Below are 107685 nucleotides of genomic sequence, written 5' to 3'. Positions count from 1 at the left end.
TCGATCACGGTGGTGGTGACCGGGAAGAAGTCTGGTTACGTCACGACGTCGAAGACGAGTGCGGCGAAGACGGTCGCGTTGCTGGCGTTCAAGTCGGCGCCGGTTCCGACGATTTCGGGGTCCGCGGCGGTGGGGCAGACGCTGACGGCGGGTGCGGGGTCGTGGTCGCCGGCTGCGTCGTTGTCGTATCAGTGGAAGCGTGGGTCTGCGTCGATCAGTGGTGCGACGGGTAGCACGTACAAGCTTGTGGATGCGGATGCTGGGCAGTCGATCACGGTGGTGGTGACCGGGAAGAAGTCTGGTTACGTCACGACGTCGAAGACGAGTGCGGCGAAGACGGTCGCTAGGTCGGCGCGTGTGGTCGAGTTGCCTCGGGCGATCGTTGAGAATAGGACGCTATTGACATCCACTGAGGTGGTTTACGTAGCGAGACACACGGTTTCCATCTCCACAGGCGTGACGCTGACCATTCCGTCTGGTGCGGTGGTCAAGTTCTCGGAGCACGCGGGACTTTATGTGGCTGGTTCGTTGGTTGCGAATGGGTCGGCGGCGAGTCCTGTGGTGTTTACGTCGTTGACCGACGACGCGGCTGGTGGTGACACCAACGGCGACGGCGACGACACGACTGCCTCCGACAGCTGGTGGGAAGGCATCGATGTTGCTGATGGTGGCGATCTGGTTCTTTCGCACGCGCGCGTGTCGAGTCGCATCAATGGTGCGGGGACGATTTCGTCATCCATCATCGAGGGCGCGATCACTGCGCCGGCAGTGCGGCCGGTGTCTATCACGCAAACAACAGTCCGTGGCGGTTCGATTACCGTGACGCGCGAGGCCGGATCGACGAGTGCGGTCGCGGTGACTGTGAAGGGCAACACGGTTCAGGATGGTGCGATCAGCGTCATCTCGAACAATGCAAACGCTTCTGCTCCCGCGGTCGTAGTCACCGGCAACAAGATCAGTGGCCATCAGGGTCAGTGTGCGCTGACCGTTGAAGATGTGAAGCTCCGCCCGTCGAACCTCAGCGGGAACACAATTACGGGGAACAAAGTCAACACGGTTTGTTATGCAGGAACGCTCGTTGAGAATTGGACCGTACCGATCACGGGCCCACGAATCGTCATCATCGACAGTTATGAGTACTACGACGATAACTACAAGGGCGGACTCACTGTCGCTGCGGGTGTGACCATGACCGCACCTGCTGGCGCAATCATGAAGTTCCATCACGCGGGACTTTATGTGGCTGGTTCGTTGGTTGCGAATGGGTCGGCGGCGAGTCCTGTGGTGTTTACGTCGTTGAGCGACGACGGGGCTGGTGGTGACACCAACGGCGACGGCGACGACACGACTGCCTCCGACAGCTGGTGGCAAGGCATCACCGTCGGCGATGGTGGTTCGCTAACCGGCACGGGACTTCTCGTCAGGTACGCCGCCACGGCTCTCTCGACGCAGGAGATCTCAACGATCAAGCTGAATAGCTCGAGTATCGAACTCTCGGGCGACACTTGTATAGACGCGCGCGGAGCTGATTCCGCGAGCTACTTTCACGGCACATTGAGTGCTTGCGACGTTGGGATTCGAGCGACGCGCCACTTTGACGCACGCGACACGCAGTGGGGGGCGGATCTCGGGCCATCGGTCGATGAGAACCCATCGGTAGTTGGCCCCGTCGCCGTATTCCCGTGGGCCGGTGCTTCAGTACCCCAACCCCTGCTCTCAGCTCCTACGCCGACATCCGTCACGGACTCTGGAGCCTGCAGAGACGTCTTGTTCATTGGCGTGATGGGATCTGGGCAGAGAGGGGAGGCAGGAAACGCTGACCTATTGGGATCAATGGTGAGAACCATCTACGCGGGCTTCAAGCAACGATATTTGAACGATGGCACTCCTGAAGATCTCACGTACAAAGTGATGGGCCTAGATTACGAAGCGAACGCTGTTCCATTATTCGGCACGTCTGGCCGCAATCCGTGGCAGCACATGGCCGATGTTTCCAACTATGTGCCTGGGGCATGGGACGGGTCCGTCCGTCTTATCTCTCAGATACAGAAGGCGGTTGATCAATGCGGGAAATCCGGGCAGAAGATCGTCCTTGCGGGCTACTCCCAAGGAGCGTGGGCGGTCCACTCTGCTGTGCAGTATCTCGGGGCGGCGCAGTCCTCCCTAATGGACCACATCGCCGGTGTCGCCCTACTCGCCGATCCGTTACGGTCAGACGAGATTGCGATCACCGACACGGGTGTCTCGCCGGATGGGGATGGAATCGGAGCCACTTTGCTCGGCTACGTCGGCACGAGCTACATGGACTGGATTCAGGCTTCCGCGCTCGGCACGTTCCCAACTGTTCCAGATGTTCAGATGGACGACTTTAGTTATCCATCTGCTCTCATAGATCGCAGCGTCCAGCTCTGTGGACGCGGGGATTCCGTGTGCGACACCGGTTGGCTACTTGAGATGCCGCGGGTGCTGGGGCTGGGCTCCTTCTTCGCTGATGGCATCGAGATTCACGAGGGCTACACCGATCAACAACTGCGGCATCTTGGCGCGGAACTCCGCGAGACGGTCTTTCAAGAATGACCGCGACAACTCGAGTCGGCCTATACGCGGCGATCGATTCGTGGGACGACCTTTCGCGCGGCGAGGACCCGACCCGCTGAGCGCGGGACGCCATCACCGCCCCGCTAGACTGGCACCGCGGCCCGATCCGTCACCCGGCGGACGAGTCGACACGACGTTTCGCATCCAAGGAGCACTATGAGCAACGACATCGGCGATCCCGGCCACGGACACTCCCCGGCGGCGTGGACCACCGTCGTCATCGCACTGGTGGCGATCTCGTTCGGCACCCTCTTCTTCTTCCTCGAGATGCCGCTGCTGGTCTGGCTCTCGGTCGTCCTCCTCGTCATCGCCGGCATCGTCGGTCTCGTGATGACGAAGGCGGGCTACGGCGTCGGCGGCTCGAAGACCACGGCAAAGCAGCACTGACGTGCTCGCCGACCTCACGGCCGGCGCGGTGGAGGACGCCGAGGCGCGTCGTCGGTCGAAGCCGTTCGACGTGCTCGAGCGTGAGGCTCTCGCCGCACGTCCTGCGATCGATGCGCTCGCGGCGCTCGCGCCCGCTAACCGCGTCAAGATCATCGCCGAGGTGAAGCGTGCGAGCCCGTCGCGCGGTGACCTCGCCGCCATCCCCGACCCGGCGCTGCAGGCGTCGAAGTACGAGCAAGGCGGCGCGTCCGCGATCTCGGTGCTCACCGAGGGGCGCAAGTTCAAGGGCTCGCTCGCCGACCTCGAGGCGGTCCGTGCGGCCGTGTCGGTGCCCGTGCTCCGCAAGGACTTCATCGCGACGCCGTACCAGGTGCTCGAAGCCCGCGCTGCGGGCGCCGATCTCGCGCTGCTCATCGTCGCCGCGCTCGACCAGCCGCTGCTGGCCGGGCTGCATGCACTGATCCTCGAACTCGGGATGACGCCGCTCGTCGAGACCCACTCGGCTGAAGAGCTCGAACGTGCCGCCGATATCGGCGCGAAGCTCATCGGTGTCAACGCGCGGAACCTCTCCACCTTCGAGCTCGACCGCGACCTGTTCGGCCGGCTGTCCGACTCGTTTCCCTCGGATGCCGTGAAGGTGGCCGAATCCGCAGTCCTCACCCCTGCCGACGTCACGCACTACCGCTCTGCGGGTGCCGACGTGGTCCTCATCGGCGAGGCGCTGGTCACCGGCGACCCCGTCGCCACCCTCACGACCTTCCTGGAGGCGGGCGCATGAGCCTTCGTGCGGCATCCGGTCCCTTCTACGGCGAATACGGCGGGCGCTTCATGCCCGAATCGCTCATCGCCGCGATCGATGAACTGACCGCCGAGTACGAGGCGGCCAAGGCGGATCCCGCCTTCGGTGCGGAGTTCCATCGCCTGCTCAACGTGTACGCGGGGCGTCCCTCCGCGCTCACCGAGGTCGCGCGGTTCGCCGAGCATGCCGGCGGTGCACGGGTCTTCCTCAAGCGCGAGGATCTGAACCACACCGGGTCGCACAAAATCAACAACGTGATCGGCCAGGCGCTGCTCACCAAGCGTCTCGGCAAGACGCGCGTGATCGCCGAGACCGGTGCCGGCCAGCACGGCGTCGCGACGGCCACCGCCGCCGCGTTGTTCGGCTTCGACTGCACGATCTACATGGGCGAGGTCGACACCGAGCGGCAGGCCCTCAACGTCGCGCGGATGCGGCTCTTGGGTGCCGAGGTCGTCCCGGTCACGACCGGCTCGCGCACCCTGAAGGACGCCATCAACGAGGCGTACCGCGACTGGGTGGCGTCGGTCGAGACCACCAACTACATCTTCGGCACCGCAGCGGGTCCGCACCCGTTCCCTGCGATGGTGCGTGATTTCCAGAAGGTCATCTCCGAAGAGGCCCGGCAGCAGCTGCTCGACGAGATCGGCCGACTTCCCGACGCGGTCGTTGCCTGTGTCGGCGGGGGATCGAACGCGATCGGCATGTTCGACGCATTCCTCGACGACGAGGGGGTGAAGCTCTACGGCGTCGAAGCGGCCGGTGACGGCGTCGACACGCCCAAGCACGCGGCCTCCATCGAGCGAGGCCGCCCCGGCGTACTCCACGGTGCTAAGACCTATGTCCTGCAGGACCAAGACGGCCAGACGATCGAGTCGCACTCGATCTCGGCAGGCCTCGACTACCCGGGCGTCGGCCCCGAGCACTCGTGGCTCGCCGACATCGGCCGTGCCGAGTACATCCCCGCGACGGATGCCGAGGCCATGGACGCGCTGCGCCTGCTGAGCCGCACCGAGGGCATCATCCCGGCGATCGAGTCGGCGCACGCCCTCGCCGGTGCACTCCGCCTCGGACGGGAGCTCGGACCCGACGCAGTCATCGCCGTCAGCCTCTCGGGCCGAGGCGACAAGGACATGGACACCGCGGCGCGCTGGTTCGGCCTCTACGACGAGGGCGCGGAGCCCGTCGACGTCCCGGTCGACCCGGAGCCCGGCAGCGGCGAAGGAGTCGAGCTGTGAGCTCGCGTGTGGCGGCGGCGATCAGCGCCGCGAAGGCCGAGGGACGCGGCGCGTTCGTCGGGTACCTCCCGATCGGGTATCCCGACCTGGATGCCAGTGTCGAGGCCGCTGTCGCACTCGCAGAGGCCGGCGCGGACATCCTCGAGCTCGGCCCGCCTTACTCCGACCCGGTGATGGACGGTCTCGTCATCCAGGAGGCGACGCAGGCGGCACTGGCGGCGGGCTTCCGCCTCGGTGACACCTTTACGGCACTCCGCGCCATCACGGCGCGTGTCGATGTGCCGGTGCTGGTGATGACCTACTGGAACCCCGTCATGCAGTACGGCGTCGACCGCTTCGCCGACGACCTGCTCGCCGCGGGCGGCGCAGGGCTCATCACGCCGGACATCACACCGGACGCCGCGGCCGACTGGATTGCGGCATCCGAGCGAACCGGTCTCGACCGGGTCTTCCTCGCGGCCCCCACGTCGACCGACGAGCGCCTCGCGATGATCGCCGAGGCCTCCACCGGATTCGTCTACACCGTGTCGACCATGGGCATCACGGGGGAGCGGGCCGAGTTGGATGCCGCCGCAAGGGGCCTCGTCGCGCGCCTCCGCGCCCACGGCGTGGAGCACGCGTGCGTCGGCATCGGCATCTCGACACCCGAGCAGGTCGCCGGGGTTCTGGACTACGCGGACGGCGCGATCGTCGGCACCGCGCTCGTGCGCGCGCTCCGCGACGGCGGAATCGCCGGGCTGACCGAGACGGCCGAAGCCCTCGCCGCAGGTACCGCCCCCGCGGCGAAGTAGACTTCCGGACGTGACTTCCGCCGCACTGCCCGTCCTGGCCAGCATTCCGAGCCCCGATGTCAGTTTCATCACGCTCGGCCCGCTGACGATCCACTTCTACGCCCTGTGCATCCTGCTGGGCATCGTCGTCGCGACGCTGTGGACCAACCGCCGCCTCACCGCGCGCGGCGCGGAGCCGTGGGTCGTCATCGACATCGCGCTCATCGCGGTGCCGCTCGCCATCATCGGCGCGCGCATCTTCCACGTCGTCACCCACCCCGGGTTCTACTTCGGCGAGGACAAGGACTTCTGGGCGATCTTCCGCATCTGGGAAGGCGGCATCGCGATCTTCGGCGCCCTCATCGGCGGCGCGATTGGCGCCTGGCTCGGCTGCAAGTGGACCGGCATCCGATTCTGGTCCTTCGCCGACGCACTCGCGCCCGGGCTGCTGCTCGCGCAGGCTCTCGGTCGCTTCGGCAACTGGTTCAATCAGGAGCTGTACGGTCTCCCCACCGACCTGCCGTGGGGCCTGGAGATCGACTACCCGAACGCGGCGTGGCCGGCCGGGCTCGCCGAGGGCACGCTGTTCCACCCCACGTTCCTCTACGAAGTCATCTGGAACGTCATGGGCGTCTGCGTCCTCGTCTGGGCCGGCCGACGCTTCTCGCTGCAGTGGGGACGCCTGTTCGGGCTCTACCTCGCGTGGTACAGCGCCGGCCGAATCGTCTGGGAATCGATCCGCATCGACCCGAGCGAGGTCTTCTTCGGCCTGCGCACCAACGTGTGGGCCGCCGTGTTCGGCGTGATCGTCGGACTCGCCATCTTCTTCGTGCAGGGTCGCCGACACTTTGGCGCCGAGCCGTCGCCCTACCAGCGTGGGCGCGAATGGACGGCTCCGGGCGCGGTACACTCAGGGGAAGCCGATGCTTTCGTCGACGTGAGCGCACCCCCCACGTCCGAAGCATCCTCCGACCAGGCCACAAGCTCAGTCACCACCCGATAACACCGCAGGGCCGACGTCGTCCCAGGTTGAGCACCCATGTGAGGACGGTTCGTATGCCCTCGAGCTCCCGTCACGAAACCACCGCGACGCCCGCGTCGATCGGTGGTGCCTTCCCGCAGAAGCAGGGAATGTACAACCCCGCGTTCGAGAAGGACGCGTGTGGTCTGGCGATGGTCGCGACGCTTCGCGGCACGCCCGGTCACGACATCGTCGACCTCGCGCTGACCGCACTCCGCAACCTCGAGCACCGCGGCGCCATCGGCTCCGACGCGGGCACCGGTGATGGCGCCGGCATTCTGACGCAGATGCCCGACGCGTTCCTGCGCGCGGTTGTCGACTTCGAGCTGCCTGCGGCCGGCGAGTACGCCGTCGGCCTCGCGTTCCTTCCCCTCGACCGCGAGGCCCGCGATGCCCAGAAGCGCGCGATCGGCGAGGTCGCGGCATCCGAAGGACTCACCGTCCTCGGGTGGCGCGAGGTTCCCACGGCCGACGAACACCTCGGCAAGCTCGCCTTCGAGGCGCGTCCTGCGTTCGAGCAGATCTTCATCTCGCGTCCTGCAGTCGGCGACGCGCCCGCACTGTCGGGCATCGAACTCGACCGCCGCACCTACCGACTCCGCAAGCGCGCGCAGCACGAGCTCGACGCGTACTTCGTGTCGCTGTCCAGCCGCACCCTCGGGTACAAGGGCATGGTCACGACACTCCAGCTCGAGCCGTTCTACCCTGACCTCCAGGACGAGCGCTTCGTCTCGGAGCTCGCCGTCGTGCACTCGCGGTACTCGACCAACACCTTCCCGTCGTGGCCGCTCGCGCAGCCGCTGCGCATGCTCGCCCACAACGGCGAGATCAACACCGTCAACGGCAACCGCAACTGGATGCGCGCGCGGCAGTCGCAGCTCGAGTCGGAGCTGATCGGCGACATCCGTCCGCTGCTGCCGATCTGCACCGACGGGCAGAGCGACTCGGCGTCGTTCGACGAGGTGCTCGAGCTGCTCACGCTCACCGGCCGCAGCCTGCCGCACGCGATCATGATGATGGTGCCCGAGGCGTACGAGAAGCAGGCCGACATCCCGGCCGACGTCCGTGCGTTCTACGAGTACCACTCGATGCAGATGGAGCCGTGGGACGGTCCCGCTGCGCTCATCTTCACCGACGGCTCGCTCGTCGGCGCTACGCTCGACCGCAACGGCCTCCGCCCCGGTCGTTGGACCGAGACCACCGACGGCATCGTCGTCATCGGCAGTGAGACGGGTGTGCTCGACTTCGAGCCGGCACGCATCAAGCGCCGCGGTCGCCTGCGGCCCGGCCGCATGTTCCTCGTCGACACCGCCCAGGGGCGCATCGTCGAGGATGACGAGATCAAGCGCGACCTCGCCGCGCTCTCGCCGTGGCAGGAGTGGCTCGACGAGGGTCGTGTCCGGTTGAAGGATCTGCCCGAGCGCGAGCACATCGTGCACCCCATCGCATCGATCACGCGGCGTCAGCGCACTTTCGGTTACACCGAAGAAGAGGTGCGCATCCTGCTGACCCCGATGGGTCAGACGGGTGCCGAGCCGCTCGGCGCGATGGGGTCCGACACCCCGATCGCGGTGCTCAGCGAGCGCCCGCGCCTGCTGTTCGACTACTTCGTGCAGCAGTTCGCGCAGGTGACGAACCCGCCGCTCGACTCGATCCGCGAAGAGGTCGTCACCTCGCTCGGCCTGGGCCTGGGCCCGGAGCGCAACCTGCTCGAGGCCGGCGCCGACCACACGCGGGTCATCACGCTCGACTTCCCGGTGATCGACAACGACGAGCTCGCGAAGCTGCAGAACATCGACCGCGCGCTCCCGGGTCGCCGGTCCATCACGATCCGCGGCCTGTACCGCGCCGACGCGGGCGCCGACTCGTTGCGCCGTCGCCTCGACGAGATCAACGCCGAAGTGGATGCTGCGATCGCCGACGGCGTCGAGTTCATCATCCTCAGCGACCGTGACTCCACGAAGGACCTCGTCCCGATCCCGTCGCTGCTGACGCTCTCGGCGGTGCACCACCACCTCATCCGCAACGAGAACCGCATGAAGGTTGGGCTCGTGGTCGAGGCGGGCGACGTCCGCGAGGTGCACCACGTGGCGACCCTCATCGGCTACGGCGCCTCGGCGGTCAACCCGTACCTGGCGATGGAGACGGTCGAGTACCTCGTGCGTGCGGGCTACATCACCGGTATCTCGCAGGAGAAGGCCGTCAAGAACCTGATCTACGCGCTCGGCAAGGGCGTGCTGAAGATCATGTCGAAGATGGGCATCTCGACGGTCTCGTCGTACGCCGGCGCCCAGGTGTTCGAGGCGGTCGGCCTCTCGCAGGAGTTCATCGACACCTACTTCACCGGCACCGAGACGAAGCTCGGGGGCATCGGCGTCGCCGAGATCGCGCGCGAGAACATCGCCCGTCACGAGTACGCGTACCCCGAGGACCAGGCCGTGCGCGCGCACGAGCGCCTCTGGACCGGCGGCGAATACCAGTGGCGTCGCGACGGTGCTCCGCACCTCTTCAACCCCGACACGGTGTTCCGTCTGCAGCACGCGACGCGCACCCGCCGCTACGACATCTTCCGCGAGTACACGGGGATGGTCGACGGTCAGGCCGAGGAGCTCAAGACGCTCCGCGGACTGTTCCGGTTGAAGTCCGGCGTCCGCCCCGCCGTGCCGATCGACGAGGTCGAGCCGGTCTCGTCGATCGTGAAGCGGTTCTCCACCGGCGCGATGAGCTACGGCTCCATTTCGCAGGAGGCGCACGAGACGCTCGCCATCGCGATGAACCGCCTCGGCGCGAAGTCGAACACCGGTGAAGGCGGCGAGGACGTCGACCGGCTGCTCGACCCCGAACGTCGGAGCTCCATCAAGCAGGTGGCATCCGGTCGATTCGGCGTCACCAGCATGTACCTGACGCACGCGGACGACATTCAGATCAAGCTCGCCCAGGGCGCCAAGCCCGGCGAGGGTGGCCAGCTGCCCCCGGGCAAGGTCTACCCGTGGATCGCCCGCACCCGCGGTGGCACCCCGGGCGTCGGTCTCATCTCGCCGCCGCCGCACCACGACATCTACTCGATCGAAGACCTCAAGCAGCTGATCTTCGACCTGAAGCGCGCGAACCCGTCGGCTCGCGTGCACGTCAAGCTCGTGAGTCAGTCGGGCATCGGCGCGGTCGCGGCGGGCACCGCCAAGGCCCTCGCGGACGTCATCCTGGTCTCGGGCCACGACGGCGGCACCGGTGCGAGCCCGATGAACTCGCTGAAGCACGCGGGCACGCCCTGGGAGCTCGGCCTCGCCGAGACCCAGCAGACGCTGATGATCAACGACATGCGCGGCCGCGTCGTCGTGCAGGCCGACGGCCAGCTGAAGACCGGTCGTGACGTCGTCATCGCGGCGCTGCTGGGCGCCGAGGAATTCGGCTTCGCGACGAGTGCGCTCGTCGTCGAGGGCTGCATCATGATGCGCGTCTGCCACCTCGACACCTGCCCCGTGGGCGTAGCGACGCAGAACCCGGAGCTGCGCAAGCGCTTCACCGGCAAGGCCGACCACGTCGTGAATTTCATGGAGTTCATCGCGCAGGAGGTGCGCGAATACCTCGCCGAGCTCGGCTTCCGCTCGATCGACGAGGCCGTCGGGCGCACCGATGTGCTCGACGTGCAGCCCGCCGTGGACCACTGGAAGGCACACGGGCTCGACCTGTCGCCGATCCTCGAGGGCCCTGTCTTCACGGATGCCGCGCCGCGCCGTCACGTGCGCGATCAGGAGCACGAGTTGGAGCAGCACTTCGACGTCGGCCTGCTCGAGCAGGCGCGCGACGTCGTCGCGCACGGTGGTCACATCGCCATCGATCTGCCGATCCGCAACACCGAACGCGCCGTCGGCACGATGCTGGGACACCACGTCACCCGTGCCCACGGCGTGAACGGCCTGCCGGCCGGCACGATCGAGGTGAACCTCACCGGTTCGGCCGGGCAGTCCTTCGGTGCGTTCCTGCCGTCGGGCATCACGCTGCGGCTCGAGGGCGACTCGAACGACTACGTCGGCAAGGGGCTTTCTGGCGGCGAGATCGTCGTCCGCCCGCCGCGGGCCGCAGAGTTCGACGCGTCGCAGAACGTCATCGCCGGCAACGTCATCGGGTACGGGGCGACGCAGGGCTCGATGTTCCTGCGGGGGGTCGTGGGGGAGCGGTTCCTCGTCCGCAACTCCGGGGCAACGGCCGTCGTCGAAGGCGTGGGCGACCACGCACTCGAGTACATGACCGGCGGCCTCGCGGTGATCCTCGGCACGACCGGCCGGAACCTGGGCGCGGGGATGTCGGGCGGCAGCGCGTACATCTACAAGCTCGATCGTGGGCTCATCAACCGTGAGGCCATCGCCAGTGGCGAGCTCGAGCTCGAGGCGCTCGGTTCGGGTGACGTCGAGATTCTGCGCGACCTGCTCGAGCGTCACGTGGCCGAGACCGGCTCCGACCTCGCCGAGGGGCTCCTCGCGAACCTCGACACCGAGGCGGCGAACTTCACGCGGGTCCTCCCGCGCGACTACGCCGCTGTTCTCAAGACCCGTCAGGACGCGGTCGCCGAGGGGCTCGACCCCGACGGCGACGTCGTCTGGACCCGCATCATGGAGGTGACCGGTGGCTGACCCGAAGGGCTTCCTCAAAGTCACCGAGCGCGAGCTCCCGCCGCGCCGGCCTGTTCCCGTTCGCATCATGGACTGGAAGGAGGTGTACGAAGCAGGTGATCAGGCCGTGCTCCGTCGCCAGGCCGGCCGGTGCATGGACTGCGGCATCCCGTTCTGCCACCAGGGGTGCCCGCTCGGCAACCTCATTCCGGAGTGGAACGACCTGACGTGGCGCGGCGAGGGCCGCGCGGCGATCGAGCGCCTCCACGCGACGAACAACTTCCCCGAGTTCACCGGCCGACTCTGCCCGGCACCGTGCGAGAGCTCCTGCGTGCTGGGCATCAACCAGCCCGCCGTCACGATCAAGCAGATCGAGGTCTCCACGATCGACGAGGCGTTCGCGAGCGGCTGGGTCGAGGCGGAGCCTCCGGGCCGGCTCACCGGCAAGACCGTCGCGGTCGTCGGTTCGGGTCCTGCCGGTCTCGCCGCCGCGCAGCAGTTGACGCGCGCCGGGCACACCGTCGCGGTCTACGAGCGCGACGACCGGATCGGCGGTCTGCTGCGCTACGGCATCCCCGACTTCAAGATGGAGAAGCGCCACCTCGAGTCGCGCCTGCGGCAGATGCGTGACGAGGGCACCCGCTTCCGCGCGGGCGTCGAGATCGGCAAGGACCTGTCGTGGAGCGACCTCCGGGCGCGCTACGACGCCGTCGTGATCGCGACCGGTTCGACCGTCCCGCGTGAGCTCGCCATCCCCGGCCGCGACCTCGACGGCGTGCACTTCGCGATGGAGTACCTCGTCGAGTCCAACAAGGCCGTCGCCGGCGACCAGATGCCGCAGCAGATCCACGCCGAGGGCAAGCACGTGGTGGTCATCGGTGGTGGTGATACGGGCGCCGACTGCATCGGCACCGCGCACCGTCAGGGCGCGCTGAGCGTGACCAACCTCGCCATCGGCGCGCAGCCGCCCGCCGGGCGTCCCGACCACCAGCCGTGGCCGATGTCGCCGACGATCTTCGAGGTGCAGTCCGCGCACGAAGAGGGCGGCGAGCGGAGCTTCCTGGCATCCACCGTCGAGTTCCTCGGCAACGAGGCGGGCGAGGTCCGTGCGCTCCGCGTCGCCGAGACCGAGTTCGTCGACGGACGCCGCGTGCCCAAGAGCGGCACCGAGCGAGAGATCCCCGCCGACCTCGTCCTCATCGCGATGGGCTTCACCGGCCCCGAACGCGGCGCGCTCGAGTCGCAGCTCGGCACGGTCTTCACCTCGCGCGGCAACGTCGAGCGTGCAGACGACTGGCAGTCGACTTCGTCGGGCGTGTTCGTCGCCGGTGACGCCGGCCGCGGACAGTCGCTCATCGTCTGGGCGATCGCAGAGGGACGTGCGACGGCTGCTGCCGTCGACGAGTACCTCATGGGATCGACCAACCTTCCGTCGCCGGTCCGCCCGACCGACGTCGCGATCGGTCTGCAGCACGCCTAGGCTGAGACCGTACACAGCCCCCCTCAAAAGAACCCAACGGAGCAATTTCTGTGAGACGCGCGAAGATCGTCGCCACGCTGGGCCCCGCCACCGAGAGCTATGAGATGGTCCGCGCGATCATCGACGCCGGTGTCGACGTGACCCGATTCAACCTCAGCCACGGCGACTACGCCGATCACGACGCTCGCCTCGCGAACGTCCGCAAGGCAGCAGATGACGCAGGTCGCGCCGTCGCTGTGCTCGTCGACCTGCAGGGCCCCAAGATCCGGCTCGGCCGCTTCGCCGAGGGTCCCCACGAGCTCGCCGTGGGCGACGTCTTCAAGATCACGACCGAAGACATCCAGGGCACCAAGGAGATCGTCTCGACGACCTTCAAGGGTCTGCCCGCAGATGTGAAGCCGGGTGACTTCCTCCTGATCGACGACGGCAAGGTCCGCGTCCAGGTGACCGGCGTCGAGGGCCCGGTCGTCACGACCGAGGTCGTCGTCGCAGGCCCCGTCTCGAACAACAAGGGCATCAACCTGCCGGGTGTCGCGGTCAACGTGCCGGCGCTGTCCGATAAGGACGAAGCCGACCTCCGCTGGGGGCTCCGTGCGGGTGCCGACATCATCGCGCTGTCGTTCGTGCGGGATGCCGCCGACGTCACGCGCGTGCACGAGATCATGGCCGAAGAGGGACGCAAGGTCCCCGTCATCGCCAAGATCGAGAAGCCGCAGGCGGTCGAAAATCTCGAGGAGATCATCGACGCCTTCGACGGCATCATGGTCGCCCGTGGCGACCTCGGCGTCGAGCTTCCCCTCGAAGCGGTGCCGATCGTCCAGAAGCGCGCCGTGGAGCTGTGCCGCCGAATGGCGAAGCCCGTCATCGTCGCGACGCAGATGCTCGAGACGATGATCGACAACCCCGTGCCGACGCGCGCCGAGACCAGCGACGTCGCCAACGCCGTGCTCGATGGAGCGGATGCCGTGATGCTTTCCGGCGAGACCAGCGTGGGCAAGCACCCGGTCGGCGTCGTGGAGACGATGGCTCGCATCATCGACTCGACGGAGACTCACGGCCTCGAGCGCATCGCGCCGCTCACGACGAAGCCCCGCACGCAGGGAGGCGCCATCACCCTCGCCGCGCGCGAGGTGGCCGAGTTCGTCGAGGCGAAGTACGTCGCGATGTTCACCGAGTCGGGGGACACCGCCCGTCGCATGTCGCGACTGCGCTCCGAGATCCCCATGATCGCCTTCGCGACCGACCCGGCGATCCGTCGCCGGATGGCACTGACCTGGGGCATCCAGTCGGCGCTCGTCGAGCCCGTCGAGCACACCGACCTGATGTTCCGCCAGGTGGACGACTTCTTCCTCGGCGCGGGGCTGGCCGAGGTTGGCGACAAGGTCGTCGTGATCTCCGGATCCCCTCCCGGAATCGAAGGGTCGACCAACGACATCCGTATTCACAAGATCGGCGACGCCGTCCACGGCAAGGCGCCGATCTACAAGGCCGAGCAGTAAGGCCGGAGCGTGTCTGAGGCGGGCATCCCCACGCGGGAGCCCGCCTCTACCATGTTCGGTGGCTGGAGGGAAGATCCTCTGATCGAGGCTGACGAGCGGACTACCGTCGTGTGATCATCACGTACAGGAGGACCGCATGGGTTTCATCGCTTTCCTCATTCTGGGACTGATCGCAGGCGCCATCGCCAAGCTGATCCTCCCCGGCAAGCAGGGCGGCGGCTGGTTCGTCACACTGATCCTCGGTGTGGTCGGCGCGCTCCTCGGAGGCTGGCTCGGCGGTGTCCTGTTCAATGCGAAGCTCGAGGAGTTCTTCAGCATCCAGACCTGGTTGCTCGCGATCGGCGGCTCGCTCATCGTCCTGCTGATCTACGGGTTCATCACGGGGCGCAACAAGCGCACCACCTGAGTCCACACCTCGAACGACGGAACGGCGTCCCGACTGGGGCGCCGTTCCGCTGTGTGCGGGACCCGGTATCGTCGGCAGGAAGCGAGGAGAGCGCCATGAACGCACCCGATCCGATCCGGGACGCCCGGGTCCTCATCACCGGAGCAGCACGAGGGATGGGGGAGCTGTATGCCCGACGCGCAGTCGCAGCCGGCGCGAGAGCGGTCGCGCTGTGGGACATCACGGATGCCGCCGCCCTCGCCGCTGACCTGTCGCGCTCGGGGGTCGACGTGCGGGCGTACCGCGTCGACATCTCGGACCGTGAGGACATCGCCCGTGCCGCCACCGAGGTCCGGGTCGACTTGGGCGGTGTCGACGTCCTCATCAACAACGCAGGCATCGTCCGGGGCGCGCCGTTCTGGGAGCACGACCCTGAGCGGGACATCGAGGCGACGATGCGGGTGAACACGCTTGCCGCGATGTGGCTCACGCGGGAGTTCCTGCCCGAGATGATCGCGGATGCCACGCGACCGGCGCGCATCCTCAATATCGCGTCCGCCGCCGGGACGCTCGCCAATCCGAGGATGAGCGTCTACGCCGGCTCGAAGTGGGCGCTGATCGGCTGGAGCGAATCGGTGCGCCTCGAGCTGGAGGCGCACGGGCACCGGCACATCGCGGTCACGACCTTCTGCCCGAGCTATGTTTCGACCGGCATGTTCGCCGGTGCACGCGGTCCTCTGCTGACGCCCATCCTGACGCCACGCCAGGCGACGCAGGCGGCGTGGCGGGGGATGGTGCGCGGGACGCCGATGGTGATGCGCCCGTGGACGGTCAAGCTGGCGATGGCGCTGCGCGGCGTGCTGCCGACCAGGCCATGGGACGCCCTGGCGCGCCGCGTGTTCAAGGTGTACTCGTCGATGGACGCGTTCACCGGTCACGGAGGCTGACCACGTCGGAAGACTTCCGGCACGCCGAGCCGAGCGCTCGGCGTGCGGGAAGTCCCGAAACGTGCCGGTGGTGGGAGTCGAACCCACACGCCCTTTCGGGCAACCGAGTTTGAGTCGGTCGCGTCTGCCATTCCGCCACACCGGCGCACGCCTCAACGACGATACCGCAGGAAGGCGGTACCGCCTGCCCTAGGATGGACGACGTGACTGAGCAGGAACCCACCCCGGCACCCCAGGCCGCCCCCACCCCGCGTCGCGTCGTCGTCGCAGAGGACGAGTCGCTGATCCGACTCGACATCGTCGAGATCCTGCGCGACAGCGGCTTCGACGTCGTCGGTGAGGCGGGTGACGGCGAGACCGCCGTCCAGCTCGCCACCGAGCTTCGTCCCGACCTCGTGATCATGGACGTCAAGATGCCCGTCCTCGACGGCATCAGCGCTGCCGAGAAGCTCAGCAAGAACCACGTCGCCCCCGTCGTGCTGCTGACCGCCTTCAGCCAGAAGGAACTCGTCGAGCGCGCGAGTGAGGCCGGTGCGCTCGCGTACGTCGTGAAGCCCTTCACCCCGAACGACCTGCTGCCGGCGATCGAGATCGCGCTCGCCCGTTACGAGCAGATCATCACGCTCGAAGCCGAGGTCGCCGACATGGTCGAGCGCTTCGAAACCCGCAAGCTCGTCGACCGGGCCAAGGGCCTGCTCAACGAGAAGATGGGCCTGTCCGAGCCCGATGCCTTCCGGTGGATCCAGAAGGCCTCGATGGATCGCCGACTCACCATGCAAGACGTCGCCAAGGCGATCATCGAGCAGCTCGCGCCCAAGAAGGGCTGACACCGCGCGTGCTCGAAGAGCTCGATCTCCCGGTCGCCCTCGACACCAGACTCGGGCCGATGGAGTTGCGCGGAGCGATGGAGGCCGATCTCGACGCCATCATGGCATTGCTGGCCGACGATCCCGTCAGCGCAACTCGCGGGGATGTCGCGTCGGTGCATGTTCGCGGATTGTATGCTCGCGGGCTCCACCGCATTCTGAACGATGACGGCAACGATCTGCTCGTCGCGACGCTCGGCGACGCGGTCGTCGGAACGATGCAGCTGACGGTCGTCCCGGGTATGGCTCGCCGGGGGAGCACCCGCCTGATGGTCGAAGCGGTCCGCGTCGCGAACGATCAGCGCTCCGGCGGCATCGGAGGTGCCATGCTGCGCTGGGTAACCGATGTCGCGGCGCCGGCAGTCGGTGCGTCGCTCGTGCAGCTGACGTCGGATGCGGCGAGAACGGACGCGCATCGGTTCTATACGAGACTCGGCTTCGTCGACTCGCACGTGGGTTTCAAGTTCGCCGTTCGGCGCTGAGCCTCGGTCAGGATGCCGGAAGGTCGCGCACCAGGTTCGTGATGCGAACGGTCGAGCAGCGACGACCCTGCTCGTCGGTGACGACGATCTCGTGCACGGTCATGGTGCGGCCGAGGTGAATCGGGGTGCAGGTCCCCGTGACGTACCCCTCGGTCGCCGATCGGGTGTGTGTGGCGTTGATGTCGATGCCGACGGCAAGACGGCCGGGCCCTGCGTGGAAGTTCGCGTGCATCGAGCCGAGCGACTCGCCGAGCACGACGTAGGCGCCACCGTGAAGGAGTCCCACCGGCTGCGTGTTGCCGGCGACCGGCATCCGTGCGATCGCCCGTTCCGGTGTGAACTCGAGCCACTCGATGCCCATCTTCTCGGCGAGTGCGCCCATGCCGCGGCCGGTCGCCCAGGCGAGTGCGTCGTCGGGGGAGGGGACGTCCGTGGGCATGGCTCACCTTGCTTCGATGCGGGAGGGATTCGCTGCGCTGTCGGTGTCCGATGCGCGAACTAGGCTGGCTGGGTGACCGACTCCGGAAAGCCTACCCTTCTCGTCGTCGACGGCCACTCGCTGGCCTACCGGGCGTTCTTCGCCCTTCCGGTTGACAATTTCTCGACCAAAGACGGGCAGCATACCAACGGCATCTACGGGTTCCTGTCGATGTTCGTGAACCTGCTCAAAGCCGAGAAGCCGACCCACGTCGCCGTGGCGTTCGACACCTCCCGGCAGTCGTTCCGCACCCGCGTGTACGAGGAGTACAAAGCGAACCGCTCGGAGTCGCCGGCCGAGTTCAAGGGGCAGATCCCGCTGCTGCAGGAGTGCCTCGATGCCATGGGGGTCCCGGTCCTCACGAAGGAGGACTTCGAGGCCGACGACATCCTCGCCACCCTCGCCACCCAGGGTGCCGACCGCGGCTTCCAGGTGCTCGTCTGCTCCGGCGACCGCGACACCATCCAGCTCGTCACCGACGATGTGACACTGCTGTACCCGAGTGTGCAGGGCGTCTCGCAGCTCAAGCGGTACACCCCCGAGGCGGTCGTTGAGAAGTACGGCCTGCCGCCGCACAACTACCCCGACATCGCCGCCCTCGTCGGCGAGACGAGCGACAACCTGCCCGGTGTGCCGAAGGTCGGCGAAAAGACCGCCGTCAAGTGGCTGACGCAGTACGGCACCCTCGACGAGCTGCTCGAGCGTGCGGACGAGATCAAGGGCGTCGTGGGCGGCAACCTGCGTGAGCACCTCGATGACGTGCGCCGCAACCGTCAGCTGAACGCGCTGCTGCGCGATGTCGAGTTCGAGTACGAGCCGGAAGATCTGGCAGTGCGCCCGCTCGACACGCAGGCGGTCCGCGACATCTTCGCCCGACTCGAGTTCCGGACCCTCCTGCCGCGCGTGTTCGAGGCGGTCGGCGTCGAACCCGAGCCCGTCGAGCCCGACGTCGTCGCTCCGACTCCTGTCCAGGCAGCTCCCGCCGACCTCGCGGCGTGGGTGGCGCAGCGCAGCGAAGAGACCGCGCTGACCCTTACCGTCGTCGACGGTCGGCCGGGTCGTCTCGGCGTCGCGACGCTCACCGACGTCCGAGAGGCCGACTGGAGCGACGACCTCGCGGCGGCGCTCCGTGACTGGCTCGAGGGCGATGCGCCGAAGCTCGTGACCGACGCGAAGGTGCAGGTCAAGGCGCTGCGCCGCGCCGGCATCCGGCTCGGCGGCCTCGTCTTCGATCCGCTGCTCGCGGGGTGGCTGCTTCGCCCGAGCCTGCCGGACAAGTCGCTGGCCGACCTCGTCGACCGCTACCTCGACGAGAAGCTCCCCGTCGCCGACCCGACCCAGCTCGTCCCCGAGACCGAGGGTGCGACGCCGGGTCAGCTCGCATGGTTCTCGTTGCGCGTGGCTGAGGCGCAGCGCGGGGAGCTGCCCGAGTCGGTGGCATCCGTCCTCACAGACATCGAGCTCCCGACGCTCGACGCCCTCGCCGACATGGAACTCGCGGGCGTCGCCGTCTCGAAGGAGAAGCTCGGCGGGTTCTCGGCCGAGCTCGGTGCGCGTGCGGACGCGATCGCTCAGGAGGCGTATGCGATCATCGGCAAAGAGGTGAACCTCGGGTCGCCGAAGCAGCTGCAGGAAGTGCTCTTCGAGCAGCTCGAGCTGCCGAAGACCCGCAAGACGAAGACGGGGTACTCCACGGATGCCGCAGTCCTCGCCGATCTGCAGGAGTCGAACCCGCACCCGTTCCTCGGGCTCCTCCTGCAGCACCGTGAGGCGACGAAGCTCCGCCAGATCATCGAGTCGCTGACCGTCGGGATCGCCGGCGACGGCCGCATCCACACGACCTACGTGCAGACGGGGAGCCAGACCGGTCGGCTGTCGAGCACCGACCCGAACCTCCAGAACATCCCGATCCGCAACGAGGAGTCGCGGCGCATTCGTGCCGCGTTCGAGGTCGGCGCGGGGTACGAGACCCTGCTGACGGCGGACTATTCGCAGATCGAGATGCGCATCATGGCGCATCTGTCCGGCGATCCCGGGCTCATCGAGGCGTTCAACTCGGGGGAGGACCTCCACCGGTTCGTCGGCGCGCGGGTCTTCGGTGTGGAGCCGGCCGACGTGACGCCCGCGATGCGCACGAAGGTCAAGGCGATGTCGTACGGGCTCGTCTACGGCCTCAGCGCCTTCGGGCTCTCGAAGCAGCTGCGCATCGAGCAGTCCGAGGCAAAACAGCTCATGCTCGAGTACTTCGCGCGGTTCGGCGCCGTCCGCGACTACCTGCGTTCGTCGGTCGAGCAGGCGCGCATCGACGGTTACACCGAGACGATCTTCGGTCGTCGGCGTCCGTTCCCCGACCTCACGAGCCCGAACCGCGTGCTGCGCGAGAACGCGGAGCGTGCGGCGCTCAACGCACCGATCCAGGGCAGTGCGGCCGACATCATGAAGATCGCGCTGTTCGAGATCCACGGTGACCTCGCATCGCGCGGTCTGTCCTCGCGCGTGCTGCTGCAGATCCATGACGAACTCGTCGTCGAGGTGGCCACAGGCGAGTGGGACGAGGTCGCCGAGATCGTCCGTGTGCGCATGGGCGATGCGGCCGACCTCTCGGTGCCACTCGACGTGCAGATCGGTCGCGGCGGCGATTGGGACGAAGCGGCGCACTGACCTCGCCGTGGGTACGCTCGGAGCATGACCGACGCACAACGTACCCCCACGCCGATCGACACGATCGCTGACGCCTGGGTCGACACGCTCGCCGAACTCTCGCCGAGCCTCGCCACCTACATCGGCCGGTTCGAGCACAACGGACGCCTCGACGACCTCTCGCCCGAGGGCAGTGAGCGGGCGGTCAGCGCCGCGCGCTCGACGCTCGCGGCGCTGACCGCCGCCGACCCCGTCGACGAGGTGGATCGGGTCACGAAGATGGATCTGTCCGCCGAGCTCGGCCTGCAGATCGAACTGCACGAGGCGAAGTCCCACCTGCGCGACGTGAATGTCATCGCATCGCCTGCGCAGGACGTCCGCTCGGTGTTCGACCTCATGCCGACCGACACCGTCGACGACTGGACGGTCGTCTCCGCCCGCCTCGGTGCGATCCCCGCGGCGCTCGAGGGCTACATCGAAACGCTCCGCGTCGGCATCGCTGAGGGCGTGGTGCCGGCTCGCCGCCAGGTGACCGAGGTCGTCGGCCAGATCGCGCGCTACACCGGCGACACCGGCTTCTTCGCGAACTTCGTCGGCTCCGCCACCGCCGGCGACGCATCGCTGCCCGACGCACTCACCCGCGACCTCACCGCTGGATCGGATGCCGCGCGCGCCGCGTACGACCGTCTCGCGACCTTCCTCGCGGACGAGCTCGCCCCGGCGGCATCCGAGGTGGACGCCGTCGGACGCGCGCTCTACGGCCTGCACTCGCGCCGCTTCCTCGGCGCGACGATCGATCTGGACGAGACCTACGAGTGGGGTGTCGAGGAGCTCGCACGGATGGTCGCCGAGCAGGAGTCGATCGCCGATCAGATCAAGGCGGGCGCGACGGTCGAAGAGGCCGTTGCGTTCCTCGAGCAGGACCCCACCCGCAAGCTTCACGGTACCGATGCGCTGCAGCGCTGGATGCAGGAGACGAGCGACAAGGCGGTCGCCGAACTCGGGCAGACCCACTTCGACATCCCGGAGCCGATCCGGACGCTCGAGTGCATGATCGCGCCGACGAACGAGGGTGGGATCTACTACACCGGGCCGACAGACGACTTCAGCCGTCCGGGTCGCATGTGGTGGTCGGTGCCCGAGGGCGTCGACACGTTCGACACCTGGCGTGAACTGACGACGGTCTACCACGAGGGCGTGCCGGGCCATCACCTGCAGATCGCCCAGGCCGTCTACAACCGCACCGAGCTCAACTCGTGGCGTCGACTACTCGCAGGCTCGAGCGGCCACGCGGAGGGGTGGGCGCTCTACGCCGAGCGCCTGATGGAGCAGCTCGGCTACCTCGACGACCCCGCCGACAAGCTCGGCATGCTCGACGGGCAGCGCATGCGCGCGGCCCGCGTCGTGCTCGACATCGGTGTCCACCTCGGCAAGCCGCGCCTCGACGGCATCGGGACGTGGGATGCCGACTACGCGCTCGAGTTCATGCGTCGCAACGTGAACATGTCGGACGAGTTCATTCAGTTCGAGGTCAACCGCTACCTCGGTTGGCCGGGTCAGGCCCCGTCGTACAAGGTGGGTCAGCGCATCTGGGAGCAGATCCGCGACGATGCCCAGCAACGCGGTGGTGCCGACTTCGATGTGAAGTCGTTCCACATGCGCGCACTGCGGCTCGGTGGTGTCGGCCTCGACACGCTTCGCGCAGCGCTCGCGGACGGCTGATCACCGCCTGAGACGCATCGATGGGAGGTTCGGGAATGCCCGAGCCTCCCATCGGCTTGTATCCGGATGAATGAAAGGGGCGGACCATGACCGCACTGGAGCTGGGACTCGACACCTTCGGCGACATCACCATCGACGCATCCGGTGCACGGGTGAGCGATGCGCAGACGATCCGCAACGTGGTGGCACAGGGCGTGCTCGCCGACGAGGTCGGCGTCGACTTCATCGGCGTGGGGGAGCACCATCGCGCGGACTTCGCCGTGTCGAGCCCGGAGATGGTGCTCGCCGCGATCGCTGCCCGCACGGAGCGGATTCGCCTGGGTACCGCGGTCACCGTCCTCTCGAGTGACGATCCGGTACGGGTCTACGAGCGGTTCGCGACGCTCGACGCGATCTCGGATGGGCGTGCCGAAGTGATCCTGGGACGCGGGTCGTTCATCGAATCGTTCCCGCTCTTCGGGTACGACCTGAAGGACTACGAGGCGCTGTTCGAAGAGAAGCTCGAGTTGTTCTCGCTGCTCCGCGACGAGAAGCCGGTCACCTGGCAGGGCACGATGCGTCCGGCATTGAACGCCGCCGACGTCTTCCCGAAGACGGCGGACGGGTTCCGCGCGTGGGTCGGTGTCGGCGGATCGCCCGAGTCGGTCATCCGCACGGCGCGCTATGGCTACGGGCTCATGCTTGCCATCATCGGTGGTCCCGCTGCTCGCTTCCGCCCGTACGTCGACCTGTACCACCGTGCCGTCGGCGAGCTCGGCGCACCCGCGCTGCCCATCGGCATGCATTCGCCCGGGCACGTCGCCGACACCGACGAGCAGGCCTGGGAAGAGGCATACCCCGGCTTCGAGCTGCTCAACAACACGATCGGTCGCGAGCGTGGCTGGCCGCCGTACAGCCGAGCACGGTTCCAGCAGGAAGCAGGTCCCGAGGGGTCGATCTACATCGGATCGCCCGAAACCGTCGCGAAGAAGATCGTCGCGTCCGTGAAGGCGTTGGGGGTGGGCCGGTTCGACATGAAGTACGCGACCGGCACGCTGGCGCACGAGCGTCTGATGCACTCGATCGAGCTGTACGGCACGAAGGTCATCCCGCTCGTCCGGGACATGCTCGCGTGAACGCGACGCCGCGGCATCCGCTCGGTCTCGTAGCATTCCACGCATGAGCGAAACGTCGACGACGTCGATCGGGGCCCGCCTCGACCGCCTCCCGTTCACCCGCGCGCACGGTCGCGTCCTGAGCGGATCGGGCGTCGGGTGGGCCCTCGATGCGATGGACGTGGGCCTCATCTCCTTGGTGATCGCCGCGCTGGTCGCCGAGTGGGGGCTGACGCCGGATGCCTCGTCGTGGATCGCATCGGCCGGGTTCGCAGGCATGGCGATCGGCGCGACCCTCGGTGGGCTCCTCGCCGACCGGATCGGGCGACGGTCCGTCTTCGCACTGACGCTGCTCGTGTACGGCGTCGCGACCGGCGCGAGTGCGCTGGCCGGGGGAGTGGCGGCGCTCATCATCCTGCGGTTCATCGTGGGCCTCGGGCTCGGCGCGGAGCTCCCGGTGGCCAGCACCTACGTGAGCGAGTTCGCGCCCGCGCGCATCCGCGGCCGGGTCATCGTCATCCTCGAGGCGTTCTGGGCGCTCGGATGGACCGCGTCGGCGCTCATCGGCTATCTCGTGATCCCCAACATCGACGATGGGTGGCGTTGGGCGCTCGCGATCGGTGCGATCCCCGCCGTCTACGCCCTCGTGGTCCGGTGGGGGCTGCCGGAGTCTGCCCGCTGGCTCGCGCGGCGCGGTCGGAGCTCCGAAGCCGACGCGGTCGTGCGTGAGTTCGAGGCGTCGCCGACCTGGTTCCCGGTGAAGGCCGGTCCGCAGCCGGTCGCCGCATCGTCGTACGCGACTGCAGAAGCCCCGACCGCGCGCGAACGGCTCGCGGGGCTCTGGTCGGCGCCCCTCCGGATGCGGACGATCGCGCTCTGGGTCGTCTGGTTCTGCGTGAACTTCGCCTACTACGGCGCCTTCATCTGGATTCCGACGCTGCTGTTCTCGCAGGGGTTCGGGCTTGTGAAGAGCTTCGAGTTCACGCTCATCATCACGCTCGCGCAGTTGCCCGGGTACGCCGTGGCGGGGTGGCTGATCGAGGTGTGGGGGCGTCGTGCGACGCTGTCGGTCTTCCTCGTCGGATCCGCGGTCGCTGCCCTGCTGTTCGGACAGTCGTCTGCGGAGTGGGCGATCCTCGCATCCGGCATGGCGCTGTCGTTCTTCAACCTCGGCGCCTGGGGTGCGCTGTACGCCGTCACCCCCGAGGTCTACCCGACGTCCCTGCGCGCGACCGGTGCCGGCTGGGCGGCGGGCGTCGGCCGGCTCGCCTCGATCCTCGCGCCGCCGAGCGTGCCCCTGCTCATGGGGCAGGGCGGACTCGGACTCGTCTTCGTGGTGTTCGGTGCGTTCTTCGTGATCGCGGCCGCAGCCACGTGGGGACTCGTCGAGCGTCGTGGCCGCGCCCTCGCGGAGTGACCCTCGTATGCTGGAGCGCGTGGCAGCGGTGCGGTACGTCGCGATCGGCGACTCGTTCACAGAGGGCGTCGGCGACGAGATCGACGGGACCGTGCGCGGGTGGGCGGACCTCGTTGCGCAGGGTTGGGCGGACTCCCGCGGTGAGGCGATCGAGTATGCGAACCTCGCGATCCGCGGCAAGCTGATCCGCCCGATCATCGACGAGCAGCTCGAGCGTGCGCTCGCGCTCCGCCCCACCCACCTGTCGTTCAACGGCGGCGGGAACGACATGCTGCGCCCGCGCACGCCGGTGTCGAAGATCGCGCACGCGTTCTCGCGTGTGCTCCGGCGTTGCGCTGACGAAGGGGTTACCGCGATCGTGCTCTCCGGTGCGAATCCGTCTGCACAGTTGCCGATGGGGCGCCTGATCCAGCGTCGCGGCGACGCGCTCAGCGACGCCGTGATGGCGCAGCTGATCGATCGTCCGAGCATCGTGACGGCTTTCAACTGGCCGGATGCCGAGCTGTCGGATGCCTCGTACTGGTCTGCCGACCGACTGCACATGAACACACGTGGCCACCACCGAGTCGCCGCGCGGGTGATCGATGCGCTGGGGGAGACGCCCCCACAGGACTGGTGGTCGCTGAGCGAGCCTGACGAGACGGTCCGACTCGACGAGCGCAGCTACTTCCGCGCGCACCTCGGCCCCTGGCTCAAGCGGCGTTTGACCGGGACGTCGTCCGGCGATGGTCGAGAGCCGAAGTTCGCCGACTGGCTGACTGTGCCGCCCCGACAGGCATAGCGCCGGCACGACTGTCAAGAGCCTGGGGGAGCGGCATCCGCCTGCCCGATCATGGAGGCACAGAGCTCAGTGAGTCAGGGCTCGGAAAGGGAGTGTGCTCATGAGCATCGGAACCGGAATCGTCCTCTTCGTGATCGGCGCCATCCTCGTCTTCGCCGTGAACGTCGACGTCGAGGTCGTCGATCTCGACATGATCGGATACATCCTGATGGGAGCGGGATTCCTCGTCTTCATCATCGGGATCGCGATGATGGCCAAGCGTCGGTCGACGCAGTCGACCGTGCGCACCGTCGACCCGGTGGCGGGGGAGCGGGTCACCCGCTCCGAGACCCGCACCTCGGGCGACGGCACCGTCTGACCACGATCCGTGTGGCCCGGTCCTGAGGGGATCGGGCCACACGTGTGTCAGCGTCGCGGTCGTCGCGGTTCGTCGAGGCCCATCCGGATGCGCGTCCGGCGGCGCTCGACCGAGATGCCGATCGCGCCGATGATCCACAGCGGAACCTGTGTCAGGAACGCGATGCGGAATGCGTCCAGGCGATAGGTCTCCGGCGTTCCCGCGCCCTGCACGTCGAGCGCCACGCCGATTGCGAAGATCGCGAGGAGCGCGGCGAAGAAGCCGCCGGCGTTGGTGAGTCCGGTGGCTGTGCTGAGTCGATGTGCCGGATTGTGGGTGCGCGCGTGGTCGAATGCGATCATCGAGGCCGGTCCGCCGAGCGCCAGCGAGATCACGAGTGCGACGAGGAGCCACAACGGAGCGGGCCCCGGCCACACGATGACGACGGTCCAGGCGAGCAATTGCACCGCCACGGACGGCAAGACGAGTGCCCGCGAACGCTGGTTGGGGATGCGCCGCGAGAGGTCGCCGATCACCGGACCGATCAGCATTCCGGTGAAGACGAAGACGGTCAGCAGCCCCGTCGCCTCGGGGAGCGATCTGCCTTCACCGGCGGTGAGGTACGGCACACCCCAGAGGAGCATGAAGGCCGTGCCTGCGAAGGGCGTCGTGAAGTGCGACCAGAATGCGAGGCGCGTACCGGGGTGCGCCCATGCGGCGCGGATGCCGACGCCCGTGTCGATGCTCGACGTGACGACGCGGATCGCACCGGTGTCGGTGTTGACGCTGACGTCCCGGTCGACCTCCGGTGGATGGTTGCGGATCACGGCGAAGACGAGGATCGCGAACAGCACTCCGAGGCCCGCGATGCTGCCGAAGGTGATCGACCAACTGGTGGCGTGCAGCACGGCGGCGATCGGAACGACGGCGATCAGCTGTCCCGCTTGTCCGAGGATGCCGGTCAGTTGCACCATCACGGGAGCCCGCTGTGCCGGGAACCACGTCGCCACGAGGCGCAGGACGGCCGGGAAGACCGCGGCATCGCCGGCACCCAGCAGCACGCGGGCGACGAGCGCGACGCCGACGCTGGGGGAGAGGGCCATCGTGAGCTGGCCCAACGCCATCAGGATCATGCCCGCAGTGATGATGGGGCGTGAGCCGTAGCGGTCGAGCAGGACACCGACAGGGATCTGCATGCCGCCGTACACCGCGAGTTGGACGACGGCGAAGAGCGACAGGGTCGCGGCATCTGCTTGGAAGCGTTCGGCAGCGTCGACACCGACCGCCGACAGGGACGTCCGGTTCGTGATGGCGAGAACGTACGCGGCGACGCCGGTGCACCAGATGATCCACGCGCGGATGCCGGGGCCGTCGGCGTGCGCCCGGAGTAAGGACCCGCTCATCCGATGGAACGGAGGTCGGGGAGCGCTGACACGCCTCAACGCTACTCCTGCTCCGAGCGCGCCTTCACGTAAGTTGACATAATGTGCATTATCGGATGCAGCGTGAAGCGCGTCAGGGACGAATCGTGAACGTCGCGGTGACGGATGCCGCGCGCTGATCCACCGCGATCTCTGCGGACACCGTGGCGCCGAGGTGCGTGCGGTCGTCGAGCGTCGCCGCATAGGGATCGCCGTGGGAGTCTTGTGCGCGGTCGGTCAACGTGTCGCGCATCGTCGCCAGATCGGCATCCGTGTAGCCCCAGTCCGTCGCGACCGTCGCGACCTCCGCGTAGGCGCCGGTCCACGCTCCGTCGTTGTCCGTGCGAAGGTGTACGGCGCTGACGGCATCGTCCGTGGTCTCGATCACGATCTCGCGCACCAGGCCGAGATCGAGCACGCCGTCCTCGGCGAGGACGAGCGTGTCGACCGGCACGATGGGCGTGATCGTGCGGGTGCCGTCGGCGTCCAGCCCGAGCATCGTCGCCGTCTCGGCGCCGTCACGCAGCTCGATGCGGACGAAGCCTTCCCGGGACAGGTAGTCGACGCCCGTGCCGGTGAACATCGACATGCCCTTCGGCGTCCGTTGGTCGGCCGCAGCCGTCGGTTCGGGGTCCGTCCACCAGGAATCCTGCATCGTGACCGCGCCGACGACGAAGCCGGCGCAGATGAGCGCCACGACCGAGATCGGGATCCACGAGAGGATGCGTCGGCGGGTGTGCCGCCGTCTCGTTGCGTCCATTCCTCCATCCTCGCATCGTGGGTCTCAGGCTGTCGGTATCGATGCCGAGCTCTCGGCGGGCTCCCATCGGAGCAGATCCGACGGTTGGCACTCCAGCGCCACGCACAGCGCATCGAGTGTCGAGAACCGCACCGCGCGAGCGCGACCGTTCTTCAGGACCGCGAGGTTCGCCGGCGTGATGCCGATCGCGTCGGCGAGCGCCCCGACCGACATCTTCCGTCGCGCCAGCATCACGTCGATGTCGACGACGATGGGCATCAGACCACCTCCGCGAGCTCGGCGCGCATGTCGGCCGCCTGGCGCAGTAGCATCCGCATCACCACGACGACGAGTGCGACGCCACCGGTGACCAGTGCGGCCCCGTACACCAGTCCCACGAGTCCCGGCGCCGCCGCTCCCCCGACCATGAGCGTCGCCAACGCAGCGGTGAGCACACCGGCGACGCCGATGGCACCGATCACGATGTCGACGGAGCGGAACGCGACGGTCGTGAACACGGCGCCGGATGCCGCGAGCCCCGCCAGTCGCCAGATGCACACAGCGACCACCTGGAGACAGATGACCCACGCTTCGAAGATTGCGATGACCGTGATTCGCAGCCCGAGCGGGACGGCCTCGAGGTCGAACCAGATCGCTGTCATCAGCACGGTCTGCACGAGCACGGAGCCGACGAGGCTCAGCGCGATGACGAACCGGAGGGCAGTGATCGCGGGTCGAGGCATGGTGGCGTCCTTCTTCGATCGGAATCTATCGAAAAACGATACCCACTCCCCCGGCGTCAGAGCAAGCGTGCGAACGGTCGTAGTCTCGAAGCGTGCTGGACGTGCTGACGGGCTTCGTGGTGATCGGTGTCGCCATCCTCGTCGGGTGGATCATCGGCCGCATCGATCTGCTGGGCCCGAACGCCGGCCCGATCCTCGGACGGCTCACCTTCTTCGTCTTGAGCCCGTTCCTCCTGTTCGTCGTCCTGTCCGAGGCGGACGTCGCGATGCTCTTCTCAGGCCTGCTTCCGGTGTCGGCGTTGACGGCAGTCGTGATCTTCATCGTCTACGCGCTCCCGGCCCGACTGTTGTGGAAGCGGCGCACAGGTGACATCGTGATCGGCGCGCTCGCGTCCGGACAGGTGAACTCGAACAACATCGGTATTCCCCTGTCGCTCTACGTGCTCGGCAGCGCGGCCTTCCCGGCTCCCGTCATCCTCTTCCAGCTGCTCATCCTCACGCCGATCGTCATGGCGATCCTGGACGCCGCGACGACGACCGGCTCGCGCCGCCCGTGGCCCATCCTGAAGCGGACGATCACCAATCCGATCGTCCTCGGGTCGGCGCTCGGGACGGCGGTCGCCGCGCTCGGCATCGACCTGCCGCCGATCGTGGTCGATCCGCTGCACCTGTTGGCGAACGCCGCAGTTCCGGTGCTCCTGATCAGTTACGGCATCTCGTTGAACGGGCAGCGCGTGCTCGGGCCGTCCGGACGGCGCCGTGACATCATCCTGGCCAGCGGGCTGAAACTGTTCGCTATGCCGCTGGTGGCGTGGGCGCTGGCGGCCTTCGTCTTCCGACTCTCGGCTACCGAGATCCTGGTCGTGACCGTGCTCGCGGCGCTCCCGACAGCGCAGAACGTCTTCAACTACGCGCAGCGCTACCAGACCGGCGAGACGATCGCCCGCGACACCGTGTTCATCACGACGGTCGGGTGCGTGCCCGTCCTCTTCCTGGTCGTGCTCCTGCTCTCCCCTGTCAGCTGACGGGTGCCGGGACCGATCGCTGCGCGGTCAGTCGACCGGCAGGTGGCGCGTCCACCACTCGAGCACCGCGTCGAACCGCTCCACCCGGTGGCGGGGCTGCCCGGACCGAGTCAGCTCGTGATCCTCGCCCGGGAAGACGAGCATCTCCGCAGCGGTGCCCTGCCGCTTGAGCGCACTGTAGTAGCGGGTCGCCTGCTCGAGCGGGCAGCGGAAGTCGAGTTCGGAGTGCACGACGAGCGTCGGTGTCGTGACCTGCCCCACAACCGCCATCGGGCTCTGTGCAGCGATCTGCGCAGGATCTTCGCCGACGTACTCGTGGCCGAAGAACGAGCCGATGTCGCTCGTCCCGGCGAATGAGATCGGGTCGAGGAAGCCTCGCTCGACGATCGCGGCCGCGAACCGGTGCTCATGCGCGATGATCCACGCCGTCAGGTAGCCGCCGTAGGACCCGCCCATGATGCCGACTCGCGCTGCGTCGAGTCGTTCGTCGGAGGCGATCGCACCGTCCAGGAAGTCGAGCACATCATGGAGATCGAGTGTCCCCATCCGATGACGGATGCTGCGCCCGTGCACCCGTCCGTAGCCGGCGGCGCCACGCGGGTTGCAGTACGCCACGGCGTATCCCGCGGCGACGAGGGTCTGCACTTCGTCGAACAGGTGTATGCCGTACTGCGCATACGGTCCGCCGTGGATCATGAGGATGACCGGGTGCGGCCCCTCCCCCGCGGGCGCTGCAAGCCAGCCGTGCACCGGATAGCCATCGCGGCCGCTGATCTCGAGTTCGACGGGTGCGGCGACGATCGGAGCCGGGTCTGCGAAGGCCGTGAGGGCGCCGGTCCCGATCAGCTCGAGCTCCCCGAGTGAGTCGGGTCGAGCGACGGATGCCACGATGTGCCGACCACCGGCTGCGTGTCCGTTCACCTCGACGTCGCCGCTCAGGAGCACGGTGCGACGGCCGGCGCGGTCGACGCGCTCGAGGTGCACCCGCCCGCGGGTGCGACGGTGGACGAGGAACTCGTCGCCGACCGCCGTCACGTGCGACCCGACCTCGCCGAGGTCGACGGACTCGGGATCAGTGAGCGACTGCGGGCCGTCTGCTCCGATGACCCAGAGTCCGACACCGGGGGCGATGAAGTCGACGCCGTCGTCTCCGACGCTCGATGCGAGCACGGCCACTGTCCCGTCCGCGGCGACCGTCACGTCGGTGAGCGAGAGATTCGCGCTCGGCGAGAGAACGTCACGGACGGCACCCGTCTCGATCGAGATTGCGACGAGGCTCGAGCGCAGGTCTCGGCGATCCAACTCGATCTCCTCGGGTGCGGTGAGCACCTCGAGTCCGTCGCGAGTGAAGACGACACCACTGTGCGATGCCGATCCGGTCGTCAGCTGGCGGGCTTCGGCCGCGACGATGCGACGCTCGCCGGGCACGCCGACCGCCGGAGCGGGCGCGTAGCTCGGTTCCGCGCCGGTGGCCGGCGCGTCGATCACGAACACGTGCGCAGGACGGTCGGCGAGATAGCCCAGTCCGTTCGCGTGCCACCGGACACCGGTGACACGGCGCGGCGCTTCGGCCGCGGCATCCAGTCCATCGACGCTCCCATAGCGTCCCTCTTCGACCACTCGTGAAAGGTAAGCGAACCGGGTGCTGTCGGGCGACCATGCGAAGGCCGACACGCCACCGGGAGCGGCGGTCGCCTGCACGGGCTCGCCACCGCCCGCCGGGATCACGAAGATCTGCGGCTTGCCGCCCGCGTCGGCGCGCACGAACGCGATGGTCGTGCCGTCGGGCGAGATGCGTGGCGATGCGTCGGCGACGCCCTGCGTGAGCCTGCGCGGCGTGCCCGCCGGCAGGTCGACGCGCCACAGCTGCCCGACGTTCCGGTTCGCGGCAACGTCGGGCCGCGACGTCGCGAACACGGCGAACTCGCCGTCGGGGTGGATCGTCGGGCGGCCGACGGAGACGAGGGTCTGGATGTCGGTGGGCCGCATGTTCAGGCGCCGAACGAGCTCACGTCGCCGATGAGCTTGGTGTTGTCGGCGGGTACCGGTTCGATCGTCGCGAGCGCGACCTCCGCGGCGAACTCCGACACGTTGTAGAGCTTTCCGGCGCTCTCGCGGCGGGCCTCGATCGCGCCGGGGTTGGCGCGTTCGAGCAGCGTGGCAGTGATGGTGCCCTCGATCATGTCGCCCGACACCACGACGAACTCGACGCCCGCGTCCGTGAGCGCGGGAATCCGTGCGCGGAGTGCGTCTTCACCGGCGCGCTTCGAGCGGGCGACGGGCTCGTACTCGGGCATCGTGGGCGTGGTCTCGATGAAGTGCGCCTGGTGGCTCGTGACGAACACGACACGGCTGCCGGCCGCCATCAGCGGAAGCGCAGCCTCGAGGACGCCCACCTGGGCGTCGCGGTTGAGCGTGAGCGCGTAGTCGGCAGCCATGCCGCCTTCCATGCCTCCCGAGGCGTTCAGGACGAGAACGTCGAGGCTGCCGAAGGTCTCGCCGACCGACTGGAACATCGCCTGCACGGATGCCGCATCGGTGAGGTCGGCGCCGACGGTGAGCACCTGCACGCCGAGCTCGCGCAGCTCGGTCGCGAGCTTCTCGGCACGGGGCGCCTTGTTCCGGAAGTTGATGACGACGTTCGCGCCGGCCTGGGCGAGGTAGCGCGCGGTGTCGGCCCCGATGCCGCGCGACGAGCCGGTCACGAGGGCGGTCTTCCCCGTGAGGGAACCGGAGGGAAGGGGCTGCGACATGACGATCTCCTGCGAGGTGTGGGGGTGGTGCGAGCTGTGGCTCGAGCATCTCCGACCCTATCAACCGGGTGTTCACCCCCATCGGTGGCGCACGGGCGGAGCTGGCGGTCAGGATGAAGGTGTGACCCATCCCTGGTTCTCCGGTTCCCCGCTCCCCCGCGTCCTCGCGCACCGCGGATTCGTCCCGCCGGACTCCGAGGGCGTCGTCGAGAACTCGGTCGCCGCGTTGGCTGCGGGGCGCGCGGCTGGGACGCCGTACCTGGAGTCCGACTGCCACCTCACCGCGGACGGTGAGGTGGTGCTCTTCCACGATGCCGATCTGCGTCGGGTGACCGGAGACCCCCGACCGGTGGCTGACGTGACGGCGCGCGAGCTCGAGCAGATCATGGCCACCCGGGGCGGCCTCGCCACCCTGCGCGATGCGCTCGACGCGTTCCCGGACGCGCGGTTCAACCTCGATGTGAAGGCGGATGCCGCGGCGGTCCCAGCCGGCCATGTCATCGCGCGCCATGCTGACCGGGTGCTGCTCACGAGCTTCGACGATGCACGTCGCCGCGCCGCGCTGGCCGCGGCACGCGAGCGGGGCGGCGCGCCCGCCACATCCGCAGGGTCGAAGACCCTCGCTCGGATCCTCCTGGGACTCCGGACCGGCCTCACCGGGCTTGCGCGGAGCGGGCTGCACGAGGTCGATGCCCTGCAGGTGCCGGAGCGCCACCGCGGCATCCGCATCATCACACCTCGGTTCATCGCAGGGGCACACGATGCCGGCGTCGAAGTGCACGTCTGGACCGTGAACGAGCCGGCCAAGATGCGGGCGCTCCTGGCACGCGGCGTCGACGGGATCGTTACGGATCGCGCCGATCTCGCGATGGCGGCCATCAACGGCCGTTGAAGCCCGCCGACACGCCCGGCGTATTTACCTCGGGCTGCTGGGCGTCCCCTGTGAATCAGGGGCATCGGGGCACCCGTTCGGATGAAGTCCACAGGTGAGTTCGTTATACCTGAGGACGACCGAGAGGACCACACAATGGCAGATCGCAGCCTGCGCGGCATGCGACTCGGCGCTTCGAGCCTACAGAGCGAAGAAGGCGTCGTGTTCGTGGAGCGCACCAACCACACGTACGTCTGCACGCAGTGCGAGCGTGAGACGGTGATGACCTTTGCGGCTGACGCAGAGGTCCCTGAGGCCTGGGAATGCCGCACTTGCGGTTCCGAGGCCCTTCGTCGGATCGGCGACACCGTCGCCGAGGTCGACCACTCGGGCGACAAGGCAGCCCGCACCCACTGGGACATGCTCATGGAACGCCGGACGATTCCCGAGCTCGAGGAACTGCTCGAAGAGCGCCTCGCACTGCTGCGGGCACGTCGTGGCGAGCGCCTGAGCGCCTGACACTCACACTTCAGCGGCGCCGTCCTCCGCGGGCGGCGCCGCTTTCGTGCGCCCGCGCAGCCGGAGGATGACCCCGAGCGCTGCGAGAACGGGGAGCGAGAGCCAGCCGAGGAGCCACTGTACGGCCGGTCCGAGGACGACCCCGGCGGTGAGCCCCGTCCGGAGTGGGACATCGACCACGAGCGCGCCGGCCTCATCGACGCCGAGCGCGTCCATGACCGATCCATCGGGCGCGATGACCTGACTCGTCCCGACGGTGGATACGTTCACGACGGCACGACCGGTCTCGATCGCCCGCATTCGGGCGAACCCGAGTTGCTGGAGGTTCTCGTCGGTGCCGCGGAAGTCCGCGTTGTTCGTCTGGAACATCAGCACCTGCGCACCGTCCTGCACGCTCTCCCGGATCACCTCGTCGTAGATGACGTCGAAGCAGATCGCGAGGCCGACGCCGACGCCGTCCACGTCCATGAACGGCGCGTTCGTCCCCGGCGTGTACTCGCGTTGGATGAGGCCGATGAGGTCCGGCACGATCGCCTCGAAGAACCACCGATCGGGTACGTACTCCCCCATCGGCACCGGGTTGCGCTTGTCGTGCAGTGCGGATGGTTCGAGGGCTCCCGGATTCCAGAGCATCGAGGTGTTGTAGATGTCCTCGCCGCGCTCGGTGGCGGCATTCACCAGCAACGGTGCGTCGACCCGGGTCGCGAGATCGCCCAGCGCTCGCGCGACGGAGGTGTTCGCGAGCGGGTCGGCGTCGATCCCGCCCTCGGGCCAGAGGAGCAGGTCGATGTCCGCGTCGAGCACCGGGGCGGTGGCGTCCAGCTGGGCTTGGAAGATCGCGTACGGCTCGCGTTCGTCGAAGTAGCCGGACGGGCCGTTGCCTTGGACAGCGCCGACCCGCATCGTCCCGGCATCGGCCGTGGGGAACTGCGGAATGACGGCGAGAATCAGGAGCATGGCCGCAGCGGGGATCCCGAGCGTCAGACGTCGCCACACACGCAGCCGGGTCGCCTCGATCGCCGCCGCCGCAACGAACACCATCGCGAACGTGAGGCCGCTGACGCCGACCCACGATGCGAGCTCCGCCAGCGGACCCTCGGACTGGCTCATCCCGACTCTTCCCCATGGGAAGCCCGTGTAGGGCCACGAACCGAGGAACTGCTCGCGTGCGGTCCACAGCGCCGCGATGAGCGCCGGCAGCGCCAGGACCCGCACCCACGGGCCCGGCGCGAGTCGTGGCATCCATCGATACGCGAGGACGAGCAGCGGCGCCGTGATCGCGTTCAGGAGCGTTTCAATGCCCGCGAGCGCGAACCAGGGGATCACGCCGAGGTAGCGGGTGATCCACTCGATGTGCAGAAGGTAGAACGACGCCGAGAACACTGCGCCGACGAGCATGCCCCCGCCCACCGAGCGGCCGATCAGTGTGAGGAGCGCGAGGGCGGCGGCCGGGAAGGCGAGCTGCCAGATACCGACGTCCGGGAAGGCGAGGTCGAACAGCGCGCCGGCGATGATCGCAATCGGGAGCGCCAGCCAGATTGGAAGGAGTGGCGCGGGGCCCGGCCGGCTCATTCGGCGGCGGCGTGCGCCTCGAGGTGCGCGAGGTAGACGGCGGCGTTGCGGAGGAGACCCGCCCGCTCTTCATCGGTGAGTGGGCGACGCACCTTCGCCGGAACGCCCGCGACGAGCGATCCGTCGGGGACGATCGTGCCACCGAGGACGACGGCGCCGCCTGCGATCAGGCACCCGGCCCCGATTTCGGCACCGGAGAGGATGACGCTGCCCATGCCGATGAGGGATCCGTCGCCGATGCGGCATCCGTGCACGACGGCGTTGTGTCCGACCGACACGTCGTCGCCGATCACCACGGCGTGCCCGGCATCGACGTGCACCGAGACGTTGTCCTGCAGGTTGCTGCGCGCACCTACCGTGATCGCCGCACTGTCACCGCGCAGCACCGCGTTGTACCAGACGCTCGACTGTTCCCCCAGGGTCACGTCGCCGACGATCCGAGCGCCGGCCGCGACGAAGGCCGTCGCCGGGACGACGGGCGTCGCTCCCGACACGGTGATGATGCTGGCAGCGGCTGCGACGGTCATGGCTCGAACCTACCGTCGGTCGTGATGCGCATCAGATGTCCAGGTGCGTGAGACGGCCGGCGAGCAACGTCGCGTGCGCGCGAGTGCCCCGGAGCGCCGGCTCGTCGGCGGTCAGGGGGTCGCGGTCGATCAGCACGAGGTCGGCCGTCATCCCGGGTTCCAGGGCCGAGCCCGTCTCCGAGCCGCCGGCGGTGGATGCCGCGAGCGCGGTGCCCGCGTCGAGTGCCTGGTCAGGGCGCCACGGTGCGCGGCCGTCGCGGGTCCGGTGCACCGCGGCGGCCATCGCCGCCCACGGATCGAGCGGCGAGACCGGCGCATCGGAGCCGAACAGCAAGTTCGCGCCCGCGTCGGCGAGAGCGCGGAGCGGGTACGGCTGCGCCGTCTGCGAAGCCCAGATGGTGTCGGTGAGGTCGCGGTCGTCGATCGCGTGTTCCGGCTGGACGCTCGCGGCGACGCCGAGGCGGCCGAAGCGCGGGATGTCGACGTGGGCGACGAGCTGGGCGTGCTCGATCGTGCCGGTCGCGCCGGTGGTCGCGAAGGCGTCGAGCGCGTGCGAGTTCGCCACGTCGCCGATCGCGTGGATCGCGCAGGTGAGGCCCGCACCGGTCGCTCTCGTCATCAGCGCTACAAGCTCGTCCGGCGGCACGGTCAGCAGGCCGAAGTTGCCGGGGTCGCCCGGGTAGTGGTGCGAGCACGCGGCAGTGCGCGTGCCGAGGGAGCCATCGGTGATGGCCTTCAGCGACCCGACCCGCACGAGCCCGGCCGCATCGAGGGCGTCGCCGGTCCGGAGTCCCTCGGCGATCGCCCGTTCGAGCAGGGCCGGGTAGACGCCGAACGAGACGCGCGTGAGGTCGAACCCGCGCTCGAGCCGCCGTGTCCAGCCCTCGACGTTCCACGCCATGTCGAGGTCGACGATGCCCGTGACACCGCGTGCCGCGGCGCGGGCGAGCGACTCGGTGACGAGGCGGTCGGCGACCGCCGGGTCGACGAGGTTCAGGCGCCGCGAGACCTCGAAGGCGGGCTCTTCTCGGACGACGCCGTCGGGCGCAGACATGCCCTCGCGTCGCAGCGCGGCGGAGTTCATCCAGACGCTGTGGACGTCGGCATTGATGAGGTATGTCGGCACCTCGCCGGTCGCGGCATCCAAGGCTTCCAAGGTCGGCGCGTCGGCCCAGAAGGCATCGCGGAAGCCCGTGCCGACCCGCCGACCGTCGTCGAGCACCGGTGCCGTGCGCATGACGGCCACAGCCTCGGCCGCGCTGCCGGCACCGCCGAGGTCGACGCGCTGGGCGACGAGTGCCCACTGGACCGTGTGGATGTGGTGGTCCCAGAGCCCGGGGACGACCCACCCGCCGGTGCCGTCGACGACGCGGCCCCGCGCAGGCAGGGCGCCCACCGGCGCGATGTCGGCGATGAGGCCGTCTGCCAGATGGAGGTCGACCGGATCGGTGCCGAACGGGTCGAGCCGTTCGGCACCGGTGAGACGGACTCCGCTGATGACGTCGACGCCATCACCCTGCGCGAGGCTCATGCTCGGCCCTCCCGGGCCGAACGCAGCGCGTCGTGCGCGCGACGCATCTCGCCGGCGAGGCGGTGATCGGCGTACGGCGAACCGCCCGCCTCCAATTCGGCGATGACGGTATCGACGACCTCGTCGGACTTGTTCTGGCTGAGCTTGCGCTTCGCGACCACGCGCGTCGGCGTCAGCCGGAAGCCGACGGTCCCGCGCTCGAGCTTCCGCACGAAGTCCGGGTCGTTCGGGGCCTCCCACATCGGGCGCGGCGTCGGCATCGACGACTCGAACCGCTCGACGAGGCGCTCGAGGACGTCGAGGTTCTCCTCGGGCGTGAGGATCTCGGGGACGCCGGCGAGATGGATCGACACGAAATTCCAGGTCGGGACGGATGCCACGTCGCCGTACCACCCCGGCGAGATGTACCCGTGCGGCCCTTGGACCACGACGAGGAGCTCCCGCTCGCCCAGGCCGTGGATCATGTCGTCGGGCCGTCCGACGTGGCCGACGATAGTGAGGTCGTCGCGATCCTCGTCGAGCAGGACCGCGTAGTGAGAGGCGACCAGGCCGTCGTCGGTGTGGCTCACGAGCGTGACCCAGGGGTGCTCGGCGATGACGCGGCGCAGCTCGGCCGTGTCGGTGAAAGCGAAACTCGGGTTCTGTCTCATCGTGCGCTCCGTGCGACTGCGTGGTGGGTCATGCCTGGCACCGCGGGCACCAGTACAGCTTGCGTGCAGCCATCTCCTCGAGGACGATCTCGGTGCCGCACACACGACAGGGCAACCCTGCGCGGTGGTACACCCAGTGCCGGTCGTCGCGACTCGCCATCGCCCGGCGATAGCCGTCGGCGTCGAGCCCGTCCATCGTCATCATCTGCCCGGTCTCCACACCGACCTGCAACAGCACGACCCAGTCGCGCCAGAGCCCGCGGACGACCTCCATCGGGACGTCCCGCCCTGGGGTGTGAGGATTGAGGTTCGCGCGGAACAGCATCTCGGCGCGGTAGACGTTGCCGATCCCGCTCACGACCTTCTGGTCCATGAGGAGCTGCCCGATCGCCGTCGGCTTCTTCGCGACCGCGGTGACGAAGCGCTCCTCCCCCACGGCGATGTCGTCGACGAGCGGGTCCGGGCCGAGCGCCGCCACCGTGGCGAGCATCTCGTCGGCGGTCTGGATCTGGCACGCGGTCGGCCCGCGGAGGTCGGCGCAGGTGACGTCGGTGAGGAGGCGCAGCCGCACCTGTCCCACGACGGGCGGCGGCCACGTGGCATCCGTGTCGTCCTCGCGCGACTTGGTCTGCTCGCTCATCCGCACCGCGCCGCGGGCACGCCTGGGCGCGCCGATGGAGGTGAGCGAGTTCTCCCCCGCGTCGTCGAAGACCGGGTCGGTGCCGCGCTGGTTCGTCTGGCCCATCCGGCCATTCGCCGACGCGATCGTAGGATCGAGCGTGATCTCGCCCGCGAAGTCCCACGCGCCGTAGATGCCGAGGTGCACCCGCAGCCACAGGTCGTCGTCGAAGGACATGAACATCTGCTTGCCGACGGCGCGCACGAGCGACGGCACTCGTCCATCCAGGAGCGCGGCACCCTCCGCGAATCGCCCCTGAGGGCTCGACGCGGCGACGGCCCTGCCGACGAAGTTGTGGGAGAACTGCCGGGCGATCCGATGGACGGAGTGACCCTCGGGCATCAGCCCGCTTCCGGGTCGAACGACTCGGACGCGTCGAGGACGTCGGCGCTCGTCGCGCGGGGGTCGGGCTGGAGCGAGCCGTCGGTCTCGTACGCGGCGAGCTGGCCGATGCGGCGGGCGTGACGCTCCTCGCCGGTGAACGCCGTGGCGATGAAGCGGTCGATGAACGAGGCCGCCTCCTCGAACGAGTGCTGACGGGCGCCGATCGCGATGACGTTCGCATCGTTGTGCTCGCGGGCGAGTTCGGCCGTCGACAGGTTCCAGACGAGCGCCGCTCGGATGCCGCGCACCTTGTTCGCCGCGATCTGCTCGCCGTTTCCACTGCCGCCGAAGACGACGCCGAGGGCCTCGATGCCAGCGGCCTGATCGCGCACGACGGCCTGGGCGGCGCGGATGCAGAAGGACGGGTAGTCGTCGAGGGCGTCGTACTCGATCGGTCCGTGGTCCACGACCTCGTGGCCCGCGCCAGCGAGGTGGTGCTGCAGTCGGGTCGAGAACTCGAGCCCGGCGTGGTCGGTCGCGATATGGATGCGCATGTCACGATTCTAGGGACGCCGCGCACACGCGCAGGCGCCCGCCCGGCGTAGGCTTGCAGGGTTGTCGCCGGCGCCAGCAGCGCCCATCGGCGGTATCCACCCCTCACCCCTGGGAGACACGCACGTGCCTGGAGAGAACCTCACCCGCAGCGAAGCGCAGGAGCGACGCGCGATCGTCGAGACGCACTCGTACGAGATCGCGCTCGACCTGACCACCGGCGACGAGGTCTTCTCGTCGCGGACCACGATCCGCTTCTCGGCCACCGAGGGTTCGTCGACGTTCGTCGACCTCATCGCCCGCGGCATCCGCTCGATCACGCTCAACGGCGCGCCGGTCGACACCGCTGCGTTCGCCGACTCGCGCATCGCACTGACCGACCTCGCTGCCGAGAACGAGCTCGTCGTCGACGCCGACTGCGAGTACACGAACACCGGCGAGGGCCTGCACCGCTTCGTCGACCCCGTCGACGGCGAGGTGTACCTCTACTCGCAGTTCGAGGTGCCCGACTCGCGCCGCGTGTTCGCGGTCTTCGAGCAGCCCGACCTCAAGGCGACGTTCCAGTTCACGGTCACCGCCCCGGCCGCGTGGAAGGTCGTCTCCAACTCCCCCACGCCCGAACCGACGCCTGCGGGCGACGGTGTGGCCACGTGGTCGTTCGAGCCGACGCCGCGGATCTCGTCGTACATCACGGCCCTCGTCGCCGGTCCGTACCAGCAGACGTTCTCGGAGCTCACGAGTGCGGACGGCCGTGTCATCCCGCTCGGCGTCTACGCCCGCAAGAGCCTCTGGCAGTACCTCGACGCCGACTACGTCTTCGACAAGACCCGTCAGGGCTTCGCCTACTTCGAGGAGAAGTTCGGCGTCCCCTACCCGTTCGCGAAGTACGACCAGCTGTTCGTCCCGGAGTTCAACGCGGGCGCGATGGAGAACGCCGGAGCGGTCACCTTCACAGAGACCTACGTCTTCCGCTCGAAGGTCACCGACGCGGTCAAAGAACGGCGCGTGGTCACGATCCTCCACGAGCTCGCGCACATGTGGTTCGGCGACCTCGTCACCATGAAGTGGTGGAACGACCTCTGGCTGAACGAGTCGTTCGCCGAGTGGGCGTCGACGATCGCGACGGCCGAGGCCACCGAGTGGACCGAGGCGTGGACGACCTTCAACGCCATGGAGAAGTCCTGGGCCTACCGTCAGGACCAGCTCCCCTCGACGCACCCGGTCTTCGCCGAGATCAACGACCTCGAAGACGTCCAGGTCAACTTCGACGGCATCACGTACGCCAAGGGCGGCTCGGTCCTCAAGCAGCTCGCCGCGTGGGTGGGCATCGAGGAGTTCTTCGCAGGCGTCTCCGCGTACTTCCGCAAGCACGCGTGGGGCAACACCGAACTCAGCGACCTCCTCGTCGAGCTTGAGGCGACCAGCGGTCGGGAGCTGACCTCCTGGTCGAAGAAGTGGCTCGAGACGGCGGGCGTGAACACCCTCTCCCCCGACATCCGGGTCGACGCCGACGGGATGATCACGCGCTTCGCAATCGTCCAGACCGCGCCCGCCGACTATCCGACGATCCGTCCGCACCGTCTCGGCGTGGGTTTCTACTCGCTCATGGGCGACCTTGTACGGACGCACTACGTCGAACTCGACGTCGACGGCGATCTCACCGAGGTGGCCGAGCTCAAGGGCCTCACCCAGCCCGACCTCGTCCTGCTCAACGACAACGACCTCGCGTACGCGAAGATCCGACTCGACGAGCGCTCACTCCGTACCGCCATCGAGCACCTTTCGGACATCTCCGACCCGCTCGCACGGTCGCTCGTGTGGGGTGCCGCCTGGGACCAGACGCGCGACGCCGAGGCATCCGCGACCGACTACATCGACCTGGTGCTCCGCAACATCGGCAGTGAGACCGAGTCGACGACCGTCCGCACGACGCTCGCGCAGCTCCAGCTCGCGGCGAACGCCTACGTCGCGCCCGAGACCCGGAATGCCGCGCGCGAGCGCGTCGCCGAAGGCCTCTGGGCCCTCGCGCAGGCGGCCGAGGAAGGCAGCGACAGCCAGCTGCAGTTCGTGACCGCGTTCGCATCCGCAGCGGCCACGGCGGACCAGTGGCGTCGTGTGGGCGAGCTCCGCTCGGGCGCCGTCGCACTGCCCGGCCTCGAGATCGACGCCGACCTGTCGTGGGCGCTCCTGGTCTCCCTCGCCGCCGGCGGCGTCGTCGGTGGTGCCGAGATCGACGAGGCGCTGGCCGCCGACAACACGGCGAAGGGCGGCGAGTTCGCCGCGCAGGCTCGCGCCGCGCTCCCCACCGTCGCGGCGAAGCGCGACGCGTGGGCATCGCTCGTCGAGAAGGCCGACCTCCCGAACACCGTCGTCCGGTCTGCCGCGCTCGGGTTCATCCACCCGGCCGGTGTCGACGCACTCAGCTCGTTCGTCGATGCCTACTTCGACATGCTGCTGCCGGTGTGGGAGTCGCGGACCTACCAGATCGCGCAGTACCTCATCGTCGGCTTGTACCCCTCGACCCTCGCCAACGTCGAGCTCCGTGACGCCACGCGCGCGTGGCTCGCGGCGAACGTCGCGGCGCCCGCGGCGCTCCGCCGCCTCGTCAGTGAGAACCTGGCGGGCGTCGAGCGTGCGCTCTCAGTGCAGGAGGCCGACGCGTAAGCGCGGCATCCGTCGTCTTCGGGGCGTCCACCTGCGGGTGGACGCCCCGCGGCGTTTCCGGACCGGAATCCTCCCCGAGACGGACGCGGCACCCCGCCGCGGGTTCGTAGCGTGGAGGCATGATCGTTGCTGAAGCACTCACCAAGCGGTACGGAGACAAGACGGCCGTCGACGGGATCGACTTCGCCGTCCAGCCGGGCAAGGTGACCGGGTTCCTCGGTCCGAACGGCGCCGGCAAATCGACCACGATGCGGATGATCGTCGGGCTGGACCGCCCGACCTCGGGCCGCGTGACCATCGACGGCAAGGACTATCGGTCGTTGCGCTCGCCCCTCACCGAGGTCGGCATTCTGCTCGACGCGAAGGCAGTCCACACCGGTCGCAGCGCGCGCAACCATCTGCGGGCGATGGCGGCGACGCACGGCATTCCCCGCAGCCGGGTCGACGAGGTGATCGAGATCACCGGGCTGCAGTCCGTCGCGCGCAAGCGTGCCGGCAAGTTCTCGCTGGGCATGGGACAGCGGCTCGGCATCGCCGCAGCACTCCTCGGCGACCCGCGGACGCTCATCCTCGACGAGCCGGTCAACGGGCTCGACCCCGAAGGCGTCCGCTGGGTGCGCCAGTTCGTGCGCGCCCAGGCCGCCGAGGGGCGGACCGTCCTCCTGTCGAGCCACCTCATGAGTGAGATGGCGCTCACCGCCGACCGGGTGATCGTGCTCGGTCGCGGTTCGGTGCTGGCGGATGCCAGCCTCGACGAACTCGTCCACGCCTGGACCACGACCACCGTGACCGTCCGCAGCCCCCGCGCCGCCGAGCTCGCGCAGCTCGTCGCCGATGCCGACGTCTCGGTGACCTCGGCCGAGCCTGGTCTCCTCCAGATCACCGGCGTCGCCGCGTCGCTCATCGGCGACACCGCTGCCGCCCACGGCATCCCGCTCCACGAACTGTGGCAGCGCACCGGATCGCTCGAAGACGCGTACCTGGCCCTCACCGAAGGCGCCGTTGAGTACCAGACGAAGGGAATCGCCTGATGACCGCGCTCGCCCCCGCCCCCGCCGCCCAGCGCGGCCACACCGTGCCGCATGCACGCCTCTCGTTCGCACGCGTCGTGCGGAGCGAGTACCTGAAGCTGTTCACCGTCCGGTCGACCTGGTGGTCGCTCGCGGTCACCGCAGCCCTTGCCGTCGGCATCGCGACCCTCATAGCGTTCGCGTCGCGGGAGTTCGTCGGCGACTACAACCCCGTGATGGCGATCCTTGCGCCGATGCAGTTCACCTCGCTCGTCGCCGGCATTCTCGGCGCGATCGCGATCACCGGTGAGTACTCGACCGGCATGATCCGATCCACGCTCACCGCGGAACCTCGCCGCGGCGCGGTGCTTCTCGCGAAGGCGATCGTGATCGCGACGGTCGTCGCGGCGTTGACGGTCGTCACGACGGCGCTCTCGGTGCTCGTCGTGACGCCGATCGCCGGCGCAGACGCCTTCGCGTGGGGCGAGTTCGACCAGCTGCTCGCTCCGCTCCTGCTGAGTCTCGCCGCCATGGCGAGCTTCGCACTCCTGGGTCTCGGGTGGGGCTTCATCATCCGGAACGGTGCGGGTGCGATCGCGACGACGGTCGGCATCTTGTTCGTGCTCCCGATCGTGATCAGCCTCTTCGCCATCGGCGGCGAGGCGTGGCAGTGGGCGTACGACCTGAACCAGTACCTGCCGCTCAACGCCGCCGCGACGATCACCACCCCCGACGCGGACGGGTTCGGTCCGGCACTCGCCACCGTGCTCGCCTGGCCGGCCGGCGCGCTCGCGCTCGGCTGGATCGTCCTCCGCGGACGCGACGCCTAGGCTCGACGCGTGACCTCCGACAGCCGCAGCTCGTCGCTCCGCACGGACGACGAGCTGCGGCTGCCGCGTCCCCCTGGGGTGTTCCGTCGGTTCTGGGCGCGGCATCCGCTCGTCGCCGACATCGTCATCGCCGGCGTCTGCCTGCTGCTGTCCTTCGTCCCGGCGGGGGCACTGTCGCGGGCCGACGACGGGGCCATCTTCGGGCCCGCGGGTACGTGGGTCGTCATCGTGCTGCTCGCGCTGGCCTGCGTCTCGCTCGTCGTGCGTCGCCGCTGGCCGCTCGTGCCGTTCGTCGCGGCGCTGGTCGTCGCGCACGCGTACCTGATCGCTCCGGTGCCGCTCGGCGGCCCGTTGCTCCTGTTCGCGACGTACGCGGTCGCCGTCTACCGGAGTACCCGGGCCGCCATCATCGGCCTCGTCGTCGGGCTGGCGGCACTCGCGGCGCTCGCGACCACGCTCATGCTCGTGGGCGCCGTTCCGACGCAACTCGCGTGGAACGCCGTGGTCGCCGAAGCCGTGACCGGTGTGATCGGCGGCCTGATCGGAGCGAACGTCGGTAACCGGCGTCGCTACATCGACGCCGTGATCGCCCGTTCGCGCCAGTTGCTCGTGGAGCGCGACCAGCAAGCGCGGATCGCAGCAGTCGAGGAACGTGCGCGCATCGCCCGGGAGCTCCACGACATCGTGTCGCACTCGCTCACGGTGGTGGTGGCGTTGGCCGAGGGCGCGAGCGCCACCCCCGACCGCGACCGGGCGAGGGCGGCGACCGACCAGGTGGCGGCGACCGCCCGTAGCGCGCTCACCGAGATGCGCGCGATGCTCGGCGTCCTCCGCGACGCTGACAGCGCGCACACGCCCCTCGCCCCGGTCGACGCCGACGCCGTAGCCACGGCCGTGGCAGCAGCCCGCGGTGCCGGTTTCCCCGTGACCGTCCGCACATCCGGCCGGATCGACGCACCGATGCCGGTCCTCCTCGCCGTGGGGCGCATCGTGCAGGAAGGACTTACCAACGCGATGCGGCACGCGCCGGATGCCACGCGCATCGACGTCGCCGTCGACATGACCGACGCGGGCGTCGTGGTGCAGGTCCGCAACGACGGCGTCCGCGGGCCCCGCCGCGCCGGCGGCTACGGGATCCGCGGTCTCCAAGAGCGCGTCGACCACGTCTGCGGGACACTCGAAGCAGGACCGACCGCCGACGGCTGGATACTGCGCGCCGAGCTGCCGATCGCAACCCGGGAGGACGACGCATGACAGACAACTCGATCAGGGTGCTCCTCGTCGACGATCAGGAGCTCATCCGGGTGGGCTTCCGACTGGTGCTCGACGCCGAACCCGACATCGAGGTGGTCGGCGAAGCCGGCGACGGCGCCGCCGCACTCAGCGCGACGGCGACGCTCCGCCCCGATGTCGTCCTGATGGACGTGCGGATGCCGGGGATGGACGGCATTCAGGCGACCGGTCGCATCCGCGCCGAGCATCCGGACGTCCGGGTCCTCGTGCTCACCACCTTCGACCTCGACGAGTACGCGTTCGGTGCACTTCGTGCCGGCGCCGGCGGCTTCCTGCTCAAGGACGCGCGCCGGGAGGAGCTGGTCGCGGCAGTCCGCGCAGTGGCAGCCGGCGACGCGACACTCGCACCGCGGATCACGCGGCGGATGATCGAACTCGTCACCGCCGACGGCGTCGGGGCACCGGCATCTGTCGATCTCTCCGGCCTCACCGGGCGGGAGCGCGACGTCCTCGAAGCAATGGCACAAGGACTGACGAACGTCGAGATCGCGGCCGCGCTCTTCCTCGGCGAGTCGACGGTGAAGACGCACGTGGGACGCATCCTCGCGAAGCTCCCGGCACGTGACCGGGTGCACGCGGTCCTGATCGCCCACGGTCTTGCCGAGCCCGGCTTCGCCTGACGAGGTGACGTGTCGGAGCGCCCAGCCCACGCAGAGGGAGCCGTCGATAAGATCGGGCCGATGAACGCATCCACAGCCCCGGTCATCGATTGGGAGTCGATCAACACCGGCCTGCTCCGATTTCTCGTGGAGGCCGGTTGGGATCTCCTCTGGATCGCCATCACCGTCGCGGTCGGATGGCTGCTGACATTCGTTATGCGTCGACTCATCGGTCGCATCGTGGATCGGATCGTCCGCGGTGCCAAGTCCCGCGCGGCCGCTGAAGACACGCGCGCGATCGACATGTCGCCGCTCGCCCAGGTCCGTCTGGTCCAGCGAACGAGGACGCTGGGCGCGATCCTCACGAACATCGTCAACGTCGCGATAATCATCGTCGCGGTGCTGCTGATCGTGTTCATCATCAATCCCGATGTGCTCGCCTCGTTCACGCTGCTGTCGGCGGCGCTCGGCGCGGGCCTCGGCTTCGGTGCCCAGAACATCGTCAAGGACGTGCTGAACGGCTTCTTCGTCGTCGCCGAGGACCAGATCGGGATCGGTGACGTCGTCGACCTCGGACTCGCCACGGGCATCGTCGAATACGTCAGCGTCCGTGTGACGCACGTCCGCGACGTGAACGGCACGCTCTGGTACGTCAGAAACGGCGAGATCACCCGCATCGGCAACATGTCGCAGGGCTGGGCCCGCGTCATCATCGACCTCGGTGTGCCGCCGGGATCGGATCTCCACGCTGTCGAAGAGGCTGTGCTGACCGCGGCGAAGGCGCTGGTCCGCGAGCCGAAGTGGCGCACGCGCATCATCGACCGGCCCGAGATCTGGGGGCTCGAGAGCATCACCGGCGACGCCCTCGTCACCCGACTCGTGGTGAGGACACGACCAAACGCGAAGGACGACGTCGCGCGAGCACTCCGTGCCCGGATCAAGGGCGCACTCGACGAGCTCGGGGTCGAGATCCCGCAGCTCGATTCGGTCGTCCTGGAAGGGCCGGACGCTGCCCAGAGCATCCGTGGCGCGAACCCACCCCAGACGCAGCCGCAGCCGGTCGCATCGGCGCCGATCGAGCGCGCGAGGTGGCGACCGAAGAAGAAGGCATCCGACTCGCCGACCGACCCTGAAGGACCTTCGACATGAGCGAGCCGCTGTCGTTCTATGACGAGGTCGGCGGACGCCCGGTCTTCGAACGCCTCGTCCACACCTTCTACCGCGGCATCGCGGGCGACGTCGTGCTGAAGCCCATGTACCCGGAAGAGGACCTCGGCCCCGCCGAGGAGCGTCTGTTGCTCTTCCTCGAGCAGTACTGGGGCGGCCCGACGACGTACAGCGAGACCCGTGGGCACCCCCGGCTGCGGATGCGGCACATGCCGTTCCACGTCAATCCGGACGCGCGCGACCGGTGGCTCCAGCACATGCGCACCGCCGTGGACGAGCTCGAACTCTCACCGCTGCACGAGGCGACGCTTTGGGATTACCTGCAGCGCGCCGCGCACGCGATGGTGAACACCTTCGAGCCGACGCCGGAGCCGCCGAAGCGCTGAAGACCCGGGACTGCCGCGGTCAGCTGCGACCCGTCGAGCGCACCGCAGTCAGACCCGTCGGGTTCCCGGTGCGGACGAGCACGTGACCGCGCGCGAGCGTGAGGCGGGTCCACGTCCCGGTGCGGAACACCGACACGGGTTCCTCGTCCGCGAGGAACCCGAGCGCGTCGGCGGCGAACGCGGCACCCGCGACGACCCCGTTCAGCGTGGCATCCGCGCGACCCCAGATCGCTCCGCGCACCGTGCGGACGAGATCCTCCCCCGGACTTCCGGGGAGCGCAGCGGCCACATCGGCGACACCCCGTCGGGTCGCGTCCGACAGCGCTGCGGAGCTCAGCGTGCCCGCGGCATCCCACCCCGACCGGGGTGGCGAGATCCCCGCCCACGCGGCGGAGACGCCGCTGTCGGGGAGACCGATCGTGCCGGCCTCCGAGCCGGCGGACAAGTCGCCGGCGTCGACGACGAGGTCGCAGACGAGTTCGGGGTCGCACGCCAAGAACCGCATCGCCAGCACCGTCGGGGTGTCGTCACCGAAGCCACGGGGCGACAGCGGCGCCGCGGACACGGCCATGGTTCCGGATGCCGCGCGCAGCCGCACTGCCGGGTCGGCGAGCCGCGCGGCTCTGCGCGCGAACGTGAGGAGATCTGCCGCAGCCCGCGGATCGGGGAACACGAGCGAGGGAGCCATCCGACCTAAACTAGCAAGGGAGCGTGTGCCGGGCCGCTCCGTGGGAGCAGAGCGGAGCAGCATGTGACGGACGCAGACGCAGCGGAGATCGACGGGCTGCTCGGCGTGCTGGATCTCCACTCGAGTGATGCCCGGACCACCGAGGACATCTTCACCGGTGTCTCGCAGCCTATGCCGCTCGGTCGCGTCTTCGGCGGGCAGGTGCTGGCGCAGGCGATCGTCGCCGCCGAGCGGACCGTCGAGGCAGGACGCGCGGCGCATTCGATGCACGGCTACTTCCTCCGCCCGGGCGACTCGACCCGCGGACTGACCTTCTCGGTCGATCGCATCCACGACGGCAGGTCGTTCTCGACCCGGCGCACGCAGGCGTTCCAGGACGGCGTCCCGATCTTCTCGATGATCGCATCGTTCGAGACGCACGCCGAGAGCCTGGATCATGCAGATGTCATGCCAGCCGGGATCCCCGCACCGGAGGAGCTGTCGGCCGACGCCGAGATGGCCGGTGTCGACCCCGGGAACCGGCGCCACTTCACCGGCAGTCCCATCGAGGTCCGACATGTCGAGGCGCCGATCTACGCCGTCGCGGATGCCACGCAGGTCGCACGTCAGGCCGTGTGGATGCGCACGCGTGGTGCGCTCCCCGACGACCCTCGCGTGCACCGCGCCGCGCTCGCCTACATGAGCGACCTCACCATCCAGGAGTCCGTGCTGCGGGCGCACGGACTCGCCTGGGGTACGTCCGGCCTCAAGGTCGCGAGTCTCGACCACGCGATGTGGTGGCACCGCCCCGGTCGCGCCGACGAGTGGGTGCTCTACGTGCAGGAGTCTCCGAGCGCCCGTGGCGGCCGCGGCCTCGCGACCGGCAAGATCTTCGCGCGTGACGGGGAGCTGCTCGCCTCCGTCGCGCAGGAGATCATGATCCGCGTCCCCGCGGCCGGCTGAGCCACGACTGCACGCCGCGCGTCACCTGACGCTCAGCGACGACCGAGCGGCGGGAGCGGATCGCCGACGAACGGCTCCCATGCGGCACGCGTGTCGGGCGACAGACGCGTGGGCTTGCCCGACGCGGCATCCACCTGGACGATCACGGTCGACGCGCGCGCGTACAGCGTCTGCGGTGCGTCGCCGACCGGACTGAACACCTCGTAATGCACCTCGGCGCTCGAGCCGCCGATCTTGCCGAACCACATCTGTACGTCGATCGGCTCCCGCTGGTACGGCACCGGGGCGAGGTATTCGATCTCTTGGCGGGCGATGAGCGTGAGCTGCGCCGCGCCGTGACTCGCGTCGATGACGGCGGTCGGTACCGCCCGCTCCCCTGCACCCGGGACCCAGAAGGCGCGCACGCGCGCCTCCTCGAGGAGCTTGAGCATCGAGGCGTTGTTGACGTGGTTGTACGCGTCGAGGTCCCCCCACCGGAGGTGGATGGGGACCCGGATGCGGCTCTCAGTCACGGGTGAGCTTGCGGTAGGTGGACTTCGCGGGGTTGCCGGCGTCGGCGCCGAGGCGCTCGATCTTGTTCGCCTCGTACGCCTCGAAGTTGCCCTCGAACCAGTACCACTTGTCGGGGTGCTCTGCCGTGCCCTCGTAGGCGAGGATGTGCGTCGCGATGCGGTCGAGGAACCACCGGTCGTGGGTGATCACCACGGCGCAGCCGGGGAACTCGAGGAGCGCGTTCTCAAGCGACGAGAGCGTCTCGACGTCCAGGTCGTTCGTGGGCTCGTCGAGGAGCAGCAGGTTGCCACCCTCTTTGAGCGTCAGCGCGAGGTTCAGTCGGTTCCGCTCACCACCGGAGAGGACGCCGGCCTTCTTCTGCTGGTCGGGACCCTTGAAGCCGAACTTCGACACGTACGCGCGCGACGGGATCTCGGTCTTTCCGACCGTGATGATGTCGAGCCCGTCCGAGACGACCTCCCAGAGGGTCTTGTTCGGGTCGATGCTGGCGCGCGACTGGTCGACGTAGCTGATCTTCACCGTCTCGCCGACCTTGAGCGTCCCGCCGTCCAGCGGCTCGAGGCCGACGATCGTCTTGAACAGCGTGGTCTTGCCGACACCGTTCGGGCCGATGACGCCGACGATGCCGTTCGGCGGCAGACTGAAACCGAGGCCGTCGATGAGCGAGCGGTCGCCGAAGCGCTTCTGCAGGTTCTTGGCCTCGATGACAACCGAACCCAGACGGGGACCTGCCGGGATCGTGATCTCCTCGAAGTCGAGCTTCCGCGTGCGCTCGGCCTCGGCGGCCATCTCCTCGTAGCGGGCGAGACGCGCCTTCGACTTGGTCTGACGGCCCTTCGCGCTCGAGCGCACCCAGTCCAGCTCCTCCTTGAGGCGCTTTTGGAGTTTGGCGTCCTTCTTGCCCTGGACGTCGAGACGCTCCGCCTTCTTCTCGAGGTAGGTCGAGTAGTTGCCCTCGTAGGGGTAGAGACGACCGCGGTCGACCTCCGCGATCCACTCCGCGACGTTGTCGAGGAAGTACCGGTCGTGGGTGATCGCGATGACGGCACCCTTGTAGGCCTGCAGGTGCTGCTCGAGCCACAGCACACTCTCGGCGTCGAGGTGGTTGGTGGGCTCGTCGAGGAGCAGCAGGTCGGGCTTCTGGAGCAGCAGCTTGGCGAGGGCGACGCGGCGGCGTTCACCACCCGAGAGCGGGACCACCGAGGCGTCGGCGGGCGGCGTGCGGAGGGCGTCCATGGCCTGCGCGAGTTGCGAGTCGAGGTCCCAGCCGTCGGCGGCGTCGATTTCCTCCTGCAGCGTGCCCATCTCGGCGAGCAGCGCGTCGAAGTCCGCGTCCGGGTCGGCCATGAGCGCCGAGATCTCGTTGAAGCGGTCGAGCTTGGGCTTGATCGCCACGCCGTCCTGGATGTTCTCGAGGACGGTCTTCGTCTCGTCGAGTTCGGGCTCCTGCATGAGGATGCCGACGGTGAACCCTGGCGACAGCTTCGCCTCACCGTTCGACGGGGCGTCGAGTCCCGCCATGATCTTGAGGATCGTCGACTTACCGGCGCCGTTGGGGCCGACCATGCCGATCTTCGCACCGGGGAGGAACGCCATCGTGACGTCGTCCAGAATGAGCTTTTCGCCGACCGCCTTGCGGGCACGGACCATGGAGTAGATGTACTCAGCCATAACGAGCCAAGTCTACGCGGGCGCCGCCGCGCGGATCACCAGTCGATCGGACGGGTCTGCCCGATGAGGCAGGTCTCTCCGGGTGTCTCGGGCAGCAATGCGACGATCGGTCCGCGGACGGACGGCCCGACTTGACCGACGAGGCAGTCCTCGCCGATGTGCACCGAGAACTGGATGCTGTCCGCGGGATCATCCACGGACGTCCGATCCTGCGTCACCTGCATGGCATCCCTCTCGAAGCCTGCGGCGACGAGCGCGTCGATGTAGTCGCGACCGGCGACCGAGCGCCCGTCCGACCACACGGCTTCGACGACATCGGTGAAGGTTGAGCGAAGTGCCTCGGCAGATCCCGGCTCCAACGTCGGTGTCGGGCTCGGTGAGACCGACTCAGCGGTGGCGGTCGCGGACGGTCGCGGCGTGGGGCTCGGCTCCGGGGCGCACGCCGCGAGGGCGAGCGCCATGGTCGCACCGAGCACCGAGATGGTCACGAGGGCGCGGGCGGTCCTGGGTGCGGGCACGCCTGGAGTCTACGGCCCACACCCAGGTGCGACGTGCACGGTCAGAACGGGGTCTCGGCGCCCGGAGCAGCCCACGCACCGGCCGCGACCGGCTCGGGGTCGGGTGCGTCGGCGGGCGGCGGTGCCGGCTCCTCACGTCGCGGCGCGCTCGCGGTGTACACCGTGGTGCCGAACCGGAGCTCGTGACCGACGGCGGTCGCCTCGATCTCGGCGGCGGTGCCGCTGCGTTCTCCGTTCTCCCAGCGGCGGATGGTCAGCGCTCCCGTCACGATCACGCGCTGTCCGCGCTTCACGGACGCGAGCACGTGCTCGCCGAGCGACCGGAACGCCGAGACGTCGTACCAGCTCGGCGTGCCGTCAACCCACGACGAGGTCTTCTGGTCGTACCTGCGTTCGTGGCTGGCGATACGGAACGACGCGATGGGTGTGCCGTCTGCCAGCCGACGCAACTCGGGATCGCTGCCGATGTTGCCGACGATGGTGATCTGGTCCTTCATGTTCGGGTTCCTCTCGATGGTGGGATGCTCCGGCGCCGCGTGCCCGGCGGGCGCCGGAGCACCACCATCGTGCGCGCGGGTCGAGCGCGGAGGAACGACGATGCCCCGCTCCGTGGAGACGGCGCGGGGCATGCGGATTGTGGAGAAGTCTCAGGCGCGGGTGTACTCCGCGAAGCGCGCACGAACCTTGTTCACCTTCGGGACTGCGACGGCCATGCAGTAGCCCTGGCCGGGGTTCTTCGCGAAGAAGTCCTGGTGGTAGTCCTCTGCGGGGAAGAATTCCGTCAGCGGCTCCGTCGTCGTCACGAGCCCACCGTCCCACCACTCCGACGCGCGGGCTTCGGCGGCCGCGAACAGTTCGCGCTGCTCGTCGTCGGCAGGGAACATCGCCGACCGATACTGGGTGCCGATGTCGTTGCCCTGACGGTTCAGCTGGCGCGGATCATGCATCGTGAAGTACGCGTCGAGGATGACGTCGGCAGGAATCACCTCGGGGTCGAACGTCACCCGGACCGCCTCGGCGTGACCGGTCGTACCGGTGCACACCTGCTCATACGACGGCGCGGCGACCTGGCCGCCGATGTAACCCGACTCGACCGACTCGACGCCGTCGAGGGCGCGATAGGCGGCATCCAGGCACCAGAAGCACCCACCAGCGAGCACGAATGTCTGCATTGCATCTCTCCTTCTGAAGCTCAACGGTGACAACGATCACGAGTGTTGCGATGTTCCCGCCACCAGGCCGTGTCGGTGGCCCGCCGTAAGGTCGCGCGCAGAGAGGAGCCGCAATGCTCGTCACCGAACGACCGGCTGTCCCCGCGCGTCTCCGAGGATATGACCTCCGGAGCGTCGCCTCGGACCTCTGGCGCGTCGTCAGGTCCGACGGTCGAGTGGTCGGACACCTCGCCGCCTGCGCCGGGGGCACCTTCGAAGCTCGGCGATTCCACGCCGGGCGCGGCCGGTTCGTGACCGTCGGCACCTTCTGCCGCATCGAGGAAGCGGTCGAGGCGCTCCATCACAGCGCGTGACGTCAGACGATCGCCGCGAGGGCGTCGGTCGACACGGCGGGTGCACCCCGACGGACCGCGGGCCAGACGTCGGCGAGGACGTCCACCGCGTCGCGCAGCTGTCCGGGTGTCGCGGTGAACGGCACGCGCAGGTGCGAGTCGTGGCCACCGTGGAGCGCGAACCTCGCGCCGGCGGACAGATGCACACCGCGCCCCTGCGCCGCCATGACGAGCGCTCCGCTCAGCGGCGCATCCAGCTCGACCCAGAGCGACACTCCCCCGTCCACCCTCGGGACGTGCCATTCCGGGAGCCGCCGCGCCAGCGCATCGGTCAGCGCGTCGCGTCCTGCGCCCAGCAGTCGTGCGCGCTGACGCAGGATCTCCGGCATCCGCGGCAGCAGCCGCGCGGCGACAGCCTGTTCGAACTCTGGCGTACCGAGGTCGCGGTGCGGGCGCACGCCCACGAGGCGGCGGATGAGTGTCGGTTGGGCCCGCACCCAGCCGATTCTGAGTCCGCCCCACACCGTCTTGCCGAGCGAGCCGATCCGCACGGCTGCGGGTCCGAAGTCGAGTGCGAGCGGCGCGTGCGCATCGATGGCGAGTTCGGCGGTGGTCTCGTCGACGACCAGTGTCGTACCGGCCCGTGCCGCCGCTGCTCGGATCGTCGCCGCATCGCTTGCCGTCATGACGCGTCCGGTCGGATTCTGGAACCACGGCATGAGATACGCCATCGACGGCGCCGCGCGACGGAACGCCTGCTCGGCACGGTCCAGGTCCCACCCCGTCGTCGTGTTGACGGGAATGCCGGTGAGTCTCGCACCGGCGCTGCGGAACGCCTCAGCGGCGTGCGGATACGTCGGTGTCTCGAGCAGTGCCGTGTCGCCGCGGTGCAGCAGCGCCGCGGTGACGAGGTGGATCGCGTGCTGTCCTCCGTTGGTGACGAGGATCTCGTCTGGCGTGGTCGGGATGCCGATCACGGTGTAGCGCGTCGCGATCGCCGCTCGCAGCGACGGACTTCCGAGAATGTCATAGCCCGGGCGCGCAACGAGGGACGCGGCATCCGCCGCCGTCTCGGCGATCACGCCGGCGAGTCCCGGCCACGCGGCGGGACTTGCCTGCTGCAGGTCGATCCCGCTCCCCGCATCGAACGCACGGCCAGCACCGCGTCGCGTCTGCGGGAGGGTGACGCTCCCAGAACCGCGAACGCTGTCGATGTGTCCGGATGCACGCAGGCTTCGATACGCGGCGGCAACCGTCGTTCGGCTCACGCCGAGCGTCCCGGCGAGATCGCGCTCGGCGGGCAGTGCCGTGTGCGCCGCGAGGCGATCGTCGAGGCAGAGCAGGCGGATGCCGTCCGCGAGCGCTTCGTAGGTCGGCGTGCGCGTTCGCCATCCGCCGAGCGCGATCGTGAGCGACCGCGCGCTGATTCTGGAGTCCATGGGGCCACCGATCGAGGATTGGACTGCTTCGGGGAGTCCAATCGTACGCTGAGATGGAACCATGCTCCTCCGATTGCTCCGCCTCGTCCTCGGTCTCGCGCTCTTCGGCGTCGGGTGTGCGGTCCTCGTGCAGGCCGGGATCGGCCTGGATCCTTGGACCGTGCTCGCCGAGGGCCTCACCGTGCAAACCGGGATCGGCATCGGATGGATCGTGGTCATCGTCGGCGCAGCCGTCCTCCTCCTGTGGGTCCCGCTGCGCCAGCGGCCCGGGATCGGCACGGTCGCGAACATCCTGCTCGTCGGCACCGTCATGCAGGCCGCACTCGCGGTCATCCCGACCGTGGACGGGTTCGGCTGGGGTGTGGTGGTGTACCTCTTCGGCATCGCGCTCATCGCACTGGCATCCGCCATGTACATCGGCACCGGGTTCGGACCGGGCCCGCGCGACGGGCTGATGACGGGCCTGCACGCACGTCTGGGCTGGCCGATCTGGGTGTGCCGCTTGCTCGTCGAGGGCACGGTGCTGTTCGCGGGATGGCTCCTTGGCGGGACCGTCGGACTCGGGACGGTGCTGTTCGCGGCGCTCATCGGGCCGGCGGTGCATGTGGCGATGGACCTCGCCACTCGCCGCGCACGCCCCGTCGCACGCTCGCCGATCACTGCGCACTGAGAGGCTGCGTCGCCGGTCCGCGGTACCCTGGGCAGAAAGTCCTTCCCTCCATAGCTCAGTGGACAGAGCGAGCGGTTTCTACCCGCCAGGTCGGGGGTTCGAATCCTCCTGGAGGGACTCTCGGTCCTCGGCGACGCCACGGACCGCATCGGGGAGGAGCCGAGGATGGCAGCGGAGAACGATCGACTCGTCTGGATCGACTGCGAGATGACGGGACTCGATCTCAGCGTCGACGAGCTCGTCGAGGTTGCGGTCGTGATCACCGACTTCGAGCTCAATGTGCTCGACCCCGGCTTCCAGATCGTCATCAAGCCGGACGACTCGGCGATGGCGAACATGAACGACTTCGTGACCAAGATGCACGTCGCGTCCGGCCTCATCGACGAGATCCCCCACGGCGTGAGCCTCGCCGACGCCGAGTTCCAGGTGCTCGAGTACATCCAGCGCTTCGTCCCCGAAGGCAAGGCACCGTTGGCCGGCAACACGATCGGCACCGACCGGATGTTCCTTGCGCGCTACATGCCGCTCGTCGACCGCTGGCTGCACTACCGGAACGTCGATGTCTCGAGCGTCAAGGAACTCGCTCGACGTTGGTACCCCCGCGCGTACTTCAACGCGCCGGCGAAGGACGGCGGCCACCGCGCGCTCGCCGACATCCGTGAGAGTATCCGCGAGCTCGCCTACTACCGCGAGACCGTCTTCGTGCCGGCGCCCGGTCCGACCTCCGACGATGCGCGCAACGCCGCGGCAGCCACGGTGTCGTCGTTCGCTGCCGGGTTGTAATACACTTGGGGGGTTGCCCGGAAGCGGGCACATGGTGGGTATAGCTCAGTTGGTAGAGCACCTGGTTGTGGTCCAGGGGGTCGCGGGTTCAAGTCCCGTTACTCACCCCAGTTCTTCCCCGCGTGAGGCGTGGTCATGATCGAGATGGATGCCACCTCGTTCGAGGACCTCGTCTCGGAAGAGATCGATCGACTCCCCCAGCAGATGCTGGCGGGGCTCGACAACGTCGTGTTCGTGGTCGAGGACCGTCCTGAGGACGGCAGCCTCGATCTGCTCGGCCTCTATGACGGTCTCGCGCTCACTGAGCGCGACCGCTACGGCCTCGGTGAGCTGCCTGATCGGATCATCGTCTACCGCGAGCCGCACCTCGACGCGTGCGCCGACGTCGACGAACTCCGCGACGAGGTGCACACGACGCTCGTCCACGAGATCGCGCACTTCTACGGGATCGACGACGCCCGCCTGCACGAACTGGGGTGGGCGTGATGTCGACCGTCCTTCCCGATGAAGATCTCGTCGTCGATCTGTCGGCCGCGTCGTCGCGTCCCTGGCAGACCGTCGTCTGGAACGATCCGGTCAACCTGATGAGCTACGTCGTCCATGTCTTCCGGGAGTACTTCGGCTACTCCGTCGAGCGGGCGAACCGGCTGATGCTCGCCGTCCACCACGACGGTCATGCGATCGTCGCTGAGGGGGCGCGCGAGCAGATGGAGCTCCACGCGCAGGCCATGCACGACTACGGGCTCTGGGCCACCGTCCGGGAGGCCGACGCATGAGTCGGTCGGTGACGATCGAGTTCGTCCCGATCGAAGCGACGCATCTGCTCGACCTGCTCGAACAGTTCGAGCGCATCCTCGTCGGCGACGCGGCATCCGATCCGGCCGTCCGTCGCCTCGTGCCCGACGCGTACCGTGACGATGAAGAAGCGGCTCGAGAGTTCCGGCGCCTTACCGAGGGCGATCTCCTCGCCCGACGACGCAGCGAGCTCGGCATCGTGCGCGATGGGCTGCGCGCGGCCTTCGATGGCCGAGATGCAGAGACGGTCGTCGTCGAGCTGGATGCCGCGGGTGTCCAGGCGTGGCTCCGGACCCTCGCCGCGCTACGGCTCGTCATCGCGGAGCGACTCGGCGTCGTCGACGACACCCCGCCGAACCCGGCTGACGCCCGGACCGACGTGTACGAGTGGCTCGGCTACCGGCTCGACCGACTCGTGGCCTCGCTCGGCTGAACCGCCACTACGGCAGCGCGACGACGAGGTCCGCGAGCCCCACGGGGTCGTCCGCGACGAGATGCGTCTCCTCTTGCGCGGCCCATCGCTCCCAGTGCGGGCGGTACGTCTCGCCGTCACGCCCGAGCGCGCGGTCGCGGCGTTGTGCGGCAGGTGCCTCCAGCCACACGCGGATGTCCGCGATCGCCGCGACGTCGGGCGTCAGCAGGCCCGAGCCCTCCGCAATGACGAGGTCCGCGTGCGGCAACGCGCGCCGGGCGCCGGGCGCATCCCGTGCCCAGTCCCAAGTCGTCCACTCCCCCGGGCGCCCATCCCGCACGGCGCGGAGCACCGCGAGCGCGGCATCGGCTCCCGCCGCGAGTCCATCCCAACCCGGATAGACGTCGTCGAGGCCGAGCACCGCCGCAGGGACGGGTGCTGACGCGAGGAGACGAGCCGCGAGTGTCGTCTTCCCCGCACCCGAACGCCCGTCGATCACGACGATCACAGGTCGGCGCGACACACGCCCGATCGCGTCGAGGATCTCTGCTGCCGCGCCGTCGAGCACCGCGGCAAGACTGGAATCAGCGCTTGAGGGCACGGATGATGCGGCTGAGCGCCTTGCCGGCCACCCAGACGAACGGCACGCCGACGGCCAGCAGCGACACCAGGTTCGGCTCGAACCGCACGCCGTCGCCGATGCGAATGTACGCGCCGATCGGGATCACGACGCCACCACCGCCTCCGCCGGCACCGCCGCTGTTCGGGTCTTCACCACCGCCGAATCCGGACCAGGCCAGAGCGACCGGGATGATGCGCACGCCGTCGAGGTCCTGCTGCTCGCCGTAGACCGTCGTCGCACCGAGCGACGCGAACTGCTTGCCGAGTTCGAGAGGGAGGTTCGCCATGCGCCTACGCTAGTCGGTTCGTCGTGGGCGCGCAGTCAATCCCGCGGTGCGCGGGGGTTCGTCGGGAGGGCGTTGACATCGCGACGCGGCCCGAGCGTGCTGGCGCGCGTGACCGCCCCACCCCCGAACCGCGAGCGGGCGTCGTCGAGCGCGGCATCCACTCGCCGCCAATCGGCGTCGTCGTCCCACAGCGCGAGCCCGCCGACGCCCCCGCCCGTCAGCTTCTCGGCGCGCACGCCGATCAGCCGAATCGGTTGGGTCAGTTCGAGCTTGCCGAACATCTCGAGCGCAACGTCGCCGATGCGCTGCCCGACGTCGGTGGGTTCGGGCACGCTCATCGACCGAGAGAGGGTCGTGAAGTCGGCGTACCGCACCTTGATCGCGATCGTGCGGGACTCGAAGCCCCCGTCGCGCAGTCGGGATGCGACCCGGTCGGCGAGCCGGCGGAACTCGCTGCGGAGGGTCGCCGTGTCCCACACATCCTCGAGGAACGTCTCTTCGTGGCCGATGCTCTTCTCAGTGTGCTCGGTCTGCACCTCACGGGGGTCGATCCCGCGCGCGAGGTGCCAGATGCGCGCGCCCATTGCGGCGCCGAGCGCCCGATCGAGCACGCTGCGCGGCGTCTGCAAGACATCGGACACCATCCGGATACCGCGCGCCTGCAGCGCCTCGGCCGCCTTGGGCCCCACACCCCACAGCGCGCCGACGGGACGTGCGGCAAGGAAGGCCCGCGTCTCAGGCTCGCTCACGATGAGCAGGCCGTCGGGTTTGGACACGGTCGACGCGATCTTCGCGACGTGCTTGGTGGCGGCGACGCCGATGCTGCACGTGAGCCCCGTATCCTCGAGCACACGGGCGCGCACCATGCGCGCGATCTGCCCGGGACTCCCCCACAGTCGCCGCGCGCCGCTGACGTCGAGGAACGCCTCGTCGATCGAGAGCGGTTCGACGAGCGGTGTGACATCGCGGAAGATCGCCATCACCTGCTTCGACAGCGCCGAGTAGCGCTCGAAGTGGGGGACGACGACGACGGCGTGCGGGCAGAGCTGCAACGCCTTGCCGACCGACATCGCCGAGCGGACCCCGAAGCGACGGGCTTCGTAGGATGCACTCGAGACGACGCCGCGGCCCTCCATGCCGCCGACGATCAGCGGCTTGCCGGCGAGCGACGGATCGTCGAGCACCTCGACCGACGCATAGAACGCGTCCATGTCGACGTGCAGGATCCGCGTGCCGGTGTCGTCGGCGCCCTCCGGCGAGACGATGCGCCCCGTGCCGTCACCGCGTCCCATGCGACCATTCTCCGGGATGCCGCCGACATCGCGGCATCCCGGATCGGTTGCTACTGGCCGGCGCGCTCCAGGATGAGCTCGCGCACGCGCGCGGCATCCGCTTGGCCCTTCATCGCCTTCATGACGGCGCCGATGACAGCACCGGCGGCCTGGACCTTGCCGTCCTGGATCTTCACGAGCACGTCGGGCTGGGCGGCGAGGGCCTCGTCGATCGCGGCGATCAGCGCACCGTCGTCCGACACGACCGCGAGTCCGCGTGCGTCGACGACCTGCTGCGGGGTGCCCTCACCGGCGATGACGCCCTCGAGCACCTGACGCGCGAGCTTGTCGGTCAGGGTCCCCGCATCGACGAGCTGCTGGAGCTCGGCGACCTGCGCGGGCGTGACGAGCGCCGCCGGCTCCGCACCCTGTGCGTTCGCGACACGGGTGATCTCGCCCGTCCACCACTTGCGAGCGGATGCCGGCGACGCACCGGCCGCAATCGTCGCCTCGACCTCGGCGAGCAGGCCGCCGTTGGCGACATCCTGGAACTCGAGGTCGGTGAAGCCCCACTCCGCCTTGAGGCGGCGGCGGTACACCGCGGGAGCCTCGGGGAGCGCCGCGCGGAGCTGCTCGATGAACTCCTCCGACGGCTCGACGGGCAGGAGGTCGGGCTCCGGGAAGTACCGGTAGTCGTCGGCATCCGACTTGGGACGCCCGGGCGACGTGCGGCCCGTGTCCTCGTGCCAGTGGCGGGTCTCCTGCGTGACCGTGCCGCCGGCGGCGAGGATCGCGGCCTGGCGCTGGATCTCGTACCGCACCGCACGCTCGACTGAACGCATCGAGTTGACGTTCTTCGTTTCGGTGCGGGTGCCGAGCTTCTCCTGGCCGCGCGGGCGCAGCGAGACGTTCGCATCGCAGCGAAGGTTGCCCCGCTCCATGCGCGCCTCGGAGATGCCGAGCGAGCGGACGATGTCGCGGATCGCCGCGACGTACGCCTTCGCGACCTCGGGTGCGCGGTGCTCGGTGCCGAAGATCGGCTTCGTCACGATCTCGACGAGCGGGACGCCGGCGCGGTTGTAGTCGACGAGCGAGTACTCGGCACCCTGGATGCGACCGGTCGAGCCCATGTGGGTGAGTTTGCCGGCGTCCTCCTCCATGTGCGCGCGCTCGATCGGAATCTGGACGACGTCGCCGCCCTCCAGCTCGATCTCGACGCTGCCCTCGAAGGCGATCGGCTCGTCGTACTGCGAGATCTGATAGTTCTTGCCGAGGTCCGGGTAGAAGTAGTTCTTCCGGGCGAACCGGCTCGACGGTGCGATCGAGCAACCGAGTGCGAGACCCAGGCTGATCGAGTAGCGGACGGCGGTCTCGTTGACGACCGGCAGCGAACCGGGGAGACCCATGTCGACCGGTGCGACGAGCGTGTTCGGCGCGGCGTCGTGGTTCGCCTCGTTCGCCGGGTTGCCCGCGGGCGAGAACATCTTGGTCTCGGTGTTGAGCTCGACGTGGACCTCGAAGCCGAGCACGGGCTCGAACTGCTCGAGCGCCGCATCGAAGTCCATCAGCGCGTCCTTGGCCATCAGCGGGCTCCTCCGAGGATCGGGGCGCGGTCCAGGATCGGACCGCCCCAGCTGTCGACGAGCAGCGCTTCGAGCGCGGCCCCGACGCGGTACAGGCGGGCGTCCTCTCGTGCCGGGGCGACGAATTGGATGCCGACCGGGAGCCCGTCCTCTTCGGCGAGACCCGACGGGATCGAGATGCCGGGGACGCCGGCGAGGTTCACCGGGATGGTCGTCACGTCGTTGAGGTACATCTGCAGCGGATCGTCGAGCTGCTCGCCCAGGCGGAACGCGGTCGTCGGCGCGGACGGCGTCGCGATGACGTCGACCTGCGCGAACGCCTCGTCGAAGTCGCGCTGGATGAGCGTGCGGACCTTCTGCGCGCTGCCGTAGTACGCGTCGTAATAGCCCGCCGACAGCGCGTAGGTGCCGAGGATGATGCGTCGCTTCACCTCTTCGCCGAACCCGGCGTCGCGGGTTGCGGCCATGACGTCCTCGACGGTGCCGCCGGGCACGTCGACGCGCATGCCGAAGCGGACCGAGTCGAACTTCGCGAGGTTGCTCGACGCCTCGGCGGGGAGGATCAGGTAATAGGCGGCGACACCGTACTCGAAGTGGGGTGCGCTGACCTCGACGATCTCGGCCCCTGCCGCCTCGAGCTTCGCGAGCGACGCGCGGAACGAGTCGGAGACGCCGCGCTGGAAGCCGCGGTCGTCGAGTTCGCGGATGACGCCGACCTTGAGGCCCTTGAGCACCTCGCCGGTCGCGCCCTCGCGGGCGGCGGCGGCGAACGACGGCCACTGGTCGGCGAGTGACGTGGCGTCGTGCGGGTCGTGTCCGCCGATGACGTCGTGGAGCAGCGCCGAGTCGAGCACGGTCCGCGAGACGGGGCCGACCTGGTCGAGGCTCGACGCCAGCGCGATCGCGCCGTAGCGGCTCACGCCGCCGTACGTGGGCTTCATGCCGACCGTGCCGGTGACGTGCGCGGGCTGGCGGATCGACCCACCCGTGTCGGAACCGAGTGCGATGGGCGCTTCGAACGCGGCGACGGCAGCGGCCGAACCGCCGCCGGAGCCGCCGGGGATGCGGTCGAGATCCCACGGGTTCCGGGTCGGCCCGTATGCCGAGTGTTCGGTGGACGAACCCATCGCGAACTCGTCCATGTTGGTCTTGCCGAGCGGGACGAGGCCGGCGGCACGCGAACGCGCGACAACCGTCGCGTCGTAGGGCGACATGTAGCCCTCGAGGATCTTCGATCCGCTCGTGGAGGGCATGTCTGTCGTGACGAGGACGTCCTTAATCGCGAGCGGGACGCCGGCGAGTTCGCCGAGCTCCTCACCCGCGGCGCGGCGGCGGTCGATGTCGGCGGCGACCTCGACGGCACGGTCCGACACATGGAGGAACGCGTGCACGTCGCCGTCGACGGCGGCGATCCGGTCGAGGTGGGCCTGCGTGGCCTCGACGCTCGACAGCTCGCCGGAACGGAGCTTCGCCGAGAGGTCGGCGGCGGTCAGCTTGAGGATGTCGCTCACTGCTCCTCCCCCAGGATCGCGGTCACGCGGAAGCGGCCATCGGCGGCATCCGGCGCATTCTGGAGCACCTCGTCCACGGTGAGCATGTCACCGGGGACGTCGGGACGGAAGACGTTCCGGAGCGGGATCGGGTGGCTCGTCGCGGCGACCTCGGGGGTGGCGACCTCCGAGACCTTCGCGATGTTGTCGACGATGGCGTCCAGCTGGCCGGTGAGGCGCTGCACCTCGTCGTCACTCAGCTGGATCCGGGCGAGCACGCCGAGATGGCGAACGAGATCGGGGGTGATTTCTGACACTCCCCCAGTCTAGTTCGGGCAGCACGTGCGCCCGGAGACGGCCGTAGGCTGGCGGGGTGACTACGACGTACGACCCGCCCCGTCCGTGGATCGCCAGCTACGCGGACGGCGTCCCCGACGACCTCGACGCCATCGACGGCTCGCTGGTCGACATCGTCTCGCGTTCGGCGGCCGATCATCCGACGGCGCCGGCGCTGGAGTTCTTCGGGCGCACGATCGACTACGGGACGCTGCAGGCGCAGGTCGAGCGGGCCGCGGGATACCTGCGCGAGGCGGGTGTGCGCCGGGGCGACAGGGTCGCACTCATCCTGCCCAACTGCCCGCAGCACATCGTCGCCTTCTACGCCGTGCTGCGTCTGGGTGCCGTCGTCATCGAGCACAACCCGCTCTACACGCCGCGCGAGATGCGCAAGCAGTTCGAGGACCACGGGGCGAAGGTGGCCATCGTCTGGAGCAAGCTCGTCGAGTCGCTCCTCGAGTTCCCGGGAGATCTCGCCCTGCGGACGATCGTCGCGGTCGATGTGACCACCGCCATGCCGTGGCGACTGCGCGTCGCCCTCCGGCTGCCGGTAGCAAAAGCCCGCGCCTCGCGGGAGGCCCTCCACTCGCCGATCCCGAGGGCCCGCGTCCGTGGAACCTGGAACGATGCGGTGTCCCACGCCGCGCTCCCGGCATCCCACCCGGGCCCCGACACCGACGACCTGGCGCTGATCCAGTACACCAGTGGCACCACCGGCAACCCGAAGGGCGCCGCCCTCACGCATCGGAACCTCCTCGCGAACGCGGCCCAGGCCCGCGCGTGGGTGCCGACCATCACCCGCGGAGAGGGGTGCGTGGTCTACGCCGTGCTGCCGATGTTCCACGCGTACGGACTGACGCTCTGCCTGACCTTCGCGATGTCGATGGGCGCGCGCCTCGTCCTGTTTCCGCGGTTCGATCCCGACCTCGTGCTCGCCGCGCACAAGCGGCATCCTGCCACCTTCCTCCCGCTTGTGCCCCCGATCGCGGAGCGCCTCCTGGCTGCAGCTCGTGACCAGGGCGTGTCGCTGGCGGGAACCGAGGTCGCGATCTCGGGTGCGATGGCGCTTCCCCACGAACTGGTGGTGCCGTTCGAGGCCGAGTCCGGCGGGTTCCTCGTGGAGGGCTACGGGCTCTCGGAGTGCTCGCCGGTCCTCATGGCGAACCCCGTGGCGGACAATCGCGTACCGGGGACGGTCGGTCTGCCGCTGCCCGGAACGGAATGCCGGGTGGTGGATCCCGACGACCCGACCGTCGATGTCGCCCCCGGTGAGCGTGGCGAACTGCTCGTCCGCGGACCGCAGGTGTTCTCCGGCTACTACGGAAAGCCCGAGGAGACGGAGAAGGTGTTCGTCGACGGCTGGTTCCGGACGGGCGACATCGTAACGATCGACGACGCGGGGTTCGTCCGCATCGTCGACCGCATCAAGGAGCTCATCATCACGGGCGGCTTCAACGTCGCCCCGACGGAGGTCGAGATCGCGCTCCGTCAGCACCCGAGCATCGCGGATGCCGCGGTGGTGGGTCTTCCCAGCGTGCGCTCCGGCGAGGACGTCGTGGCCGCGGTGGTCGTGAACCCGGGGGCGAGCTTCGACGAGGTGGCCGTGCGGGAGTTCGTCCGCGGCATCCTCACGCCGTACAAGGTGCCGCGGCGGCTCGTCGTCGTCGAGGAGCTCCCGAAGTCGCTCATCGGGAAGGTGCTGCGCAAGCAGGTCCGGGAGCAGCTGCTCGCCGACTGAGCCGGCGTGGAGACCGCTGGCGCCGGTCAGGCCTCCGGCGCGGGTCCGAGGGCGTCCGGTCCCTGCTCGACGAGCACGCGGAATTGCGTGGCGTCGATGATCCGCACGCCCAACTGCTCCGCCTTGGCCAGCTTCGAGCCCGCACCGGGACCGGCCGCGACGAAATCGGTCTTCTTCGAGACCGAGGATGCCGCCTTCCCGCCCGCAGCGAGGATCGCCTCCTGCGCGCCCTCGCGGGTGTAGCCCTCGAGGGTTCCGGTCGCGACGACGGTGACGCCCTCGAGCACGCCCCCCTCGACGAGCGCCGCACCCGGCCCCGGGTGCCCGGGAGTCGCGAGCTGCGCGCCCGCGGTCTCCCAGCGGTCGACGATCTCGCGGTGCCAGTCGACGGCGAACCAGTCGATGAGCGAGTCGGCGATGATGCCACCGACGCCCTCGACGGCGGCCAGCTCGTCGCGGGAGGCGGCGCGGATGTCGCGGAGCGACCCGAACCACTGCGCGAGCGCACGTGCCGCGACGGGGCCGACGTGTCGGATGCTGAGCGCGACCAGGAAGCGCCAGAGCTCTTTTGTCTTCGCCTTCTCAAGTTCCTCGATGAGCGTGAGCGCCTGTGCCGACGGCTGCGGGCCGGTGAGGCCGTCCTTCTTCTCGGCAGCGGAGGGGTTCCGTCGGAACGGCGCTCGACGCACGACGTCCCCGCTCTCCTCGTCGATCTTCGGGGCGCCTGTCTCTCCGTCTCGGACGACGACCTCGATCGGGACAAGATCGTCGAGGGTGAGCTCGAAGAGGCCCGCTTCGGTGGGCAGCGCTGGTGTGGTCGGCGCGAACGGCTGCGTCAGCGCTGCGGCCGTCACCTCGCCAAGCGCCTCGATGTCGAGCGCGCCACGAGATCCGATGTGCTCGACGCGGCCGCGCACCTGCGCGGGACATGCGCGCGTGTTCGGGCACCGGAGGTCGATGTCGCCTTCCTTCGAGGGTGCGAGCAGCGCGCCGCACTCGGGGCACTCGGTCGGCATCACGAAAGCGCGCTCGGTGCCGTCGCGGAGCTCGGCGACAGGACCGAGCACCTCGGGGATCACGTCGCCCGCCTTGCGGAGCATGATCATGTCGCCGATCAGCACGCCCTTGGCCTTCACGACGTCCTGGTTGTGGAGGGTCGCCTGCCGGACGACGCTGCCGGCGACGTGTGCCGGCTCCATGAGCGCATAGGGCGTCGCACGACCGGTGCGTCCGACCGACACGATGATGTCGACGAGCCTCGTCTGGACTTCTTCGGGCGGGTATTTGTACGCGATCGCCCACCGTGGTGCGCGGCTCGTCATACCGAGTTCGTCGTGCAGGGCGAGTTCGTCGATCTTGACGACGATGCCGTCGAGCTCGTGCGCCACAGAGTGCCGCTTGTCGCCGTACTCGCTCACGAAACCGACGACGCCATCGACATCGTCGAACGTCCGCGGATACGGACTCACTGGGAGGCCCCATTCGGCGAGCAGCCCATAGACCTCGCTCTGCGATGCGACCGGTGGATCGGGCCAGGCGCCGATGCCGTGCACGAACATCCGGAGCGACGCGAGCCGCGCCTCCCCCGCCTCGAGCTCGAGGCCGGACTTCTTGTCGAGCTGCTGCCGCAGGCCGCCGCTCGCAGCGTTGCGTGGGTTCGCGAAGGCGGGGAACCGCCGCGCGGCACTCTTCTGCGCCTTCTCCTCGTCGTAGCGCGGGCGGGCCGCGGCATCCGACACCACACGCTCGCGAAGGCGAGCCTGCAGCGCGTTGAGCTCCTCGAACTCGGCGACCGGGATGAAGACCTCGCCTCGGACCTCGACCAGAGCCGGGTGCCCCGTCCCGTCCAGCCGGGCCGGGATGCCGGCGACCCGGACGGCGTTCACCGTCACGTCCTCGCCGATCCGGCCGTCGCCGCGCGTTGCGGCAGAGGTGAGCACGCCATGCTCATACCGGAGTGAGATCGCGAGCCCGTCGATCTTCAACTCGGTGAGCCAGCGGACATCGCGGCCCGCCGAGGCCTGCGCCTTCGCACACCACTCGCGGAGCTCGTCCTCGGAGAACACGTTGTCGAGGCTCAGCATCCGCTCCGCGTGGGTGACGGGCGCGAGCATCGACGACTCCGCCGCGCCGACTGTCTGCGTCGGCGAGTCCTGGCCTTGCAGCTCTGGGTGCGCCCGCTCGAGTGCCTCGAGCTCGTGAATCCAGCCGTCGTACGTCTGGTCGTCGACGAGTCCGGTGTCGCCGCCGTAGTACGCGTCGCGTGCACCGAGGATCTGCTCGGTGAGTGCGGCGGCGCGCTCGCGCGCATCGTCGAGGGTCAGGTCGGGGAGTTCTCCGTGAGCCACATCGACAGTGTAGGTACGGGATCCGACGCTGCGACGCCGGTGGCGGTGTCGGGCGCGATCCGGTACGTGACGGCGCCCGAGTACCGAAACACCTCACCCAGGACCGGCATCCGCACGCGGACATCGACACGCTGCCCACTGGGAACCTCGCCGTCGTCGGCCAGTTCATCGACGGTGACGCGTGCGAGCCGCGTCGAGCTGAGGGGCATGCCGCCATCGACGACATGGGGCCGGAGTTCCAGTTCGAGGGCCCCGTCCACGCCGAGGCGCTCGTTGCTGCGCACCGAGCCGGAGCTCGTCCTCAAGAGTCGGTGGGTACTCCCGGAGCGCCTCACCGGGGCCGGCTACCGGTTCCAGCGCACCGATCTCGAGGCAGCGCTCCGCGACGTGGCAGCGACCACGAGGGTCAGGCGTCGACGAGAACGGCAGACACGGTCGACGCGATCGTGAACTGACCGATCACCCGCGTGCCGTCGTAGAGCACCGCGGTCTGGCCGGGCGCGACGCCGTCGAACGGTTCGTCGGGCACGACCCGCAGCTCGCCGTCCGTGAACGTCGCCTGCGCGGGAACCGGCTCGGCGTGGGCGCGGATCTGCACGTGGCAGGCGAAGGACGCGGCATCCGGTGCACGCCCGGCCCAGCTCATCCGGTCGCCGGCGATCTCCGCGGTCGCAAGCGCCTCCTTCGGCCCCACGACGACGGTGTTGTTGATCGGGCGGACCTCCAGCACGAAGCGGGGCTTCCCGTCGGCTGCGGGCACGCCAAGCTGCAGGCCACGCCGCTGCCCGACGGTGAACGCGTGCGCACCCTCGTGGCGGCCGACGACCGCGCCGTCCCGGTCGAGGATGTCGCCCTGTTCGGCCCCGACCTTCTCGGCGAGCCAGCCGCGGGTGTCGCCGTCGGGGATGAAGCAGATGTCGTGGCTATCGGGCTTCTGCGCGACGGTCAGGCCGCGCTCGGCGGCCTCAGCGCGCACGACCGCCTTCGATGGGGTCGTGCCGAGCGGGAAGTAGGTGTGTGCGAGCTGTTCAGCGGTGAGGACGCCGAGCACGTAGGACTGATCCTTGGCCTCGTCCGAGGCGCGGTGCAGCTCACGACCGGTCTCGGTGTCGATGAGCGTCGCGTAGTGCCCGGTGCACACCGCGTCGAAACCGAGCTCGAGCGCGCGCTCGAGGAGTGCTGCGAACTTGATCTTCTCGTTGCAGCGCATACAGGGGTTCGGCGTACGACCCGCGCGGTATTCGTCGATGAAATCCGCGATCACGTCTTCGCGGAAGCGCTCCGAGAAGTCCCAGACGTAGAACGGGATGCCGAGAAGGTCGGCGGCGCGGCGGGCGTCCATTGCATCCTCGATGGTGCAGCACCCGCGGCTCCCGGTACGGAGCGTGCCACCGGCGCGCGAGAGCGCGAGGTGCACGCCGACGACGTCGTGGCCGGCATCGACCGCACGGGCCGCCGCCACTGCGGAATCGACCCCACCGCTCATCGCCGCCAGTACTCGCATGCGGTCAAGTCTACGAGCGGGCGGCTCCACGGGCGCTGGATGCCACGGCCCGCGCGTACGCGTCGGGCAGCGCCTCGAGCAGCCGGTCGACGTCGGCGCCGGTGGTCGTCCGCCCGAGCGTGATCCGGAGGACCGAACGCGCATCCCGCTCATCACGCCCGAGGGCGAGCACGACGTGCGAGGGTTCGGTGACCCCGGCCTGGCACGCGGACCCGGTCGAAACGTGCACGTGGCGCTGGTCGAGCAGGAACAGGAGCGTCTCCCCCAGCGCGCCGGGGAAGAGGACGTGTACGTGCCCGGGCAGCCGGTCGTGCTCGGCACCGAGGAACGCGGCATCCGGAACGGCCGAGCGGATGCCGCGGCGCAGGCGCTCGGCGAGGGCGGTCAGTCTCGGCGTCTCGACGTCGCGGTCGCTCGCGCTGCGCTCCAGTGCGATCGCGAGCGCCGCGGCCCCCGCGACGTCCTGTGTGCCGGAGCGAAGCCCGCGCTGTTGTCCGCCACCGTGGAGCAGTGCTTCGAGCTTCGCGAGTCGCGAAACGACAAGGGCACCGGTGCCGACCGGCGCACCGACCTTGTGCCCGGAGATGCTGAGCGCGACGAGACCGGTCGGGGCGCGGTGCCCGCCGCGGAGTGCTGCGAAGTCGATCGGCAGGTGGGCGACTGCACCGACGGCATCGAGGTGCAGCGGGACGTTGGCATCGGTCGCGGCCGAAGCGAGGTCCGCCACGGGGTTGATCGTGCCGACCTCGTTGTTCGCGAAGAGGGCGGTGGCGAGTGCGGCATCCGGCAGCGTCCGCCGGAAGGCATCGACGTCGATGCGTCCATCGGGGAGGAGCGCGACGGAGCGGACCTCCGCACGCTGCGTCTTCGCGAGCCACGCGACGGTGTCGAGCGACGCGTGGTGTTCGCCGTCGGGCAGCACGATGGTGTTGCGACCCACGGCGCGAGCGTGCCACAGGCCCTGGATCGCGAGGTTCACCGACTCGGTGCCACCCGAGGTGAAGACGACTTCAATCGGATCGCAACCGAGCGTCGCGGCGATGCGTTCACGCGAGTCCTCGAGGAGCCTCCGCAACGCCTGCCCGGCACCGTGCACCGAGGAGGCGTTCCCGACCAACTCGGATGCCGCGACCCACGCATCCCGCGCCTCCGGCCGCAGCGGGGTCGACGCCGCGTGGTCGAGGTACGTCGCCATGGCGTGGTCCCTCCGTGCGAGTGCCGATGTCGTCGTCACTACTGTAGATCGCATGGATTCCGTGCAGACCGGACCGCTGCTGGCACCCGCGACCGAGCTCCACTCCCCCGCGTTCGACGACCTCGGCGTGCGGCTGCACGATCACGGCGGCACGCTCCGCGTCTGGTCGGCGCACGCCAGCGCCGTGGAGCTCGTGATCTTCGACGAGAGCGATCTCGACTGGATCACGGACGTCATCCCACTCGAAGCGGTCGGCGGTGGCGTGTGGTCGGTCACGACCCCCGCCCTCACCGTCGGCGCGCACTACGCCGTCCGTGTGGACGGCCCGCACGGTGCGGGCATGACGTTCAACCCGGCGACCCTCCTGATCGACCCGTACGCGCGCGGGCTCGCAATGCCGGGACTGGGTTCCTGGCGGTCGGCCGTCGTCGACGAGGGCTTCGACTGGGGTGGCGTCGTGAAGCCGGCGACACCATTGGATCGGACCGTGATCTACGAAGCGCACGTGAAGGGCCTCACGAAGCGGCATCCGGACGTGCCCGCCGCACTGCATGGGACGTACGCCGGTCTGGCGCACCCGGCGATGATCGACCATTTCCACCGGCTCGGGGTGACGGCGGTCGAGCTCCTCCCGGTGCACGCGTTCACGAGCGAGCCGCGGCTCCTGCAGCTGGGCCTCACCAACTACTGGGGGTACAACTCGGTCGCGTTCTTCGCGCCGCACGCCGCGTACGCGACCGCCGCTGCGCAGGCCGAGGGTGCGAGTGCGGTGCTGCGCGAGGTGAAGGGCATGGTCAAACTCCTCCACGCGGCAGGCATCGAGGTGATCCTCGACGTCGTCTACAACCACACGTCCGAGCAGGGGCTCGGTGAGCCGCGCTCGAGCTTCCGGGGGCTCGACAATCGCGCCTATTACCGGCAGCACGACGACGGCACATACATCGATGTCACCGGATGCGGAAACTCCGTCAACACCGCGGTGGCCGGGCCCGCCAGGCTCGTGCTGGACTCGCTCCGCTACTGGGCGAACGAGGTGCAGATCGACGGCTTCCGGTTCGACCTCGCCCCGACACTCGGACGCGATGCGACGCACAGCTACTCCCCCGAGCATCCACTCATCCGCGCGATCGTCGATGACCCTGCGCTCGCAGGCGTGAAGATGATCGCCGAGCCCTGGGATGTCGGCATGGGCGGCTGGCAGACGGGGAACTTCGGCGACGGGTGGAGCGAATGGAACGACCGGTACCGCGACCGGGTGCGCAACTTCTGGCTGAGTGACATCGACTACGCCCGCCGCGCAGAGACCACGCCGGTCGGAATCGGCGGTTTCGCGACGCGGCTCGCCGGTTCGGCGAACACGTTCTCGGCGGAGCGCGGTCCGCTCGCCAGCGTGAACTTCGTCACCGCACACGACGGCTTCACGCTCCGTGATCTCGTCTCGTACGACGTCAAGCACAATCTGGGCAACGGCGAGAATGGCCGCGACGGCGCGGACACGAACCGCTCGTTCAATCACGGCGCCGAGGGCCGGACGGAAGACGAGCGGATCCTCGCGACGCGCCGGAAGGCGATGCGGAACCTGCTCGGGACGCTGTTGCTATCGGCCGGAGTCCCGATGCTCACTGCGGGCGACGAGTTCGCCCGAACCCAGCGCGGGAACAACAACGCGTACTGCCATGACTCCTCGTTGACCTGGATGTCGTGGCAGCACGAGGACTGGCAAGAGAACCTGTTCGCGCACGTCGCCGAGCTGACGCGCCTGCGCCGCGACAATCCTGCGCTCCGGCCCGTCCGCTTCGCGCACGCGGAACGCGAGGTTCCGAGCGCGTCGGTCATCGACTGGTACGACGAGCACGGCGACACGATGTCGATCGAGCGGTGGACGGATGCCTCGCATCGCACCCTCCAGTACGTCGCGCAGTCCACCCCGGAGCACGAGGCCCCCAATCGGATCCTGCTCATCGTGCACGGCCGGGAGCAGCCGATCGACGTCGTGCTGCCCGCGCTTGAGGGTGTGTCACGGTACGAGTCGCTCTGGTCGAGTGCGGACGAGCGACCCGGCGGCGTCGCGCCAGACTTCGCACCCGGCGCGGTGGTCGCGATGCCGGGCACCTCAATGCGGCTGTTCCGCGCGACCTGACTGTCGCGCCCGGCGAAGGAAGTCAAGCGGTTCCCGAGGTCGGGGGGCGCCCGGTAGGTTCGGAACGTGGCTCCCACGACGCAGAACCAGACCGTCCGCAGCACCGCCGAAATCCCCCTCCGGGCGGCAACCTCGACGAGGAAGGATCCCGCCACGCGGAATGCGCGGCTGCCGATCGGCTCGCACCGACCGAGCGTCCCAGGCGGGAGGTTCGCGCCGTCTGCGGTAGTCGGAGAAGCCGTCCCCTTCACGGTCACCGCCTTCCGCGAGGGCCACGACCGCATCGGCGTGCACCTCCGACTCACGTCACCGAGCGGCGTCTCGACGCTGCACCGGCTCCGCCCACTGCACGACGGCTATGACCAGTGGACGGTGTCGGTCGCACCGCTCGAGCAGGGCACCTGGACGTTCCGGTTCGAGACCTTCGCAGACGATTTCGCGACCTGGCAGCACGCTGCCGAGTTGAAGATCGCTGCGGGTGTCGATGCGCCACTCATGCGCGAGATCGGTGCGCAGCTGTTCACGACGGCTGCGGCAGAGAAGGATCGACCGACCTCGGAGAAGACTTCACTCAAGGCCGCCGCCAAAGCACTCCGGGACGCTGCCGTCGACGACGCAGCGGCCCTCATCATCGTGCGCGATCCTCATCTCGCCGACGCGTTCGCTCACCGGCCGGTGGCGTCCCTCGTCTCCGTCCACGACGAACAGGCGCTCCTCGTCGAGCGGGAACGCGCCGGCGTCGGCGCCTGGTACGAGTTCTTCCCCCGCTCCGAGGGTGCGGTCCGCCTACCGGACGGCACCGTGCAGAGCGGGACGTTCCGTACCGCAGCCGACCGGCTGCCCGCCGTCGCGGACATGGGCTTCGAGGTCGTGTACCTCCCGCCGATCCACCCGATCGGCGAGGTGAACCGGAAGGGCCCCAACAACACGCTGACGACCGTTCCGGGCGACCCCGGCTCGCCGTGGGCCATCGGATCGTCCGCGGGTGGGCACGACGCCGTGCACCCCGACTTGGGGACCCTCGAGGACTTCCGCGCGTTCGTCGCCGCAGCATCGGACGTGGGACTCGAGGTCGCGCTCGACCTCGCGCTCCAGGCGGCACCGGATCACCCGTGGGTGACGGCGCATCCGGAGTGGTTCACGACGCTCCCCGACGGGTCGATCGCGTACGCCGAGAACCCGCCGAAGAAGTACCAGGACATCTACCCGATCAACTTCGACAACGACCCCGAGGGGATCCGCGCCGAGGTGCTCCGCATCGTCCGGCACTGGATCGCCCAGGGCGTGCAGATCTTCCGCGTCGACAACCCGCACACCAAGCCCCTGCAGTTCTGGGAGTGGCTGATCGCAACCGTCAACGCTGAGGCTCCCGACGTGGTATTCCTCGCCGAGGCCTTCACCCGTCCCGCGCCGCTGCAGGCCCTCGCGCAGGGCGGCTTCCAGCAGAGCTACTCCTACTTCACGTGGCGGAACACGAAGGCGGAACTCGAGGAGTTCCTCGGCTGGATCAGCCACGACACGGCCGACTTCATGCGCCCGAACCTCTTCGTGAACACGCCGGACATCCTCACGGAGTACCTGCAGTTCGGTGGGCGGCCCGGGTACAAGGTGCGCGCCGCGGTCGCGGCGACCGCGGGGGCGAGCTACGGCGTCTACGCCGGCTACGAGCTGTTCGAGAACGTCGCCCGGCCGGGGTCCGAAGAGAACATCGACAACGAGAAGTACGAGTACAAGTTCCGCGACTGGGCCGGCGCCGAGGCATCCGGAGACTCCCTCGCTCCGTACTTGCGGCGCCTCAACGAGATCCGTCGGGCGCATCCCGCACTCCGACAGCTTCGTGCCTTCACGGCGCAGGCGACGGATGACGACGCCATCTTGGCGTACGTGAAGCACCTGGATGCCGCGCTCTCGCCCACCGGGCAAGCGGACACGATCATCGTGGTCGCGAACGTCGACCCGCACTCGGCACGCGAAACGACGGTGCACATCGACTCTTCGCTGTGGGGACTCCCCCGTGGACAGGCGTACGAGGTCGAGGACCTCATCACGGGTGCCGTGTGGACCTGGGGCGAGCACAACTACGTCCGACTCGACGCGTTCCATGAACCGGTCCATATCCTCGCCGTGAGGACGCAGGCATGAGCGCCGTCGACTCCAGCACCCTGTCTGCCGTCGCCGCGGGGTCGTTCCACGCGCCGCACGACGTGCTGGGCCCGCACGAGGTCGACGGAACATGGGTCATCCGCGCGCGACGTCCGCTCGCATCGTCGGTCACCGCTGTCGCCGCAGACGGTACCGAGACGGCGCTCGCACACGTGCACGACGGGATCTGGGAAGGCACCGCCGCGCGACAGCCCGCGGCGTACGACCTCGTGACGGTCTACGGTGATGGCACGCCGCACCGGATCGACGACCCGTACCGGCACCTCCCGACGCTCGGTGAGGTCGACCTCCACCTGATCCGCGAGGGCAGGCACGAGCAGCTGTGGACCGTGCTCGGATCGCACGTCCGGCACTACGACGGTGGCGTGGGCGGCGTGTCGTTCGCCGTGTGGGCGCCGAACGCGCGCGCGGTGCGCGTCATCGGCGACCTGAACGGCTGGGACGGCGCGCAGCACGCGATGCGATCACTCGGCTCGAGCGGCGTATGGGAGCTGTTCGTCCCAGGACTCGCGGCCGGCTCCACGTACAAATACGAGATCCTCACGGCCGACGGTCGTTGGATCGAGAAGGCCGACCCGATGGCGCGCCAGGCGGAAGTGCCTCCCGCCACGGCATCCGTCGTCACCGAGAGCGCCTACACGTGGTCCGACGACGAGTGGATCACTGCCCGCGGCACCCGCACGGTCCACGATGCCCCCATGTCGACCTACGAGCTGCACCTCGGCTCGTGGCGTGAGGGTCTCGGCTACGTCGAAGCCGCCGACGCGCTCGTCGATTACGTCGGCGACATGGGCTTCACCCACGTCGAGTTCCTCCCGTTGGCCGAGCACCCGTTCGGCGGCTCGTGGGGCTACCAGGTGAGCGGATACTACGCGCCGACGAGCCGGTTCGGCTCGCCCGACGAGCTCCGCTTCCTCATCGACCGGCTGCACCAGGCCGGCATCGGCGTGATCATGGACTGGGTCCCCGGCCACTTCCCCAAGGACGCCTTTGCGCTGGCACGATTCGACGGAGCGCCGCTGTACGAGCACCCCGATCCCCGCCGCGGCGAGCACAAGGACTGGGGCACCTACATCTTCGATTACGGCCGGAACGAGGTGCGGAACTTCCTCGTTGCGAACGCCCTGTACTGGTTCGAGGAGTTCCACGTCGACGGACTGCGCGTCGACGCCGTCGCGTCGATGCTCTACCTCGACTACTCCCGCGAGCACGGCGAATGGGAGCCCAACCAGTACGGCGGGCGCGAGAACCTCGAAGCGATCCGCTTCCTCCAGGAGGTCAATGCGACCGCCTACAAGCGCTATCCGGGCGTCGCGATGATCGCCGAGGAGTCGACCAGCTTCCCCGGCGTCACCGCGCCGACGAGCGACGGCGGACTCGGCTTCGGCTTCAAATGGAACATGGGCTGGATGAACGACTCGCTCGTCTACATCGGTCGTGATCCGCTCTACCGCTCCCACCATGAGGGAGAGCTCTCGTTCTCGTTCGTCTACGCCTTCAGCGAGAACTTCGTCCTTCCCATCAGCCATGACGAGGTCGTTCACGGCAAGGGGACGCTGTTCACCCGGATGCCGGGCGACCACTGGCAGCAGCTGGCAAACGTCCGCGCCTTCCTCGCCTACATGTGGGGTCACCCGGGCAAGCAGCTGCTGTTCATGGGACAGGAGTTCGGGCAGATGTCCGAATGGTCCGAGGCGCGTCAGCTCGACTGGTGGCTCCTCGATCAGCCCGCCCACGCGGGACTCCAGCACTTCGTGCGATCGCTCAACGGCGTGTACCGCGACGAGGCGCCGCTGTGGTCGCGTGACAGCGACGGCGCCGCATTCTCAAGGGTGTACCCGCACGCCCCGAACACGAACATCCTCGGGTTCGCCCGCCGCGACCACCACGGTGGCACGGTCGTGGTGCTGTGCAACTTCTCGGGCGCGCCGATCCACGACGTGGACCTGACGCTCCCGGGCGCCGGTCACTGGGAAGAGATCCTCAACAGCGACGCGCAGGAGTTCGGCGGCTCGGGCGTCGGGAACTTCGGCGGTGTCGGCACCGACGCGAACGGGAACACCCGGCTCGTGCTGCCACCGCTGGGCGTCCTCTGGCTCCGGCACCGCGCCGGCTGAGCCACCTCAGAACAGGAGGCTGGCCAGCCGTCCGCGCGCACGGAGCACGCGCGGGTCGGCGTCGCCGACCACCCCGAACAGCTCGAGCAGGCGCTCGCGCACCGGCGCTCGGTGGTCCGGGTCGAGCGCCGCGAACAGCTCGAGCAGACGCCCGAACGCGTCGTCGACGTGCCCGCCTGCGACGTCGAGGTCGGCGACCGTGAGTTGCGCCGGAATATCGAGTGGAGCGGATGCCGCTGCGCTGCGCGCGGCCGACAGATCGACGTCCTGCACGCGACCGAGGAGGCGCACCTGGGCGAGCCCGGCCTTCGCATCCTCATCCTTGGGTCTCTCGGCCAGGGCCCGTTCGTACGCGGATGCCGCGGCGCTGTAATCGCCCCGCTCGATCGCGTCGAAGGCCTCTTGGTGCAACGGCGGCAGCGGCGGTTCTTCGACCGGCGCCTCGGTGGGACCGGTCGGGACCGTGCCGGTCACACCGTGCTGGGCTGCCAACTGCAGCAGCTGCGTGAAGACCTCGCGCACCTGCTGTTCGGGCACGGCGCCGGTGAACATCTGCACCGGCTGTCCGGCGACGAGGGCGACGACCAGCGGGATCGACTGCGCGCGGAAGCTCTGCGCGAGCTGCGGGTTCGCGTCGACATCGACCTTGGCCAGCACAAGGCGGCCACCGAACTCGGCGATCAGCTTCTCGAGGATGGGGCTGAGCTGCTTGCACGGGCCACACCACTCCGCCCACAGGTCCACGACTACAGGGACGGTCCGCGACAGCTCGAGGACCTGACCGAAATCGGCATCCGTCGCGTCGAAGACCAACGGAAGTGCAGGAGCCGAACCCGAAGCCGACGCTTGTGCCGCGGGGGTCGGCGCGTCCGATCGACCGCGGAGCGAGGAGAGATCGACGGCACCGCGCATCACGGCACCGGGAGCGGGGGTGCTCATTCTTCGTCAACCACCTTCGTGTCGAGGACATTGGAACGCGAGGCGATCAGCTGAATCTGCTCGTTCGAGCCCTGCGCGGGAACGAAGAAGTAGAGCTGGTCGGCATACCGCGTCGTGAATCCGGTCTTGGATTGCGTCACACCCGACAACGCCTTGGCGACGACATTCTTCCCGAGCTTGATGACGGCATCGTCGTCGGTCGGGACGACGGTCTCGTGCTCGACGACTGTCACCGCGACGATCGCGCCACTGTCGAGGGTCAGGAGCGACAGCGGGTCGGTGTCGCCGGCGCGAGCACGGAACGACACCTTGCCCGTCTCCTCGCCGGTTCGGTTGAAGTTCTTCAGGAGGGTGGCTCGGTTCTCGGCCACTTGCGCCCGGAACGGATCAGACTCCTCGTCGAACATCGCTGCGTACTCGCTGTCGTCGCCCTTGTTCAGCACGTCCGCGTAGGACGCAGCCACCTCACCAGGCTGCATCACCAGGAACGGCGAATCCGGCGCGACCGCGACCGCGCCGACGTGCGACGCCGCGAGGTTCATGCTGGCGTCTGCGCGCAGGCTCGAGAGGTATGTGAGCTTGTAATCGGACCACGGGTCTTCCTGCCGGACCGTCATCACGGTCGCGGCGCCGTCCTCGCCCTCGACGACGGCGAGGAACATCCGCGGCCACGCGTCTTGCGCCTCGGGCAGGAACGCGGTGATCGGCGCGGTCGGGATCGCTGCGAGGGGCTCCTGGTCGTCGAGCTCCTTCTGCAGAACGTAGTTGGTGCGTCGCTCGTTGAGCGCGGGACCCGCGAGCCGACGCGCTGCAAGTTTCGTGTCGGCGGCCTCATCGGCCGCGGCCACCTGCTCGGCGATTCGGCCGAGGATCCGCTTCGCCTGCGACTCGGTGACGACCGGCGACCCCTGACCTTCGGGCACGATCACGGACTCACTCGGCGTCGGCGTCCCCGTGGGAGCGAGATCAGGCCACGCGGACGGCGTACACGCGGTCGAGAGTGCACCGACGACGAGCAGGGCCGGTGCCACCACGGCCGCACGGCGACCTCGACCGAACCGTCGGCCCGGGGTCGCCGAGACGACACCCTTCTTCCCCTGCTCGAGCGCCAGGTCGATGGGCTCTGTCACAGCCATCGGCAGCCCCTTGCGACGTGGGCCACGCGAGCGCCGCACGTGCCGCAGGCCGAGGATGTACAGCACGACCCCTGCGAGAAGCACGATGCCACCACCGACGATGAGCGGACCAGCCCAGGGCGTCGAGCTGGTTGTTGGCCACGAGATCGAGAAGTGGCTCGGCGCCGGCGCCGTACCGTCGGACGCCAACAGCACACTCATCTCGGACGGCAGTTGGAGGGTGGCGGTGAGCGACCGCTCACCGCTGTACTCGTCGAGCCAGAGATCGGACCCGACCGGCGTTGCGACGGGGTCGCCTTCGGGCTCCGCACTCGCCGTGATGACATCGGTCGTCGGCGCGCCAGTCGGGTCGAGCGTGACGTGCGCATAGTCCGTGGCGGCGAGCCATTGCTGCAGATCGGACGTGCGCCCGTACGAGGCGAAGACGCCGTCACCGTCGCCGTCGACCTTCAACCGTTGCGCACCGGAACGGCTCGAGAACACCTCGCCGTCGACGAGCACGTACGGCGCAGTGCCCTCGATCGTGAGGGTCGCACTTTCCGTCGCAGGCGCCTGCAGAACGGTTCGCTGCGCGATCCCGGCGCCGATCATCAGCGTCGCCAGCACGAACGCGGTGATGGCCCACACGAATCGCACGAGTCGATACCCCTTCTCACCCTTCGATGCGGCTCGGATCTGCCGCGGATCGACGTTTCAGCCTAGCGAAACGTCCTGGCAATCCCGTGAGAGGGCACGCCTCCCGGCCGCGGGTCGCGTCGGTGACTATGGTGAGAGCCAGGCTCCCCCCGGAAGGTTCCCCGTGAAGATCCAGCATCCGTTCCGCACTGCACTCGTGGCCACGCTCGGCGTCGGCGTGGGCATTCTGCTCATCACGGGCGTGCAGACGCTCTCGACGGTGCTGCTCTACATCGGTACCGCACTCTTCCTTGCGCTCGGACTGGATCCGGTTGTCTCTTGGTTCGAACGCCGCGGACTGCCCCGCTGGGCGGCGCTGCTGATCACCTTCGCGTTGCTCGCGGGTATCGGCGCAGGACTGGTGCTGATGGTGGTGCCCATTCTCACGGGGCAGATCGCCGAGTTGATCACCCAGATCCAGAAGCTCGTGCAGAGTGCGATCGACGGCGACTGGAATCCGGTGACAGTGGGGCAGGACTGGCTCGCGCAGACGTTCCCCTACCTTCGGGTCGACCTGGTCCTGGGCTACGTCAACGACTGGTGGACGTCGCTCAACTTCGCCGAGATCGGCGCTGGGATCGGAACCGGCCTGATCTCGGTGGGCGCAGGCATCGCCGCGTTCGTCACGGGCTCGATCATCGTGACCATCCTCACGATCTACTTCACCGCGTCGATGCACTCGCTCAAACGGTCGGTGTACCAGCTCGTCCCCGCGTCGAAGCGTGAGCAGTTCATCGATCTCTCCGATCAGATCACGGCATCCGTCGGCTACTACGTCATGGGCCAGGTCTCGCTCGGTGCGATCAACGGCATCCTGAGCGCGATCTTTCTCACGATCATCGGCGCACCGTTCCCTGCTGTGCTCGCGGTGGTCGCCTTCTTCTTCTCACTGATCCCACTCGTCGGCACGCTGACGGGATCCACGATCATCGTGCTGGCGTGCCTCGGGCTCGCGTCGCCGTTGACGGCCCTCGTCGCGCTGATCTGGTACCTCGTCTACATGCAGGTCGAGGCGTACTTCGTCTCGCCGAAGATCATGAGTCGAGCCGTCTCGGTGCCGGGCGCGGTCGTCGTGATCGCCGCACTCGCCGGAGGGTCGCTGCTCGGCCTGCTCGGCGCGCTCATCGCGATCCCGGTCGCAGCGAGCGTTCTGATCATCTACCGCCAGGTCGTCATACCCCGGCAGAACGAGCTCTGACTCAGGCGATCCGCCAGCACGCGGTGTGCCAGTGCCTGCGGGCTGCGAGATCCGCGGCATCCCCCAGCACACCATCGGCGCGCCACACGACGACATGCGCGACGCCGACCTCGATCACCCGACCGCAACCGGGGCACGTGTACGACTTCCGCGCCTGCGCCGCGGAGAGCGGCTGCACCGTCCACTCGCTCCCCCGGCGCCGCTCCGAACGCTTCCAACCGCTGAGCAGACGCTCGAACGATTTGTCGGGACCGGACGGTCGACGTCGGTTCGATCGGGGCATCGTCAGTACCAGCCGGAGCGCTGCGACTTCGACCAGGCCCCGCACGGCGTGCCGTACCGCCCCGAAATGTACCCGAGACCCCACGTGATCTGCGTCGCGGGGTTCGTCTCCCAATCAGCGCCCACCGACGCCATCTTGTTGCCCGGCATCGACTGCGGGATGCCGTACGCGCCGCTCGACGCGTTGTAGGCGTTCACCCGCCAGCCCGATTCCTTCTTCCACAACGCGACGAGGCACGCGAACTCATCGTCGCCCCAGCCTCGCGCGGTGACCATGTCGTAGGCGATCCCCTGAGCGGTGCCCGGATCGGGCGTCACGAACGGCGGCGCCCAGGTCGACGCGCTCCCCGTCGTCTTGGTCGTCGACACGGGCGGCGGGGTGGGTGTCGGGGATGGCGTGACATACACGCTGTAGTCGCTGTCACGCTCGAGCGCGACGACCGCGGTATCACCAGCGTTGTAGATCTGCGCATCCGCGATCGCCGACGCGTACAGCGAGGTGGGATCGAGCTGTGCCGCCTCGGCGGGGGCCGCCACGGACGTAAGTGGTACGACGTAGGCGCCGATGAATCCTGCGCACGCCACGGCGGCGAACACGCTCAAGACACCTCGACGGCGCGACCATCGTTGCGCCGGCGGCGCCGAGTGACGGGAGACGGTCGCTCCCGCTCGGGCGACGTCTCCGGTGCGTCGTCTCACATCGGTACCGGCAGTCACAGTGGAACCGATCCTACTGCGCCGGACATCGCCGCGACCAGCGAGGCGGTCACCCGACGGAGAGCATCACGTCGACGACGGCATCGAGGACCGCGTCAACCTGCGTCTCGTCGTAACCGCCCAGCTGCATCCGGAACGCGACCGTCCGCACCTGCTCCACCGACAACCCTTCGCCCGACTCGAGATAGCGCGCGATCCTCCGCGCAACGATGTCCACTTCATCGACGCGGTACCCGAACCGGAGGAACGGGACGCGCGCGAACTTGTGACGTGACGGCCGGGAGAGGCGGTCCAGCACCTCTTGCGCGAGCGTGCGCGACGCACCGACCCACGCACGTGCACCGCGCTTCGAGAGGGCTTCCGCCCGCTCCCGTCGCGCGAACGCGTCCTCGATCCGACCGAGTGCGGCGTCGACGGCGGCGGTGTCGTAACCGTCTCTGACCAACCGGAACCCGGCGGCGCGGACGTTCGCAGCCGTGACCTCGGGCGCATCGGCTTCGAAGGCGGCGCGCGCCGCAGCAAGGAACTCGTCCACGGCGACCGGGTCGTAGCCTTTGCGGCGGCCGGTGACGGTCGGGAAGCCGGACGGTGTGGTGGTGTCGGTCATGCGAGGGTGCTCAACGGGGAAAGGAGAAAGAACAGGGCGAGGCCCGGAACCATGGACGGGAGGATCGAATCGAGGCGGTCGAGGACGCCGCCGTGGCCGGGAAGGAACGAACTCATGTCTTTGATCCCGAGGTCGCGCTTGATGAGCGACTCCCCGAGGTCGCCGACGGTGGCAGAGACGAGGATCGCGAGACCGAACACGACACCGGCCCAGATCGGGATCTGGAGCATGAAGACACCGAGCAGGACACCCGCGATGACGCTCGCGAGCGCAGCACCTGCGAAGCCCTCCCACGTCTTGTTCGGGCTCACGCGCGGGGCCATCGGATGCCGTCCGAACGCGACACCGCTGGCATATGCACCGGTGTCCACCGACACGGCCACCGCGATGACTGCGAGCAACCAGTACTCGCCGTGGTCCTGACGCAGGATCACGAGCGTCAGGCTGCCGTGGAAGGCCACGTAGAGCGGCACGAAGCCGCTCAGGAGGGCATCGGAAACGACATCGCCGTAGCGACGGCCGTCCCGTGCGGCCATCTGCGCGACGAGCCGCCAGATGACCACGAGCATCACGGCGGTGAACGTCACCAGCCAGTGGGTCAGGAAGCCGGCGAAGGCCGCGGCCATGATCACTGCGCCGGCGAACAACTGCGGCCCGATGTCGATGCGCCGGTCCGCCGCGTGCAGCGCACGCGAGAACTCGAAGATGCCGAGAAGGCACAGCGGTACCGCGAACGCCAGGAACGCCCACTTCACGAAGAGGAGTGTGCCCAGCACAACGACGCCGATGGCGACGCCGATGAGAATCGCCATGAGCAGGTTCCGGCCGGAACGCGCGTTGATCCGCTCGTTCGCCTCTTCGAACTCGATGCGCGCGCGCTCTATCTGCTGTTCGAATTCGCTCCGAGCCGCCCGGACGTGCGCGGACAACGCGGATGAGTCGGTCGGCACCCCGCGACGCGAGGCGGCGCGTCGAATCGACTCCTCGTGTGGCGGGGCGGAGCCCGATCCTTCATCGCTCATGGATGTCGTCAGACCTCGAGGAGCTCGGCCTCTTTGCGCTTCAGCGCCTCGTCGATGAGGTCGACGTGCGTCTTCGTGATGCCGTCGAGCTCCTTCTCGGCACGTGCGAGATCGTCGTCGCTGACCTCGCCCTTCAGCGCGTCGAGCTCGTCCTTGGACTTGCGACGGATGCCGCGGACGTGCACCTTCGCATCTTCGCCCTTGGACTTCACGAGCTTCACGTACTCCTTGCGGCGTTCTGCCGTGAGCTCGGGCATTGTGATGCGGATGAGGTTGCCGTCGTTGGTCGGGTTCGCGCCGAGGTTCGGCATGTCACGGATCGCCTGCTCGATCCCGCGCAGTGCGGACTTGTCATACGGCGTGACGACGAGGGTCCGCGCCTCGACCGCGTTGAGCGATGCGAGCTGTGCGAGCGGCGTCGGGGTGCCGTAGTACTCGACCATCACCTTCTGAAAGAGCTGCGGGTTCGCGCGCCCGGTACGGACGGTCGAGAAGTCCTCCTTGGCGGCCTCCACGGCACGGTCCATGCGGCTCTTCGTGTCGGCCAGGATGTCGGCGATCACGGTCACTCCATTCGTTGATACGTCCGGCCAAGTCTAGTCGGCCGCGGTGTCGGGTCCTCAGACGCGGACGAGCGTGCCGATCGATTCGCCGAGCAGCGCGCGGGTGACGTTGCCACCAGGCTCCATGCCGAACACGCGCATGTCCATGCCGTTGTCCATGCAGAGGCTGAAGGCCGTCGAATCGACGACCTTCAGTCCGCGCTGCAGCGCGTCCCGGTAGGTGATCGTGTCGAGCTTCTCGGCAGTGGCGTCCTTCTTGGGGTCGGCCGTGTAGACACCGTCGACACCGTTCTTGGCGACGAGCACCTCGACGGCACCGATCTCGAGGGCGCGCTGTGCGGCGACCGTGTCGGTCGAGAAATACGGAAGGCCGGCACCGGCACCGAAGATGACGACGCGCCCCTTCTCGAGGTGACGCTGCGCACGGCGCGGGATGTAGGGCTCTGCGACCTGCGTCATGGAGATGGCCGACTGCACGCGCGTCGCGGCGCCGGCCTGCTCGAGGAAGTCCTGGAGCGCGAGCGCGTTCATGACGGTGCCGAGCATGCCCATGTAATCTGCACGGCCGCGGTCCATACCGCGTTGGCTCAGCTCGGCGCCACGGAAGAAGTTCCCGCCGCCGACGACGACCGCGATCTCGACGCGATCGACCGCTGCCGCGATCTCCTGCGCGATCTGACTGACGACGTCGGGGTTGACCCCGAGCGCGCCGGCTCCGAACGCTTCGCCGGACAGTTTCAGGAGGACGCGGCGGCGTCCGGTGTGCTCATCGGTCACTCGGGGATCCTCTCGTCTGATGAAGACTATCGAACGGCACGGAAAAGGGGTTCGCATCATGTGATGCGAACCCCTTCCGTGATGCTTACGCGCCGACCTTGAAGCGGGCGAAGCCGGTGATGGTGATGCCTGCGTCGTCAGCGACCTTCGCGACGGACAGCTTGTTGTCCTTCGCGTAGTCCTGGTCGAGCAGAGCGACCTGCTTGAAGAACGCGTTCACGCGGCCCTCGACGATCTTCGGGAGCGCAGCCTCGGGCTTGCCCTCGTTGCGGGAGATCTCGGTGACGATCTCGCGCTCCTTCTCGACGTCAGCCTCGGGGACCTCGTCGCGCGAGAGGAACGTCGGGTTCGCGAACGAGATGTGCTGCGCGATCGAACGAGCGGTCTCGGCGTCGTCACCCGAGTAGGCGACGACGACGCCGACCTGCGGGGGCAGGTCCTTGCTCGTCTTGTGCAGGTAGACCTGGAACGCGTCGCCGGTGAGTGTGCGCACGCGGCGCAGTTCGACCTTCTCGCCGATGATCGCGGCCTCGTCGTTGATGAGGTCGGCGACGGTCTTGCCGTCGGCGTCGGCTGCGAGCGCTGCCTCGGCCGAGTCGGCGGATGCCGCGGCGGCGGCAGCGAGCACCTTCTCGGAGAGCGCGATGAAGCGGTCGTTCTTCGCGACGAAGTCGGTTTCGGTGTTCAGCTCGATGAGCGTCACGGCGCCGGCGGACTCGTGCGCGGCGACGAGGCCCTCGCTCGTGGAGCGGTCGGCACGCTTCGCGTTGCCCTTCGCGCCCTTGAGGCGGAGGATCTCGACGGCCTTCTCGAGGTCGCCGTCGGCTTCCTCGAGCGCCTTCTTGGTGTCGACCATGCCCGTGCCGAGCTGCTCGCGCAGGGCCTTGATGTCCGCGATGGTGAAGTTTGCCATGGGTGGCGGCTCCTCAGTTGTGGATGGTTCGTATCCGAGTGCGGCCGCCCCTGATGGGGGCGGCCGCCGGAAGATTACTCTGCGGTCTTGGCCTCGGCCGGAGCCTCGGTCTCAGCGGCCTCGGTCTCAGCGGCCTCAGCCGGAGCCTCGGTCTCGGCTGCGGGCGCCTCGGCCTCAGTGGTGGTGGTCGACTCGAGAAGCTCGCGCTCCCAGTCAGCGAGGGGCTCGGCGTCGGCCGACTCGTCGGACGGCTGGTGGCGCTGGATGAGGCCCTCGGCGGCAGCGTCGGCGATGATGCGCGTCAGCAGGCTGACCGAGCGGATCGCGTCGTCGTTGCCCGGGATCGGGAACTGGAACTCGTCCGGGTCGGCGTTCGTGTCGAGGATGCCGATCACGGGGATGCCGAGCTTCTTGGCCTCGTCGATGGCGAGGTGCTCGCGCTTGGCGTCGACGACCCAGATGGCCGACGGGGTCTTCTGCAGATTGCGGATACCACCGAGCGACTTGTGCAGCTTGTCGAGCTCACGCTTCTTGAGGAGGAGCTCCTTCTTGGTGAAGCCGCTCTCTGCCGGGTTCTCGAAGTCGAGCTCCTCGAGCTCCTTCATGCGGGCGAGGCGCTTGCTGACCGTCGAGAAGTTGGTGAGGAGGCCACCGAGCCAGCGCTGGTTCACGAACGGCTGGCCGACGCGGGTCGCCTGCTCGGCGATGATCTCCTGCGCCTGCTTCTTGGTGCCGACGAAGAGGATGGTGCCACCGTGGGCGACCGTCTCACGGACGTACTCGTACGCCTTGTCGATGTACCCGAGCGACTGCTGCAGGTCGATGATGTGGATGCCGCTGCGCTCGGTGAGGATGAAGCGCTTGACCTTCGGGTTCCACCGGCGGGTCTGGTGTCCGAAGTGGACGCCGCTGTCGAGCAGCTGGCGAATGGTAACGACGGCCATGGCCGTTCTCCTGTTCTTTTGGTTGATTCGCGCCGGACCGGTGGTCACGACGAGCCTGGTGCCCGGCATGCACCCGCTCCGCTGGGAGACCTGTGGGTGGGATGCCGCGTCATCACGGTGGATCGAATCCGACCGGGAGCCGCTGAGGGCACGCGTAGTCACCCCGACGAGCGAGGTGCAGGTCCAGTGTAGCAACACCGAGGCCTTCTCCCCCGCCATTGCGCGCGTCCGATTCCCCACAGCTCGACACGGATCGCCCCGCGCGCCACACCCGGGGAGCAACGTGGCCGCATGTCCAGACGTCGCGCTCTCCTCGCCATCACCATCGCCGCCCTCGTGCTGCTCCTCCCGGTGCCCGCAGCCGTCGCGACGGGAGGGATGACGTCCATCGATCACGGTCCTGCCGGATGGCGACTGCCGATGCCCGACGCGGTCGTCCTCGCTCCCTTCGTCGCGCCGGCGCACCAGTACGGAGCCGGTCACCGCGGGGTCGACATCGCGGCGGGTTCGAGCGCAACCGATGTGCTCGCAGCGAGCGCGGGTACCGTCGCGTTCGCGGGGCCGGTCGCCGGGCGCGGTGTGCTCACGCTCGACCACGACGCCGGCTGGGTGACAAGTGTGGAGCCGGTCGATCCGTCGGTCAGCGTCGGGGACGTGGTGGATGCCGGTGAGCCGATCGGCACGCTCGGCGTGGGCGGCCACGCGCCGCCGGGCGCCCTCCACGTCGGCGTGCGCCACCACGGCGAGTATGTGAACCCGCTCTCTCTCGTGCGGGAGGTGCCTGCTGCGGTTCTGCTCCCGTGCTGCGAGTGATGCTCGCGGACTACGCCCGCGGATGGGCTTGGCGGTAGGCCGCGTGGAGGCGCTCGGTCGATACGTGCGTGTAGATCTGCGTCGTCCCGAGACTCGCATGTCCGAGGAACTCCTGCACGGCGCGCAGGTCCGCGCCGCGATCGAGCAGGTGGGTGGCCGCCGAGTGGCGGAGGGTGTGCGGTCCGACCGCGTCAGCACCCACGACAGGTCCGAGGACGCGCCGCACCAGCTCGTAGACCGTCCGTGCACCCAGGCGACCGCCTCGGGCACCGAGGAAGAGCGCGGAGCCGGATGCGTCGCTCAGCAGCACCGGTCGAGCCCGGACCAGGTAGGCGTCCAGTGCCGCGGTCGCCGGCGCGCCGAGTGGGACGACCCGCTCCTTCGACCCCTTGCCGAGCACCCGGACCGTGGCATCCGCACGGGAGATCGAATCGAGATCGAGTCCGCAGAGTTCGGAGACGCGCAGGGCGCCGCCGTAGAGCGCTTCCAGCACTGCTGCGTCGCGGATGCGGATCACGTCACCGTCGGTGAAAGCTTCGCGCGCGAACTGGTCGAGCGCCGCACCTAGGGTCGGCGCCGCGGCGACGGCGGGCAGGCTCCGTCCGCGTTTCGGGCTGACGAGACGCATCGTCGGATCGTGCGCGGCGAGGCCCGCGTCGAGCGCCCAGGCGAAGAGCCCTCTCGCCGCCGCGGTTCTGCGCGCGATCGTCGCTCGCGCGTCTCCGCGCTGGGTTGCCGTCCACAGCCAGTCGCGGAGCATCTCGATGTCGACGTCTTCGAGCGCGCGGTCCCCCATCACCGTGGCGAGGTCGGCGAGATCGGCGAGATAGGCCCGCACCGTCGCCGGCGAGAGACGTCGCACCCGCGCGAGGTCTTCGCCGTACGCCACAGCAGCCTCGGAGATCCGCATGCCACCAGCATGACCGCTCGCGCGTGCGCACACGGCATCACACGCGGGCACCTCCGGCGGCGAGCTGCCACCCGTCGTCCACGCGCCGGGCGCGCCCTTCCAGTTCCAGGAGCGCGACGAGGGCGGCCGACTGCTCCGGGTCGAGTCCGGCGCGCCGCGCGATCTCGACGACCGACCTCGTGGCGCGAGCGCTGAGGGCATCGAGGACGCGCGTCCGGTCGTCGATACGTGTGTCGGTGCCCACGCCCGGTACTGCTCCGTCGAGACCGATCAACTCCCGCGCGTCCATCGCAGAGGTGACGCAGCGGGCGTCGTACTCGCGGAGGAGCCGATGGCACCCGGCCGACGCCGCACTCGTCACCGGTCCCGGCACCGCGCCGAGCGGGCGCCCGAGGGAGGCGGCGTGCCCGGCGGTGTTGAGCGACCCGGACCGCCACCCCGCTTCGACCACGACGGTTCCGGTGGCGAGTGCGGCGATGAGCCTGTTGCGCTGGAGAAAGCGCCACTTGGTGGGTGTCGTACCGCAGGGCACCTCGGCGACGACGGCCCCTGCGCCACCGATGACCCGCCCGAGCAGCGCCGCATTCCCGGCCGGGTAGAGCCGGTCGACCCCGCCGGCGAGGACCGCCACGGTCATTCCGCCTGCCGTGACGCTCGCACGGTGCGCCATCGCGTCGATGCCATAGGCGCCGCCGGACACCACCGTGACCCCGGCTGACACGAGGCCGGCAGCGAGGTCGGTGGCGACGTGCTCGCCATACGTCGTCGCCGCTCGCGCCCCGACGAGCGCGATCGTCGGGCGTCGGGCATCCAGCGCGGAGACGTCGCCGCGCACCCAGAGACAGTGCGGCACGTGCGCCTGCAAGTCGTCGAGGGAGTGCGGCCACGACGGGTCGGTCGGCGTGATGAGCGTCGCCCCGGCTCGTCGGGCTGCGGCCAGCGCGTCGTCGACGGTCCCGATGCGCGGCTTCCATCTCTTCAGCCCATCGCGCCATGCCTTGTCGGCACTGGTGGGTGGGCGAAGGACCAACTCGAGCGCCTCGTCTGCGCCCAGCGCTGCGATCGCTGCGCCGGCGACGGCGTCGCCGGGTTCGGTGAGGCATGACCAGACCGCCGCGGCGAAGTGCAGCCGCAGGGCTCGCTCGTCGTCGAGGGTCGCTGCCGGCACCAGTCCGATCAGTCGCCGGCGCATCCCGTCGAGATCACTCAGGTTCATTCCGCCACCCCGCGTTTCAGGTACAGCGCCCGACCCACGTCGGCGATGGTCACGCGGCCCCGTCCGGAGAGGTCAGCGACGGACCACGCGACCCGCAGCACCCGGTCGTATCCGCGGATTGTGAGCGCACCGCGTTGCAGTGCTTCATCGAGCGGCCGACGGACGTCGGATGTCGGCGCGAGCGGCCCGGTTCGCAGCCACGCGCCGTCGACCTCGGCATTGGTACGCCACCCGGTCCCCGCGAGTCGGCTGGCCGCTCGAGCGCGTGCCGCTGCGACGCGGCCCCGTGCTTCGTCCGTCGAGATCCGGTCGCGATCGTCACCCGCGGCCACGGCGACCCGTGGAAGGCGAAGCTCCATGTCGACGCGGTCCATCAGCGGCCCGGTGAGCTTGCCGAGATAGCGCCGGATCGCGAGTGAAGGACATTGGCACACGCCGCCCGGCACACCGTAGTTGCCGCACGGGCACGGGTTGGTCGCGAGGATGAGCTGGAACCGAGTGGGGAACGTCGCGCGGAATCCGGCGCGGTGGATCTCGATCGCACCGGCCTCGAGCGGTTGTCGGAGCGCGTTCAGCGTGTGCGCGCCGAACTCCCCCGCTTCGTCGAGGAACAGCACGCCCCCGCTCGCCCGCGCGATCGCACCAGGCGTCGCGGCGCGACTCCCGCCACCGATCAGTGCGGCGGCGCTCGTCGTGTGATGCGGCGATTCGAACGGCGGCGTCCGGGGCAATCGGGTTACCGGCATCCCGGACAGCGACCGCATGGCGGCGACCTGCAGCGCCGTGTCATCGTCGAGTGCGGGAAGGATGCCTGGGAGTCTGCGCGCGAGCATGGTCTTCCCCGCACCCGGGGGCCCGCTCATGAGCACGTGGTGCCGCCCTGCTGCGGCCACCAGGAGCGCGTCGATCGCGTCGCGCTGCCCGATGACGTCACCGAGTTCGTGCGCCTGGTCGGCGTGTCCATCCGAGGCACCGTCGGCCAACGGGACGGCGGGCTCGTCGACCTGGGCGACATCGAGTCCGTGCAGCGCTGCGACGGCGCGGAGGTTCACCGCTCCGGCGACGTCCGCACCTTCCACGAGCGCTGCCTCCTCGAGGTTCGCAGCGGGCACGACGACGCGCCGGAATCCGGCACGGACCGCCGTCACCACGGCGGGGAGAATGCCGGGAACCGGTCGCAGCCGGCCGTCGAGCCCGAGTTCACCGAGGTGCACGGTGCGTGCGAGCGATTCGGGATCGAGTGCGAGCTCGGTCGCGACCGCTGCGATCGCCACGGCGACATCGAGCCCGGTCCCGCGCTTAGGAAGGTTCGCCGGCGAGAGGTTCACGGTCACGTGTCGACGCGGAAGCGCGAGCTCGCTGTTCGCGCACGCGTTCTGCACGCGCTGTTGCGCCTCGCCGACCGCCTTGTCCGCGAGCCCGATGATCGAGAACCCGGGCACCTGGGTCGACAGATCGGCTTCGACTTCGACCATGTCGCCGGCGACACCCGACAGCACGACCGACCACGTCCTGCTGACGCTCATCGGAGGTCTTCCAAGTGCTCGAGCAGCGCGGTGTGAGGATCCGCCCCGGTGATCCCGATGACGTCGATCCGCAGCCGGCGGCCGCGCGCGAGATCGGGATGGGCAACGACCCACGCGCACGCGAGGTGCCACAGCCGCCGACGCTTCCGCGCGTCGATCGCGGCGAACGGATGCCCGAACCATTCGGTGCTCCGCGTCTTCACCTCCACCACGACGAGCGCGCGGCCGCGGGTCGCGACGATGTCGAGCTCACCCTCGCGCGTGCGCCAATTGCGATCGACGATGCGGAAGCCGGATGCCGCGAGGTGCGCGGCCGCCCGCTCCTCCCCCGCTCGTCCCAGGACGTCCTTCGCTGCCATGCCCCCAGCGTGCGGTCGTCAGATCGGCGACACGCACCGAACGCAGCAAGGTGTGGGGAGATCTCACCCGCACCCGCCTGGGGAGAAAGCTCAGCCGTCGAGGCTGAGCTCGTCCGGCAGTTGGAAGTCGCGTCGCTGCAGCTCTTCGACGTTGACGTCCTTGAAGGTCAGCACGCGGACCGACTTCACGAATCGATCAGCTCGGTAGATGTCCCAGACCCAGACATCGGTCATCGAGATCTCGAAGTAGAAGTCGTGCTCGGTGTCCCGTCGCACGACGTTGACCTCGTTCGCGAGGTAGAAGCGGCGTTCCGTCTCGATGACGTACTGGAACTGGCCGACGACGTCGCGGTACTCCTTGTAGAGGGCGAGCTCCAGCTCGCGGTCGTAATCCTCGAAGACTTCGTCATCCATGGTGATCCCATCCTAGGAGAGCCGTGCCTCGACCCGGGCGCACCGGCATCGTCAGAACAGGGTCGGCGCCGCCGCGATCGACCACGAGGCACGGTGATGCGGGCTGAGTCCGTGTGCCGCGATGGCGGCACGGTGCTCTGCGCTCGCGTACCCCTTGTTCTGCGCCCACCCGTACATCGGGTGCGCATCGTGCAGCGCGACCATGTACGCGTCGCGCTCGACCTTCGCGATCACGGATGCCGCGGCGGCAGACGCGCAATCGCGGTCGGCCTTGATGATGGGGCGGACCCCCCGCCCGAACCGCTGCACCGGGCTGATGTAGTCGTGATTACCGTCGAGGATCACGAGTGCCGCGTCGACGTCGACGCCCTGCTCACCCAGCCGCCCGATGGCTCGCGTGGCCGCGAGACCGAGCGCCCGCATGATCCCGACGTCGTCCACCTCGTCGGCGCTCGCCCAGCCGACGGCGCTTGCGGGCACCCACGCGCGCGCCCGCGCGGCGACATCGGCCCGGCGCGGCTCCGCGATGAGCTTCGAATCGCGCAGCCCCTCGAGGATGCGTCGCCGGGTCAGCGCGGCATCCGCGACCGCAGCACCGACGGCGACGGGACCCGCCAGCGCACCGCGGCCGACCTCGTCGCAGGCGATGATGAGCGTGTGCTCGCGGAGCAGCCGCCGTTCGACGGTGAAGCGCGGGGTGGCGACCGTCACTGCGGTTCCCGGGCGGGAACGCTCGAAAAGACGTCGTGGTGCCCGTCGATGCCGCCGATCCGATCGAGGGGCCAGGTCTTGATGAACGCGCGCCCGACGATGTTCTCCATCGGCACGAAGCCGCGACCCGGCTGATCCTGGTGGTAGCGCGAGTCCTGAGAGCTGTCCCGGTTGTCGCCGAGCACCCAGATCGAGTCCTCCGGCACCGTGACGTCGAACTCCACCTCTTGCGGAGCTTGCTGACCTTCGCCGAGCTTGAGGTACGGCGTCTCGTTGAGCGGCACGTCGTTCACGGTCACCTGACCGAGCGCATTGCAGCACACGACGTGATCACCGGGCACCCCGATGATCCGCTTGATGAGATGTTCCTCGCTGTCCGAGGCGGTGAGCCCGACGAGCGACGTCACCCAGTCGAGCGCGGCGGCCAGCGGCGGCTGAGCAGGCTCGTACGACACCGGCAACCACCCGCCAGGGTCGCGGAAGACGACGACGTCTCCGCGGTCGTACCCGCCGAATCTCGGAGTCAGCTCGTCGACGAGGATGCGGTCATCCTTCAACAGCGTGTTCTCCATCGACCCGGACGGGATGTAGAAGGACCGTACGAGAAAGGTCTTCACGAGGAACGAGACCAGGATCGCGATGATGAGGATGACCAGGATGTCCCGAATGAACGGCCACGGTCCACGTCGAACGCGTGCTCGCGTCTGGGGTTCCGACGGGAGCGACGAGGAGTCCGAGGTCATGCTGTCCTTCACGTGGCCGACCGGCGATCGGTGGGCTCAGTCCAGGGTCGCACACCGCCGCCGCAGGCGGCTCCCAAACACCCGGGAACCACGGACACACGCCAACGTGAAACGACGGATGCCCCGAGACCGAGGTCCCGGGGCATCCGCTGGAGCTACGCGATCAGCTGTCGCGCTTCTCCTTGATCTTCGCCTTCTTGCCACGCAGGTTGCGGAGGTAGTAGAGCTTCGCGCGACGCACGTCACCGCGGGTGACGACCTCGATGTGGTCGATCACCGGGCTGTGCACCGGGAAGGTGCGCTCGACGCCCACCTGGAAGCTGATCTTGCGGACCGTGAAGGTCTCGCGGACGCCGTCGCCCGAGCGACCGATAACGACGCCCTGGAACACCTGGATACGCGAGCGGTTGCCCTCGGTGATGTTGACGTGCACCTTCACGGTGTCGCCGGCCTTGAAAGCGGGAATGTCGGACCGCAGCGAGGCTGCGTCGACGGAGTCGAGGATCTGCATGATCGTCACTTCCTGCGACCGCCCCAGGTCGACCGCGAGAGTTAAAGGGAAAAGGATGCGGTGCCCGCGACGCCGGAGTGGCGTCGTGCTCCCCTGAGGCAGAGACCGTTCAGGGCACGAGGGTCAATTCTGCCATGGATCCGCGTCGCCGCAAAACCATCATTCCCCCGTACGTCGCTCCTCGATCACGACGACGCCGGGCGCTTGCGAGCCTCGCGCGGGCGCCGTATACCGACGCAGGACTTCACTGGGTCGCGCCTCCTGCAACAGCTGTCGGAGCGACGACCAGAACACCGCGAGGAAACCGACGATGGCGAGGGGCAGGAACGCCCAGAACCAGCCTTCGACGAAGGCACCGACTGCGATTGTGAGCAGGTGCCAGACAGTGAACCCGGCGACGTCCCACCACGACACGCTGCGGCTGTGGCGCACCGTCCCGCGGGCGCGAACGAGGAACGTGAGGACGAGCTGTCCGATGAGAACCGACGGAATCGCGATGACGAGCACCCAGAGGAGCGCCCACCCGCCGGCGTCCGTGACGATCCATCCGATCAGCAGCCACAGTGGCAGCACGACCGCGGAGACCGGCAGCCAGTGGAAGAACGTCCGACGAAGCCACATGCCTCGATGCTACGCGCCGGTACCGAGGCGAGGGATTCGGTCCGCTCGGAGGACGCTGAGAACTCAACCGTCGAGGAGGTCGGGGCGCCGCGTTCGCGTGCGTTCCACCTGCTGGTCATGACGCCACTGCGCCACCCGGCCGTGATGCCCACTGAGCAGCACGTCGGGAACGTCTCGGCCACGCCAGCTCGCGGGCTTGGTGTACGACGGGTATTCGAGGAGGCCGGCTTCGTGCGATTCCTCGACAAGGCTCTCGGGGTTGCCGACGACGCCGGGGATGAGGCGACCGATCGCTTCGATCATGGCCATCGAGGCAACCTCGCCACCGTTGAGGACGTAGTCGCCGAGGCTCAGCAGGCGAACCTGGCCCAGCGTCGAGGCATAGTCGAAGACCCGCTCGTCGATGCCTTCGTACCGGCCGCAACCGAATACGAGATGCTGCTCGGTGCTCAACGCGCGCGCGGTGGCTTGCGTGAAGACCTCGCCCGCGGGCGACGGAAAGACGAATACCGGTGCAGCCGTGGCATCCGCCGCAATCTCGTCGAGCGCTGCGCCCCACGGTTCCGGCTTCATGACCATGCCCGCGCCACCGCCGTACGGGGTGTCGTCGACGGTGCGATGCCGGTCGTGCGCGTGGGAGCGCAGATCATGCACGCGCACGTCGAGCAGTCCGGATCCGCGGGCCTTCCCGAGGAGTGAAACCTCGAGGACGTCGAAGAACGGCGGGAAGATCGTGACGACGTCGATGCGCACGTCAGGCCTTCGCGTCCCCGTCCGGCGCCTCGGATGCCGCGTCGACAGCATCGTCCTCGTCGGAGGGGAGCTCCTCGAACAGGCCGGGCGGCGGCGTGACGACCAGGCGCCCACCGGCCACGTCGACCTCGGGCACGATCGCCTTCACGAACGGCACGAGCACCTCCCGGCCGTCGCCGAGCTTCACGCTCAGCAGATCCTGCGAGGGCAGGTGGTCGATCTGGGTGACGCGGCCGATGACGGCTCCGTCACGAACGACGTCGAGGCCCACCAGCTGGTGGTCGTACCAGGCGTCCTCCTCGGGCGCGGCATCCGATTCGTCCTGATCGAGCCACAGGATGGCGCGCACGATCGATTCGGCGCCGTCGCGGTCGTCGATGCCGTCGATGAAGACGACGGGGTGGGAGTTCATCCACTTGAACTCGCGGACGGTCACCGATTTGCCGTGCCACGGCGACGACTCGGGGACCTGGAGCGTGAACACCGCGCCGGGCACGAAACGGCCGTCGGGATCGTCGGTGTAGAGCTCCAGCTTCAGCGCACCCTTGAGGCCGTGCGCCTTGACCAGACGCCCGACACGCAGCTGCGTGCGGGCGGGACGTGCGGCCGACATCTCAGTCGTCCGCCACGTCGACGCGGACCCGCTTGCCGTCGGCCAGCGCCGAGACGAGGGTCCGCAGTGCTTTCGCCGTGCGTCCGCCGCGCCCGATCACGCGACCCCGGTCATCGGGGTGCACGCGCACCTCCAGCACGTCCCCGCGAGGCGAGGAGCTGGAACGGATGGCCACGTCGTCCGGGTGATCCACGATCCCCTTGACGATGTGCTCGAGCGCAGCGGACAGCAACGGATCACTCGGCGTCGGTGGCGTCGACCTCGGCCTCAGCCTCGGTCTCGGCAGCGGCGGGAGCCTCGGCCTTCTGCTCGGCCTTCGGCTTGATGACCGACTTCTTGGCGGAGTCCACGGAGAACTCCTCCTTGGCGGCGGCGGTCTTGACCGTCGAGACGGCCTTCGCGTCGCCCTTGAACTTGCCCCAGTCACCCGTGAGCTTGAGGATCGCCGCGACCTGCTCGGTCGGCTGCGCGCCGACGGAGAGCCAGTACTGTGCGCGCTCGGAGTTGACCTCGATGAACGAGGGCTCCTCGGTGGGGTGGTACTTGCCGATCTCCTCGATCACGCGGCCGTCGCGCTTGGTGCGCGAGTCGGCGACGACGATGCGGTAGTAGGGCGCACGGATCTTGCCGAGGCGCTTGAGACGGATCTTGACAGCCACAATTCTCCTGAATGGTGTTGTGAAAGGTGATGAACGTCGCCTGGAGCGTGGGGTGCACACCCGGCGGAAGCTCTGCGGTGGACGTTCGAGCCGGATAGAGGGTCGGGCACGGCGGTCCAACAGTCCATTCTGCCAGATCCGTCGGGATGCCGCGAACACCGGGGCCGGCGTGGCACACTGGCCGCATGACGCTGCCCTTCGCGACATCGGCCCGATCGACCGTGGGGATCGAATGGGAGCTCATGCTCGCGGACCGCGATTCCGGCGACCTCGTTCCGCGCGCGCGGAACGTGTTGGACGTCGTCGAGGCGGCAGCCGAGCACGAGCGTCACACCATCACGGGTGAGCTCCTGACGAACACGGTCGAGATCACGAGCGGCGTGGGCGACACGGTCGCCGCTGCGGTCGACGACATCGCCGACGCGATCCGGACGGTCCGCACCGTGACCGACCCCCAGGGCATCGAGCTCCTGTGCGCCGGGAGCCACCCCTTCGCGCGCTGGTACGACCAAGCGGTCACCGACAAGACCAGGTATCACAAGCTCATCGAACGGACCCAGTGGTGGGGTCGCAACATGATGATCTGGGGCATCCACGTCCACATCGGCGTCGAGGACGTGAACAAGGTCATGCCGATCGTGAACGCCCTGACCGCCTACCTTCCCCACCTCCAAGCACTATCGGCGTCGAGCCCGTTCTGGGCGGGCGACCGGACCGGGTACGCGTCAAATCGCGCGCTCGTGTTCCAACAGCTTCCGACGGCGGGATTGCCGTGGCCGCTCGAGACGTGGGATGCGTACGGGGCGTACCTCGACGACATGGTCCGTACCGGCGTCATGGAGGACGCCACCGAGGTCCGCTGGGACATCCGTCCGGCGCCGAAGTGGGGCACGATCGAGGTTCGCGCGTGCGACGGGATGTCGACGCTGCCGGAGCTCGCCGCGGTCGCCGCACTCGTCCAGGTACTCGTCGAGCGCTTCTCGCGGATGCTCGACGCCGGTGAGGCCCTGCCGACGATCCAGCCCTGGTTCGTCCGCGAGAACAAGTGGCGTGCGGCTCGCTACGGTCTCGAAGCCGACGTGATCGTCGATCGGTCGGGGGCGCAGCGCCAAGTCTCCGAGCACCTCGCCGAGATGGTGGACGAGCTCGCGCCGATCGCGGCGGAGCTCCACTGCGCGAAAGAGTTCGCCGGAGTGGGGACGATCCTCGCGCAGGGGGCGAGCTACGCGCGGCAGATCCGGGTCGCGGATGCTGCAGGCGGCGATCTCCGCGAGGTCGTGCAGCACCTCATCCGCGAATTCCGGGGCGGCCCGACGCTGCGCGAGCAGGTCGCCCTCGGCTGAGCGGGGTCAGCCCTTGCCGAAGAGCTTCTGGATCTCCGCGAGGTCGGCCTCGCTCGGCTGCTGCGCACCGCCGAGCCCGAAGCCCGAACCGCTCGCTGCGGTCGATGCCGCAGCGAGACCGGCGTTCTCGGCAGCCCGCTTCGCCGGGTTCCCCGAGCGCGAGCCACCGCTCGACTTCTGCTTCTTGTTGCCTCGCTTGCTCGACGCGCCGGGCTTGCCGCCGACGGCGCCCATCCCGGGCATGCTGGGCACACCCCCGCGAGCGACGGTCTTCATCATCTTCGCGGCCTGGTCGAACCGCTGGACGAGCTGGTTCACGTCGGTCACGGTCATGCCCGAACCGCGCGCGATCCGCAGACGGCGCGAGCCGTTGAGGACCTTCGGATTGCGGCGCTCCCCCGGCGTCATCGAGCGGATGATCGCCTCAGTGCGGTCGATCTCGCGTTCGTCGAACTGCTCGATCTGCTGCTTCATCTGGCCCATGCCCGGCAGCATCCCGAGCATCTTCTTCATCGAGCCCATTTTGCGGACCTGCTGGAGCTGCTCGAGGAAGTCCTCGAGCGTGAACTGCTCCTTGGCGAGCTTTTCGGCGACCTTCTGCGCCTCTTCCTCGTCGAAGGCCTGCTGAGCCTGCTCGATGAGCGTGAGGATGTCACCGAGGTCGAGGATCCGGCTCGCCATACGGTCAGGGTGGAACGGCTCGAGGTCGTCGAGTCCCTCACCCGTGGAGGCAAAGATGATCGGGCGACCCGTGACGGATGCCACCGACAGTGCGGCACCACCGCGTGCGTCACCGTCGAGCTTCGAGAGCACGACACCGGTGAAGTCGACACCGTCCTGGAACGCCCTCGCCGTGGCGACCGCGTCCTGACCGATCATCGAGTCGATGACGAAGAGCACCTCGTCGGGATCGGTCGCCTTGCGGATGTCGGATGCCTGTCGCATGAGCTCGGCATCCACACCGAGTCGTCCGGCGGTGTCGATGATGACCACATCGTGCTGCTGGCGGCGGGCGTGGTCGACGCCCGCCTTGGCGACCTTGACCGGGTCGCCGACGCCGTTGCCGGGCTCCGGGGCGAAGATCGCGGCTCCGGCGCGCTCCGCGACCACGGTGAGCTGGTTCACGGCGTTCGGGCGCTGGAGGTCGCACGCGACCAGGAGCGGCGTGTGGCCGTCCTTCTCGAGCTGCTTCGCGAGCTTGCCCGCAAAGGTCGTCTTTCCCGAACCCTGGAGTCCGGCGAGCATGATGACGGTCGGCGGCTGCTTCGCGAACTGCAACCGGCGCTGCTGGCCACCGAGGATTGCGACGAGCTCCTCGTTGACGATCTGCACGACCTGCTGGGCCGGGTTGAGCGCACGGCTCACCTCGTCGCCGAGCGCGCGGTCGCGCACCTTGCTGGTGAAGTCCTTAACCACCGCGAGCGCGACGTCCGCGTCGAGCAGCGCGCGCCGGATCTCCCGGACGGTCCCGTCGATGTCCGCGGGCGAGAGCTTGCCCTTGGTGCGGAGGTTGCGGAACGTCTCGGTGAGACGATCGGAGAGGGTGCCGAAAGTAGCCATGATGGGTCGAGTTTAGTCGAGCGGCACCGCGACGATCACCGTGAGTGCAGTGTCAGTGCAGCGTGCGAGCCGCGCGGGCGAGCGCGACGGCAAGCGGACTCGCCAAGGTCGTCCGTCCTGCACCGGCCGCCGCCCATGCGCGAATGGCCGCCATCACCGCACCCCCGTGCGCTGCACCCGCCACGGCGGCCTCGACGGGATCCATCCCTCGGCCGGTGAGCGCCTGCGCGACGGTCGACGCGATCGCTGCCGCGCGGAGCGCCGCCGCACGATCGAGCTCCGACTCCATCCCCATCGCCTGCGCGTTCGTCAGCGCGAGCGCCAGGGCGTCCGGTCTCAGTCCGTCAGCGACCGCGTGGAGCGCAGCGGTGACATCCTGCTCGCGCAGCCGCTCGCCGAGCACATCGATCCGCTCGTCGAGTGCAGACCAGATGATCGCGTCCTTCGACGGGAAGTAGTTGAAGAAGCTCGATCGGCTGACGCCGGCGCGCTGCGCGATGTCGGTCACCGATGTCGCCTCGAAACCGCGCTCCAGGAAGAGCTCGCACGCGGCATCCGAGATGAATGCGCGCGACGACGCGCGAGGACGACCGAGTGACATGGGGCGAGCTTACTGGGCGGTATTGTTGCACTGAGTTCAACAACGAGGGAGTCGTCATGCTCGAGATCCGCACCGAAGGGCTCGCACCCGACAGCGTCGACTACCGCGCGGCGTGGGCGGTGCAGCGCGAGACGCACCGAGACGTCGTGGCCGGCGTCCGTCCGCCGACGCTGCTGCTGCTCGAGCACTCCCCCGTGTACACCGCCGGCGCCCGCACGGAGGCGCATGAGCGACCAGACGACGGCACGCCCGTGATCGACGTCGACCGCGGCGGCAAGATCACCTGGCACGGTCCGGGCCAGCTCGTCGGATATCCGATCGTGCCGCTCGCCTCGCCCGTCGACGTGGTCGCCCATGTCCGGCTCCTCGAGGGCATCCTCATCGACGTGATCGCGGCGCTGGGCATCGTCTCGCGTCGCGTCGGCGGGCGGAGCGGCGTGTGGGTCGACGGTGCGAGCGGCGAAGCCAAGGTCGCCGCGATCGGTGTCCGCGTCGAGCGCGGGGTCACCATGCACGGGTTCGCACTGAACTGCGACAACGACCTCGAACCGTTCCGCCACATCGTGCCGTGCGGGATCCCGGACGCCGATGTCACGACGCTCAGCGCGGTGGCGAGGAGGCCCATCCCGGTGGCGACAGCCCTCCCGGTGGTCGCCGACGCGTTCGCTCGCGCCTTCGCCACGGAGGTCGCCGCGTGAGCGCGTGCGGGACCGGCGGGGCGGGCACGACCGGGACGGCGCCGGGCGGACGCAAACTGCTGCGTCTCGAGGTGCGCAACGCGGAGACACCGATCGAGCGGAAGCCGGAGTGGATCCGCACGACCGCCAGGATGGGCCCGGAGTACCAGGGCCTCCAGCGGCTGGTCAAAGATGAGGGGCTGCACACCGTCTGCCAGGAGGCGGGCTGCCCAAACATCTTCGAGTGTTGGGAAGACCGCGAGGCGACGTTCCTCATTGGCGGTTCCCAATGCACGAGGCGATGCGACTTCTGCCAGATCGACACCGGCAAGCCTGCGGACTACGACACCGACGAGCCGCGCCGGGTCGCGGAAAGCGTGCAGCGCATGCGCCTGCGATACGCCACGGTGACGTGCGTCGCACGCGATGACCTCCCGGACGGCGGCGCTTGGCTGAACGCGGAGACCGTGCGGCAGATCCGCGCCCACAACCCCGGCACCGGCGTCGAGCTGCTCGCCACCGACTTCAACGGTGAGCCGCACCTGCTCGACGAGGTCTTCGACGCGCGCCCCGAGGTGTTCGCTCATAATGTCGAAACGGTGCCGCGCATCTTCAAGCGGATCCGACCGGCCTTCCGCTACGACCGCTCGCTCGGCGTTCTCACCCGCGCCCGCGATGCGGGCCTCATCACGAAGTCGAACCTCATCCTCGGAATGGGTGAGGATCCGGACGAGGTCGTGCAGGCACTCCACGATCTCCACGACGCCGGCACCGACATCATCACCATCACGCAGTACCTGCGCCCGAGCCCCCGGCACCTGCCGGTTGCCCGTTGGGTGAAGCCCCAGGAGTTTGTCGAGTACAAGGAGGTCGCCGAACGCATCGGTTTCCTCGGCGTCCTCGCCGGCCCGCTCGTGCGTTCGTCGTATCGGGCCGGACGTCTCTGGGCCGGTTCCATGGCCGCGAAGGGTAGGCCGCTTCCGCCGACGCTCGCGCACCTCGCGGACGAGGCTGCGTCCGCCGGGTTCGCGCAGGCCGTCTGAGCAGACCGACTCCTCCACAGCGGCGTCCGCCCGCAGCCCCTCCACAACGGGCGGCGTGCGAGGTCGCGCGGCATCCGCTCGTCCCTACCGTCGTGTCGTCGGCGCCGCATCCGCGCGTCGGCACGACGAAAGGACGCCCATGCTCATGCGCACACGCACACGCACACTCGGACTCGGACTGGCCGCCGTCTTCCTGGCCTCGGCTATCGCGATCCCCGTGGCGGCGAACGCCACCGAAGCAGCCCCGCCGCCCGACACGGTGATCGCGGTCACCGGGGACGCCGCGAACGGCTTCTCGATCGAGTACGCCGACGGGTCGTCGATCCACCCGCCCACGGATTCCGAAGCCATGGCCGAGTGCGGCGAGTATGACACCCGGATCGACCGCGTTCGATGCCGCGTCGAGGTGCGCACCTGGTACCGGGAGCTGGCCGTCTTGCAGCAGGCGCTCGACTGGGCGAACGCGAACTGAGCGGATGCCGGTGCGGTCAGTCGGCGCTGGTCACCGACTGCACCGCGCCGGCGACGTCGAGGTTCACGAGCAGCACATCGTCGGTGGAATCGGGGTCGAGCGCATACTCGAGCACCGCGAACGGATCCTTCCCGTCGTGCTCGTCGGCGAGGATCGTCATGCTCATCAGCTGCAGGGAACGGATGACATCCATGTGCACGTCGCCCGAAACGTCGACGAGGAGGTCGTCGAGGTCTTCACCGAGCAGCTCCTGCTGCTGCAAGATGTACTCCGTCACCTCACTGGTCCGGTCATCGAGCTCGGACACCATCGCATTGCGGGCACGCAGATCGATCGCCTCGAGGCCCGAGATCATCGCGGCCGCCACGTCGAGGGCGTCGATCGAGACGTCGTCTTGGTCGGGCGCGGTGAGGTCGACCGTCACGCGCTGATCACCGAAGTCCACCGCTTCGGACCAGAAGATCGACCCGTCCGGACCGGACTCCAGCAGGCCGAAGTAGTCGTGCTCGATCGCCATGGCTCCATGAAACCAGCCTTGGTGCCGCGGCGCGAGCGCCGCACCGTCAATCGACGAGAGCGGAGGCGAACACGTGCGGGGTAAAACCGGTCAGATCGCCGATCCCCTCCCCCTGCCCGAGCAGCTTGACGGGGATGCCGGTGCGCTCCTGCACCGCGAGCACGAAGCCACCTCGCGCTGAGCCGTCGAGCTTCGTGAGCACGAGCCCCGTGACCCCGGCATGCTCGAGGAACGCCTCGGCCTGCATGACGCCGTTCTGGCCCGTCGTCGCGTCGAGCACGAGGAGCACCTCGCTGATCGGCGCCCGCTTCTCGATCACCCGACGGATCTTGGTGAGCTCATCCATGAGCCCGCCCTTGGTGTGCAATCGACCCGCGGTGTCGACCAGGACGATCTCAGTGCCGGTGCGGATCGCGTGCTCGATGGTCTGATACGCGACCGACGCAGGGTCCTGACCCTCGTGCTGGGGGCGAACGATCGCAGCGCCGCCGCGCTCGGCCCAGGTGGCGAGCTGGTCGACCGCAGCCGCGCGGAAGGTGTCCGCCGCGCCCACGACGACCGAACGCTGGAACCGCCGCAGGTATGCGGCGAACTTCCCGATCGTGGTCGTCTTCCCGACGCCGTTCACGCCGACGACGAGGACAACCGCGGGACGTTCGCTCAGGTGGAGCGTGCTGTCGAACTTCGCGAAGTGCTCCTCGAGCGTCTCCCGGAGCATCCGCTGGAGGTCCTTCGGGTCGGTCGTGCGGTACCGCTCGACCTTCGCGCGCAGCTCGTCGACGATGCGCTCCGAGATGTCGGGACCGAAGTCGGCCGTGATCAGCGCGGTCTCGAGGTCATCCCACGTCGTCTCATCGATCGTCGGCTTCACGAACATGCCGCGCAGCGCGCGACCGAGGGACCAGGGACTCTCCGCCATGGTTCCAGGCTAGTTGACCGGCGCCGGCGATCCCCGCCGGTCCCTACGCGGTTGCGCGCTCTCGGACGCGCTGACCGACGACGGCCGAGACGCCGTCCTGGCGCATGGACACGCCGTACAGCGCGTCGGCGATCTCCATGGTGCGCTTCTGGTGCGTGATGACGATGAGCTGCGACGACTCGCGAAGCTGCTCGAATACGCCGAGGAGGCGCCCGAGGTTCGCATCGTCGAGCGCCGCCTCCACCTCGTCGAGGATGTAGAACGGGCTGGGCCGCGCCTTGAAGATCGCCGTGAGCAGTGCGACGGCCGCAAGTGATCGCTCACCGCCGGACAGGAGAGACAGCCGTTCGATCTTCTTGCCGACCGGGCGCACCGAAACCTCGATGCCGGTCGTGAGTGGGCTGTCGGGATCGGTCAGCGAGATGCTGCCCGTCCCCCCTGGGAACAGGATCGGGAACACTTCGCCGAAGGCGACCCGCGTGTCCTCGAACGCGGCGAGGAAGATCGACTGCATCCGCTCATCGAGTTCTTCGATGATCGTGAGCAGGTCCGTCCGCGTCTGCACGAGGTCGTCGAGTTGTTCGGTCAGGAACGCGTGCCGCTGCTCGAGCGCGGCATATTCCTCGAGGGCGAGCGGATTCACCCGTCCGAGCTGCCCCAGCTTGCGCTCGGCATCCTGCAGACGTCGCCGCTGCGCCGCGCGGTCATACTGCTCGGCCTGAGCATCGCCGTCCCCTGGAATCGGCACGTCCGGGCCGTATTCCTCCAGAAGAATATCTTCGCTCAGCGCGAGCTCGGAGCCGACGCGGTCGAGCAGGCTCGTGACGTGCAATCGCTTCTCGTGGATCTGCAACTCGAGGCTGTGCACCGACTCCGTGAGCCCGGCCATCCGGCGACGGACGTCGGCGTCGCGCGTGCGCAGTGCCGTCAGTTCGGCAGTGACCTCGGTGCGGGTCTGCTCCGCGCGCTCGAGCTCGACGCGAGCCTTCGCGACCGAGCGATCGACCGAGTCCAGCACCGCCGGAAGCTGCCCTGCGACTTCAGCCGCCACGGCGCGCTGCGCTCGACGGATCACCGCACGCCGAGCCGCCTCCTCGGCAGCCTCCCGTTCGCGCTCACGCTGACGCTCGAGCTGCGTGACCCGCGCTTCCGCCGCACGCACCCGCTCACGCAAGGTCTCGACGCCGAGTCGCGTGTCCATCTCCGCCGTGCGCGCAGCCTCGAGCGCATCGAGCAGTCCGTCCCGGGCCGATGCATCGAGGATCGGACGGGGTACTTCGGCCGCGGCATCCAACGCATCGGCACGAGTACGCGCGGCGCTCTCCGCTTCGACGGCAGCCGCCTCGGCCTGCCGCAGCCCCGACTCGAGCCGGTCGCACTCCGCGATCGCAGCCTCGTGGCGGACGGTCGCGCGGTTCACCTGCTCGGTATGTGCGGCGAGCTCCGAGTCGTGGGCGCGGAGCGCGTCGAGCGCTTCGCGCGTCCGACGTCGCGCGGCATCCCACTCGCCCTGCGCATCGACGAGCGCTTCACGCAGTGAATCGACGACGACCGCGACCTCTGCGAGTCGCACCGCAGCCGCGTCGCGTTCGGCCGCAAGCTCCAGCCGGGAACGTGACTGGCCCGAGCCGGCGCGGATCGTGGTCGATGTGACGACCTCCCCGCCCCGGGTCACGACCGTGACGGCGACGCCGTCGGATGCCGCCCGCCGAGCCGCCTCATGCGCGGTCGGGAGATCGTCGGCGATGCCGACGCGGCCGAGAATCGCGAGCACACCGCTGGGCGCTTCGACGACGCTGGCGGCAGCGACGAGCCCAGTCACCGCGAGTGGTTCGACGACGTCCCCGTGCACGAGTGCGACGTCCAACGCGCCGAGGTCATCGCGACGTGCCGAGGCGACGGCGGCGAAGCCTGTCTCGATGTCGTCGACGAGCACGCCCTCCGCGAGCGCGCCGAGTGCGGCCGAGACGGCCGCTTCGTAACCGCTTGTGACCTTGACGGCATCGCCGACCAAGCCGCGGACGCCCGACTCGCCGCGGGCGACGATGGCTGCTGCGGCATTGCGGATGTCGAGTGCGCGACCCAGCGCAGCGGTCTCGGCGACGAGCGATTCCCGCTCTCGCTCGGCGGCGTGCAGTCGATCGCGGATGCCGCCGACTGCGGCCTCCGCTTCGGCAGCCTCGCGTTGCGTACGCTCGTAGGCCGCCGTATGCGCGGCGGTCGTGTCGACCGGCGCGTCGCCGACGGGTGCGACCTCGGCGAGAGCCGCTTCAGCCTCCGCTCGACGCTCCCGTGCCGCATCGAGGGCGCGTTGCTGCCGGTCGACAGCCGCCCGGAGCGCCTCCGCCTTCGATGCAGCGGAATCGGCGGCACCTCGAAGTGCGGCGAGTCGCATGTCGTGTTCGGACACGAGCGCACTCTGCGCCGCGATGTCGGCGTCGAGCGCGTCGAGTTCGGCACGGGCACGGATGACATCGCGCGCCGCAGCGGCCGCGGCATCCTGTGCATCGCCAAATCCCGCGGAGATCTCATCGATCTCGGCGCGCGCCTCATCGATCATGTGCTGGCCCACCGTGGCCTGGACGACCGCGTCGGCGTCGTCTTCGAGCAGCGACAACCGCTGTGCCGCGAGCGACGCGAGCCCGCGAAGCCGCTCCTGCACCTGGGACAGCGAGTAGGTGGTGGCGCGAGCACGGTCCACCGCCTCCGAGCGTTGATCGGCTTCGAGTGCCGTGATCCGCTGCGCGATCTGGTCGGCCTGGTCCTGCAGAACGAGGCGTTCGGCGTGCCGCTCCTGCTCGCCCTGCGCGTGGGCGGCGAGCTCGCGGCGGAGCGTCGCCAACTCATCGGCGAACAGTCGGGCCTTCGCGTCGCGGACGACGGCCGCGATCGTCGCGGCTTCCCGAGCGATCTCGGCTTGCTTCCCGAGGGGCTTCAACTGGCGTCGCAGCTCGCCCGCGAGATCGCTCAAGCGCGTGAGGTTCGCGTTCATCGCGTCGAGCTTGCGGAGCGTCTTCTCCTTGCGACGGCGGTGCTTGAGGATCCCGGCGGCCTCTTCGATGAACCCGCGACGGTCCTCGGGCGTGGCCTGCAGGACGGTGTCCAGGCGCCCCTGTCCGACGATGACGTGCATCTCGCGGCCGAGGCCGGAGTCGCTCAGGAGCTCCTGCACGTCGAGAAGACGACAGGTTTCGCCGTTGATCGCGTACTCGCTCGCGCCGTTGCGGAAAAGCGTCCGACTGATCGTGACCTCGGTGTAATCGATCGGGAGTGCACCGTCGCTGTTGTCGATCGTGAGCTGCACCTCGGCGCGCCCCAGCGGCCCGCGGGTCGAGGTGCCCGCGAAGATGACGTCTTCCATCTTGCCGCCGCGGAGCGTCTTGGCGCCCTGCTCCCCCATCACCCACGCGAGTGCGTCGACGACGTTGGATTTCCCGGAGCCGTTCGGCCCGACGATGCAGGTCACGCCGGGTTCCAGCACGAACGACGTGGGTTGCGCGAACGACTTGAAGCCCTTGAGCGTCAGGCTCTTCAAGTGCATGCGGTTCTGCCTCCGGCTCGGTTCTCGGTCAACGGTAGCGGACGAGTTCCGACCGAGACTTGACGGCGCGCGGAATGCGGGTCTAGTCTCAGTGCTCGCGTCAGAAGTCTGAGAAAGGAGGTTCCCGACATGATGACCGACATCACCACCACCGACCGGGCATTCACCGCTCTGCGTCCTGGAGCGGGAACCGTCTCCTTCGGCGCCGCGGCGAACACCCGCGCGTAACGCGCCGCTGTTCCCGACGATCCACCTGGACGGTCTCGTCCACGTGTGACGCCACGCCCCGAGTCGCTTCACTCGACTCGACCGGCGATCCGAGTGGCCCACCTCCCGTGGGCCGGATCCCCGTCGCCTGACCGCGACCCCCCTCGTGCTGCGGCACGATCCTCGCCGCACCCTCGCGGCATCCATCACCCCATCCGAATCGAGCACGCTCATGTCAACGATCCACGCGCCGCAGCGCATCTCGGCGGTTCCCGCCGCGCTGCAGCATCCCGACCTGGCGGACCGCACGGTCCGCCCGAACCTCATCGACCGCGTCGCGATCAAAGTCGCCGTCCGGCTGCTCCTGTGGAGCACCCGGCCCGGCCCTACCCGCGACGCACTCCGCGCAGTGCGCGGAGCGGATGCCGCGCGCTCGCGACGCGAACGCGCCGCGGCCCGCGCATTCCACACTTCCGCACCGCTCCGGTGACCCCCTCCCGGGGCCACGGCTCTCCCGCCGTGGCCCCGGCACACGAAAGCAGCACTCGCATGCACACCCCCATCGACTTCACCGTCCACCCATTGGTCATCCCCGCGCGCCTCGAAGACGACGACGCAGCGGACTTCATCGAGCTGACCGAGGTTCGCAACCGCATCTACCGCGAGATCGCCGGCAACGACGACGAGACGCTGACGCCGGCGCAGCTCCTGCCGCACTATGCACCGAACTCCGACGAGATCCGCGTCGTCCACGTGGTTCGCGTCGGCGGTGAGATCGTCGGTCGCGTCGGCGTCGACATCCCGCTCGAGCCCGGCTCGAAGGTGGCGTACTGGCTCATCGAGCTCCTCGGAGCCGTGCAGGGTCGCGGCCTCGGGCGTGCCCTCTACCCTTTGGTCGAGGAGACGGCGCGCGCCCACCGGCGCACGGTCCTGGAGTCCTGGGCCGAGCATCCGGAAGCCTCGGGGCCGACCCTCGCTGCTCCTACCGGTTTCGGCGAGATCCCCCGCGACCGCGCAGCGAGGTTCTACCTCGACCTCGGGTACACGCTCGA

Annotated in this window: 106 protein-coding genes and 3 tRNA genes (1 of these 109 running past the window's edge); 50 read left to right on the top strand and 59 right to left on the bottom strand. The window is 68.8% G+C overall.

Going from position 1 to position 107685, the window contains the following annotated elements:
* From QNI14_RS04605 to QNI14_RS04555, 11 genes are all read left to right on the top strand, one after another.
* A partial coding sequence (locus QNI14_RS04605) for a cutinase family protein (protein ID WP_283715173.1) occupies positions 1–2577 on the top strand: 2577 nt, incomplete at its 5' end.
* Positions 2578–2754: 177 nt separating this feature from the next.
* A complete protein-coding gene (locus QNI14_RS04600; RefSeq protein ID WP_283715171.1) occupies positions 2755–2985 on the top strand; it encodes a DUF6704 family protein in 231 nt (76 codons plus the stop codon).
* A 1-nt stretch (position 2986) separates the two neighbouring features.
* Complete coding sequence (gene trpC, locus QNI14_RS04595) at positions 2987–3763, top strand: indole-3-glycerol phosphate synthase TrpC (protein ID WP_283715170.1); 777 nt, start codon at positions 2987–2989, stop codon at positions 3761–3763.
* Complete coding sequence (gene trpB, locus QNI14_RS04590; RefSeq protein ID WP_283715168.1) at positions 3760–5019, top strand: tryptophan synthase subunit beta; 1260 nt, start codon at positions 3760–3762, stop codon at positions 5017–5019. Before trpC ends, trpB begins: the two co-directional genes overlap by 4 nt.
* A complete protein-coding gene (trpA, locus tag QNI14_RS04585) occupies positions 5016–5810 on the top strand; it encodes a tryptophan synthase subunit alpha (protein ID WP_283715166.1) in 795 nt (264 codons plus the stop codon). The genes trpB and trpA overlap by 4 nt, the downstream gene beginning before the upstream one ends.
* A 10-nt stretch (positions 5811–5820) precedes the next feature.
* On the top strand, positions 5821–6792 hold the full coding sequence (gene lgt / locus QNI14_RS04580; protein ID WP_283715164.1) for a prolipoprotein diacylglyceryl transferase: 972 nt from the start codon (positions 5821–5823) through the stop codon (positions 6790–6792).
* A 53-nt stretch (positions 6793–6845) separates the two neighbouring features.
* A complete protein-coding gene (gene gltB, locus QNI14_RS04575; protein ID WP_283715162.1) occupies positions 6846–11441 on the top strand; it encodes a glutamate synthase large subunit in 4596 nt (1531 codons plus the stop codon).
* On the top strand, positions 11434–12900 hold the full coding sequence (locus QNI14_RS04570; protein WP_283715161.1) for a glutamate synthase subunit beta: 1467 nt from the start codon (positions 11434–11436) through the stop codon (positions 12898–12900). Before gltB ends, QNI14_RS04570 begins: the two co-directional genes overlap by 8 nt.
* Before the next feature lie 50 nt (positions 12901–12950).
* Positions 12951–14399 carry a pyruvate kinase gene (pyk, locus tag QNI14_RS04565; RefSeq protein ID WP_283715159.1) on the top strand — a complete coding sequence of 483 codons (1449 nt, stop codon included), beginning with the start codon at positions 12951–12953 and terminating at the stop codon, positions 14397–14399.
* 136 nt (positions 14400–14535) lie between these two features.
* On the top strand, positions 14536–14805 hold the full coding sequence (locus QNI14_RS04560; protein WP_283715158.1) for a GlsB/YeaQ/YmgE family stress response membrane protein: 270 nt from the start codon (positions 14536–14538) through the stop codon (positions 14803–14805).
* A gap of 95 nt (positions 14806–14900) precedes the next feature.
* A complete protein-coding gene (locus QNI14_RS04555) occupies positions 14901–15731 on the top strand; it encodes an SDR family NAD(P)-dependent oxidoreductase (RefSeq protein WP_283715156.1) in 831 nt (276 codons plus the stop codon).
* A gap of 62 nt (positions 15732–15793) precedes the next feature.
* Here the strand turns inward: QNI14_RS04555 and QNI14_RS04550 are convergent.
* Positions 15794–15876: transfer RNA gene (locus tag QNI14_RS04550), tRNA-Leu, on the bottom strand.
* Between the two features lie 49 nt (positions 15877–15925).
* Here QNI14_RS04550 and QNI14_RS04545 point away from each other — a divergent pair.
* Positions 15926–16558 (top strand): ANTAR domain-containing response regulator, encoded by a 633-nt coding sequence (locus tag QNI14_RS04545; protein ID WP_184217623.1) that lies wholly within the window; start codon positions 15926–15928, stop codon positions 16556–16558.
* Between the two features lie 8 nt (positions 16559–16566).
* A complete protein-coding gene (locus QNI14_RS04540; protein ID WP_283715154.1) occupies positions 16567–17079 on the top strand; it encodes a GNAT family N-acetyltransferase in 513 nt (170 codons plus the stop codon).
* 7 nt (positions 17080–17086) lie between these two features.
* On the opposite strand, the gene QNI14_RS04535 is transcribed toward QNI14_RS04540, so the two are convergent.
* On the bottom strand, positions 17087–17518 hold the full coding sequence (locus QNI14_RS04535; protein ID WP_283715152.1) for a hotdog fold thioesterase: 432 nt from the start codon (positions 17516–17518) through the stop codon (positions 17087–17089).
* Positions 17519–17590: 72 nt separating this feature from the next.
* Between QNI14_RS04535 and polA the strand changes: the two genes are divergently transcribed.
* The 6 genes from polA to QNI14_RS04505 all read left to right on the top strand — a co-directional run bounded on the left by polA (position 17591) and on the right by QNI14_RS04505 (position 25569).
* Complete coding sequence (polA, locus tag QNI14_RS04530; protein WP_283715151.1) at positions 17591–20218, top strand: DNA polymerase I; 2628 nt, start codon at positions 17591–17593, stop codon at positions 20216–20218.
* Positions 20219–20242: 24 nt separating this feature from the next.
* Entirely contained in the window at positions 20243–21919 is a 1677-nt protein-coding gene (locus tag QNI14_RS04525) for a DUF885 domain-containing protein (protein ID WP_283715150.1), read from the top strand.
* An 86-nt stretch (positions 21920–22005) separates the two neighbouring features.
* Positions 22006–23034, top strand: a complete 1029-nt coding sequence (locus QNI14_RS04520; RefSeq protein WP_283715149.1) for an LLM class flavin-dependent oxidoreductase — start codon at positions 22006–22008, stop codon at positions 23032–23034.
* Between the two features lie 43 nt (positions 23035–23077).
* Entirely contained in the window at positions 23078–24430 is a 1353-nt protein-coding gene (locus tag QNI14_RS04515; RefSeq protein WP_283715147.1) for an MFS transporter, read from the top strand.
* 19 nt (positions 24431–24449) lie between these two features.
* Positions 24450–25211 carry an SGNH/GDSL hydrolase family protein gene (locus QNI14_RS04510; protein WP_283715146.1) on the top strand — a complete coding sequence of 254 codons (762 nt, stop codon included), beginning with the start codon at positions 24450–24452 and terminating at the stop codon, positions 25209–25211.
* Between the two features lie 100 nt (positions 25212–25311).
* The gene (locus QNI14_RS04505; protein WP_283715144.1) at positions 25312–25569 is read left to right on the top strand and encodes a DUF6458 family protein; all 258 of its coding nucleotides are present in this window, start codon (positions 25312–25314) and stop codon (positions 25567–25569) included.
* Positions 25570–25616: 47 nt separating this feature from the next.
* Here QNI14_RS04505 and QNI14_RS04500 read toward each other — a convergent pair whose 3' ends face one another.
* The 4 genes from QNI14_RS04500 to QNI14_RS04485 form a co-directional block, all read right to left on the bottom strand.
* Positions 25617–26951, bottom strand: a complete 1335-nt coding sequence (locus QNI14_RS04500; protein WP_283715143.1) for an MFS transporter — start codon at positions 26949–26951, stop codon at positions 25617–25619.
* A gap of 112 nt (positions 26952–27063) precedes the next feature.
* Positions 27064–27729, bottom strand: a complete 666-nt coding sequence (locus tag QNI14_RS04495; protein ID WP_283715141.1) for a hypothetical protein — start codon at positions 27727–27729, stop codon at positions 27064–27066.
* 24 nt (positions 27730–27753) lie between these two features.
* Positions 27754–27987 (bottom strand): helix-turn-helix domain-containing protein, encoded by a 234-nt coding sequence (locus tag QNI14_RS04490; RefSeq protein ID WP_283715140.1) that lies wholly within the window; start codon positions 27985–27987, stop codon positions 27754–27756.
* Positions 27987–28451, bottom strand: a complete 465-nt coding sequence (locus QNI14_RS04485; protein ID WP_283715138.1) for a DUF2975 domain-containing protein — start codon at positions 28449–28451, stop codon at positions 27987–27989. Before QNI14_RS04485 ends, QNI14_RS04490 begins: the two co-directional genes overlap by 1 nt.
* Before the next feature lie 92 nt (positions 28452–28543).
* Here QNI14_RS04485 and QNI14_RS04480 point away from each other — a divergent pair, with 92 nt between their 5' ends.
* Positions 28544–29476 (top strand): AEC family transporter, encoded by a 933-nt coding sequence (locus QNI14_RS04480; RefSeq protein ID WP_283715137.1) that lies wholly within the window; start codon positions 28544–28546, stop codon positions 29474–29476.
* A gap of 27 nt (positions 29477–29503) precedes the next feature.
* On the opposite strand, the gene QNI14_RS04475 is transcribed toward QNI14_RS04480, so the two are convergent.
* Both QNI14_RS04475 and QNI14_RS04470 read right to left on the bottom strand, forming a co-directional pair.
* The gene (locus QNI14_RS04475) at positions 29504–31465 is read right to left on the bottom strand and encodes a S9 family peptidase (RefSeq protein WP_283715136.1); all 1962 of its coding nucleotides are present in this window, start codon (positions 31463–31465) and stop codon (positions 29504–29506) included.
* Between the two features lie 2 nt (positions 31466–31467).
* A complete protein-coding gene (locus QNI14_RS04470; RefSeq protein WP_283715134.1) occupies positions 31468–32229 on the bottom strand; it encodes an SDR family oxidoreductase in 762 nt (253 codons plus the stop codon).
* A 121-nt stretch (positions 32230–32350) separates the two neighbouring features.
* On the opposite strand from QNI14_RS04470, the gene QNI14_RS04465 reads away from it, so the two are divergent.
* Both QNI14_RS04465 and QNI14_RS04460 read left to right on the top strand, forming a co-directional pair.
* The gene (locus tag QNI14_RS04465) at positions 32351–33121 is read left to right on the top strand and encodes a glycerophosphodiester phosphodiesterase family protein (protein WP_283715133.1); all 771 of its coding nucleotides are present in this window, start codon (positions 32351–32353) and stop codon (positions 33119–33121) included.
* 135 nt (positions 33122–33256) lie between these two features.
* A complete protein-coding gene (locus tag QNI14_RS04460; RefSeq protein WP_283715131.1) occupies positions 33257–33619 on the top strand; it encodes an RNA polymerase-binding protein RbpA in 363 nt (120 codons plus the stop codon).
* 3 nt (positions 33620–33622) lie between these two features.
* Here QNI14_RS04460 and lnt read toward each other — a convergent pair whose 3' ends face one another.
* From lnt to QNI14_RS04430, 6 genes are read right to left on the bottom strand one after another with little or no spacing between them, the layout of a single operon-like run.
* On the bottom strand, positions 33623–35191 hold the full coding sequence (lnt, locus tag QNI14_RS04455; protein ID WP_283715130.1) for an apolipoprotein N-acyltransferase: 1569 nt from the start codon (positions 35189–35191) through the stop codon (positions 33623–33625).
* Positions 35188–35718, bottom strand: a complete 531-nt coding sequence (locus QNI14_RS04450; protein WP_283715129.1) for a gamma carbonic anhydrase family protein — start codon at positions 35716–35718, stop codon at positions 35188–35190. The genes lnt and QNI14_RS04450 overlap by 4 nt, the downstream gene beginning before the upstream one ends.
* Before the next feature lie 31 nt (positions 35719–35749).
* Positions 35750–37249 carry an amidohydrolase gene (locus QNI14_RS04445; protein ID WP_283715127.1) on the bottom strand — a complete coding sequence of 500 codons (1500 nt, stop codon included), beginning with the start codon at positions 37247–37249 and terminating at the stop codon, positions 35750–35752.
* On the bottom strand, positions 37246–37899 hold the full coding sequence (locus tag QNI14_RS04440; RefSeq protein ID WP_283715125.1) for an FMN-binding negative transcriptional regulator: 654 nt from the start codon (positions 37897–37899) through the stop codon (positions 37246–37248). Before QNI14_RS04440 ends, QNI14_RS04445 begins: the two co-directional genes overlap by 4 nt.
* Before the next feature lie 28 nt (positions 37900–37927).
* The gene (locus tag QNI14_RS04435; RefSeq protein ID WP_283715124.1) at positions 37928–38920 is read right to left on the bottom strand and encodes an Fpg/Nei family DNA glycosylase; all 993 of its coding nucleotides are present in this window, start codon (positions 38918–38920) and stop codon (positions 37928–37930) included.
* A complete protein-coding gene (locus QNI14_RS04430) occupies positions 38920–39456 on the bottom strand; it encodes a ribose-5-phosphate isomerase (RefSeq protein WP_283715123.1) in 537 nt (178 codons plus the stop codon). The genes QNI14_RS04435 and QNI14_RS04430 overlap by 1 nt, the downstream gene beginning before the upstream one ends.
* 124 nt (positions 39457–39580) lie before the next feature.
* On the opposite strand from QNI14_RS04430, the gene pepN reads away from it, so the two are divergent.
* The 7 genes from pepN (at position 39581) to QNI14_RS04395 (ending at position 47403) form a co-directional block, all read left to right on the top strand.
* Positions 39581–42118 carry an aminopeptidase N gene (pepN, locus tag QNI14_RS04425; RefSeq protein WP_283715122.1) on the top strand — a complete coding sequence of 846 codons (2538 nt, stop codon included), beginning with the start codon at positions 39581–39583 and terminating at the stop codon, positions 42116–42118.
* A gap of 119 nt (positions 42119–42237) precedes the next feature.
* Entirely contained in the window at positions 42238–43149 is a 912-nt protein-coding gene (locus QNI14_RS04420; protein ID WP_283715121.1) for an ABC transporter ATP-binding protein, read from the top strand.
* Positions 43149–43958, top strand: a complete 810-nt coding sequence (locus tag QNI14_RS04415) for an ABC transporter permease subunit (RefSeq protein WP_283715120.1) — start codon at positions 43149–43151, stop codon at positions 43956–43958. The genes QNI14_RS04420 and QNI14_RS04415 overlap by 1 nt, the downstream gene beginning before the upstream one ends.
* A gap of 9 nt (positions 43959–43967) precedes the next feature.
* Positions 43968–45212, top strand: coding sequence for a histidine kinase (locus QNI14_RS04410; protein ID WP_283715119.1), 1245 nt, complete (start codon positions 43968–43970; stop codon positions 45210–45212).
* Positions 45209–45871, top strand: a complete 663-nt coding sequence (locus QNI14_RS04405; RefSeq protein ID WP_283715118.1) for a response regulator — start codon at positions 45209–45211, stop codon at positions 45869–45871. Before QNI14_RS04410 ends, QNI14_RS04405 begins: the two co-directional genes overlap by 4 nt.
* Before the next feature lie 60 nt (positions 45872–45931).
* Positions 45932–46999 (top strand): mechanosensitive ion channel family protein, encoded by a 1068-nt coding sequence (locus tag QNI14_RS04400; protein ID WP_283715117.1) that lies wholly within the window; start codon positions 45932–45934, stop codon positions 46997–46999.
* Positions 46996–47403: a globin gene (locus QNI14_RS04395; RefSeq protein WP_283715116.1), complete on the top strand. Its 408-nt coding sequence runs from the start codon at positions 46996–46998 to the stop codon at positions 47401–47403. Before QNI14_RS04400 ends, QNI14_RS04395 begins: the two co-directional genes overlap by 4 nt.
* Before the next feature lie 19 nt (positions 47404–47422).
* Here QNI14_RS04395 and QNI14_RS04390 read toward each other — a convergent pair whose 3' ends face one another.
* Positions 47423–48091 carry a DUF8185 domain-containing protein gene (locus QNI14_RS04390; RefSeq protein ID WP_283715115.1) on the bottom strand — a complete coding sequence of 223 codons (669 nt, stop codon included), beginning with the start codon at positions 48089–48091 and terminating at the stop codon, positions 47423–47425.
* A gap of 63 nt (positions 48092–48154) precedes the next feature.
* Here QNI14_RS04390 and QNI14_RS04385 point away from each other — a divergent pair, with 63 nt between their 5' ends.
* Positions 48155–49033: an acyl-CoA thioesterase gene (locus tag QNI14_RS04385; RefSeq protein WP_283715114.1), complete on the top strand. Its 879-nt coding sequence runs from the start codon at positions 48155–48157 to the stop codon at positions 49031–49033.
* Positions 49034–49065: 32 nt separating this feature from the next.
* On the opposite strand, the gene QNI14_RS04380 is transcribed toward QNI14_RS04385, so the two are convergent.
* From QNI14_RS04380 to yczR, 6 genes are all read right to left on the bottom strand, one after another.
* Positions 49066–49545: an acyl-CoA thioesterase gene (locus QNI14_RS04380; RefSeq protein WP_283715113.1), complete on the bottom strand. Its 480-nt coding sequence runs from the start codon at positions 49543–49545 to the stop codon at positions 49066–49068.
* Positions 49538–51217: an energy-dependent translational throttle protein EttA gene (gene ettA, locus QNI14_RS04375; RefSeq protein ID WP_283715112.1), complete on the bottom strand. Its 1680-nt coding sequence runs from the start codon at positions 51215–51217 to the stop codon at positions 49538–49540. Before ettA ends, QNI14_RS04380 begins: the two co-directional genes overlap by 8 nt.
* Before the next feature lie 35 nt (positions 51218–51252).
* On the bottom strand, positions 51253–51735 hold the full coding sequence (locus QNI14_RS04370) for a DUF6993 domain-containing protein (protein WP_283715111.1): 483 nt from the start codon (positions 51733–51735) through the stop codon (positions 51253–51255).
* Positions 51736–51776: 41 nt separating this feature from the next.
* The gene (gene ssb / locus QNI14_RS04365) at positions 51777–52232 is read right to left on the bottom strand and encodes a single-stranded DNA-binding protein (protein WP_283715110.1); all 456 of its coding nucleotides are present in this window, start codon (positions 52230–52232) and stop codon (positions 51777–51779) included.
* A gap of 150 nt (positions 52233–52382) precedes the next feature.
* A complete protein-coding gene (gene msrA, locus QNI14_RS04360) occupies positions 52383–52907 on the bottom strand; it encodes a peptide-methionine (S)-S-oxide reductase MsrA (protein ID WP_283715108.1) in 525 nt (174 codons plus the stop codon).
* 355 nt (positions 52908–53262) lie between these two features.
* Positions 53263–54678 (bottom strand): MocR-like transcription factor YczR, encoded by a 1416-nt coding sequence (yczR, locus tag QNI14_RS04355; protein ID WP_283715107.1) that lies wholly within the window; start codon positions 54676–54678, stop codon positions 53263–53265.
* A gap of 61 nt (positions 54679–54739) precedes the next feature.
* Here yczR and yczE point away from each other — a divergent pair, with 61 nt between their 5' ends.
* The 7 genes from yczE to QNI14_RS04320 all read left to right on the top strand — a co-directional run bounded on the left by yczE (position 54740) and on the right by QNI14_RS04320 (position 57359).
* Positions 54740–55348 (top strand): membrane protein YczE, encoded by a 609-nt coding sequence (gene yczE, locus QNI14_RS04350; RefSeq protein ID WP_283715106.1) that lies wholly within the window; start codon positions 54740–54742, stop codon positions 55346–55348.
* 44 nt (positions 55349–55392) lie between these two features.
* A tRNA-Arg gene (locus tag QNI14_RS04345) sits at positions 55393–55465 on the top strand.
* A gap of 48 nt (positions 55466–55513) precedes the next feature.
* A complete protein-coding gene (gene orn / locus QNI14_RS04340) occupies positions 55514–56131 on the top strand; it encodes an oligoribonuclease (protein WP_283715105.1) in 618 nt (205 codons plus the stop codon).
* A gap of 34 nt (positions 56132–56165) precedes the next feature.
* Positions 56166–56241 (top strand) — tRNA-His (locus QNI14_RS04335).
* Positions 56242–56266: 25 nt separating this feature from the next.
* Positions 56267–56617: a metallopeptidase family protein gene (locus QNI14_RS04330; protein WP_283715103.1), complete on the top strand. Its 351-nt coding sequence runs from the start codon at positions 56267–56269 to the stop codon at positions 56615–56617.
* Positions 56617–56907 carry an ATP-dependent Clp protease adapter ClpS gene (gene clpS, locus QNI14_RS04325; protein WP_283715101.1) on the top strand — a complete coding sequence of 97 codons (291 nt, stop codon included), beginning with the start codon at positions 56617–56619 and terminating at the stop codon, positions 56905–56907. Before QNI14_RS04330 ends, clpS begins: the two co-directional genes overlap by 1 nt.
* An 8-nt stretch (positions 56908–56915) precedes the next feature.
* Positions 56916–57359, top strand: coding sequence for a DUF2017 family protein (locus tag QNI14_RS04320; protein ID WP_283715100.1), 444 nt, complete (start codon positions 56916–56918; stop codon positions 57357–57359).
* 7 nt (positions 57360–57366) lie between these two features.
* On the opposite strand, the gene QNI14_RS04315 is transcribed toward QNI14_RS04320, so the two are convergent.
* From QNI14_RS04315 to gatC, 6 genes are read right to left on the bottom strand one after another with little or no spacing between them, the layout of a single operon-like run.
* Positions 57367–57906, bottom strand: coding sequence for a nucleoside/nucleotide kinase family protein (locus tag QNI14_RS04315; RefSeq protein WP_283715099.1), 540 nt, complete (start codon positions 57904–57906; stop codon positions 57367–57369).
* A gap of 16 nt (positions 57907–57922) precedes the next feature.
* Positions 57923–58246 carry a hypothetical protein gene (locus tag QNI14_RS04310; RefSeq protein WP_283715097.1) on the bottom strand — a complete coding sequence of 108 codons (324 nt, stop codon included), beginning with the start codon at positions 58244–58246 and terminating at the stop codon, positions 57923–57925.
* 35 nt (positions 58247–58281) lie between these two features.
* Positions 58282–59538 (bottom strand): DNA polymerase IV, encoded by a 1257-nt coding sequence (locus QNI14_RS04305; RefSeq protein WP_283715096.1) that lies wholly within the window; start codon positions 59536–59538, stop codon positions 58282–58284.
* Positions 59539–59588: 50 nt separating this feature from the next.
* Positions 59589–61100 carry an Asp-tRNA(Asn)/Glu-tRNA(Gln) amidotransferase subunit GatB gene (gatB, locus tag QNI14_RS04300; RefSeq protein ID WP_283715095.1) on the bottom strand — a complete coding sequence of 504 codons (1512 nt, stop codon included), beginning with the start codon at positions 61098–61100 and terminating at the stop codon, positions 59589–59591.
* Positions 61100–62611 carry an Asp-tRNA(Asn)/Glu-tRNA(Gln) amidotransferase subunit GatA gene (gatA, locus tag QNI14_RS04295; protein ID WP_283715093.1) on the bottom strand — a complete coding sequence of 504 codons (1512 nt, stop codon included), beginning with the start codon at positions 62609–62611 and terminating at the stop codon, positions 61100–61102. The genes gatB and gatA overlap by 1 nt, the downstream gene beginning before the upstream one ends.
* Positions 62608–62907 (bottom strand): Asp-tRNA(Asn)/Glu-tRNA(Gln) amidotransferase subunit GatC, encoded by a 300-nt coding sequence (gatC, locus tag QNI14_RS04290; protein ID WP_184217507.1) that lies wholly within the window; start codon positions 62905–62907, stop codon positions 62608–62610. The genes gatA and gatC overlap by 4 nt, the downstream gene beginning before the upstream one ends.
* 56 nt (positions 62908–62963) lie before the next feature.
* Here gatC and QNI14_RS04285 point away from each other — a divergent pair, with 56 nt between their 5' ends.
* Positions 62964–64664, top strand: a complete 1701-nt coding sequence (locus QNI14_RS04285; RefSeq protein ID WP_283715091.1) for a long-chain-fatty-acid--CoA ligase — start codon at positions 62964–62966, stop codon at positions 64662–64664.
* 26 nt (positions 64665–64690) lie between these two features.
* Here the strand turns inward: QNI14_RS04285 and ligA are convergent, their stop codons facing one another.
* The gene (ligA, locus tag QNI14_RS04280) at positions 64691–67012 is read right to left on the bottom strand and encodes an NAD-dependent DNA ligase LigA (RefSeq protein ID WP_283715090.1); all 2322 of its coding nucleotides are present in this window, start codon (positions 67010–67012) and stop codon (positions 64691–64693) included.
* Entirely contained in the window at positions 66985–67317 is a 333-nt protein-coding gene (locus tag QNI14_RS04275; RefSeq protein ID WP_283715183.1) for a hypothetical protein, read from the bottom strand. Before QNI14_RS04275 ends, ligA begins: the two co-directional genes overlap by 28 nt.
* On the opposite strand from QNI14_RS04275, the gene QNI14_RS04270 reads away from it, so the two are divergent.
* On the top strand, positions 67220–67462 hold the full coding sequence (locus QNI14_RS04270; protein ID WP_283715088.1) for a DUF1731 domain-containing protein: 243 nt from the start codon (positions 67220–67222) through the stop codon (positions 67460–67462). The two genes, QNI14_RS04275 and QNI14_RS04270, sit on opposite strands and share 98 nt — an antisense overlap.
* Here QNI14_RS04270 and mnmA read toward each other — a convergent pair.
* Both mnmA and QNI14_RS04260 read right to left on the bottom strand, forming a co-directional pair.
* Positions 67419–68516, bottom strand: coding sequence for a tRNA 2-thiouridine(34) synthase MnmA (mnmA, locus tag QNI14_RS04265; protein WP_283715087.1), 1098 nt, complete (start codon positions 68514–68516; stop codon positions 67419–67421). The two genes, QNI14_RS04270 and mnmA, sit on opposite strands and share 44 nt — an antisense overlap.
* 10 nt (positions 68517–68526) lie before the next feature.
* Positions 68527–69711 carry a cysteine desulfurase family protein gene (locus tag QNI14_RS04260; protein WP_283715086.1) on the bottom strand — a complete coding sequence of 395 codons (1185 nt, stop codon included), beginning with the start codon at positions 69709–69711 and terminating at the stop codon, positions 68527–68529.
* 52 nt (positions 69712–69763) lie between these two features.
* On the opposite strand from QNI14_RS04260, the gene glgX reads away from it, so the two are divergent.
* From glgX to glgB, 3 genes are all read left to right on the top strand, one after another.
* Complete coding sequence (gene glgX / locus QNI14_RS04255) at positions 69764–71851, top strand: glycogen debranching protein GlgX (RefSeq protein WP_283715084.1); 2088 nt, start codon at positions 69764–69766, stop codon at positions 71849–71851.
* Positions 71852–71917: 66 nt separating this feature from the next.
* The gene (locus QNI14_RS04250) at positions 71918–73993 is read left to right on the top strand and encodes a maltotransferase domain-containing protein (protein ID WP_283715083.1); all 2076 of its coding nucleotides are present in this window, start codon (positions 71918–71920) and stop codon (positions 73991–73993) included.
* The gene (glgB, locus tag QNI14_RS04245; RefSeq protein WP_283715081.1) at positions 73990–76131 is read left to right on the top strand and encodes a 1,4-alpha-glucan branching protein GlgB; all 2142 of its coding nucleotides are present in this window, start codon (positions 73990–73992) and stop codon (positions 76129–76131) included. Before QNI14_RS04250 ends, glgB begins: the two co-directional genes overlap by 4 nt.
* Positions 76132–76137: 6 nt before the next feature.
* Here the strand turns inward: glgB and QNI14_RS04240 are convergent, their stop codons facing one another.
* Entirely contained in the window at positions 76138–77070 is a 933-nt protein-coding gene (locus QNI14_RS04240; protein ID WP_283715079.1) for a tetratricopeptide repeat protein, read from the bottom strand.
* Entirely contained in the window at positions 77067–78842 is a 1776-nt protein-coding gene (locus QNI14_RS04235) for a DUF8094 domain-containing protein (RefSeq protein ID WP_283715077.1), read from the bottom strand. The genes QNI14_RS04240 and QNI14_RS04235 overlap by 4 nt, the downstream gene beginning before the upstream one ends.
* A 163-nt stretch (positions 78843–79005) precedes the next feature.
* On the opposite strand from QNI14_RS04235, the gene QNI14_RS04230 reads away from it, so the two are divergent.
* Positions 79006–80079 (top strand): AI-2E family transporter, encoded by a 1074-nt coding sequence (locus tag QNI14_RS04230; RefSeq protein ID WP_283715075.1) that lies wholly within the window; start codon positions 79006–79008, stop codon positions 80077–80079.
* Position 80080: 1 nt separating this feature from the next.
* Here the strand turns inward: QNI14_RS04230 and QNI14_RS04225 are convergent, their stop codons facing one another.
* From QNI14_RS04225 to rpsB, 8 genes are all read right to left on the bottom strand, one after another.
* Positions 80081–80362: a hypothetical protein gene (locus tag QNI14_RS04225; RefSeq protein ID WP_283715073.1), complete on the bottom strand. Its 282-nt coding sequence runs from the start codon at positions 80360–80362 to the stop codon at positions 80081–80083.
* Between the two features lie 2 nt (positions 80363–80364).
* Positions 80365–80898, bottom strand: coding sequence for an aggregation-promoting factor C-terminal-like domain-containing protein (locus tag QNI14_RS04220; RefSeq protein ID WP_283715071.1), 534 nt, complete (start codon positions 80896–80898; stop codon positions 80365–80367).
* A gap of 229 nt (positions 80899–81127) precedes the next feature.
* A complete protein-coding gene (locus QNI14_RS04215; RefSeq protein ID WP_283715069.1) occupies positions 81128–81685 on the bottom strand; it encodes a DivIVA domain-containing protein in 558 nt (185 codons plus the stop codon).
* Entirely contained in the window at positions 81682–82707 is a 1026-nt protein-coding gene (locus QNI14_RS04210; protein WP_430539239.1) for a phosphatidate cytidylyltransferase, read from the bottom strand. Before QNI14_RS04210 ends, QNI14_RS04215 begins: the two co-directional genes overlap by 4 nt.
* A gap of 8 nt (positions 82708–82715) precedes the next feature.
* Complete coding sequence (gene frr / locus QNI14_RS04205; RefSeq protein WP_283715179.1) at positions 82716–83270, bottom strand: ribosome recycling factor; 555 nt, start codon at positions 83268–83270, stop codon at positions 82716–82718.
* A gap of 57 nt (positions 83271–83327) precedes the next feature.
* Positions 83328–84047 (bottom strand): UMP kinase, encoded by a 720-nt coding sequence (gene pyrH / locus QNI14_RS04200; protein WP_283715066.1) that lies wholly within the window; start codon positions 84045–84047, stop codon positions 83328–83330.
* 85 nt (positions 84048–84132) lie between these two features.
* Positions 84133–84960, bottom strand: a complete 828-nt coding sequence (gene tsf, locus QNI14_RS04195) for a translation elongation factor Ts (RefSeq protein WP_283715064.1) — start codon at positions 84958–84960, stop codon at positions 84133–84135.
* A gap of 74 nt (positions 84961–85034) precedes the next feature.
* Positions 85035–85904, bottom strand: a complete 870-nt coding sequence (rpsB, locus tag QNI14_RS04190; protein ID WP_283715062.1) for a 30S ribosomal protein S2 — start codon at positions 85902–85904, stop codon at positions 85035–85037.
* Positions 85905–86195: 291 nt separating this feature from the next.
* Between rpsB and QNI14_RS04185 the strand changes: the two genes are divergently transcribed.
* Positions 86196–86717 carry a murein hydrolase activator EnvC family protein gene (locus QNI14_RS04185; RefSeq protein WP_283715061.1) on the top strand — a complete coding sequence of 174 codons (522 nt, stop codon included), beginning with the start codon at positions 86196–86198 and terminating at the stop codon, positions 86715–86717.
* A gap of 10 nt (positions 86718–86727) precedes the next feature.
* Here the strand turns inward: QNI14_RS04185 and QNI14_RS04180 are convergent, their stop codons facing one another.
* The 13 genes from QNI14_RS04180 to rpsP form a co-directional block, all read right to left on the bottom strand.
* A complete protein-coding gene (locus QNI14_RS04180) occupies positions 86728–87627 on the bottom strand; it encodes a tyrosine-type recombinase/integrase (protein ID WP_283715060.1) in 900 nt (299 codons plus the stop codon).
* Between the two features lie 37 nt (positions 87628–87664).
* Positions 87665–88843, bottom strand: coding sequence for a DNA-processing protein DprA (dprA, locus tag QNI14_RS04175; protein ID WP_283715059.1), 1179 nt, complete (start codon positions 88841–88843; stop codon positions 87665–87667).
* Positions 88840–90369: a YifB family Mg chelatase-like AAA ATPase gene (locus QNI14_RS04170; RefSeq protein ID WP_283715058.1), complete on the bottom strand. Its 1530-nt coding sequence runs from the start codon at positions 90367–90369 to the stop codon at positions 88840–88842. Before QNI14_RS04170 ends, dprA begins: the two co-directional genes overlap by 4 nt.
* Complete coding sequence (locus QNI14_RS04165) at positions 90366–90728, bottom strand: YraN family protein (protein WP_283715057.1); 363 nt, start codon at positions 90726–90728, stop codon at positions 90366–90368. Before QNI14_RS04165 ends, QNI14_RS04170 begins: the two co-directional genes overlap by 4 nt.
* 90 nt (positions 90729–90818) lie before the next feature.
* Complete coding sequence (locus QNI14_RS04160) at positions 90819–91142, bottom strand: DUF2469 family protein (RefSeq protein ID WP_283715056.1); 324 nt, start codon at positions 91140–91142, stop codon at positions 90819–90821.
* Between the two features lie 51 nt (positions 91143–91193).
* Positions 91194–91853, bottom strand: coding sequence for a ribonuclease HII (gene rnhB / locus QNI14_RS04155; RefSeq protein ID WP_283715055.1), 660 nt, complete (start codon positions 91851–91853; stop codon positions 91194–91196).
* A complete protein-coding gene (gene lepB, locus QNI14_RS04150; RefSeq protein WP_283715054.1) occupies positions 91850–92596 on the bottom strand; it encodes a signal peptidase I in 747 nt (248 codons plus the stop codon). The genes rnhB and lepB overlap by 4 nt, the downstream gene beginning before the upstream one ends.
* 163 nt (positions 92597–92759) lie before the next feature.
* Positions 92760–93107, bottom strand: coding sequence for a 50S ribosomal protein L19 (gene rplS / locus QNI14_RS04145; RefSeq protein WP_283715053.1), 348 nt, complete (start codon positions 93105–93107; stop codon positions 92760–92762).
* Between the two features lie 159 nt (positions 93108–93266).
* Positions 93267–93728, bottom strand: coding sequence for an MFS transporter permease (locus QNI14_RS04140; protein WP_283715052.1), 462 nt, complete (start codon positions 93726–93728; stop codon positions 93267–93269).
* A gap of 63 nt (positions 93729–93791) precedes the next feature.
* Positions 93792–94481 carry a tRNA (guanosine(37)-N1)-methyltransferase TrmD gene (gene trmD, locus QNI14_RS04135; RefSeq protein ID WP_283715051.1) on the bottom strand — a complete coding sequence of 230 codons (690 nt, stop codon included), beginning with the start codon at positions 94479–94481 and terminating at the stop codon, positions 93792–93794.
* A gap of 1 nt (position 94482) precedes the next feature.
* Positions 94483–95094, bottom strand: a complete 612-nt coding sequence (gene rimM / locus QNI14_RS04130) for a ribosome maturation factor RimM (protein ID WP_283715049.1) — start codon at positions 95092–95094, stop codon at positions 94483–94485.
* A gap of 1 nt (position 95095) precedes the next feature.
* Positions 95096–95326 (bottom strand): RNA-binding protein, encoded by a 231-nt coding sequence (locus tag QNI14_RS04125; RefSeq protein ID WP_283715048.1) that lies wholly within the window; start codon positions 95324–95326, stop codon positions 95096–95098.
* A gap of 4 nt (positions 95327–95330) precedes the next feature.
* Positions 95331–95753, bottom strand: coding sequence for a 30S ribosomal protein S16 (gene rpsP, locus QNI14_RS04120; RefSeq protein WP_283715047.1), 423 nt, complete (start codon positions 95751–95753; stop codon positions 95331–95333).
* Positions 95754–95938: 185 nt separating this feature from the next.
* Here rpsP and QNI14_RS04115 point away from each other — a divergent pair, with 185 nt between their 5' ends.
* A complete protein-coding gene (locus QNI14_RS04115) occupies positions 95939–97096 on the top strand; it encodes a glutamate--cysteine ligase (RefSeq protein ID WP_283715046.1) in 1158 nt (385 codons plus the stop codon).
* Positions 97097–97102: 6 nt separating this feature from the next.
* On the opposite strand, the gene ffh is transcribed toward QNI14_RS04115, so the two are convergent.
* On the bottom strand, positions 97103–98656 hold the full coding sequence (gene ffh / locus QNI14_RS04110; protein ID WP_283715045.1) for a signal recognition particle protein: 1554 nt from the start codon (positions 98654–98656) through the stop codon (positions 97103–97105).
* Between the two features lie 52 nt (positions 98657–98708).
* Positions 98709–99257 (bottom strand): TetR family transcriptional regulator, encoded by a 549-nt coding sequence (locus tag QNI14_RS04105; protein ID WP_283715044.1) that lies wholly within the window; start codon positions 99255–99257, stop codon positions 98709–98711.
* Positions 99258–99313: 56 nt separating this feature from the next.
* On the opposite strand from QNI14_RS04105, the gene lipB reads away from it, so the two are divergent.
* The 3 genes from lipB (at position 99314) to QNI14_RS04090 (ending at position 101449) form a co-directional block, all read left to right on the top strand.
* Complete coding sequence (gene lipB, locus QNI14_RS04100) at positions 99314–99955, top strand: lipoyl(octanoyl) transferase LipB (RefSeq protein WP_283715043.1); 642 nt, start codon at positions 99314–99316, stop codon at positions 99953–99955.
* Entirely contained in the window at positions 99952–100977 is a 1026-nt protein-coding gene (gene lipA, locus QNI14_RS04095; protein WP_283715042.1) for a lipoyl synthase, read from the top strand. Before lipB ends, lipA begins: the two co-directional genes overlap by 4 nt.
* Positions 100978–101116: 139 nt before the next feature.
* A complete protein-coding gene (locus tag QNI14_RS04090) occupies positions 101117–101449 on the top strand; it encodes a hypothetical protein (RefSeq protein ID WP_283715041.1) in 333 nt (110 codons plus the stop codon).
* Between the two features lie 16 nt (positions 101450–101465).
* Here the strand turns inward: QNI14_RS04090 and QNI14_RS04085 are convergent, their stop codons facing one another.
* The 3 genes from QNI14_RS04085 to smc are packed head-to-tail and all read right to left on the bottom strand — an operon-like array spanning position 101466 to position 106426.
* Complete coding sequence (locus QNI14_RS04085) at positions 101466–101966, bottom strand: DUF2004 domain-containing protein (protein ID WP_283715040.1); 501 nt, start codon at positions 101964–101966, stop codon at positions 101466–101468.
* 46 nt (positions 101967–102012) lie between these two features.
* On the bottom strand, positions 102013–102885 hold the full coding sequence (gene ftsY / locus QNI14_RS04080; protein ID WP_283715039.1) for a signal recognition particle-docking protein FtsY: 873 nt from the start codon (positions 102883–102885) through the stop codon (positions 102013–102015).
* 43 nt (positions 102886–102928) lie between these two features.
* Positions 102929–106426, bottom strand: coding sequence for a chromosome segregation protein SMC (gene smc, locus QNI14_RS04075; protein ID WP_283715038.1), 3498 nt, complete (start codon positions 106424–106426; stop codon positions 102929–102931).
* Between the two features lie 439 nt (positions 106427–106865).
* On the opposite strand from smc, the gene QNI14_RS04070 reads away from it, so the two are divergent.
* Positions 106866–107123 carry a hypothetical protein gene (locus QNI14_RS04070; RefSeq protein ID WP_283715037.1) on the top strand — a complete coding sequence of 86 codons (258 nt, stop codon included), beginning with the start codon at positions 106866–106868 and terminating at the stop codon, positions 107121–107123.
* Positions 107124–107182: 59 nt separating this feature from the next.
* Positions 107183–107685: the start of a GNAT family N-acetyltransferase gene (locus tag QNI14_RS04065; protein ID WP_283715036.1), read on the top strand. Its footprint extends 580 nt past the window's final position; only the first 503 of its 1083 coding nucleotides appear in the window; the start codon lies at positions 107183–107185; the stop codon falls past the right edge of the window.

The organism is Microbacterium dauci (genome assembly GCF_030065535.1).
Taxonomy (GTDB): domain Bacteria; phylum Actinomycetota; class Actinomycetes; order Actinomycetales; family Microbacteriaceae; genus Microbacterium; species Microbacterium dauci.
Note: the sequence above shows the minus strand (reverse complement) of the source record. Positions and strands in the feature narration are given on the sequence as shown.

Bases quoted from the DNA above. Each gene is read 5' to 3' on its own strand.
- lnt (WP_283715130.1), bottom strand. From the start codon at position 35,191: ATGAGCCGGCCGGGCCCCGCGCCACTCCTTCCAATCTGGCTGGCGCTC.
- QNI14_RS04070 (WP_283715037.1), top strand. From the start codon at position 106,866: ATGTCAACGATCCACGCGCCGCAGCGCATCTCGGCGGTTCCCGCCGCG.
- QNI14_RS04430 (WP_283715123.1), bottom strand. From the start codon at position 39,456: ATGCGCATCCATATCGCGACCGACCACGCCGGGCTCGAGTTCTCGACC.
- QNI14_RS04270 (WP_283715088.1), top strand. From the start codon at position 67,220: ATGCCGCCATCGACGACATGGGGCCGGAGTTCCAGTTCGAGGGCCCCG.
- QNI14_RS04240 (WP_283715079.1), bottom strand. From the start codon at position 77,070: ATGAGCACCCCCGCTCCCGGTGCCGTGATGCGCGGTGCCGTCGATCTC.
- QNI14_RS04170 (WP_283715058.1), bottom strand. From the start codon at position 90,369: ATGAGCGTCAGCAGGACGTGGTCGGTCGTGCTGTCGGGTGTCGCCGGC.
- QNI14_RS04560 (WP_283715158.1), top strand. From the start codon at position 14,536: ATGGGTTTCATCGCTTTCCTCATTCTGGGACTGATCGCAGGCGCCATC.
- rpsB (WP_283715062.1), bottom strand. From the start codon at position 85,904: ATGGCCGTCGTTACCATTCGCCAGCTGCTCGACAGCGGCGTCCACTTC.
- QNI14_RS04500 (WP_283715143.1), bottom strand. From the start codon at position 26,951: ATGAGCGGGTCCTTACTCCGGGCGCACGCCGACGGCCCCGGCATCCGC.
- QNI14_RS04415 (WP_283715120.1), top strand. From the start codon at position 43,149: ATGACCGCGCTCGCCCCCGCCCCCGCCGCCCAGCGCGGCCACACCGTG.
- QNI14_RS04185 (WP_283715061.1), top strand. From the start codon at position 86,196: ATGTCCAGACGTCGCGCTCTCCTCGCCATCACCATCGCCGCCCTCGTG.
- mnmA (WP_283715087.1), bottom strand. From the start codon at position 68,516: ATGCGAGTACTGGCGGCGATGAGCGGTGGGGTCGATTCCGCAGTGGCG.
- QNI14_RS04495 (WP_283715141.1), bottom strand. From the start codon at position 27,729: ATGGACGCAACGAGACGGCGGCACACCCGCCGACGCATCCTCTCGTGG.
- QNI14_RS04475 (WP_283715136.1), bottom strand. From the start codon at position 31,465: ATGCGGCCCACCGACATCCAGACCCTCGTCTCCGTCGGCCGCCCGACG.
- lepB (WP_283715054.1), bottom strand. From the start codon at position 92,596: ATGACCTCGGACTCCTCGTCGCTCCCGTCGGAACCCCAGACGCGAGCA.
- tsf (WP_283715064.1), bottom strand. From the start codon at position 84,960: ATGGCAAACTTCACCATCGCGGACATCAAGGCCCTGCGCGAGCAGCTC.
- QNI14_RS04535 (WP_283715152.1), bottom strand. From the start codon at position 17,518: ATGCCCACGGACGTCCCCTCCCCCGACGACGCACTCGCCTGGGCGACC.
- QNI14_RS04445 (WP_283715127.1), bottom strand. From the start codon at position 37,249: ATGAGCCTCGCGCAGGGTGATGGCGTCGACGTCATCAGCGGAGTCCGT.
- glgX (WP_283715084.1), top strand. From the start codon at position 69,764: ATGGATTCCGTGCAGACCGGACCGCTGCTGGCACCCGCGACCGAGCTC.
- QNI14_RS04450 (WP_283715129.1), bottom strand. From the start codon at position 35,718: ATGACCGTCGCAGCCGCTGCCAGCATCATCACCGTGTCGGGAGCGACG.
- QNI14_RS04225 (WP_283715073.1), bottom strand. From the start codon at position 80,362: ATGCCCCGATCGAACCGACGTCGACCGTCCGGTCCCGACAAATCGTTC.
- glgB (WP_283715081.1), top strand. From the start codon at position 73,990: ATGAGCGCCGTCGACTCCAGCACCCTGTCTGCCGTCGCCGCGGGGTCG.
- QNI14_RS04305 (WP_283715096.1), bottom strand. From the start codon at position 59,538: ATGGGACGCGGTGACGGCACGGGGCGCATCGTCTCGCCGGAGGGCGCC.
- yczE (WP_283715106.1), top strand. From the start codon at position 54,740: ATGCTCCTCCGATTGCTCCGCCTCGTCCTCGGTCTCGCGCTCTTCGGC.
- QNI14_RS04330 (WP_283715103.1), top strand. From the start codon at position 56,267: ATGATCGAGATGGATGCCACCTCGTTCGAGGACCTCGTCTCGGAAGAG.
- QNI14_RS04525 (WP_283715150.1), top strand. From the start codon at position 20,243: ATGACCGACGCACAACGTACCCCCACGCCGATCGACACGATCGCTGAC.
- QNI14_RS04405 (WP_283715118.1), top strand. From the start codon at position 45,209: ATGACAGACAACTCGATCAGGGTGCTCCTCGTCGACGATCAGGAGCTC.
- QNI14_RS04105 (WP_283715044.1), bottom strand. From the start codon at position 99,257: ATGTCACTCGGTCGTCCTCGCGCGTCGTCGCGCGCATTCATCTCGGAT.
- QNI14_RS04545 (WP_184217623.1), top strand. From the start codon at position 15,926: ATGGACGACGTGACTGAGCAGGAACCCACCCCGGCACCCCAGGCCGCC.
- QNI14_RS04085 (WP_283715040.1), bottom strand. From the start codon at position 101,966: ATGGCGATCGAGCACGACTACTTCGGCCTGCTGGAGTCCGGTCCGGAC.
- QNI14_RS04515 (WP_283715147.1), top strand. From the start codon at position 23,078: ATGAGCGAAACGTCGACGACGTCGATCGGGGCCCGCCTCGACCGCCTC.
- QNI14_RS04165 (WP_283715057.1), bottom strand. From the start codon at position 90,728: ATGGCAGCGAAGGACGTCCTGGGACGAGCGGGGGAGGAGCGGGCGGCC.
- yczR (WP_283715107.1), bottom strand. From the start codon at position 54,678: ATGGACTCCAGAATCAGCGCGCGGTCGCTCACGATCGCGCTCGGCGGA.
- msrA (WP_283715108.1), bottom strand. From the start codon at position 52,907: ATGCAGACATTCGTGCTCGCTGGTGGGTGCTTCTGGTGCCTGGATGCC.
- QNI14_RS04310 (WP_283715097.1), bottom strand. From the start codon at position 58,246: ATGGCGAACCTCCCTCTCGAACTCGGCAAGCAGTTCGCGTCGCTCGGT.
- QNI14_RS04435 (WP_283715124.1), bottom strand. From the start codon at position 38,920: ATGCCCGAGGGTCACTCCGTCCATCGGATCGCCCGGCAGTTCTCCCAC.
- QNI14_RS04260 (WP_283715086.1), bottom strand. From the start codon at position 69,711: ATGGCGACGTACCTCGACCACGCGGCGTCGACCCCGCTGCGGCCGGAG.
- QNI14_RS04470 (WP_283715134.1), bottom strand. From the start codon at position 32,229: ATGTCGCAGCCCCTTCCCTCCGGTTCCCTCACGGGGAAGACCGCCCTC.
- QNI14_RS04505 (WP_283715144.1), top strand. From the start codon at position 25,312: ATGAGCATCGGAACCGGAATCGTCCTCTTCGTGATCGGCGCCATCCTC.
- rplS (WP_283715053.1), bottom strand. From the start codon at position 93,107: ATGCAGATCCTCGACTCCGTCGACGCAGCCTCGCTGCGGTCCGACATT.
- orn (WP_283715105.1), top strand. From the start codon at position 55,514: ATGGCAGCGGAGAACGATCGACTCGTCTGGATCGACTGCGAGATGACG.
- ssb (WP_283715110.1), bottom strand. From the start codon at position 52,232: ATGAAGGACCAGATCACCATCGTCGGCAACATCGGCAGCGATCCCGAG.
- QNI14_RS04395 (WP_283715116.1), top strand. From the start codon at position 46,996: ATGAGCGAGCCGCTGTCGTTCTATGACGAGGTCGGCGGACGCCCGGTC.
- QNI14_RS04180 (WP_283715060.1), bottom strand. From the start codon at position 87,627: ATGCGGATCTCCGAGGCTGCTGTGGCGTACGGCGAAGACCTCGCGCGG.
- QNI14_RS04215 (WP_283715069.1), bottom strand. From the start codon at position 81,685: ATGACCGACACCACCACACCGTCCGGCTTCCCGACCGTCACCGGCCGC.
- QNI14_RS04140 (WP_283715052.1), bottom strand. From the start codon at position 93,728: ATGTGGCTTCGTCGGACGTTCTTCCACTGGCTGCCGGTCTCCGCGGTC.
- clpS (WP_283715101.1), top strand. From the start codon at position 56,617: ATGTCGACCGTCCTTCCCGATGAAGATCTCGTCGTCGATCTGTCGGCC.
- QNI14_RS04460 (WP_283715131.1), top strand. From the start codon at position 33,257: ATGGCAGATCGCAGCCTGCGCGGCATGCGACTCGGCGCTTCGAGCCTA.
- trpB (WP_283715168.1), top strand. From the start codon at position 3,760: ATGAGCCTTCGTGCGGCATCCGGTCCCTTCTACGGCGAATACGGCGGG.
- dprA (WP_283715059.1), bottom strand. From the start codon at position 88,843: ATGAACCTGAGTGATCTCGACGGGATGCGCCGGCGACTGATCGGACTG.
- ettA (WP_283715112.1), bottom strand. From the start codon at position 51,217: ATGGCTGAGTACATCTACTCCATGGTCCGTGCCCGCAAGGCGGTCGGC.
- ftsY (WP_283715039.1), bottom strand. From the start codon at position 102,885: ATGGCGGAGAGTCCCTGGTCCCTCGGTCGCGCGCTGCGCGGCATGTTC.
- rimM (WP_283715049.1), bottom strand. From the start codon at position 95,094: ATGTCGGCCGCACGTCCCGCCCGCACGCAGCTGCGTGTCGGGCGTCTG.
- QNI14_RS04210 (WP_430539239.1), bottom strand. From the start codon at position 82,707: ATGAGCGATGAAGGATCGGGCTCCGCCCCGCCACACGAGGAGTCGATT.
- QNI14_RS04390 (WP_283715115.1), bottom strand. From the start codon at position 48,091: ATGGCTCCCTCGCTCGTGTTCCCCGATCCGCGGGCTGCGGCAGATCTC.
- QNI14_RS04440 (WP_283715125.1), bottom strand. From the start codon at position 37,899: ATGAGACAGAACCCGAGTTTCGCTTTCACCGACACGGCCGAGCTGCGC.
- gltB (WP_283715162.1), top strand. From the start codon at position 6,846: ATGCCCTCGAGCTCCCGTCACGAAACCACCGCGACGCCCGCGTCGATC.
- gatB (WP_283715095.1), bottom strand. From the start codon at position 61,100: ATGGCCAAGGACGCGCTGATGGACTTCGATGCGGCGCTCGAGCAGTTC.
- QNI14_RS04160 (WP_283715056.1), bottom strand. From the start codon at position 91,142: ATGGATGACGAAGTCTTCGAGGATTACGACCGCGAGCTGGAGCTCGCC.
- QNI14_RS04490 (WP_283715140.1), bottom strand. From the start codon at position 27,987: ATGCCCATCGTCGTCGACATCGACGTGATGCTGGCGCGACGGAAGATG.
- QNI14_RS04600 (WP_283715171.1), top strand. From the start codon at position 2,755: ATGAGCAACGACATCGGCGATCCCGGCCACGGACACTCCCCGGCGGCG.
- QNI14_RS04520 (WP_283715149.1), top strand. From the start codon at position 22,006: ATGACCGCACTGGAGCTGGGACTCGACACCTTCGGCGACATCACCATC.
- QNI14_RS04090 (WP_283715041.1), top strand. From the start codon at position 101,117: ATGCTCATGCGCACACGCACACGCACACTCGGACTCGGACTGGCCGCC.
- ffh (WP_283715045.1), bottom strand. From the start codon at position 98,656: ATGGCTACTTTCGGCACCCTCTCCGATCGTCTCACCGAGACGTTCCGC.
- QNI14_RS04400 (WP_283715117.1), top strand. From the start codon at position 45,932: ATGAACGCATCCACAGCCCCGGTCATCGATTGGGAGTCGATCAACACC.
- QNI14_RS04115 (WP_283715046.1), top strand. From the start codon at position 95,939: ATGACGCTGCCCTTCGCGACATCGGCCCGATCGACCGTGGGGATCGAA.
- QNI14_RS04485 (WP_283715138.1), bottom strand. From the start codon at position 28,451: ATGCCTCGACCCGCGATCACTGCCCTCCGGTTCGTCATCGCGCTGAGC.
- QNI14_RS04555 (WP_283715156.1), top strand. From the start codon at position 14,901: ATGAACGCACCCGATCCGATCCGGGACGCCCGGGTCCTCATCACCGGA.
- lipB (WP_283715043.1), top strand. From the start codon at position 99,314: ATGCTCGAGATCCGCACCGAAGGGCTCGCACCCGACAGCGTCGACTAC.
- smc (WP_283715038.1), bottom strand. From the start codon at position 106,426: ATGCACTTGAAGAGCCTGACGCTCAAGGGCTTCAAGTCGTTCGCGCAA.
- QNI14_RS04420 (WP_283715121.1), top strand. From the start codon at position 42,238: ATGATCGTTGCTGAAGCACTCACCAAGCGGTACGGAGACAAGACGGCC.